Source organism: Sulfurimonas sp. HSL3-7 (genome assembly GCF_039645985.1).
GTDB classification, from domain to species: domain Bacteria; phylum Campylobacterota; class Campylobacteria; order Campylobacterales; family Sulfurimonadaceae; genus Sulfonitrofixus; species Sulfonitrofixus jiaomeiensis.
The window spans coordinates 56785-172127 of record NZ_CP147919.1 but is presented as its reverse complement, the minus strand read 5'-3'; the positions used below and the strand labels follow the sequence as shown (position 1 = coordinate 172127).

The 115343-nt window shown below is 50.1% G+C and carries 103 protein-coding genes, 9 tRNA genes and 1 pseudogene (2 of these 113 only partly in view); 57 read left to right on the top strand and 56 right to left on the bottom strand.

What is annotated here, in order from left to right:
• Positions 1-519 carry the 3' portion of an alanine dehydrogenase gene (gene ald / locus WCY20_RS00835; protein WP_345976319.1) on the top strand. 591 nt of this gene lie to the left of the window's left edge, so only the last 519 of its 1110 coding nucleotides appear in the window; its start codon lies off the left edge, out of view; it ends in the stop codon at positions 517-519.
• 95 nt (positions 520-614) lie between these two features.
• On the opposite strand, the gene WCY20_RS00830 is transcribed toward ald, so the two are convergent.
• From WCY20_RS00830 to amrA, 3 genes are all read right to left on the bottom strand, one after another.
• Positions 615-1166: a PhnA domain-containing protein gene (locus WCY20_RS00830; protein ID WP_345976317.1), complete on the bottom strand. Its 552-nt coding sequence runs from the start codon at positions 1164-1166 to the stop codon at positions 615-617.
• Between the two features lie 105 nt (positions 1167-1271).
• Entirely contained in the window at positions 1272-2078 is an 807-nt protein-coding gene (gene amrB, locus WCY20_RS00825) for an AmmeMemoRadiSam system protein B (RefSeq protein ID WP_345976316.1), read from the bottom strand.
• Positions 2079-2133: 55 nt separating this feature from the next.
• Positions 2134-2676 (bottom strand): AmmeMemoRadiSam system protein A, encoded by a 543-nt coding sequence (gene amrA / locus WCY20_RS00820; RefSeq protein ID WP_345976314.1) that lies wholly within the window; start codon positions 2674-2676, stop codon positions 2134-2136.
• 139 nt (positions 2677-2815) lie between these two features.
• On the opposite strand from amrA, the gene WCY20_RS00815 reads away from it, so the two are divergent.
• Positions 2816-3370, top strand: coding sequence for a CDP-alcohol phosphatidyltransferase family protein (locus WCY20_RS00815; RefSeq protein WP_345976312.1), 555 nt, complete (start codon positions 2816-2818; stop codon positions 3368-3370).
• Between the two features lie 8 nt (positions 3371-3378).
• On the opposite strand, the gene radC is transcribed toward WCY20_RS00815, so the two are convergent.
• Together radC and WCY20_RS00805 are read right to left on the bottom strand one after the other, a co-directional pair.
• Complete coding sequence (gene radC, locus WCY20_RS00810) at positions 3379-4041, bottom strand: DNA repair protein RadC (RefSeq protein WP_345976311.1); 663 nt, start codon at positions 4039-4041, stop codon at positions 3379-3381.
• Between the two features lie 71 nt (positions 4042-4112).
• Positions 4113-6374, bottom strand: a complete 2262-nt coding sequence (locus tag WCY20_RS00805) for a TIGR03545 family protein (protein ID WP_345976310.1) — start codon at positions 6372-6374, stop codon at positions 4113-4115.
• A 128-nt stretch (positions 6375-6502) separates the two neighbouring features.
• Between WCY20_RS00805 and WCY20_RS00800 the strand changes: the two genes are divergently transcribed.
• A complete protein-coding gene (locus tag WCY20_RS00800) occupies positions 6503-6985 on the top strand; it encodes a hypothetical protein (protein WP_345976309.1) in 483 nt (160 codons plus the stop codon).
• 142 nt (positions 6986-7127) lie between these two features.
• Here the strand turns inward: WCY20_RS00800 and dapF are convergent, their stop codons facing one another.
• The 3 genes from dapF to WCY20_RS00785 form a co-directional block, all read right to left on the bottom strand.
• On the bottom strand, positions 7128-7874 hold the full coding sequence (gene dapF, locus WCY20_RS00795; protein WP_345976308.1) for a diaminopimelate epimerase: 747 nt from the start codon (positions 7872-7874) through the stop codon (positions 7128-7130).
• Positions 7875-7922: 48 nt separating this feature from the next.
• The gene (gene coaE / locus WCY20_RS00790) at positions 7923-8531 is read right to left on the bottom strand and encodes a dephospho-CoA kinase (protein ID WP_345976307.1); all 609 of its coding nucleotides are present in this window, start codon (positions 8529-8531) and stop codon (positions 7923-7925) included.
• A 103-nt stretch (positions 8532-8634) separates the two neighbouring features.
• A complete protein-coding gene (locus tag WCY20_RS00785) occupies positions 8635-9189 on the bottom strand; it encodes a spermidine synthase (protein WP_345976305.1) in 555 nt (184 codons plus the stop codon).
• Positions 9190-9491: 302 nt separating this feature from the next.
• Between WCY20_RS00785 and purM the strand changes: the two genes are divergently transcribed.
• The 3 genes from purM (at position 9492) to WCY20_RS00770 (ending at position 13656) form a co-directional block, all read left to right on the top strand.
• A complete protein-coding gene (gene purM / locus WCY20_RS00780) occupies positions 9492-10487 on the top strand; it encodes a phosphoribosylformylglycinamidine cyclo-ligase (RefSeq protein ID WP_345976303.1) in 996 nt (331 codons plus the stop codon).
• Positions 10488-10505: 18 nt separating this feature from the next.
• Positions 10506-11000, top strand: a complete 495-nt coding sequence (locus WCY20_RS00775; protein ID WP_345976301.1) for a PAS domain S-box protein — start codon at positions 10506-10508, stop codon at positions 10998-11000.
• A gap of 109 nt (positions 11001-11109) precedes the next feature.
• A complete protein-coding gene (locus tag WCY20_RS00770; RefSeq protein ID WP_345976299.1) occupies positions 11110-13656 on the top strand; it encodes an EAL domain-containing protein in 2547 nt (848 codons plus the stop codon).
• A 395-nt stretch (positions 13657-14051) separates the two neighbouring features.
• On the opposite strand, the gene ccoG is transcribed toward WCY20_RS00770, so the two are convergent.
• Positions 14052-15506: a cytochrome c oxidase accessory protein CcoG gene (ccoG, locus tag WCY20_RS00765; protein ID WP_345976298.1), complete on the bottom strand. Its 1455-nt coding sequence runs from the start codon at positions 15504-15506 to the stop codon at positions 14052-14054.
• A complete protein-coding gene (locus WCY20_RS00760) occupies positions 15503-16168 on the bottom strand; it encodes a recombinase family protein (protein ID WP_345976296.1) in 666 nt (221 codons plus the stop codon). The genes ccoG and WCY20_RS00760 overlap by 4 nt, the downstream gene beginning before the upstream one ends.
• Before the next feature lie 267 nt (positions 16169-16435).
• Here WCY20_RS00760 and WCY20_RS00755 point away from each other — a divergent pair, with 267 nt between their 5' ends.
• Genes WCY20_RS00755 through aroC form a run of 4 tightly spaced genes read left to right on the top strand, consistent with a single transcriptional unit; the run spans position 16436 to position 19656 of the window.
• Positions 16436-17479 (top strand): tetratricopeptide repeat protein, encoded by a 1044-nt coding sequence (locus tag WCY20_RS00755; RefSeq protein WP_345976294.1) that lies wholly within the window; start codon positions 16436-16438, stop codon positions 17477-17479.
• Complete coding sequence (gene rnhA / locus WCY20_RS00750; protein WP_345976292.1) at positions 17454-17885, top strand: ribonuclease HI; 432 nt, start codon at positions 17454-17456, stop codon at positions 17883-17885. Before WCY20_RS00755 ends, rnhA begins: the two co-directional genes overlap by 26 nt.
• A 17-nt stretch (positions 17886-17902) precedes the next feature.
• Complete coding sequence (rnc, locus tag WCY20_RS00745) at positions 17903-18583, top strand: ribonuclease III (RefSeq protein ID WP_345976290.1); 681 nt, start codon at positions 17903-17905, stop codon at positions 18581-18583.
• Positions 18580-19656: a chorismate synthase gene (gene aroC, locus WCY20_RS00740; protein ID WP_345976289.1), complete on the top strand. Its 1077-nt coding sequence runs from the start codon at positions 18580-18582 to the stop codon at positions 19654-19656. The genes rnc and aroC overlap by 4 nt, the downstream gene beginning before the upstream one ends.
• A gap of 2 nt (positions 19657-19658) precedes the next feature.
• Here aroC and WCY20_RS00735 read toward each other — a convergent pair whose 3' ends face one another.
• The 8 genes from WCY20_RS00735 to tig form a co-directional block, all read right to left on the bottom strand.
• On the bottom strand, positions 19659-20993 hold the full coding sequence (locus WCY20_RS00735; protein WP_345976286.1) for a CoA-disulfide reductase: 1335 nt from the start codon (positions 20991-20993) through the stop codon (positions 19659-19661).
• Between the two features lie 78 nt (positions 20994-21071).
• Positions 21072-21686: a hypothetical protein gene (locus tag WCY20_RS00730; protein ID WP_345976285.1), complete on the bottom strand. Its 615-nt coding sequence runs from the start codon at positions 21684-21686 to the stop codon at positions 21072-21074.
• Between the two features lie 37 nt (positions 21687-21723).
• Positions 21724-23193 carry a PhoH family protein gene (locus WCY20_RS00725; RefSeq protein ID WP_345976283.1) on the bottom strand — a complete coding sequence of 490 codons (1470 nt, stop codon included), beginning with the start codon at positions 23191-23193 and terminating at the stop codon, positions 21724-21726.
• A gap of 188 nt (positions 23194-23381) precedes the next feature.
• A complete protein-coding gene (locus tag WCY20_RS00720) occupies positions 23382-24356 on the bottom strand; it encodes an iron-sulfur cluster assembly scaffold protein (RefSeq protein ID WP_345976281.1) in 975 nt (324 codons plus the stop codon).
• Between the two features lie 28 nt (positions 24357-24384).
• A complete protein-coding gene (locus WCY20_RS00715; protein WP_345976279.1) occupies positions 24385-25602 on the bottom strand; it encodes a NifS family cysteine desulfurase in 1218 nt (405 codons plus the stop codon).
• A gap of 175 nt (positions 25603-25777) precedes the next feature.
• Positions 25778-26302, bottom strand: a complete 525-nt coding sequence (def, locus tag WCY20_RS00710; protein ID WP_345976277.1) for a peptide deformylase — start codon at positions 26300-26302, stop codon at positions 25778-25780.
• A gap of 22 nt (positions 26303-26324) precedes the next feature.
• Positions 26325-26918 (bottom strand): ATP-dependent Clp endopeptidase proteolytic subunit ClpP, encoded by a 594-nt coding sequence (gene clpP / locus WCY20_RS00705; RefSeq protein WP_345976275.1) that lies wholly within the window; start codon positions 26916-26918, stop codon positions 26325-26327.
• Positions 26918-28222, bottom strand: a complete 1305-nt coding sequence (tig, locus tag WCY20_RS00700) for a trigger factor (RefSeq protein WP_345976274.1) — start codon at positions 28220-28222, stop codon at positions 26918-26920. The genes clpP and tig overlap by 1 nt, the downstream gene beginning before the upstream one ends.
• 194 nt (positions 28223-28416) lie before the next feature.
• On the opposite strand from tig, the gene folE reads away from it, so the two are divergent.
• The 3 genes from folE (at position 28417) to WCY20_RS00685 (ending at position 31460) form a co-directional block, all read left to right on the top strand.
• The gene (gene folE / locus WCY20_RS00695) at positions 28417-29001 is read left to right on the top strand and encodes a GTP cyclohydrolase I FolE (protein WP_345976272.1); all 585 of its coding nucleotides are present in this window, start codon (positions 28417-28419) and stop codon (positions 28999-29001) included.
• A gap of 99 nt (positions 29002-29100) precedes the next feature.
• The gene (locus WCY20_RS00690) at positions 29101-29688 is read left to right on the top strand and encodes a YceI family protein (protein ID WP_345976270.1); all 588 of its coding nucleotides are present in this window, start codon (positions 29101-29103) and stop codon (positions 29686-29688) included.
• A 251-nt stretch (positions 29689-29939) separates the two neighbouring features.
• Entirely contained in the window at positions 29940-31460 is a 1521-nt protein-coding gene (locus WCY20_RS00685) for a YifB family Mg chelatase-like AAA ATPase (protein ID WP_345976268.1), read from the top strand.
• 17 nt (positions 31461-31477) lie between these two features.
• Here the strand turns inward: WCY20_RS00685 and WCY20_RS00680 are convergent, their stop codons facing one another.
• From WCY20_RS00680 to WCY20_RS00655, 6 genes are all read right to left on the bottom strand, one after another.
• Complete coding sequence (locus WCY20_RS00680; RefSeq protein ID WP_345976266.1) at positions 31478-32323, bottom strand: hypothetical protein; 846 nt, start codon at positions 32321-32323, stop codon at positions 31478-31480.
• A 35-nt stretch (positions 32324-32358) separates the two neighbouring features.
• Positions 32359-32631, bottom strand: coding sequence for a hypothetical protein (locus WCY20_RS00675; protein WP_345976264.1), 273 nt, complete (start codon positions 32629-32631; stop codon positions 32359-32361).
• 48 nt (positions 32632-32679) lie between these two features.
• Positions 32680-33789, bottom strand: coding sequence for a multiheme c-type cytochrome (locus tag WCY20_RS00670; RefSeq protein ID WP_345976263.1), 1110 nt, complete (start codon positions 33787-33789; stop codon positions 32680-32682).
• 252 nt (positions 33790-34041) lie between these two features.
• Positions 34042-35229: a replication-associated recombination protein A gene (locus WCY20_RS00665; RefSeq protein WP_345976261.1), complete on the bottom strand. Its 1188-nt coding sequence runs from the start codon at positions 35227-35229 to the stop codon at positions 34042-34044.
• A gap of 5 nt (positions 35230-35234) precedes the next feature.
• Positions 35235-36122: a pseudouridine synthase gene (locus WCY20_RS00660; protein WP_345976259.1), complete on the bottom strand. Its 888-nt coding sequence runs from the start codon at positions 36120-36122 to the stop codon at positions 35235-35237.
• Positions 36119-37087 (bottom strand): KpsF/GutQ family sugar-phosphate isomerase, encoded by a 969-nt coding sequence (locus WCY20_RS00655; RefSeq protein ID WP_345976257.1) that lies wholly within the window; start codon positions 37085-37087, stop codon positions 36119-36121. Before WCY20_RS00655 ends, WCY20_RS00660 begins: the two co-directional genes overlap by 4 nt.
• Positions 37088-37160: 73 nt before the next feature.
• Here WCY20_RS00655 and WCY20_RS00650 point away from each other — a divergent pair, with 73 nt between their 5' ends.
• From WCY20_RS00650 to WCY20_RS00635, 4 genes are all read left to right on the top strand, one after another.
• A complete protein-coding gene (locus tag WCY20_RS00650) occupies positions 37161-38552 on the top strand; it encodes an NAD(P)H-hydrate dehydratase (protein WP_345976255.1) in 1392 nt (463 codons plus the stop codon).
• Between the two features lie 85 nt (positions 38553-38637).
• The gene (gene purN / locus WCY20_RS00645) at positions 38638-39201 is read left to right on the top strand and encodes a phosphoribosylglycinamide formyltransferase (protein ID WP_345976253.1); all 564 of its coding nucleotides are present in this window, start codon (positions 38638-38640) and stop codon (positions 39199-39201) included.
• Positions 39202-39302: 101 nt separating this feature from the next.
• Complete coding sequence (locus WCY20_RS00640) at positions 39303-40082, top strand: thiazole synthase (RefSeq protein WP_345976251.1); 780 nt, start codon at positions 39303-39305, stop codon at positions 40080-40082.
• A 173-nt stretch (positions 40083-40255) separates the two neighbouring features.
• Complete coding sequence (locus WCY20_RS00635; protein WP_345976250.1) at positions 40256-40684, top strand: thioredoxin family protein; 429 nt, start codon at positions 40256-40258, stop codon at positions 40682-40684.
• Positions 40685-40764: 80 nt separating this feature from the next.
• Here WCY20_RS00635 and WCY20_RS00630 read toward each other — a convergent pair whose 3' ends face one another.
• Positions 40765-42108 carry a sodium-dependent transporter gene (locus tag WCY20_RS00630; RefSeq protein ID WP_345976248.1) on the bottom strand — a complete coding sequence of 448 codons (1344 nt, stop codon included), beginning with the start codon at positions 42106-42108 and terminating at the stop codon, positions 40765-40767.
• A gap of 133 nt (positions 42109-42241) precedes the next feature.
• Between WCY20_RS00630 and WCY20_RS00625 the strand changes: the two genes are divergently transcribed.
• The 11 genes from WCY20_RS00625 to WCY20_RS00575 all read left to right on the top strand — a co-directional run bounded on the left by WCY20_RS00625 (position 42242) and on the right by WCY20_RS00575 (position 46545).
• Positions 42242-42319 (top strand) — tRNA-Pro (locus tag WCY20_RS00625).
• Between the two features lie 38 nt (positions 42320-42357).
• Positions 42358-42434: transfer RNA gene (locus tag WCY20_RS00620), tRNA-His, on the top strand.
• 43 nt (positions 42435-42477) lie between these two features.
• Positions 42478-42554, top strand: a tRNA-Arg gene (locus WCY20_RS00615).
• Positions 42555-42564: 10 nt separating this feature from the next.
• Positions 42565-42641, top strand: a tRNA-Arg gene (locus WCY20_RS00610).
• A 133-nt stretch (positions 42642-42774) separates the two neighbouring features.
• Positions 42775-42859, top strand: a tRNA-Leu gene (locus WCY20_RS00605).
• 53 nt (positions 42860-42912) lie between these two features.
• Positions 42913-42997: transfer RNA gene (locus WCY20_RS00600), tRNA-Leu, on the top strand.
• A 22-nt stretch (positions 42998-43019) separates the two neighbouring features.
• A tRNA-Met gene (locus tag WCY20_RS00595) sits at positions 43020-43096 on the top strand.
• Positions 43097-43127: 31 nt separating this feature from the next.
• A tRNA-Gln gene (locus tag WCY20_RS00590) sits at positions 43128-43202 on the top strand.
• Positions 43203-43387: 185 nt separating this feature from the next.
• Positions 43388-44710, top strand: coding sequence for a hypothetical protein (locus tag WCY20_RS00585; protein WP_345976246.1), 1323 nt, complete (start codon positions 43388-43390; stop codon positions 44708-44710).
• 216 nt (positions 44711-44926) lie between these two features.
• Positions 44927-45436 carry an RDD family protein gene (locus WCY20_RS00580; protein WP_345976244.1) on the top strand — a complete coding sequence of 170 codons (510 nt, stop codon included), beginning with the start codon at positions 44927-44929 and terminating at the stop codon, positions 45434-45436.
• Between the two features lie 5 nt (positions 45437-45441).
• Positions 45442-46545 (top strand): MFS transporter, encoded by a 1104-nt coding sequence (locus WCY20_RS00575; protein ID WP_345976242.1) that lies wholly within the window; start codon positions 45442-45444, stop codon positions 46543-46545.
• Here WCY20_RS00575 and WCY20_RS00570 read toward each other — a convergent pair.
• The 5 genes from WCY20_RS00570 to WCY20_RS00550 form a co-directional block, all read right to left on the bottom strand.
• Positions 46507-47277, bottom strand: coding sequence for a DUF481 domain-containing protein (locus WCY20_RS00570; protein ID WP_345976240.1), 771 nt, complete (start codon positions 47275-47277; stop codon positions 46507-46509). The two genes, WCY20_RS00575 and WCY20_RS00570, sit on opposite strands and share 39 nt — an antisense overlap.
• Before the next feature lie 69 nt (positions 47278-47346).
• Positions 47347-48096, bottom strand: a complete 750-nt coding sequence (locus tag WCY20_RS00565) for a DUF481 domain-containing protein (protein WP_345976238.1) — start codon at positions 48094-48096, stop codon at positions 47347-47349.
• A 3-nt stretch (positions 48097-48099) separates the two neighbouring features.
• Positions 48100-48966, bottom strand: coding sequence for a mechanosensitive ion channel domain-containing protein (locus tag WCY20_RS00560; protein ID WP_345976236.1), 867 nt, complete (start codon positions 48964-48966; stop codon positions 48100-48102).
• A gap of 68 nt (positions 48967-49034) precedes the next feature.
• Positions 49035-49373, bottom strand: a complete 339-nt coding sequence (locus WCY20_RS00555; protein WP_345976234.1) for a DUF309 domain-containing protein — start codon at positions 49371-49373, stop codon at positions 49035-49037.
• Positions 49366-49704: a hypothetical protein gene (locus WCY20_RS00550; protein WP_345976232.1), complete on the bottom strand. Its 339-nt coding sequence runs from the start codon at positions 49702-49704 to the stop codon at positions 49366-49368. The genes WCY20_RS00555 and WCY20_RS00550 overlap by 8 nt, the downstream gene beginning before the upstream one ends.
• A 135-nt stretch (positions 49705-49839) precedes the next feature.
• On the opposite strand from WCY20_RS00550, the gene WCY20_RS00545 reads away from it, so the two are divergent.
• Positions 49840-52656 (top strand): helicase-related protein, encoded by a 2817-nt coding sequence (locus WCY20_RS00545; RefSeq protein WP_345976230.1) that lies wholly within the window; start codon positions 49840-49842, stop codon positions 52654-52656.
• 73 nt (positions 52657-52729) lie between these two features.
• Here the strand turns inward: WCY20_RS00545 and WCY20_RS00540 are convergent, their stop codons facing one another.
• Together WCY20_RS00540 and WCY20_RS00535 are read right to left on the bottom strand one after the other, a co-directional pair.
• A complete protein-coding gene (locus WCY20_RS00540) occupies positions 52730-53374 on the bottom strand; it encodes a DNA-binding protein (RefSeq protein WP_345976228.1) in 645 nt (214 codons plus the stop codon).
• 56 nt (positions 53375-53430) lie between these two features.
• A complete protein-coding gene (locus tag WCY20_RS00535) occupies positions 53431-53928 on the bottom strand; it encodes a YajQ family cyclic di-GMP-binding protein (RefSeq protein ID WP_345976226.1) in 498 nt (165 codons plus the stop codon).
• A gap of 138 nt (positions 53929-54066) precedes the next feature.
• Here WCY20_RS00535 and WCY20_RS00530 point away from each other — a divergent pair, with 138 nt between their 5' ends.
• Positions 54067-54255 carry a hypothetical protein gene (locus tag WCY20_RS00530; protein ID WP_345976224.1) on the top strand — a complete coding sequence of 63 codons (189 nt, stop codon included), beginning with the start codon at positions 54067-54069 and terminating at the stop codon, positions 54253-54255.
• A gap of 453 nt (positions 54256-54708) precedes the next feature.
• Here WCY20_RS00530 and WCY20_RS00525 read toward each other — a convergent pair whose 3' ends face one another.
• Together WCY20_RS00525 and WCY20_RS00520 are read right to left on the bottom strand one after the other, a co-directional pair.
• Positions 54709-55434 carry a 2Fe-2S iron-sulfur cluster-binding protein gene (locus tag WCY20_RS00525; RefSeq protein ID WP_345976223.1) on the bottom strand — a complete coding sequence of 242 codons (726 nt, stop codon included), beginning with the start codon at positions 55432-55434 and terminating at the stop codon, positions 54709-54711.
• Positions 55435-55451: 17 nt separating this feature from the next.
• Positions 55452-57122, bottom strand: coding sequence for an FAD-dependent oxidoreductase (locus WCY20_RS00520; RefSeq protein ID WP_345976221.1), 1671 nt, complete (start codon positions 57120-57122; stop codon positions 55452-55454).
• Between the two features lie 90 nt (positions 57123-57212).
• Here WCY20_RS00520 and WCY20_RS00515 point away from each other — a divergent pair, with 90 nt between their 5' ends.
• The 8 genes and pseudogenes from WCY20_RS00515 to WCY20_RS00480 all read left to right on the top strand — a co-directional run bounded on the left by WCY20_RS00515 (position 57213) and on the right by WCY20_RS00480 (position 64753).
• Positions 57213-58121, top strand: a complete 909-nt coding sequence (locus WCY20_RS00515; protein WP_345976219.1) for an AEC family transporter — start codon at positions 57213-57215, stop codon at positions 58119-58121.
• Positions 58122-58138: 17 nt separating this feature from the next.
• Positions 58139-58504: pseudogene (locus WCY20_RS00510) on the top strand (thioredoxin domain-containing protein); the annotation flags it as partial.
• 369 nt (positions 58505-58873) lie between these two features.
• Positions 58874-59434, top strand: a complete 561-nt coding sequence (locus tag WCY20_RS00505) for a (2Fe-2S)-binding protein (RefSeq protein ID WP_345976217.1) — start codon at positions 58874-58876, stop codon at positions 59432-59434.
• 2 nt (positions 59435-59436) lie between these two features.
• A complete protein-coding gene (locus WCY20_RS00500; RefSeq protein WP_345976215.1) occupies positions 59437-61782 on the top strand; it encodes a xanthine dehydrogenase family protein molybdopterin-binding subunit in 2346 nt (781 codons plus the stop codon).
• A 24-nt stretch (positions 61783-61806) separates the two neighbouring features.
• Entirely contained in the window at positions 61807-62817 is a 1011-nt protein-coding gene (locus WCY20_RS00495; protein WP_345976213.1) for an FAD binding domain-containing protein, read from the top strand.
• Between the two features lie 2 nt (positions 62818-62819).
• The gene (locus WCY20_RS00490) at positions 62820-63038 is read left to right on the top strand and encodes a hypothetical protein (protein WP_345976212.1); all 219 of its coding nucleotides are present in this window, start codon (positions 62820-62822) and stop codon (positions 63036-63038) included.
• A 6-nt stretch (positions 63039-63044) separates the two neighbouring features.
• Complete coding sequence (locus WCY20_RS00485) at positions 63045-64148, top strand: XdhC family protein (RefSeq protein ID WP_345976210.1); 1104 nt, start codon at positions 63045-63047, stop codon at positions 64146-64148.
• Positions 64145-64753: a nucleotidyltransferase family protein gene (locus WCY20_RS00480; RefSeq protein ID WP_345976208.1), complete on the top strand. Its 609-nt coding sequence runs from the start codon at positions 64145-64147 to the stop codon at positions 64751-64753. The genes WCY20_RS00485 and WCY20_RS00480 overlap by 4 nt, the downstream gene beginning before the upstream one ends.
• Before the next feature lie 98 nt (positions 64754-64851).
• Here the strand turns inward: WCY20_RS00480 and WCY20_RS00475 are convergent, their stop codons facing one another.
• From WCY20_RS00475 to WCY20_RS00445, 7 genes are all read right to left on the bottom strand, one after another.
• A complete protein-coding gene (locus WCY20_RS00475; protein WP_345976206.1) occupies positions 64852-65268 on the bottom strand; it encodes a DedA family protein in 417 nt (138 codons plus the stop codon).
• On the bottom strand, positions 65268-66191 hold the full coding sequence (locus WCY20_RS00470; protein WP_345976205.1) for a D-2-hydroxyacid dehydrogenase: 924 nt from the start codon (positions 66189-66191) through the stop codon (positions 65268-65270). Before WCY20_RS00470 ends, WCY20_RS00475 begins: the two co-directional genes overlap by 1 nt.
• 4 nt (positions 66192-66195) lie before the next feature.
• Positions 66196-67362: a formate-dependent phosphoribosylglycinamide formyltransferase gene (gene purT, locus WCY20_RS00465; RefSeq protein WP_345976203.1), complete on the bottom strand. Its 1167-nt coding sequence runs from the start codon at positions 67360-67362 to the stop codon at positions 66196-66198.
• Positions 67363-67486: 124 nt separating this feature from the next.
• Complete coding sequence (locus tag WCY20_RS00460; RefSeq protein ID WP_345976202.1) at positions 67487-67885, bottom strand: response regulator; 399 nt, start codon at positions 67883-67885, stop codon at positions 67487-67489.
• Between the two features lie 43 nt (positions 67886-67928).
• Entirely contained in the window at positions 67929-68141 is a 213-nt protein-coding gene (rpsU, locus tag WCY20_RS00455; RefSeq protein WP_345976200.1) for a 30S ribosomal protein S21, read from the bottom strand.
• Between the two features lie 387 nt (positions 68142-68528).
• Positions 68529-69401 (bottom strand): rhodanese-like domain-containing protein, encoded by an 873-nt coding sequence (locus WCY20_RS00450; RefSeq protein WP_345976198.1) that lies wholly within the window; start codon positions 69399-69401, stop codon positions 68529-68531.
• A gap of 389 nt (positions 69402-69790) precedes the next feature.
• The gene (locus WCY20_RS00445) at positions 69791-70294 is read right to left on the bottom strand and encodes a ferritin-like domain-containing protein (protein WP_345976197.1); all 504 of its coding nucleotides are present in this window, start codon (positions 70292-70294) and stop codon (positions 69791-69793) included.
• A 223-nt stretch (positions 70295-70517) separates the two neighbouring features.
• On the opposite strand from WCY20_RS00445, the gene WCY20_RS00440 reads away from it, so the two are divergent.
• The 9 genes from WCY20_RS00440 (at position 70518) to WCY20_RS00400 (ending at position 85634) form a co-directional block, all read left to right on the top strand.
• Entirely contained in the window at positions 70518-71012 is a 495-nt protein-coding gene (locus WCY20_RS00440; protein ID WP_345978285.1) for a transcriptional repressor, read from the top strand.
• Positions 71013-71037: 25 nt separating this feature from the next.
• Positions 71038-72681, top strand: coding sequence for a DNA primase (gene dnaG, locus WCY20_RS00435; protein ID WP_345976195.1), 1644 nt, complete (start codon positions 71038-71040; stop codon positions 72679-72681).
• A gap of 350 nt (positions 72682-73031) precedes the next feature.
• Positions 73032-75374 (top strand): hypothetical protein, encoded by a 2343-nt coding sequence (locus WCY20_RS00430; protein ID WP_345976194.1) that lies wholly within the window; start codon positions 73032-73034, stop codon positions 75372-75374.
• Positions 75375-75486: 112 nt separating this feature from the next.
• A complete protein-coding gene (locus WCY20_RS00425) occupies positions 75487-77028 on the top strand; it encodes an outer membrane protein transport protein (protein ID WP_345976192.1) in 1542 nt (513 codons plus the stop codon).
• Between the two features lie 198 nt (positions 77029-77226).
• Positions 77227-79593, top strand: coding sequence for an ABC transporter substrate binding protein (locus WCY20_RS00420; protein WP_345976190.1), 2367 nt, complete (start codon positions 77227-77229; stop codon positions 79591-79593).
• On the top strand, positions 79590-80687 hold the full coding sequence (locus WCY20_RS00415; protein ID WP_345976188.1) for an efflux RND transporter periplasmic adaptor subunit: 1098 nt from the start codon (positions 79590-79592) through the stop codon (positions 80685-80687). Before WCY20_RS00420 ends, WCY20_RS00415 begins: the two co-directional genes overlap by 4 nt.
• The gene (locus tag WCY20_RS00410) at positions 80687-83770 is read left to right on the top strand and encodes an efflux RND transporter permease subunit (protein ID WP_345976186.1); all 3084 of its coding nucleotides are present in this window, start codon (positions 80687-80689) and stop codon (positions 83768-83770) included. Before WCY20_RS00415 ends, WCY20_RS00410 begins: the two co-directional genes overlap by 1 nt.
• Before the next feature lie 287 nt (positions 83771-84057).
• On the top strand, positions 84058-85047 hold the full coding sequence (locus WCY20_RS00405) for an argininosuccinate synthase domain-containing protein (protein WP_345976184.1): 990 nt from the start codon (positions 84058-84060) through the stop codon (positions 85045-85047).
• A 511-nt stretch (positions 85048-85558) separates the two neighbouring features.
• Positions 85559-85634 (top strand) — tRNA-Ala (locus WCY20_RS00400).
• A 92-nt stretch (positions 85635-85726) separates the two neighbouring features.
• On the opposite strand, the gene glgB is transcribed toward WCY20_RS00400, so the two are convergent.
• From glgB to pgm, 13 genes are all read right to left on the bottom strand, one after another.
• Positions 85727-87652, bottom strand: coding sequence for a 1,4-alpha-glucan branching protein GlgB (gene glgB / locus WCY20_RS00395; protein ID WP_345976182.1), 1926 nt, complete (start codon positions 87650-87652; stop codon positions 85727-85729).
• A gap of 8 nt (positions 87653-87660) precedes the next feature.
• A complete protein-coding gene (gene glgA / locus WCY20_RS00390) occupies positions 87661-89142 on the bottom strand; it encodes a glycogen synthase GlgA (RefSeq protein WP_345976181.1) in 1482 nt (493 codons plus the stop codon).
• Positions 89135-90562, bottom strand: coding sequence for a glycogen synthase GlgA (gene glgA / locus WCY20_RS00385; protein WP_345976179.1), 1428 nt, complete (start codon positions 90560-90562; stop codon positions 89135-89137). Before glgA (WCY20_RS00385) ends, glgA (WCY20_RS00390) begins: the two co-directional genes overlap by 8 nt.
• The gene (locus WCY20_RS00380; protein WP_345976177.1) at positions 90559-91581 is read right to left on the bottom strand and encodes a galactose-1-phosphate uridylyltransferase; all 1023 of its coding nucleotides are present in this window, start codon (positions 91579-91581) and stop codon (positions 90559-90561) included. Before WCY20_RS00380 ends, glgA (WCY20_RS00385) begins: the two co-directional genes overlap by 4 nt.
• Positions 91574-93613, bottom strand: a complete 2040-nt coding sequence (locus tag WCY20_RS00375) for an alpha-amylase/4-alpha-glucanotransferase domain-containing protein (RefSeq protein WP_345976175.1) — start codon at positions 93611-93613, stop codon at positions 91574-91576. The genes WCY20_RS00380 and WCY20_RS00375 overlap by 8 nt, the downstream gene beginning before the upstream one ends.
• Positions 93614-93622: 9 nt before the next feature.
• The gene (locus WCY20_RS00370) at positions 93623-95659 is read right to left on the bottom strand and encodes a glycoside hydrolase family 57 protein (RefSeq protein ID WP_345976173.1); all 2037 of its coding nucleotides are present in this window, start codon (positions 95657-95659) and stop codon (positions 93623-93625) included.
• 10 nt (positions 95660-95669) lie between these two features.
• A complete protein-coding gene (locus WCY20_RS00365) occupies positions 95670-98174 on the bottom strand; it encodes a sugar phosphate nucleotidyltransferase (RefSeq protein WP_345976171.1) in 2505 nt (834 codons plus the stop codon).
• Between the two features lie 74 nt (positions 98175-98248).
• A complete protein-coding gene (locus WCY20_RS00360) occupies positions 98249-98527 on the bottom strand; it encodes an isoamylase early set domain-containing protein (protein WP_345976169.1) in 279 nt (92 codons plus the stop codon).
• A 12-nt stretch (positions 98528-98539) separates the two neighbouring features.
• Positions 98540-99763 carry a phosphoglycerate kinase gene (locus WCY20_RS00355; protein ID WP_345976168.1) on the bottom strand — a complete coding sequence of 408 codons (1224 nt, stop codon included), beginning with the start codon at positions 99761-99763 and terminating at the stop codon, positions 98540-98542.
• A 9-nt stretch (positions 99764-99772) separates the two neighbouring features.
• Positions 99773-101416 (bottom strand): alpha-glucan family phosphorylase, encoded by a 1644-nt coding sequence (gene glgP / locus WCY20_RS00350; protein ID WP_345976166.1) that lies wholly within the window; start codon positions 101414-101416, stop codon positions 99773-99775.
• 9 nt (positions 101417-101425) lie between these two features.
• Positions 101426-102667, bottom strand: a complete 1242-nt coding sequence (locus WCY20_RS00345) for a glucose-6-phosphate isomerase (protein WP_345976165.1) — start codon at positions 102665-102667, stop codon at positions 101426-101428.
• Positions 102667-103662, bottom strand: a complete 996-nt coding sequence (gap, locus tag WCY20_RS00340; RefSeq protein ID WP_345976164.1) for a type I glyceraldehyde-3-phosphate dehydrogenase — start codon at positions 103660-103662, stop codon at positions 102667-102669. Before gap ends, WCY20_RS00345 begins: the two co-directional genes overlap by 1 nt.
• An 87-nt stretch (positions 103663-103749) precedes the next feature.
• Positions 103750-105384, bottom strand: coding sequence for a phosphoglucomutase (alpha-D-glucose-1,6-bisphosphate-dependent) (gene pgm, locus WCY20_RS00335; RefSeq protein WP_345976162.1), 1635 nt, complete (start codon positions 105382-105384; stop codon positions 103750-103752).
• A 302-nt stretch (positions 105385-105686) separates the two neighbouring features.
• Between pgm and WCY20_RS00330 the strand changes: the two genes are divergently transcribed.
• The 10 genes from WCY20_RS00330 (at position 105687) to WCY20_RS00285 (ending at position 113832) form a co-directional block, all read left to right on the top strand.
• Positions 105687-106004 carry a hypothetical protein gene (locus tag WCY20_RS00330; RefSeq protein ID WP_345976160.1) on the top strand — a complete coding sequence of 106 codons (318 nt, stop codon included), beginning with the start codon at positions 105687-105689 and terminating at the stop codon, positions 106002-106004.
• 331 nt (positions 106005-106335) lie between these two features.
• The gene (locus tag WCY20_RS00325; protein ID WP_345976158.1) at positions 106336-106782 is read left to right on the top strand and encodes a DMT family transporter; all 447 of its coding nucleotides are present in this window, start codon (positions 106336-106338) and stop codon (positions 106780-106782) included.
• Positions 106779-108914: a xanthine dehydrogenase family protein molybdopterin-binding subunit gene (locus WCY20_RS00320; RefSeq protein WP_345976156.1), complete on the top strand. Its 2136-nt coding sequence runs from the start codon at positions 106779-106781 to the stop codon at positions 108912-108914. Before WCY20_RS00325 ends, WCY20_RS00320 begins: the two co-directional genes overlap by 4 nt.
• The gene (locus WCY20_RS00315) at positions 108905-109348 is read left to right on the top strand and encodes a (2Fe-2S)-binding protein (protein WP_345976154.1); all 444 of its coding nucleotides are present in this window, start codon (positions 108905-108907) and stop codon (positions 109346-109348) included. Before WCY20_RS00320 ends, WCY20_RS00315 begins: the two co-directional genes overlap by 10 nt.
• A complete protein-coding gene (locus WCY20_RS00310; RefSeq protein WP_345976153.1) occupies positions 109345-110151 on the top strand; it encodes an FAD binding domain-containing protein in 807 nt (268 codons plus the stop codon). The genes WCY20_RS00315 and WCY20_RS00310 overlap by 4 nt, the downstream gene beginning before the upstream one ends.
• Positions 110148-110270, top strand: coding sequence for a hypothetical protein (locus WCY20_RS00305; protein ID WP_345976151.1), 123 nt, complete (start codon positions 110148-110150; stop codon positions 110268-110270). Before WCY20_RS00310 ends, WCY20_RS00305 begins: the two co-directional genes overlap by 4 nt.
• 28 nt (positions 110271-110298) lie before the next feature.
• Positions 110299-110829, top strand: a complete 531-nt coding sequence (locus tag WCY20_RS00300; RefSeq protein WP_345976150.1) for a cache domain-containing protein — start codon at positions 110299-110301, stop codon at positions 110827-110829.
• Between the two features lie 23 nt (positions 110830-110852).
• Entirely contained in the window at positions 110853-111749 is an 897-nt protein-coding gene (locus tag WCY20_RS00295; RefSeq protein WP_345976149.1) for a cache domain-containing protein, read from the top strand.
• A 21-nt stretch (positions 111750-111770) separates the two neighbouring features.
• Positions 111771-112283 carry a peptidase C15 gene (locus tag WCY20_RS00290; protein ID WP_345976148.1) on the top strand — a complete coding sequence of 171 codons (513 nt, stop codon included), beginning with the start codon at positions 111771-111773 and terminating at the stop codon, positions 112281-112283.
• Positions 112284-112314: 31 nt separating this feature from the next.
• A complete protein-coding gene (locus WCY20_RS00285) occupies positions 112315-113832 on the top strand; it encodes an AMP-binding protein (protein WP_345976147.1) in 1518 nt (505 codons plus the stop codon).
• Between the two features lie 4 nt (positions 113833-113836).
• On the opposite strand, the gene WCY20_RS00280 is transcribed toward WCY20_RS00285, so the two are convergent.
• A complete protein-coding gene (locus tag WCY20_RS00280; protein WP_345976145.1) occupies positions 113837-115192 on the bottom strand; it encodes an amidohydrolase in 1356 nt (451 codons plus the stop codon).
• 43 nt (positions 115193-115235) lie between these two features.
• Positions 115236-115343, bottom strand: partial view of an NCS2 family permease gene (locus WCY20_RS00275; RefSeq protein ID WP_345976143.1) — the 3' end only. The gene runs 1176 nt beyond the window's last position; only the last 108 of its 1284 coding nucleotides appear in the window; its start codon lies off the right edge, out of view; its stop codon occupies positions 115236-115238.

Genomic DNA, 115343 nt, shown 5'->3' with positions numbered 1-115343 from the left:
CGTTCCACACCCAAACTCGAACAGCTTCAGAGAGTGCTTCCCGGCGTCAAGACAGCCGTCTACTCGCCCGAAGTGCTCCGCGGGCTGCTGCAGAAGACCGACATCGTGATCAGCACGGTGCTGATCCACGGGGGAGCGACCGCGCCGAAGCTGATCACCCGGGAGATGCTGCGTCAGATGAAAAAAGGGGCCGTTCTCGTCGATATACCTATTGATCAGGGCGGCAGCTCCGAAGCCTCGCGGCCGACGACCCATACCGACCCGGTTTTCATCGAAGAGGGCGTGCTTCACTACTGCGTGGCCAACATGCCGGGAGCCTATCCGAAGACCGCCTCGGTCGCGCTGACCAATGCCACCTTTCCCTATATGCGTAAACTGGCCAAGGAAGGAAGTCTAAATGCGATTGCGAAGGACCCGTCACTCGCGCTCGGGGTCAACCTCTTCAAGGGTGCGGTCACCAACCGCGCCGTCGCCGAAACGCTCGGCCTGAAATATGAAGCGCTCGAAACACTGCTCTGATCATGTTTAAAAGGAAAAGGGTCGGGAAATTTTCAGGTATCTTGGCAAGGCGCTAGAACGCCTTGCGGTCAATCTCGGCTGCTGAGAGCCGGGGGTTACATCTTTTTGAGGAATTTTGAGAGCAGTACAATACGGGTGCCGTTGACACGCCCTTCGATCTGTTCCGGGTTGTCCGTCAAAGCGATGTTCTTGACGACGGTCCCGCGTTTTGCCGTAAAACCGGCGCCCTTCACTTCAAGGTCTTTGATGATGGTAACACTGTCGCCCTGCTCCAGGATAGTGCCGTTGCTGTCTTTCGTCGGCTCACGGCTTTCATCCGCCATACCCTCTTGTGCCCACTCGATCACTTCCGGCTCCATATACATCTGGTCCAGAAGATCCTGCGGCCAACCTTCTGCTTTGAGGGCATTGAGCATTCGGTAGACAACAACCTGGACTGCCGGCTCAACCGACCACATACTGTCATTCAGACAACGCCAGTGGTTGGGGTCTACCTTATCCGCATCGTTGAGCTGTTCACTGCAGGTACCACAGACGAGGATCTTCTCATCTTTAGGCGCAACGGTAAACTCGCTCAGGTTCTCGCTTGAGCCGCACAGTTCGCAGACACCGCCGCTTCGTTCCATCAGGACCTTATCTATACTCATATCGTTTCCTTTGAGAGCACTTCTGAAACCCAAAAACGAACCTCAAAAATGCACTGAATAAATTTTGGCGTATTATACTACGTTGATTTTAAAAGAGCGACGGGGTCACCCGATCAGGCAGGAGACATAGCCCACGACGCTCTGCTCATCGTCAGTGGCATCGGCACTGGTGCGATAGTCCAGCACCTGGCTTTGCAGACCGGCCCTGTTCGCAGCGTCAACCACCGCTTTGACACCGATCATCCCGCAGGCTTCGCAGCCGCTTTCGAATTCGGCTTTTTTAAGATCGGCCATACCCTGTATGCAGAGACTGTCAAGGTGCTGTGCTACCTCTTTGGTATGAAAGTGGCTCAGGTCGGTACTGATGACGACCAGGGTCTCCTCATCTTCGAGTACCTGGTCGATAAGCGTCGAGAGCGCTCTGTCATCGAGGTCGCCATAGACGATCTCGACAAGCTCTGCACGGGGAAAGTAGTGCTGTAGGAAAGGCACCTGGACCTCTGTTGAATGTTCACGGTGGGCCTCCGGTGCAAAGTGGAGAAAGCCGAAACGCTCTTTTAGTGCCTTGCTCAAAGAGAGATCGATCTTCATCTCGCCGCAAGGGGAATCGTAACGGTCAAAGAGGGCGACAGAGGCACCGTCAATATAGACCCTATGACTCGGTCCGATCACGACAACGCGTTTGACCCCTGCTCTCTTTTGCGCGGCGCTTCTGTAGGCGACATTGGCCGTAAAACCGCTGTAGATATACCCTGCATGCGGAACAATGATGGCTTTCGGGGCTAATTCAACCGCTTCGCTTTTAAACTTATTCTCATCCAAAACCGTATTGAAATGGGCAATATAGCGCTCTATCTCACTGCATGATGCCGGGTAGAACGACCCGGCTACAGCATTCTCTCTAATACTCATAAAATCCTCCTCTATGCGCTCTGGCAGAACCGCTTATGTTCTTTCTCATATTCCTTTACTTGATCTTCTCAACCTGGTAAAGCTCGATCTTCGGGTGCTCTGCAAGACAGCTACTCTGCAGCCCCGCTTTTTGGCAAAGGTGCGAAAAGAAGAGGTCAAAATCAGGCAGTTCATCCCACACCTGCGGCAAGAAGGTCGCTCGTCGCCCATACAAAGTCAGAACCACACCGTCGATGCCCGGGCGGACTTTGGCTTTAAGGTCGGCTATGGAGCTATACTCCAACACCTCGGGAGGACTCAGCAGTGAGACCTCGATCTCGACATCGTCAAGTTCCTGCATCGACAGAGGGAAAAATCTCGGATCTTTAAATGCGGCCGAGCAGGCGTTGTCGATGAGATCGTCGATCAAAGGACGGTGCGCCACTAGCGAACCGATACAGCCGCGCAAATGTCCGTGCAGGTTCAAGGTCACAAATACCGCCCCTTTTTCGGCCAACATAGGATAGACTTCTACGATCTTCTCCCGCTCTATCGTATCCCTGCTATACAGAGCATCTTCGATCGCTTTTTTTGCGATATCTAAATAGATCTGTCCCATTTTCAATCCTTCTGTCGTGGTTAAAAAAGACGCTGTATTTGACTATTATAATACTTTGTTTTGCTGTTTGCAAGTTTCTTGCTTTATGCCGAAACGCTGTTTTATACAACAGCGAGAAAGATTGCTGTAAGATACTCGTATGAAAATGACGATTCCCAACATTCTCAGCCTCTCTCGCATTGCGGCTGCACCTTTTTTGATCCTGGCTGCTTATTACGGGAGCGAAAAACTCTTTTTTATGCTTTTCAGCCTGATGCTTGTTTCCGATGTACTAGACGGCTACATTGCCCGAAAACTCCATCAGTGCAGCAAGATCGGCTCAAAGCTCGACAGCATCGGCGACTTTGTGACCTACCTGAGTCTGCCGCTGTCTGTCTGGTGGCTCTGGCCTGAGATCATCAAAACGGAATTCGTCTATATCATGATTACGGTTGTCATCTACCTGCTGCCCGGCGTAGTTGCTTTGGTGAAGTTTCATCAGCCTGTCGCTTACCATACATGGCTCACCAAGGTGACGGCAGTGGCTATGAGCGGGGGAATTATTTTACTTCTTTTCACAAAAAACAGCCTTATGTTTCATTTTGGTATTGCCGTTTTAGCCCTGGAGGCGGCTGAGAATATTCTCATAACCCTGCGCTTGAGCAGACCGCAGACCAATGTGCGTTCGCTTTGGCATATACTGCGTAAAAAATAGAGGCTTTCCTACAAAAAACCCTCTTCTCTGAAACTCAAATAGCCTTCGCGCGTCAAGATGACATGGTCAAGCAGCTCTATCCCCATCAGCTGTCCCACCTCTTTAAGCCGTTTTGTAACCGATCTGTCTTCGTGCGAAGCGATCAACTGTCCCGAAGGGTGGTTGTGGGCAATGATGATCCCTGCAGCGCGGTCGCTTATGGCATCCGCAAAGACTTCGCGCGGGTGCACCAGACTCTGGTTGAGCGTCCCGATGGAGATCACCCTTGTCTCAATGATATGCGAAGCCCCGTCGAGCGTCATCGCCAAAAAGTACTCCTGCTTTTTACTGCCGTACTCTTTCAGCGCATCGTGCACACATTCTGCTGAATTGATTTTGCTGTTTTGTTTGATGAGATAACGGCGGGAGAGTTCGATGGCGGAGATGATCTGCGCTGCCTTTGCCGCACCAAGGCCGTGGATCTCGGCAAGAAGGTTGATGCTCAGCTCATTGAAAGAGCTCTCAAACAGGGTAATAACCTCTTTGGAGAGTTTGAGCACGTCCTTGCCCTGCACACCGCTGCCGAGAAGCACGGCCAGCAACTCATACTCTTTGAGTGACTGTGCCCCTTTTTTAAGAAGCTTCTCACGCGGTTTGTCCTCTTTATACAGTTCATCGATTGTTTTCATCATACTTCTCTGAAATAAACCTATAATAACATATTTTGTTTATTTAAGAGAGTTTTCAGACAGATTTATAAGCTTTAAAAGCCAAAAAGTTTCTTGACCTTCTCCTGGCTCTTTTGGTCTTTGAGCAGCTTCTGGCTGCTTTTACCCCCAAGCAGGGCCTCGGCTTGCTGCTGCAACGCCCCTAAAGAGAGGTTCTGCTGCTCAAGAAGTTTTCCGGTATCGGCCATGCCCCCGCTCATCTCGTTAAGTTTGCCGAGCTGTTCTTTGAGCTGCTCATCCAGCAGCACCTTCAACTCTTTTTTGTATTTTTCGGCCTCTTTGGCCATCACCTTCCTGAACGCGGCAGAGAGTTTTTTGTCCAGATCGGAGGCGACCTTTACGGACGGCGACTGCCAATTGCCCTCAACATCCACATCGGCGCCGAATTGACGGATCTCTCTAAGCATATCGTTCATCACCTGCGCACCTTTGCCATTAAGCCCTTCAAGCGAGATCTGCGCCTCTTTGAAAACGACATGTCCGGAACCCGAGATATCACGCCCCTCATAAAGTATCAACTTCCCGTCAAAACCGATCCTGCTGTTATCGATCTGTATCTTGTTGAGATCGAAGCGCTCCATCGCGATCGCATTCGCCTTGAATCGCAGGGTGTCGACCGTTTGTTCACCCAAACGGTTGTCTTCACCCTCTAGCTGCAGCCCTTTCACCAGTGGTCCGTCACTTTTGGCTTCAAAGGTCAGTGCACGTCCAAGGGCTTTTTGATCGTCGGAGAGATCGCTGATGATCCCCTCGAACCGCTGTGCACTCTTTTCACCGCTGAGTTCGGTGCGCGCTATCCAGAGATCGGGACTCGGCAGGTATTGAGCATAACGGATCCAGCGCCCTTCACCGCGCGGCGGCAGCTCTTGAGGCACCTCATCGCTCTTCAGGTACGGCTCCGCCTTCGCATAGTAGCCGCGGGCCAGATGCAGGTAGTGGGCGATCTTTTGGCTGAAGAGCAGTCCAAAAAGGTTGATACCGCCGCTGGCATCAAGCGTGTAGTTCGAGCGCAGTCTGGCATAATCCTCCTGCGGTGCATTTTTCATCTCTGCCAAGAGTGCCGCTGCTCTCTTCTTGTCCGCCGTAAACTCTTTTTTCAGTGAAAGAAGCGTTTTTTTCTGCTCATCGAGTTTTTTCTGATAGTCAGTCACCTTCTGTGCAAGGGCGAGAAGTTTCTGAGGGTCTTTGGATCTGGCGTCTTCCTGCATCACTTTAAGATCGTTCTGATACTGTAAGAGCACCTCTTTGGAGAGCTGCTCTTTTTGTATCTTTCGCCACTTCGCATCAAGGGTCTCATACTCTTTTTTCGCTTTGTCATAGATCTTTTTTGACTTCAGGTCCGCCTTGGCTAAAAGCTCTTTCGGGGTCGGGAGATCGATGGATGGGATCTCAAAACTCTTCACCTGCTGCTTGGATGCAACCGCTTCTTTCTCCTTCTCTTTTACCGCATCACCGTACCGCTTCTTCATCGTCGCTTCGGTTCCGAAGCCCACCCCTTGAAACTGCATATTCTCAATATGGGTCTTGGAGAGTAGAAGGGCGTTCATGTCAAGGTCAAAAGCGATCTTATCTATGGAGAAGAGATCAATCTCCTCTTTATCACTTGCCACCTCGATCCTGTTAATGCCGACAAAGCCTTTGAAAAGCTCCGTATTGACCGAACCGACACGCACATCTCTCTGTAAAATGCCCGAAGCGCTTTTCTCGATCCCCCACTTCAAAAAGGGATCGATCACCAGCACCAACAGTACCGCCACACCGCCGACAACGGCGATATAGAGCCCCGCACCCCACCAGCGTATAATCGGCTCTTTTTTGGTCGAGACCTTGAAAATGCCCAGCCGCGAAAGCCATTTGTTGCCGTTTAGATACGCGGCGATCCTGTCGCGGTAGAGCGAAATGGTGACGTTAAGTCCGAAAAAGAGCGGCAGGGCCAAAAGCAGACTCAGCACTGTTGCCCCCATTACAAGCGTGTTGTTGAAGTGACTCAGACGCAACAGCCCGTTGTTATACCAGGCCGTATAGAGCTCTTTCAGGCTCTCCGAAGTGAGCAGCATATAACCCAGCTGCTCCATCCATGGATCGAAGATGTAGGCGATACCGGCGAAGAGTGCCGATGCCGCAAAAAAGAGACCGATATGGATGTTGAGCAAAAAAACCACAAACAGGATCAACAGTGTCTGCGTTCCGCTCATCGGCGTCAGACCGGCGACCATTCCCAAGGTGATCGCCAGCGTCACCTGCCACGGATGCTGGGCCGAGTTTAGGGCCTTAAAGAGTTTTTTTATGAATTCCATCTTCTGTCCTTCACGATTCGATTTTTAAAGGGCACATCTAAATATTGTAGCATAATGGTTTCTATTAATAACACGTTTATAAGAAGCCGTTAGAATACTGACACTCTATTTTTTTTTGAAGGAAACCCATGAAAAAGACCATGCTTCTCGCACTGGCATTGAGTACGACACTGCTTGCCTGTCCAAAAGGAAACTGTCCGCAAGCGGCAAACCAGGGCGCAGGCAAACAGTGTACAGCGCAAAATTGCAACAGCAAACAGCGCCTTGGCAGTGTCAGCGAAACATTGTACTACGCACTTGATATTATGAAAATGCAGGACAGACCCGAGATCCGGATGGCGATCAAAAGCTATCAGATGAACTTAGCAGGTATTCAACGCGGTATGGACACGCACGCTTTCAAAGACGGTAAATTTGACAAAGAGCTCTATCTGCGGAACAGTGCCCACACCAAAAAAGTGAATGCTCAGGTCAAGCTTTTTGAGGAGATCTATGCTGTTTTGAACAGTGCCGAAAAAAAGAGACTGCACCAGCTCATGTCTGCACATCAGACCTATGTCAAAGGGTTTAAAGAGCAGCGACTGAAATCTTGTCCGAACAGACAGAAATAGGCGGCTTCAGATGTCAGCAGTATGCCTGCCTCGATCGCTCCAAGCTTTTATGCAGCAGCGTTACGTTTTTTTGATTGAGGATAAACAGTACGCATTGAACTAAAAGGGCATCGTCTTATTCAAGACGGCGTGACAAAACGTCTTACTGCGCCCACTCCGTCACAAATGTCGGTGTGACCTCCCCTTTGAAGGTGATCGTCCCCTCCACAAGCCCAAGATAGAGCCTTTCACCGCTTGTCGGGTAGACTTTGGTATTGTCACTGACCCACCCCTCTTGATTGGCGCGGTAGAAACAGGCTGCCATCCCGGTGCCGCAGGCCAAGGTCTCGTCTTCGACACCGCGTTCATAGGTACGCACGCGGATCGTGCCGTCTTCCTGAACCTTGGCGATATTCACATTGGCATTGTAGTGATGGCGAAGTTCCCGCGCTTCCATAATGTTGAAATTATCGATGTCCGCATCGAAGGTGACCAGGTGCGGTACCCCGGTGTCGATCAGCCAGAACTTCTTGCCGTCATGTTCGATATCTCTGTTGAGGATCAGCGGCGGGGTCAGGTCGCTCTGTACCATCCGCCCGTCGACATGCGCTTTGATCTCGCCGGCAAGGGTCAGGAAGGTCATGTTGTTCGGCGCAAGTTCGTAACGAACCGCGTAGTGGGCACAGGCGCGTGAACCGTTGCCGCACATCTCCGCACTTGAGCCGTCCGCATTATAGAACTGCCACTCAAAATCAAATTCCGGGTGCGGCACAAGCACGATCAATCCGTCGGCCCCGATGCCCGACTGACGGTTGCAGAGCTCTCTTGCCAGCTGCGAACGGTCTCTTTTTAGAAAAGTGTGGAAGAGAACAAAGTCATTACCGTTGGCACTGTATTTTGCGATCATCATTGCTGTTTCCTTGGCGCGTGGTATGCGTAGATTATTGGTGTGATTATACTATTTTTTAGGGGTGGGATATTTTGCTTTGATCGCTTCTACGAAATTGGCGCACTCTTTCTGGAGGTGTTTGAGGTTGCCGGAGTTATCGATCACCCATGTTGCGCGCGCTTTTTTCTCATCAATCGGCATCTGTGAAGCGATGCGGCGCTTCGACTCCTCTTCGGAATAACCGTTGCGTTTCATGAAACGCTTCAACTGTATATCGGCCGGGGTATAGACGACGACGGAGTCTTTTATATCGTAGGCCTGGCTCTCAAAAAAAAGGGGGATATCGATCAGGTAGGGGTACTCCAGGCTATCCTGTTTTTCGCTCTGGCGTTCGATCTCTTCGCGGATCAAAGGGTGCAGGAACGCTTCAAGCTCTTTTCGCTTCTCTTTGTCCGCAAAAACGACTTTGCCGAGGGCTGCCCTATCGACCTTTCCGCGCGGAGTGACGAACTCTTCACCGAAGTGTTTTTTCACCCAGGCCGCATTTTGATCAAGGATCGTATGCGAAATCGCGTCAGCATCGATGATACGCAGCCCGCTGAGACCCAAAAGCGAAGCGACGGTACTCTTGCCCGTCGCAATACCACCGGTCAGTGCGATCGCGTATTTAAAAGCCATCAGAATACTTTTTGATGGCGTGAGCTCTCTGCTGAAGAGAACTTAGTGTTAACGTAGCCAACGGGACTTTGTTTCGTTGGCGTTATAAAAAAAATAAAAGCCATCAGTTGCGGATGATGCCCAGGTAAGCTTTGCGAATATAGTTCGGCGTCGCGAATGCCGCCGGGTGGATATCGCAGTTGTAGTACTGCTGCCCGTCTAACATATCGGCACGGTGGAGGATGATATCGGCAGTCGGGTGGTACGCTTTTGAACCGAGCAGCAGTGTCTCGCCGTTGCCGACATTGTATGGCATAATGATCTTGAAGTAGTTCCCCATGATCTGCATAAGGAATTTGTTCGCCGCTTCATCATCTAGTGAAGGGTGTTTCAAAACGACAAGCCCCTCTTCATTTAGAACACGGTTGATGTGCGCCATAACAGCCGCATCGTCTGTCAATGTATCCACCAGAACAACATCGGCAGATGCATCCGCTTCATTACGAAGTGACTCCAGAAGGTTCGATGCAGAGACCGTCTTTGATGCAATCGCATCATGACGTGCGACCTCGGCCTCCAGTGCGGCTGCATTGTCGCTCACAATAAGTACGTTCTTAGGTTCTTTTACCGTACAAAGCGGTACATGGACCATCATCTCCGGATAGATAAACTCTTTCATAATCAATAATTTCCTTAGCTGCAATCAGTTGATCTGCTGTATATATTGGCGCGATTTTAACATCTTTATATTAAGTACTCCTCTAAAAGTCAGAATAATTTTATAACTAAGCTTTCACACCGCCTAAGCGGGTTCCCCGTCAGGATCCGCACCTTTTAACGGTCTGCATCTACAGATTCTCAACCTCGGTTTTCTCTTTTCTGATTCAGAGTCCTGCCATAAATCCTCAGCGCTATTAATCCCGTCATAACGACAAGTCTGTTATAATCGCGCTACTATTACTATAATAACTCGGAGTTGCAATGAGCCAGATCAGCTACAAAGACGCCGGTGTCGATATCGATGCCGGCAACAGTTTTGTCGAAAACATCAAACCCTTAGTCAAATCGACACGTATTCCAGGTGTACTTGGCGGTATCGGCTCTTTTGCTGGTGCCTTTGAACTCCCAACAGGCTACAAAGAGCCTGTCATGCTCGCGGCTACAGACGGTGTCGGTACAAAACTGAAACTGGCCATTGACTCAGGCATCCACAATACGGTCGGGATCGATCTGGTCGCGATGTGCGTCAACGACCTTATCTGCAACAACGGTACGCCGTCTTTCTTCCTCGACTACTATGCAACGGGAAAACTCGAAGTCGACGTCGCAACGGCGGTTGTCGCCGGGATCGCCGAAGGTTGTCGACAAGCCGAATGTGCGCTCATCGGCGGCGAGACGGCTGAGATGCCGGGTATGTACAGCGAAGACGACTATGATCTGGCCGGTTTTGCCGTGGGTGTGGCGGAGAAGTCTGAGCTCGACACGGTCAGCAACGTCCGTGTCGGCGACAAGCTTCTGGCACTGCCGAGTTCCGGTCTGCATTCCAACGGTTTCTCTTTGGCACGCAAGGTGCTTTTTGAGAAAATGGGGATGAAGTTTGACGACACCTTCGAAGGCAAACCGCTGATCGAGACGCTTTTAACCCCGACCAATATCTACGTCAAGAGCTATAAGAAATTCAAACCTCAGATCCAGGCGATGGCACACATCACCGGTGGCGGGCTGGTAGAAAACCTGCCCCGCGTACTTCCTGAGAACATGCGCGCCGTGATCAAAGACGAGAGTATCCGTGTTCTACCTATCTTTGATCTGATCGGCCAGCATGTTGCGAGAGAGGAGATGTTCAGAGCCTTCAACATGGGTGTCGGTATGGTCCTGGTCGTCCGTCCCGAAGATGCGGCAACAATCCTTGAGAACTCAGAAGCCTATGAGATAGGCGAGATCACAGAGGGCAAACGCGAAGCGGTTATCGTCTAGGCAAAGCGCAGAAAGGTTGTGAAGATACGGCTCTTTCTCTCTCTTCTCTTTGCACACTCCTTTTTGCAAGCAGACAGTTTCGGCACCCTCTTTATGAGTGCCACCCTCTACCTCCTTCTTTTTACACTTATCATCGCTTTGACGGCCTATCTAAAAGACCTCCAAGAAGAGAAGCTGAGATACAGAACCTTTTTTCAACACACCAAGACAGCAGCACTTTTTATCGACGCAAAGGGCATCATACGTGATCTGAACAAAAGTGCGCAAGCGTTGACGGGTTACACCAAAGAGCAGCTTACAGGTCAGAAGTGGTACGAAAAACTGCTTGCGGACGAAGCGGCTCTTGCGATCAGTCATCGTCTCTGCCATGCGGATACAAGAGAGGTTATCCATACATTCAATGCACCCCTCATCAGCGCCGACGGCGCTAATATTTTGGAAGCATCTTTCACACTCACACCCTTTCCTAAACCTCTAAAAGGGTCCATACTTACCCTGGTTGCTTTACACTAAAGTCAGCCGCATTCTAAAGCCGAAAACGAAGCGTTCTGTCGGCAGACTTACACTAAAGTAACATTTTTTTCCGCTATACTAAAACAACACTTACGATAAACGGCAAAACATGAGATCAATCAGCACTCTAATCATACGACATTTTTTTGCACAGGCCTTACTGCCGATTCTGCTCATCGAATTCTCACTTGTCATCACCCTGTTTTTGCTCAATAACTATCAATCCGAACAAAATAAGAATGCCCTTGAGTTGATTACAAAAGAGGCTTTTATAGAGATCGCGCACCAAACAACGGCACGGATCAATCAGCACTTTATCCAGGCAAAAAATGATCTTAATCAACTCACCGACACCAGTGAGATATTTTTTACCATGCGCGCTCAACGGGCCGAAAATCCCCAAAACTATCAACTTTATGACGGATTTTTTCAATATGCGCCGCCGCATGTCTCTGAAAAGGGGTTTTATAAGTATACAAAGCCAAAGAGCACCACTGTCTATACAACCAATCTGAAAGAGCTTCAGCCCGATGACTACGGTATTTTAAATTCGCTTGTCCCGCTCGCACCGATTGCTAAAACGATCATCGAGACCCCCCGTTCGCTCATCACCAATATATGGATCAATATCGATAAAAGGTACGCCTTCGCCTACCCTCCGATCAATCCTGTCAAAGAGCTCAAACCCACGCTTGATGTCACCGAGCACTCTTTTTATTGTAATGCCGATCCTGTACATAATCCTGACAAAAACAGCCTTTTTGTACCGCTCTATAAGAAGAGCTGGGCACTTCGAAACGGCGAACTCGGCACCTATGTCAAACCGCTCTATCTTGATAACCATTTTATCGGGGTGGCGGGATTTACCCTCAATGTCAAAGAGATTGCCAATGTGATCAACGGACTCGACCTACCTTTCGAAGCCCAGGCCATGCTGATGGACAAAGAGAACACCCTGATCGCTTCATCCAACCCGGCGGCCATTGAAAAGGATTTCAAAACACACTCCTTTTACCAGATGCATAAAGAGCAGACAGCAGCCCCATCAGGTTCGATGACGATTAACATGAAAACCCTTGCAGCCTCCCGATTTATCGAGTACACCATGCCGGTCAAAGGTACCGATCTTAAAATCGTCATCTATGTTGAAAAGGCAGCCATTTTTGCACCTATTACAATGGTAAGTGAACGCACTGTTCATGTCGGGATCATCTTTATTATCGCTATCGCGTTCTTCTATCTTTTTTTCTTCTGGTTCAATCTGGGGTCACTCAAAAGGCTCGCAGCAGGTATTACGCAACCGCTGCAGGCCATTGTTGCCTTCTCATCGCAGCTTGGCCGTGAAGAGGACTTTCATCTTGAAAACTCAAAGATCACCGAACTCGAAACGCTCAATACCAATCTCAACTATACGCATCAGGAACTGCTTGATATGCTGATCAGAGATCAAGAGAGCGGGCTTTTTAATCGCCGTAAGCTCTTAAGTGATCTTCTGGAGACAAAAGCACACTGTCTGATGTTATTGCATATTCATAACTATAGGGCGCTTTTACAGTATTACGGTCAAGAGGGTGTACTGACGCTGCTGGAGAGCATCATCGCTATCCTCAGGAATGAAGATGATATTGAGATCTACCGTATAGCCGATAATGAGCTGGCACTGTTTCTGCCATACCGGCAACAGAGCTATTTCAGAGCACTGTTGCAACAGCTTAATGCACTCCATGTCACCTACAACACCGTCGAGCTTCACCCCTTTATCTATGGCGGTATCAGCAAGATAGAAAATGACGGCAGTGAGCTTGAAAAAGCGACGCTGGCACTGCAGAACGCCCTTGACAACAAGATCTCGACACCCATCTATTTTAAAGAGGAGTTTGACAGAAGCGAACAGGTCCAGACCAATCTGCTCTGGGCCGGGCGGCTTAAAGCGGCGATCGCAGAAGACCGTATCATGCCCTACTTTCAACCCATCTACAATATCAGGACCGAAAGGATCGAAAAGTTTGAGGCGCTTGTCCGCATGGAAGAGAACGGCGAGATTCTCTCTCCGTATCACTTTCTGGAGAGTGCCGAAAAGATGGGACGGATGCATGAGATCACCCTGCTGATGATCGAGAAAGTCTTTGGTGTTGCGGCACGTTACCCGAAATTTACCTTTTCGATCAACCTCTCCTTCAAAGACATTCAGGATGCTCTTTTCCTTGATCACATCATCGGGCGCTGCAAGCACTTCGACATCGAAGCGCACCAGATCGTATTCGAGCTTTTGGAGACCGAAGCGATCGACGATCCGCAAAGGAGCATCCGTTTTTTTACCGAACTGAAGCGTGCCGGCTTTGGCATCGCTATCGATGATTTCGGAACGGGCCACTCCAATTTTGCCAACCTCTCTATGATGCAGGCGGATTTTATCAAGATAGACGGTCAGTTTATTAAAGACATGACGCAAAATCCAAACTCTCTGGCTATTACCAAAAGTATTAGCGAGTTTGCCAAAGTGATGGGTGCACAGACTATTGCAGAGTTTGTCAAAGATGATAAGACACTGCTAGCCGTAAAAGAGCTTCATATCGATTACGCTCAGGGCTTTGTGATCTCTCCAGCAGTACCCGAGAGTGAGATCGATGGCTTGCTGGACAGGGTTAACGGCTAAACGGTTTCCTATCAATGCATGAACCTTTTCCTGCTTGATGCCGGCTGGACTGCAGTCGTTTTATTATCAGTAATCAAGCGGCTTTTGCCAGTCTCTTTAAACCCTGAATCTTTATTTTCGGGTTTGTACAAGATATTCTCTGTACCTCTATCCAATCCTGGCCGACTTTACGGCTATAGCTGCTTTCTGCAAGCGCATTGACCACCATCGACAGATCAATTTCTGTACGATACCAATAACATCTTCAATGAAATTATCGAAACAAGAGGAAAAATGGATGAAAAAATTAGGATAGAAAAAGAGGTTAGTAAATAACGCCCATGATGTGTAACCGCCCGGTCTTACATCTGGAGACAACATTCCCGCGGCCGAAGCCACGGAAAAACTTCGAGATGCTACTTGGCAGCCTCATAGACATCTTTTCGCGGGAAGATAAAGGTCGTATGGCGGTCAACCACTATGCGCTCTTTATCATCGATCGCGTAGGCTCTGATTGTGATCGGAATGATCGTATCTTTGGTCGCATCGTCCACGATCATCTCATCCGTATAGAGGACGACCACTTTTTTCTTTTTAATGCCTGGCTTCGCTTTAAACGGTGCAGAAGGTTTTTGGATCTTGATCTTGCCTTCATACTCTTTCGGCGTAATAATATCAAAATAGAATTTATGGTCTTCATTTTCCGTATTTTGGAGCAGGAAGATATAGGCATTATCGACAACTTTTCCGCCATCAACTGTTGTCTTGACATCATAAAGACGGCTCTCTTTATTGATGTTTAGCAGCATATGTTCTTTTGTACTTCCCATAAGACCCAGGACAACCGCCACAATAACAAGGATAACCGCATAGCCGATCACCTTCGGACGGAAATAGCGGGTCTTGCCTTTCTGATAAAGAACCTCTTTGTCACTTGACCAGCGGACAAGACTCTCTTTACCGAGTTTACCCATAACCGCCGTACAGGCATCCACACACTCCAGACAGTTGATACATTCAAGCTGCAGACCCTGGCGGATATCAATATGCGTCGGACAGACCGTTACACATGACTCACATGCCGTACACTCGGAATTCGGTTCAGCCGCGCGGATATCCTTCTCTTTTGTGTACAGTTTTGTATGCTCGTCATAGATCTTTCCGCCTCGGTGCGGATCGTAGATTGCCATGACCGTATCGTCATCATAAAGCACCGACTGAATACGAGAGTAAGGACAGACATAGATACAGAAGTTCTCTTTGATCATAACGACATCGACAATAATGAAGGCCGCAATACCGATCAGTGATCCGAGAAGTACCATATGGTCAAGCGGGTTGGCCATGTAGGCGAAAAAGTCTTCAGGTGGTACGAAATACCATAAAAAATCCGCCGCTGCGACAAACGCCAGAAGTGTCCAGAGCAAGACAGCGATCACTTTTTTAACCTTGTTCTCCGTCTTGGACATATCCGGTTCATTCTGCTTGTTCTTAATACGCTTTCGCAGTTTCAGTAGCTTTGTCTCGATCAGGTCACGGTAGATGACACGGAAGATCGTCTGCGGGCACATCCATCCACAGAAGACACGCCCACCGACAACAGTAAGCCCGAAAATTCCGATGAACATGATCATCAGGACAAACGGCATCAAATACATCTCTTGCATATCGAACTGCACGAATGCAAGGTGTAGTTTCAGCTTGTCGAATGAAAGTAGGAAGAGGTGATTTCCTTCTATCGTAATCCACGGCGCGACCAGGGCAAAAACGGTTATTAAACCGAAAAACCAGTAACGCATAATACGAAATGGAATCCACCCTTTTAAATAATCTTTTGTCGATTTTTTCTCGACAGCAACTGTTTCACTCATGCTTCTGACTCCTCTTGAATTTTATCTGAATGGGGACAGACAATCGTCCCTATCACTTTTTGTTCTGCATCAACCGGGACATCCAGTGTAACCAGCCCTTTAGCAACCTCTTTGAGCTCACGTGACTCGATATAGTCTTTTAAGGAGCTTCGGCTGACCTTCAGTTCTCTTGCCATAGCACTGACACTCATATTATCACGAATGTACCCGATGATCAGGTCCAGATAAGGATCGAACTTCGAAGAGGAACGGCTCCCTTTCGGGCGTCCGATCATCTTCTTCTCTCTGCTCTCCAACACCTGACGTAGTTGATCAATTATACCTAAAACCAACATTACGTCGCTATTCTGATCGATCACGACACCCGCACTGATGACATGAATACGCATCTCGTTTTTTAAAAGACAGGCAACCATCTGTAAAAGATCGGTTATATTGCTGCTTAAGACCCAGATGTCGGAGATCAGGAGATCCCGGCCCTGGTTGCTTCTAAAAAACTTGACAACATCTTCACGCTCGTCAAGTGTGTTGTTTTGCGAGGTGTGATCAACATATTCTTCCGTAATATCTATTCCGCTGGCCTGCGCATAAGCATTAATGCTTTTGAGCTGCTCGAAAGCGCCATCAAAATATTTATCTGGGCGTATGTAACTAATTGCCATTGACGATTAAACCCCCGATATTTTTATTTTCATCACCATTATAGAGCTTTTTGACGTTAAAAGTCAATATATATATGGATTATTTTCGTCAAAAATCTCTTTTCAGCTTAATTTGTGATGATTTCGTGATGAAAAAACAGTTTATCCGTTTACGGGTGCCTGTTGCCTGAACAGTGTATGGCTCTTTGGATGCTTCAACAGTTTTATCTTGCTTTGCCTTCACACAAGTAAGGGTGGGGTATAATCATAATAAAAAACGGAGAGGGTGTGAACGATTTATTTATAGAATTTCGTGATCCGCTGTTTGGCATCATCATCTTCTTTTCTCTTGTCTTTGTGATCGCGCTTTTTTCATATTGGTGGAGTCGCATCAAACACAAGGAGGAGTCGCGTTATTTCAACAGTTTTCTTGATGTTTTTAGTTCTATGCCGACGGAGCAGGAGCTGAAATCACTCATGCACTCCGAAGCGATCTCCGAAAAATCCGCACTCATCATGGCACAGACCTATTTCCAAAACGGCGACTACGAGAAGTGTATCGAGATCTATCTCATTCTGCTTGAACTTCAAAAAGAGCCGGCCCAAAAAGTAGAGACCCTCTATCTTTTGGGGGTGACCTATTTCAAGGCAGGGTTTTTGGAACGTGCACAGGAGATATTTCTACAGATCCTGAAACAGTTTCCCCGTACGCCTAAAGCCCTGCGTTATCTGCTGATCATTTATGAACAGATGCATCAGTTTGACAAAGCCCTTGAAGTCCTGGAACCGCTGGAGGAGCTGGGTATCGATAACAAGAAAGACCGTATCTATCTCGCCGCCGTCGGCATCATTCGAAGCAGTCAATTCGGAGTAGAGGAGAAGGCGCAGAAGCTGTTGGCTCTGTACCAGGAGCATCACCTCTTAAGCTACCTTATTTTTGAATATCTCTTTCGCCACACCCCGGATCTGGCCTGGAAAAACCTCGATCTCGGAGAGTGCGAACGGATGATCGACCTCCTCTGGAATGCCCGCGAAGCTGAGGCAAATTTGGATATAATTTCATCTAACAGTTATCTGCGCGAACTCTTTAGCGCCAAAGGCTTAACTTTTGCTGCCCAGGAGAGCAACATCTTTGAGTTTGATGTCCTGATCAAGCTCAATATGGCAGACCAAGGCGGTGCCACCTTGCAGTTTGATTATCTGTGCAACCATTGCAAGCAGGTCTATCCGTTCAGCTTCCATCGATGTCCAAACTGCCATGAGATCGATTCGGTCGTCACAGAAGCACTTTTGACAAAGGATCACTTTGAAGAAAATAACTCTTTTCAGTGATGGAAGTGCCTTAGGTAACCCCGGGCCAGGCGGGTTTGGGACGATCTTGCGTTACCATAACAACGAGCGCATTATCAGCGGTGGCGAACTGCACACGACCAACAACCGCATGGAGCTGCGCGGCGTTATCGAAGGGTTGAAGGCCCTAAAAGAGCCCTGTGAGGTCGAGATTGTCTCGGATTCCTCCTATGTGATCAAAGGGATCAACGAGTGGCTCGATAGCTGGATCGCACGCGGCTTCAAAAAGGTCAAAAACCCCGATCTTTGGCAAGAGTACATGGAAGTTGCCAAACCGCATCATATCCATGGGATCTGGGTCAGAGGACATGTCGGTCATGAAGAGAACGAGAGGTGTGACGATATCGCCCGGGCCAAGGCAGAAGAGTTCAAAGCTCTCGCCAACTGAATTACGAAAGGATAAAAATGGAACAGATAAAAGCATTAGAGGATCGACTCGGCTATAGCTTTAAAAACAAAAAGCTCATTATTGAAGCGCTGACCCATAAGAGCTACAAACAGCCCTACAATAATGAACGTTTAGAGTTTTTAGGCGATGCGGTGCTCGATCTTATCGTCGGCGAATACCTTTTTGAGAACTTCCCCAATCACGATGAGGGAAAACTCTCTAAAATGCGTGCTTCATTGGTCAATGAGGAAGGGTTTACCCGTTTAGCCAACCATATCGGGCTGGGAAAACAACTCTTATTGTCCAATGCAGAAGAGAACAATGGCGGCCGTAGCAAACCCTCTCTGCTCTCAAATGCCTTTGAGGCGATCATCGGGGCACTCTATCTTGAGGCCGGTCTGGAGAAAGCCCGCGATATCAGTATCAAATTGCTTGAAGAGGTCTATCCGGACATCTCCCTTGACACCCTCTTTAAAGATTATAAAACAACCCTTCAGGAGATGACCCAGGCGCAATTCGGAACCACCCCGGAATACAAGCTTGTCGGTTCCCACGGGCCCGACCATAAAAAAGAGTTTGAGATCGCCGTCCATGTCGATGGCAAAGAGTATGCCCGGGCCAGCGGAAAGAGCAAAAAGATTGCCCAACAAGAGGCTGCATTTCTTGCTATCAACATACTAAAGGAAAATGAAAAATGAACCGATTCGGCATCCGTTTTAGCTTTTCAACATTCGGCGAGTCCCACGGCAAAGCGATAGGCTGTCTGATCGATGGTGTTCCGGCAGGACTCACTATAGACGAGGCCTATATCCAGGCGCAGCTGGACCGCCGTAAACCGGGCCAGAACGAGTTTGCGACAGCGCGTAAAGAGGCCGACAGCGTCGAAATCCTCAGCGGCGTCTTTGAAGGTGTCAGCACCGGCACGCCGATCGCTATGGTGATCTACAACACCAACCAGAAGAGCAAAGACTACTCCAACATCAAAGACACCTTCCGTCCGGGGCATGCCGACTTTACCTACTGGCACAAATACGGCATCCGCGACTACCGCGGCGGCGGACGCTCTTCTGCTCGCGAGACTGCGGCACGCGTCGCGGCAGGAGCCGTGGCCAAACTGATGCTCAATGAGCTCGGCATCACCATAGAGAGCGGTATCATCGAGATCGCAGGCATTCACGCCAAAGAGCTTGATTTCAGCTACCCTGCCGGAAGCGAGATCTATGCGCTTGACAGAAATGTCGAGCAGGCCCAGAAAGAGGCCATTCTGGAAGCCAAAAACCGTCACGACTCTGTCGGCGGTGTCGCCCAGATCAGGATGCATAACCTGCCTATCGGTCTGGGTGAACCCCTTTATTACAAACTTGACGGTGTCCTTGCCGAGGCGATGATGGGGATCAACGCCGTTAAAGCGGTTGAGATCGGCGACGGTTATGAAAGTGCCAGAGCTTTCGGTTCGACCAATAACGACCCGATCCGAAAAGAGGGGTTCGAATCCAACCACTCCGGCGGGATCCTGGGCGGGATCAGCAACGGTGAAGAGGTACGGCTGAATGTCTACTTCAAACCGACACCCTCCATCTTTATCAAACAGCACACGACAACGACTCATGATGAAGAGGTCGATTTTGCACTAAAGGGACGTCATGACCCATGTGTCGCAATCCGAGGTTCAGTCGTTGCCGAGGCGATGGCTGCCCTTGTTGTCGCCGATATGGTCCTGCTGAATATGGGACGGACGATGGACGGTGTAAAAAGCTATTACGAGGGCTGATTCTATTTAGCTACATTCCCGGCAACGTTGAGCGCGTCCCATGCCTTTGAAAAAGGCGGCGCATAACAAAAGTCCATCATCCCGAGCTCTTTTACCGTCATCTTTGTTTTGATCGCCATTGAGATCACGTCGATACGCAGCGCTGCCCCATCTTTACCCAATACCTCCCCGCCGAGAATTATGCCTGTCGTTGCATCGTACAGCAGTTTGATGTAAAGGTCTTCTTGTCCGGGATAAAATTCGGAATGGTTTTTATCTTTAATAAAAACAGTTTTGTACGCCACTCCCATCTTCACGGCATCTGACTCGCTGATACCTGTCAATGCTGCCTCATAGTCCATAACTTTGACGCATGCCGACCCCAGCGAGCCGGGGTAATAGGCCTCGACGCCGGCCATGTTTTCCCCGACTACGCGACCAAGCTTGTTGGCACCGGTTGCCAGAGGGATGTAAACATCTTCCTCTTTAACGATATGCGGTACCGTGGCACAATCGCCCGCGGCATAGATGTCTGTGACGCTTGTTTCACCGCTGTTGTTGACAATGACCGCACCGTTAGAGAGACGCTCAACCGGGCTCTTTTCTAAAAAATCCGTATTGGGTCTGAAACCCGTCGCGATCACAACTAGGTCCGTTGGGTATCGACCTTTGTCCGTTACAACCGCCTCAACACTGTCCACCCCTTCAAAACCGGAGACACTCTCTTCCCGGGTCAGTTCAACGCCATGGCTTATCAGCTCTTCCTGCATAAGCGCTGTGATCCTTTCATCAAATACCCTGTTGAAGATGCGTTCATTTCGTTCAATGATACGAACCTTCTTGCCCAGTTTTATCATCGTTTCAACGACTTCTATACCGATAAAACCGCCGCCTATGACCGTAACATTTTGAACACTTTCCATGGCGGCCGCTGTTTTAAGTCCAAGACCGTCTTCCAGCTTTGTCAATGTAAAGATATTGCCAAGTCTGTTATTTTTAAATGGCGGCATGATGGCATTGGCACCGGTCGCGATCATCAGCTTGTCGTAGCTGTCATGAAATATTTCGCCGCTTTGGAGGTTTTGGACCTCAAGCAGCTTTTCAGCACTATTTATACGCAGTACCTGATACCCGGTAAAGACCTCAATGCCGCTCTCTTTCGCCTGTGCAACACTCCGTACGACCATCTTCGCGCTGTCATCAAAAAAACCGCCTACATAATAAGGCAGTCCGCAGGCACCGAATGAGATGATCTCTCCCCTCTCATAGATAGTAACCGAACCCTCTTTCAACAGGCGTCTCGCTTTTGCAGCAGCACTCATCCCTGCAGCGGCACCACCGATGATGACTATCTTCATACCAATTACTCCAAATCTTTTTTAAACTATTGTAACGCTTTTAACATAATATGCGCATAGTCAAATGACAAGAGCGTTCTATTTGTTCTTCTTGTAGGAGATGCCGGGGTTTGTCTTATCCAGAGTTGACAAAAGATGCTGTTCATCCTCTTTCGAGAGCTTGCCGCTTGCAATGGTATCGAGGATCTTCTCCGCCATCTTGACCTGAAGCTCTTTTTCTCGCAGATACATCTCTTTTTCCAGCTCATCCTGGTGCATCTTCAACTTATCTTCGCGACGCTTTTTAAAGATATAAAAACTCAGTACAAAAAAAGCTGTCAAAGAAAGGGCTATGACGATCAGTGTGCTTTTTTTCAGGGCATATTCACCCTCTTGCACAAAGCTGGAGAGGTTGTGCTCTTTAAGGGCCAGCTCATTTTGGGTTTGCAGGGCAATAAGCTTCGTATTCTGCTCCATCTTCTGCAGTTCGAGATCGCGTTCTTTGTTGATCTTTGCGATCTCTTTGCGACTCTCAGCTTCGATTTCAGCAATCGCGACAGTGTTATCCGTCTTGGAAGCGGGGACGCTGTAGATACGTTTCTGTTCAGCCGGTTTTTCGCCCATCATGTAGGGCTGCTGGCGGTCATCACTGCTGCAGCCGAAGATGAGAACCACGGCAGCAGTAAAAAGCGTCAATAGAGTTGTCTGTTTCATAAACATATTCTACACAAGAGTAGGTAAACTCCATCAGCTACAGATTTTTGTCGAACCAGTTGGCCACCTCGCTCCGAATCACATGGCGCAGCTGTATGCCGGCAACAAAATCGCTATGCTGCGCCTTGTGCAGCAGTGTGACAAGAGCATTGCGGCGCTTGGAAAGGAACGGGTGGTCGATCTGGTGGGCATCACCCATAACGACAAGGCGTGTCCCCTCCCCCATACGGGTACCGATCAGCTTCATCGTCGCATTGGTCATGTTCTGCACCTCGTCAATGATGACAAACTTGCGCGATATCGTTGTCCCGCGCATATGGGCAATATCCATCACCTCGATATTGTACTTGGCCATGAACTGTTCCGTAGCGTTTTCACGTTTCGTGGTGTTGATGTTGCCTGTATACTCTACCTTTGCCTCTATAGAACGCTTAGTCTGGTGCTCGATCGTAAAGTTGATGGCTGAATAGAGCGGATACATAAAATAACCGAGTTTCTGTTCCTGGTCCCCCTTGCGATAGCCAAGCTCCGCCTGGGGATCGCTTGCTGTCACCGTGTTACGTGCGTAGACGATCCCCTCGACGAGTCCCTCCTTAACCAGCTCAAGGCCTGCCTGAAGCGCCATCAGTGTCTTGCCCGAACCCGTCGAGCCGGCGACCACCGTAACGCTGTTTTGCGGATGGGTCAGGATCGTATAATAAAATTTCTGCTCCAGGTTGATGGGGCGGACCAGCTCTTCGTCAAAATACTCCCCGAAACGGCGGTCAAAATCACACCATTCCAACGTGTTATGCATATTTATCGCATAGCGCTGGATACCGGTCTCGTATATCTCGTTCTGTTCACTCTTCGCTTTCTGTATGAAGGTCATCTGCTCAAAATCGTTGTGCTCCTTCTCATCATCAACAAAAGGTTCGTCGTTGTAGTAGTAGCTGTGTGCGAACTCTATCGCATCGGCATTTTCGACGCGCGAGTTGCGGATGCTCTCGGAAGCGATATCCTGCACTTCGGCTGCGATCTTGAAGGAGATATCGTTTGTCAGGAGCGTCAAGCCGTAATCCTTGGCTATCTCACCGATCTTCGCATCGTTGAGCCCTTTTTTTTCGTCGAATACACGGCTGATGCGGTAGTCACTGCGATAGACGATATAGAGCGGCACCTCGTTGTCAAAATCCCGGTTGCCGAGAACCGACGGTTCAAACGGCAGGACCAGCCGGTAATAGAGATCGTCTCTGCACGCCGCTGCATCGCTGTCTCGCTTCACGCAGTCGGGCAGATCATCAAACGTGATCGTTGACCCCTTGTCGTTATCGGAGAGCCTGAAAAACTCTCTGGCCCTGAAACCCGCATCAGAGCGCATGTCATCTTTCTTGTTATTGAGTTCAGCCAGAACAATATCGGTAATCACAACGATATTTTCATTGTTTTCCGAAATTCTCAAAATATTCAGTGGATCATCTAAAATAACGGAAGTATCGAGGAGGTAGCAGCTTTGTACATCGTTCAAAACGAATCCTTCAACTAAGGTAGAGTCACCTCTGAAGCGCCCTTTTAAAAGGCCTTTTGGTGCTCGTTAATCAATTATAACCACAAAATTATAAATAATGAAAAATGTATTGAATAAAAAAAGTACAGAAGAGATATCGTGGTGTTGGAGGTTATAGACACCCGCTGAGCGCGGGGTCAAAGAGCAGATTAGATCGGAAGAACGCGGATCTTGCCTGAAAGCTTCTCTTTCAGTGTTGACTCGATTGCATAAAGTGTCCCTGTCGTCGATGATGAACATGAAGAACAGGCGCCGAGGTAGCGGATGTACACATCAATGTATTCGTCAGAGTCTTTAATATCGATAACTTCCATGTTACCCCCGTCCATGACAAGGAACTGGCGTACGCTCTCATCGATCACCGCATCGATCGCTTTGATCTTTTGAACCAGTGTCATCGTCTCGAAATCGCCCGTTACACCGGCATCAGCTGCAGCGGCCATCTTCTCCTGATCCATCTGTTTACGTGTATCTTCAAGAATATCAACAAGATAGTATTCACGGTCTTCGTGACCGCCAGGTTTAACACATGATTTACAGAATCCGCCCGCTTTCGTATAGTCAGTGATCTGTTCAACCGTCGTCAAATCGTTCAGGCGAATAACTTCCTGAAGTGTTCCGAGAGAGATACGTGCACATTCACACACGATGATCTCCTCTTCGAAACTCTCGGCGTCAACACCCATATAGAGGCCTGCCGCTTTTTTGATAACATCGTACGCCATGACCGAACAGTGCATCTTTTGCGGTGGAACAGCTGGTGTATCCGGATCGTCACGCAGCGCCATCTCAACATCAATGTTTGTGATCTTTACCGCTTCCTGAACCGTTTTACCGATACAAAGCTCTGTCATTACGTCTGACGAAGCGATCGCCGTACCGCAACCAAAACTTTTGAATTTTGAATTAACGATCTTGTCTGTTGCCGGGTCGATCTCCCAGTATAGACGAACCGCATCACCACAAGACTCGGCACCGAAGTCGGCTACGATAAGCTTATGCCCGTTTGCAGATGCTTCCTCTTCCGTGATCTCGCCCTGGTGCTGAGGGTTGTTCATCAAAGTTGTTACTTTATTCGAATATGCGTCCCAAAGAGAGCCGCCTAATAAATCATTTTTTGCCATAAAATATCCTTTCTATTTTCTTTTCAGTCTAGTGGTGGTGAAGTTCACACTCTTGAACTTCGCCGCCCGGTGTTGGTTTTACTTTTGCGTATGAACTTGAGATAGCGCGAAGACGCGTAACCGCATTTTTAAAATGGTTGATCACATAGTCAACCTCTTCATCGGTTGTAAAACGGCTCAGGCTCAGACGGATACCGGTGTGGGCCAGTTCGTTATCGGCACCGATCGCCAGCATAACGGTGTTTGCTTCCAGGTCTTCCGATGCACAGGCAGAACCTGTTGATGCGCCGATCTCGCCGTTGTTAAGATCCCAGAGCATCCCTTCTCCCTCAACCCCGCGGATCGAGATAAGAATGGTGTTAGGGGTACGGTTATCACGATCACCGACCGTAAATGTCTCGGGAATCGCTTCCAGGAGTGCCCCTTCCAAACGGTCGCGTTTAGCACGGATTGCGGCCATCTTCTCTTCTATATTTTCTGTCGCGAGCTCCAGGGCTTTACCCATGCCCACAATATAAGGTACATTCAGTGTACCCGAACGACGACCGCCCATGTGCTCACCGCCGTTTAATAACGGAGAAAGTTCCTGGGAGTTTTTAATGTACAGCGCGCCTATCCCTTTAGGACCGTGGAATTTATGGGCACTCATTGAGACAAAATCGACATGGACCGCTTGAAGATCTACGGGGATCTTGCCTACAGCCTGAACGCCGTCTGAATGGAAAAGCACCCCTTTCTCTTTACAGATATCACCGATCTCTTTAATAGGAAAGATCATACCTGTTTCATTATTTGCCCACATGACAGAGACCAAAGCAGTCTTATCGGTGATGAAACTTTTAACCGTGTGCGCTTCGACAATACCTTGTTCGTTTACCGGAAGATAGGTCACTTTTACACCCTGCTCTTCCAGGAATTTACAAGTTGACAGGACGGAAGGGTGTTCCACCTCTGTTGTCACGATGTGGTTTTTGTCACCGTTGAGGATCTTATCAACCCAGATCGATTTCAAAACCCAGTTGTTGGATTCCGTCGCGCATGATGTAAAGATGATATCGTCAGCATCCGCTGCATTGATCGCTGTATAGACCTGATCGATCGCTTTAGAGATCGCAGGGTGAGAAGCTGTTCCAAACTTATGGAGTGAGTTTGGATTGCCATACTGTTCCGAAAAGTATGGAAGCATCACTTCAAGTACCTGAGGATCTACCATTGTTGTGGCATTGTTATCCATATAGACTTGCATATATTTCTCCCGATAATGATTATTGATTTAAATAGGACAATTTTTATCCTAATTCGATGGTGAGATAATAGACTAAGAGTTGTTATAGCTTCCTTAAGGTTTTTTTATACTAATTTTACTTTAAGGAATGGAATCAATAGAGCTGTTTTGCAGTGTCGAAGCAAAGAAGGTATGCCTACCTCTTTTTCTCTTTAAGAAGTTTTTTATACTCTTTTTCAAACTTCTTGCGTCGGGCATAAGAGAGTTTTTCGATAAAAAGTTTACCCTGCAGGTGATCCATTTCATGCTGAACAGCGATGCTCAACAGTTCATCAGCCTCTAGAGAACAGGCATTGCCGTGACGGTCCTGATAGGTGATAGCGATCTTTTCAAACCGTTCGACATCTTCGTAGAATTTCGGCACGCTCAGGCACCCTTCCTGATAGCTCGTCGTACCTTCACTATGCGTAAGCTTCGGGTTGATGATCTCCAGCAGGTTTACCTTGTCCTGCAGACCCTCTTCATCATCATTCGGAAGGTTGATGATAAGCACCTGAATCGGGCGGTCGACCTGAATTGCTGCAAGGCCGATGCCGTTGGTTTTTATCATTGTCTCATACATATCGTCCAGAAAAGTATGAAGCTCTTCATTGAAGTCCGTGACCGGTTCGGAGATGGTCTTTAGACGTTTATCGGGATAGGTTACTATGGGAAGGATCATGTTAAATTCTCAGAAGAAAAGCCTACTCGCTTTTCTCTTTTTTGGTTAGCACTTCGTCGATAAGACCGTACTCCACAGACTCTTGTGCACTCATAAAGTTATCGCGGTCGGTATCGGCTTCGATCGTCTCGATCTTTTGACCTGTGTTTTTTGCCAGGATCGCATTAAGTTCTGCTTTCATACGCAGGATCTCTTGTGCCTGGATAGCAATATCGCTTGCCTGCCCTTGCGCGCCGCCAAGCGGCTGATGGATCATAATTCGTGCATGAGGCAGTGCAAAGCGCTTCCCTTTTTCACCGGCACTGAGCAGAAAAGAACCCATAGAGGCCGCTTGGCCGATACAGATCGTCGCAACATGAGGACGGATATAGTTCATCGTATCGTATATCGCCATTCCCGCCGTCACAACACCGCCCGGAGAGTTGATGTAAAAATAGATATCTTTATCCGGATCTTCTGCTTCGAGGAACAGCATCTGTGCCACGATCGTTGAGGCGACCTGATCGTTCACCTCACCGCTAAGCATAATAATGCGGTCTTTTAAAAGACGGGAGTAGATATCATACGAGCGTTCACCACGACCCGTCTTTTCTACGACGTAAGGAATATAGCTCATTACGCCTCTTCTTTAACCGTATCGTTAAGCAATTTAGAAAGCACTTTGTCCTCTACCATCGCCATCTGGATTGCCGGAAGGTAGCCAGACTCCTGGTACTGCTTATAAACTGCTGCGGGGTCTTGACCCATTTGCATCGCTTCGAAGTAGATCGTCTGCATTACTTCCTGCTCAGCGACTTCAATACCTTCTGCTTTTGCAAGTGCATCGATAATGAATGTTGCTTTTACTGAACGGGAAGCCTCTTCACGGAACTCTTCACGAAGCTCTTGTACTTTTTCTGCACTCTCTTGAAGCTCTTTGATCTCATCTTCGTTCATGGTCTGCGCTTTTTTGTTCAGTGCCATATCCATCTCTTGTTCGACAACAAACTTCGGAAGATCGACATCGATCTTCTCAACGAGTGTTTCAAGCATCTTCGGTTTAAGCTCTTCGTTGTATAGCTTCGTAAGTTCTTCGCTTTCAAGCTGTTGCTGGATCTTCTCTTTAAGCATGTCCATTGTCGCTTCTTCTTCACCAGGAAGCATCTGTTTCGCCAGTTTCGCATCGTGGCGAGGTTTTTTCTTTGTCTGGATCTCGTGCACTGTGACCTTGAACTCAGCTTCTTTGCCGGCAAGCTCTTTACCGCCGTAGTTTTCAGGGAAGGTTACTTTGATCGTCTTCTCTTCGCCTTTTTTCATACCGATCACCTGGTCTTCAAAACCCGGGATAAACTGTTTAGAACCCAGTGTCAGTGAAAAACCTTCTGCTTTGCCGCCTTCGAATGCGACACCGTCAAGAAAACCTTCGAAGTCGATCATCGCTGTATCACCTTCAACCAGTTCGCGATCCTCTTCGACCGTTTCAAATGGTGCCTGCGCAAGTGCAAGTTCGTCGATACGCGCTTTTACTGCTGCCGCCGTGATCTTCGGTTTTTTGAACTCAGGGACAAGTTGCTTGTAGTCACCCAGGTCGATCTCCGGGCGAATAGCAACGGTGACTTCAACGTCGATGTTCGCTTCACCCTTATCGAACTTGCTGATCTGCGGCTCACCGATCAACGCTTCGTTTGCGACACCGATCTCAGTAAGACCTGCGGAAAGAACCTCGCGAAGCGCTTCCGCTTCTGCATCTTGAACAAGACGTTCACCGTACTGTTTTTTCACTGCAGATACAGGTACTTTGCCTTTACGGAAACCTGGAATATTGGCTGTTTTTGCAAGCTGTTTAGCGATTTTGTCTACGTTAGCAGCAACCTCTTCATTTGTAATCTGTGCTTCAATCGTAGCGTTTGCACCGTCAATTTTATTAGCTTTAACGTTCATCTAATCCCTTTGTATTTTGCCATGTGGCTGGATAAAAATTTGGGCAATAATAGCGAAAAAGTGCTAATAGTTCTATTATAGAGCAACTTATCACTGAGAACTGATACATGCTTATATCTCTATGTAACTGATTTGCAAAGGATTTATCTCAGTCAACTCGTGGTATTGTTTTAAAAATTTATTTAGGTATTAATGTGAAAAATAAAGAACAAGAAGCATTTGAGGCCGCCGTAAAGACGATGATGAGAAGCGTGGGTGAAGACCCGGAACGCGAGGGTCTTTTAAAGACGCCCGAACGGGTCTTCAAGGCGTATGAGTTTATCTACGGAGGGTATAAAGAGGATCCGAAAGAGATCCTGCAGTCCGCCACCTTTACCAGTTCCAATGATGAGATGGTACTCATCAAGGATATCGAGCTCTACTCCACCTGTGAGCACCACCTGCTGCCGATCATCGGGCGGGCCCATGTTGCCTACATCCCGGACGGAAAGGTGGTCGGTCTCTCAAAAATACCGCGCGTCGTCAATGTCTTCTCACGCCGTATGCAGATCCAGGAGCAGCTGACCGAGCAGATTGCCGAAGCGATTATGGAGGCGCTTGACCCAAAAGGGGTTGCCGTCGTGATCCAGGCACGTCATATGTGCATGGAGATGCGCGGTGTCGAGAAGATCAACTCCACCACCACTTCCAGTGCCCTGCGCGGTCTCTTCAAAAAAGATGAGAAGACACGGGCCGAGTTTTTCAACCTTATCAATGCGCCGATGGGCAACCGTTACTAATCAGACGGGGGATCCGGCCAAACCGGCTCTTCTGAAGCCCTTTTCCTGTTTATAGAGATACGCTACCATATCAGCAACTATTATGAAATGGAGTCTCTCATGCAAAAAATTGCACTTTCACTGCTTCTGGCAGCCGGACTGGCACAGGCTGACTGTACGTTTTCTCAACCGTCGAACCTTGATGTAAGCTGGACCGCCTATAAAACACCACTTAAAATCGGTGTCGGCGGCCACTTCAACACTCTCGACTTCAAATCAACCTCCGCAAAAGAGGACACTCTTTCCGCACTTTTGACCGGTTCGTCTGTCAATATTGCCGTGGCAAGTGTCGATTCGAAGAACAAAGGGCGTGACGAAAAACTTCTGAACAACTTTTTCAAACAAATGGCCGGCCCCGACATCAAAGCCAAGATCGTAAAACTTGAAGAGAAGAGCGGCATTGTCACTGTCGCGGTCACAATGAACGGTGTTACCCGCGATGTCCCGATGAAATACGGTTTCAGCAACGGAAAACTGCGCGCTGACGGCGTGATCGACCTCATCGATTTTAAAGCAGAAAATGCCCTTAAATCGATCAATACCGCATGTTACGATCTACACCAAGGCAAAACATGGAGCGATGTCAATATCGGTTTTACGATGGATATTAAAGCGAATTGTCCGCAACCTGTCACAGGAGACAACTAGACGCACAACGCCTCTTGCGTTGCTATATTCACGGGTTTTCGCCCCATCTGCGGCTTGCCCGCCGGTATATCTCTAAAAAGACCAAGGCAGCAAGTGCAATACCAAGCAAACTGACCACAACCATCCTACCCTCCGACTCCTGCTAAATATAATCCACATACTATATGATTTTGCTTCTCTCCTCTGTAAATATTGCATCGTGCCTTCATTTTCAACAAATAATATTATTTTTAGTTTTATACCGATATATTATGTGGATGAAAAAATTGCAGTGCGCCACTCTCGAGGGGATCGAAGCCATTCCTGTCTCCGTCGAGTCTACCCTGACCAAAGGGCTTCCCTCATTCACTGTCGTCGGTATGGTCTCAACGGCTATCACGGAAGCAAGGGAACGTGTCAAGTCGGCCCTACTGGCCAACGGATTCGTCTTCCCGCCCAAGCGGATCACGATCAACCTCTCCCCATCTGATCTGAGCAAAAACGGCTCCCATTTCGACCTGAGCATCGCCCTGCTGATCGCGCTTGACAGTATGGAGATCGACCTATCGGAATGGTATGTCTTCGGCGAGCTCGGACTCGACGGCAGCGTCAAGGAGAACGCGCTGCTCTATCCACTTGTTCTCTCGCTGGCCAACAGCGCCAACATGAACAAGGTGCTCGTTCCCAAAGAGAGCCTTACAAAAGTACAAAATATTCCGAACGTCGAGTTTATCGGGGTTGAACATCTTAACGATGCGATCGCATTTTTCAAAGGCGACAGCGAAAACATCGTCCGTCAGGATACGGCGCAGATCGGCTACCCGAACTACCTCGTCAACGGGCAGAACTACTATTTCCGAAAACACTATCCGCTTGATTTTCGCGACATCAAAGGGCAGGAAAACGCGAAACGTGCTGCCCTGATCAGTGCAAGCGGTTTTCACAATCTTCTGCTCGAAGGGAGCCCAGGCTGCGGCAAATCGATGATCGCAAAACGCCTCCGGTATATCCTGCCCCCGGTGACAAGCGACGAACTTCTCGACATCGCCAAACTTGATTCTCTTGAGGGAATAGAACCCCACTTCAGCCCGCTCAGACCCTTCCGCTCACCCCACCACTCTTCGACTCCTGCCTCGGTCTTCGGCGGCGGCAGTCAGAAAGCGCAGATCGGCGAGGTCGGCCTCGCGCATAACGGTCTGCTTTTCTTCGACGAGCTTCCCCACTTTCAGAAGATTGTGCTCGAAGCGCTCCGAGAACCGCTGGAGGACAGAAAGATCCGCATCTCCCGGGTCAATTCAAAGGTCGAGTACCCGACCTCCTTTCTTTTCATCGCCGCGATGAACCCCTGCCCCTGTGGCAACCTCTTGAGCACCACCCAGAACTGCCGCTGCACCGAACGCGAGATCCAGCGCTACAAAAACCGCCTTTCCGACCCCTTTCTAGACAGGATCGACCTCTACGTTCAGATGCAGAACATCAGCCCTGACGATAAAGCGTCTTACACCTCGGAAAAGTTGCATAAACAGGTGCTTTATGCCCATAAACGGCAGGTAGAGAGGGGACAAAGCAGTATGAACGGTCAGCTCAGCGACAGCGAAATAGAGAAGTTCTGTATTATGGATGAGGAGACCAAAGCCATTCTCGATCAGGCCATCACCCGTTTTCAGCTCTCGTTTCGCAGCATCAAGAAGATACAGAAGGTCGCCCGCACCATTGCAGACCTTGACAATGCGGCCGCTATCTCAAAAAATCATCTGCTCGAAGCCCTGAGCTATCGGCGACGTGCTCCATAGACCACAGTGAACTCTGTTTAGAAGAAGTACGCGACCCGTAATGACACGGTATCCACATTGACACCGCTGTTGTTCAGCGGCAGCTCTTTCGCACGCTGATGCACATAGCGCAGTTTAAGCTCGATGTCTTCAAACCTTTTTCCGATACCGGCCATATAGGTCCTGTCAAACTCCATTGCATGATGCTGCAGCACAAATCCGTCCATCATGACGGCAAATACCCGCTTGCCGTAAAATCCTCCGGCATGAAGGAAGTAGCCCTTATAGTCGAGCTTTACTTTGAGACCTCCAGTCAGATAGTTGGGTTCGGCATTGGCGCAGAAAACATCACTGCACTCGTCAACAACAATATCCTTGAGTACCCCGATAACGGCAGTGTCAACGGCGCCGATCTTTTTGTGAAGCTTTATTGCCGCATCAAACTGGTAGGTTTTCATAATATCATAATAGCCGTAGTAGATGTTGCCTTCCAATGCGATATCAGGTGTCAGTTTATGGCCATAGCCGAGATTGAACACCTTGCCCCCGTCTGTCGGAACAAGATTGTCGTTGACCAGGATAAGGCCAAAATTGTATTTGCCGTGATCAAAGAGCTTTTGATCATACCGTGCGATCAGCTTGTCCACATTCAGATTTTTTTTCAGTGGCGGTTTATAGGTTTCTGTCAGTGTCTTTTCATAGGCAAGCTGTAGCGTTTTGTCGTCAAACCCGCTTTTTAAATGCAATGTCCCTCTGCTGCCGTAATCTTTCTGTTTAGAGTCTGTAAAATTCAAATAGTCATATTGAAATCGTACAACATCACCGCTCTCCGATGCCTGTGCGAACGCACAAAAAAAGTACACTACTAGTGCGATCTTTTTCATAATTTTCCTTAGTAATAGTAAATAGTAGAAAGTGGTCAGGAAAAAAGTTTTGGCGGTGCGCGTGCGTTCAACGCTTTGTCAAAACGGGTGTTTTGACAGCTTTCGTCAAAAATAAAAAGCGTATAAAAGGGGGTATAGAGATCTTCTACAATCCTGCTTATGACATCTGCCGAGAGAGTGTGCTCATCAACAACACAGATGGGACACGTATCTGCCTCATGTGATGGCACAAGCTCGTGCAGGGCCGTAGAAAGCATTGCGACGACAAAGAAACATACAAAAAACAGAGATCGGAATTTTTGCCGCATCTTATAGATTATTTCCCCGCTGCATATTACAACTCTCTCTGAAGGACATTAGAACGAAAAATCGGCTTTTTTTAAGATGTGGAACGCTGTTGCCACCTTGTCATCGTCAAGGTGCAATGACGCAACTGCTTTGGGATTAACCAGGTAGTAGCCTAGGACAAGATCGACCTTATCCCCTTTTCGAAGCTGAAAGTCGTAAGTCACGCTTCTTTTTTCATTGGCCTGGATCATCGTATCTTTGATCGTTGTGTCAGCCGCCCACGGCATTGCCGGTTTACCGTTTTTACCGATCACACGGACAAAGGTCTCATCTTTCAACGGTATGGATTTGCCCTCGCGTGTAACGCTCACTTTCAAAAGAGCCAGACGAAGCGGGTGAAGCAGCAGCGCGTGCGAGGTACGGTTGTCGATGTTGACGATGAAGTTGTCGATGTTCCGCAGCATGGAGATGTCTATATATTTTTCCAGCATATCCGAGTGGAAGTGCGCGCCTGCAAAGCCGTGAAAAGCATGCTTCTTCGTATCTTGGAAGGCTGAGACGCTCCCATCGACCTTCGGCATGTGACAACTGACACAATTGGCCCCGTCCATCTCGTTGGCAATGTTGGTCGAACAGACATTCAGCCCCCACTTATTCATTTTATGCGAGTGGCAACCTATGCAGACATTGCCGTTTTTCATATGGTCATTGCCTTCTGTCGCTATGGCGTGGTAGGGTGACGCCACATGTGCCTTAAGCGTACCGAAATACTTTTTTTCCTCTTTCGAGATGATATTGATGTTGGACTTTTTATGCAGCGCTATCGATTCGATACGGTGACAGTAGGCACAGCTGATCCCTTCCTGGTGGGTCACGTTATCAGGATCCGGCATCACTTTCTGCCCTTTGCTGATCATCTTGTCAAGATCGTCTGCAGCCGGTGTATGGCACTTGCCGCAGCCGTACTGTTGCAGCTTCTTGTTTTGAGGGTGTTTCGCCCAGACGGCATTATGGATAACGTCTTTTTGCGGTGTCGAATTGGCATGGACCGAACCGTAGAACTCGTTATAGATCTGTGTATGACACGCTTTACAATCTTCGCTTTTTGCAAAGGTATGGGCACTATTATTGCCGAACAGAACAGTACTCAAAAGTAACAGTAGGTATATCTTTTTCATCAAATGCTCACCTTGATTATAAATTATCTGAAATTATAATAAAAATAAGTTAATCATATTTTGTTGGTTTAACAACATACAGCATAAGCTATAGTCTTCGGATATATACAGTGTATTTGTACAGGTACATAAAGTGCGGATTCGCGGTGAAAAGTAGGCATTTAACTCGTCGTTTACGGAGGCCTCGATGTCGTAGAAAAGAGTAAAGCAGAAGATTCCAGATCGTGTTTAACCAGGGACTGGAGTTGCGGTCTAGCGGCCGGTGCCTTTAATCGCCTCAAGCCACTCTTTCATCTTCTTCTCATAGCCGATCGCCTTGAAATCAACAAACCGAAGCGGTTTAGAGAGGTACTGCTGCTCGACCCAGCCGCCGAAGTCATGCGGGTAGAGGTAGCCGCTGTTCTGCTGCTGTATGTTTTTCGGGATATCAAGCAGTTCACCTGACCGGACGGCCTGCTGGGCTCCGTTTATCGCCATATACGCCGAATTAGACTTCGGCGAGGCGCAGAGGTAGATCACCGCCTGGGCAAGGATGATGCGCGACTCTGGGTAGCCGATCATCTTCACAGAGGTCATCGCCGAGGTGCAGAGGGTCAGTGCCTGCGGGTTGGCATTGCCGACATCTTCGCTGGCCAAAATAACGAGACGCCGGGCAATGAACTCGGGCGGTTCACCCCCTTCGATCAGGCGGGCAAGGTAGTAGATCGCCGCGTCCGGGTCGGAACCGCGGATCGACTTGATCATGGCAGAGGCAAGGTCGTAATGGACACCGGCTTCGGAGCTGCCGCCGCTCTGTGCATTGGGGCGGAGAGAGTGGAGCATCTCAAGGGTGATGTTTGTCTCTAAAACAGAGGCAAACTCCAGCAGTTTCAGCATCCCCCTTGCATCGCCGCCGCAGGAGCGCAGAAGATACTCTCTTGCGTCTTCTTCAATGGCCAGCCCTTCGGATACCAACGCTTTCTCAAGAAGCGTGTTCAGGGCTTCGACGGAGATCGGTTTGAGCTCGAAGAGAAGCGAGCGCGAGCGCATCGCGGCGGTCAGCGAGAAAAAGGGGTTCTCAGTCGAAGCGCCGATGACTAACACGCTGTTATTTTCCATAACCGGCAGTAACACCTCCTGCTGGTTCTTCGCCAGACGGTGCACCTCGTCAATGAAGATCAGCGGTTTTTGAAGAGCGTTGGCATACTGATCAAAGATCTTGCGCAGCTGCTCGATCTTAAGCGAGGTGGCGTTGAACTCGTAAAAAGGGAGGTCCATCACCTTGGCGATCACCCGGGCGATGGTGGTCTTTCCGCTTCCGGGAGGGCCGTAAAAAAAGCTGTGGCCCAGCTTGCCCTCTTCGCAGAGCCTGCGCAAAGGTGCATCTTTTTTGCAGAGTGCGTCCTGACCTAGGACACTGTCAAAATCACTGGGACGTAAAAGATAGGTGAAATCTGCCATCGCGCCTATTTCTTGTATGCTTTACTTTTGGAAGGGGTTCTCTTCTTGGCGGCCGGTTTGATTTTTTCAGCTCGTTCGGTGCTTTTCTCGCCAGCTGCCCTATCTTTAACAGGTGCTTTGTTCTTTTGCTCTTTTGCTGCAGTATCCAGAAATTCGCGCAGGTGGACATATTCGCTGCGCTCCAAATAGCGTGTCTTTCCTGTCGGCAGATTGTTCAGCTCTATCCCGCCGAAACTCAGACGTTTCAAGTCGACCACTTCCGCATCGAAATGGGCAAAAAAACGGCGGACCTCGCGGTTACGCCCCTCGCCGATGGCGATTTTAAGCGTCGAATAGTCTTCCTTGTTTTTAATGATCTGATAGGCGAAGAACGGCGCGAAGTCCATGGCGGAGATATCACTTAGCTCATGGGCTCCGGCAGAGGCGTCCTCCAGGCTCAGTCCTTTTCGCATCGCCTGCTCCATCATCTCGGTCACAGGCCCTTTGATCTTCACCTTATAGACACGTTCAAGACTCGACGTCATCAGGACATTGGCCACACGGGATGCATCCGTTAGCAGAAGCAGCCCCTCTGTCGCGTAATCAAGCCGCCCGACCGGAATGAAGTGTTTGAACTTGTTATCAAGCGTATTATAGATAATACGGCGGCCGCGCGGATCGCTTTTGGTGACAAGTTCGCCTTTGGGCTTGTTGTAGACGATGACCGTGAACTGATCGCTCGGTACGATCTTCTTACCGCTGACGATCACTTTGACATGGCGTTCATCCACCTGTGTCGCAGGGTTGGTCTGCAGTTCGCCGTCGACATAGACATACCCCGATTCTATCACCCTGTCGGCCTCGCGGCGTGAATAGGTGGAGTAGTGGGCAATAAATTTATTCAGTCGCATCATGCGATTCCCTTTTCTACCAGATCATGAAGATGCAGGACACCGAGAATTTTTCTCTCACTGTCAAGCACCACAAGAAGCTGTATTTTATATTTTTCTACCAAGACCAGTGCGTCACTCGCGAGCATCGACGGGTCATCTATTGTTTTCGGGTTCAGCGTCGCGAAACTTGATGCCGGCTGCTCCAAAGAGAAGCGCTCGTCCATCAAGGCCCGGCGGATATCGCCGTCACTGATCAGACCGGCAAACTTTCCGTCGTCATCGACCAGCAGAACCGTTCCCAAACGACCCTCGCTGATCGTTACGATAGCCTCTTTTACAGGCGTCTGCATTCCGATCACCGGCAGGTTCTTTGTCCGCATCAGGTCACTGACCTTGACGAACAACTGGCGCCCGAGAGTTCCGCCGGGATGAAACGAGGCGAAATCCTCTTTTTTGAAATCACGGGCTTTCATCAGGCAGACAGCCAGGGCATCACCCAAAGCAAGCGTCAATGTTGTCGACGAGGTCGGCGCAATGTCGAGAGGACATGCCTCCCGTTTTACATCGATTCTGATCAGCAGATCACTGTAACGCCCCAGCGTCGACTGGTTGTTTTTTGTCATCCCGATCAGGGGGATATCGAAACGTTTGACATGCGGCAGGATCGAGCTTAACTCTGCACTCTCACCGCTGTAGCTGATCGCCAGCACCACATCGTCTTTGCCGATCATTCCGAGATCGCCGTGCATCGCCTCGGTCGGGTGAAGAAAAAAACTCGGTGTACCGGTGGAGGCGAAGGTCGCTGCCATCTTGGCACCGATAAGTCCCGATTTACCGACACCGGTAACGATCAGTTTGCCCTTGCAATGGCGGATCACTTCAACGATCTTTTCCAGATCCTGTGAAATATTCTCTGCAGCATCCAGGAGGGTGTTGGCTTCAATCTGTAAAGTCTCTTTGACGATTGCCGTGTAATCATTTTTCATAAACGGTATTATATCTGATAATTGCTTCTCCGGCTAATAAGCTATAATTACCAAAACAGTAAGAGGATAAGACATGCAAAATCTCTTTGAAGAGGTGCGCTCACTCGATCAGCGCTGCTACAATGAATTTGCTCTGAGTGAAGATATCCTGATGGAGCATGCCGCTGACGGTATGGCCGATTTCATCCATAATCAGTATGAGGAGCATGAGAGCATCTGCATCGTCTGCGGTGCCGGCAATAACGGTGCGGACGGCATTGCCCTGGCCCGGCTTCTGCATCGTGATTTCAACGTTTCGCTGTTTCTGCCGTTTGGCGCAAAAACAGAGATGGCCAAACTACAGCAGAGACGCGCAAAGGCTGTTGGCGTTACCATCGTTTACGCGCTACAGGAGTGCGACATACTCGTCGATGCCCTTTTTGGCAGCGGGTTCAGCCGCAGTTTTGACGAGGAGACCCGAGCACTTTTGGAAGAGATGAACAATCTCAATGCCGAGAAGATCGCCTGCGATATGCCCTCGGGGCTTCACCTTGACGGCACATTGGAAGAAGAGAGTTTTATCGCCGATGTGACACTCACGATGGGGTCGCTTAAGCGCGGAATGTTCAGCGACAGCGCAAAAGAGGTCATCGGCAGTGTCTATGTCATCGATCTCGGTGTCAGCAGAAAGGTCTATGAAAAGCCGTCAAACTGGAAGTTATTGGATCCTGAAGACCTTCGTCTTCCACACCGTTTTAAACGCAACAGCCATAAAGGTACCTATGGCCATTTAAGCGTGATCTGCGGCGAAAAACCGGGGGCATCCATCATGGCCGGCTCTGCAGCGCTCCATTTTGGAGCGGGTCTCGTCACCCTCATCAGCAACACGCAGGAGCAGATCCCTCACGAACTGATGCAGTCCCATCTCTTGCCCTCCTCGACCAGCGCGATCGCTTTGGGCATGGGGCTCGGAACCGAATTTTCAAACGAAGAGCTGCTGACACTGCTGGATAATGATCTGCCGCTTCTTCTCGATGCCGATATCTTCGCGCATCCGCTGTTAACCTCGCTGCTTACACGCAAGGACATCGTCATCACACCGCACCCAAAAGAGTTCACAACGCTCTTAAAAGCATGCGGTCTTGCCGATATTACGGTCCAGGAGCTGCAAAAAAACCGTTTTCACTATGTCGAACTTTTCTGCAGCCGCTATACAGATGTGACACTCCTGCTAAAAGGCGCCAATGTCATTATCGCCCAAGACAAGAGCTACTACATCAATCCGCATGGCACCAATGTATTGGCAAAAGGGGGCAGCGGCGATGTTCTGGCCGGTTTTATCGGTGCCCTGCTGGCACAAGGGCATGCCCCGCTGCAGGCAGCACTTAATGGCTCTTTGGCGCACACTGCTGCCGCAAAAGCCTTTGATAAAAACACATACGCACTCACCCCGCATGATCTGATCGAAGCCGTAACGACGCTATGAAAACAGGTACCAACAGTTCAATGAAGAGAGGTACTTACAGGGCTAAAGCCCCATACATGGGAGCAACTAAATTGGGAATCGTAAAATGCTGAATCGTAAAATCGTCATACTCTTCAGCGGTGAAGGTTCCAACCTTCTCAATATCATCGAAAAACTGCACAATAAAGAGCTTGAGGTGGTCGCCGCTATCACCAACCGTCCCGATGCCGGAGGGATCGCCAAAGCAAGGGCACACCATATACCGGTCGACATTATTGATCACAAAAAGTATGCCGACCGGGAGAGTTTCGACCGTGCCCTCTTAAAACAGGTCCGATCCTACGCACCCGACCTCGTCGTTTTGGCAGGGTTCATGCGTATCCTGACACCCGTTATCACCCAAAATATCAAGGCGATTAATGTCCACCCTTCCCTGCTACCGCTATTCAAAGGGGGCAACGCCATCCGGGAGAGTTTTGAGAGTTCAGAGCCGACGGGCGGCATCAGCATACACTGGGTCAGCAACGAACTCGACGGCGGTGAGATCATTGCCCAGGAAAGCTTTCAAAAAGAAGCTGGAGAGACACTCGAAAGCTTTACGGCAAAGATCCGGGCACTGGAACACAAACTGCTTCCCGAGACAATCGTGCAGATACTTAAAGCGCTTTGAGGCTTCAATAAAGTAAGTCATTTTACAGTCTCACTATGTTATAAACCCAACATTAACTCGGGAGCATCATTGGTATGCGCCTGGCAAACCCTGGAGAAGTTATGGATAATATTTTAAAAATCGGAAAATATGAACTAGGCAGCCGCCTGATTGTAGGCAGCGGGAAATATGCAGATTTTGAGACAACCAAAGCAGCAACGCTGGCCTCGGGTTCGGAGTTGATCACCGTTGCTGTCCGCCGTCTGAACATCACTGATCCGAACAAAGAGAACCTGCGCGATACGTTTGCCGGTACCAATGTAAAGTTTCTGCCGAACTCGGCAGGCTGTGTTACCGCCGAAGAGGCGATCACGACCTTCCGCCTGACACGCGAAGCGACCGGTATCGATCTGATCAAGCTCGAAGTGATCGGCGACACGCAGAAGACACTTTACCCCGATGTTCTGGAGACGATCAAAGCCTGCGAGGTCCTCGCCAAAGAGGGCTTTACTATCATGGCCTACACCTCGGACGACCCGATCATGGCAAAACGCCTTGAAGACGCAGGCGCAGCAGCGATCATGCCGTTGGCAGCACCTATCGGTTCGGGGCTCGGCGTCCAGAACCCCTACAACATCGTCTTTGTGCGTGAAGCGGTCAACCTGCCGGTCATCGTGGATGCCGGTATCGGCTGTGCAAGCGACGCCGTCTACGCGATGGAGCTCGGCGCCGACGGCGTACTTACAAACACTGCTATCGCCCAGGCGCAGAACCCGATGGTAATGGCCGAAGCGATGAAGCATGCGATCGTCGCCGGCCGTATGAGCTACCTTGCCGGACGCATCCCGAAACGTCCTTATGCAACCGCGTCCTCTCCTGTCGACGGAATGATACAGTTTTAATTTTCCACGGAGAGCAAACACTCTCCGAAACCGAGGAATTTGCTTTTCCTTAACAACGCTTCTTCTCCATTTATCCGCCTTAACAGCGTCTCCTCCTTTAAACATCCAAACTGTGTGAATGTTTAAGCTCTTTGCGCATAACAATAGTTTATGATTGAAAAAAAGGAGCTGCATTGCGCATTGTCTCACTCTTACTCATTCTTATGCTTTCCCTTTTAGCGTCACCGCAAACTGCACAGAAGCTTGGCTATCAGACCGACTATCAAAAAGCGGTTGCTATTGCCAAAAAAGAGCAGAAACCGATCATGCTCCTGGTCGTCACCTCCTACTGCCCATGGTGCCGAAAGTTTGAACGCAAAACCCTTGCATCCGAAACAATCGCGACCACTGTTCGCTCAAAATTTGTTCCTGTCATTGTCGACCGCAACAAAGATGCGGAGAATTTCCCGAAAAAATTTCAGACGCCGCGTATTCCTACGGTCTTTTTTGTCGATCCGAACGATGATATGGAGTTCTGGGAGACAATCGGCTATGTCAAAAAGAGCGAGTTTGCCGATGCATTGAAAGAGGCGGAAAGCCTCTATAAAAAGAGAAAAAAGTGATTTTCAGAAGATGACCGCGTCCCAGGACAAGCTGCTGCAAACTTTACTATGTCTCTATCTTGCGGAAGATCCTGCACCTTCTAAAAGGTAAGTATCCCCATCAAATGCAACATGACAGTCACCAGTCCGACAGGAGCAATATAACGCAGGCTGAAGTACCATACTCCAAACAGCTTCCCGAACTGGGGTTTCAGTATCGATTCGACACGTTCTTTCTCCATGATGTGGCCGACAAATATCGCCATAATCAGACCGCCCAGAGGCAGCATAATCGACGCGGTAATAAAGTCGATCCAATCAAAGAAATTGCGCGAACCGAAGGTGAGCATCTGGCCGTATTCGCTGGAATTTGACAACAGCGCGATGATCCCGACAAAGTAGAAAAAAAGTCCCACGGTGACCGCTGCCAAAAAACGCGGCATCTTAAAGCGGTCTATCATATACTGGACCATTGGCTCCACAAGCGAAACAGCCGAAGTAAGTCCCGCGAAGGCGAGCGCGATAAAGAAGATCACGGCAAAAAAGTTGCCCAATATGCCCATCTCATAGAAGACTGCAGGCAACGAGATGAAGACAAGTCCGGGACCGGCAGAAGGCTCGGCACCATACTCAAACAAAAAGGTAAACAGCATCAGCCCCGCCAGGAGCGCAATACCGGTATCAAGAGCAACAACGGCCAGCGCGCTTCTGACCAGACTGCTCTTTTTAGGAAGCGAAGCCGAATAGGTAAGAATCGCCCCCATCCCGAGAGAGAGGGTGAAGAAGGCATGTCCGACAGCCGTCACAAAGGAGTCTGAGGTCAGTTTGTGCCACTCCGGCTGGAACATAAACGCCCACGCCTTGGAAAATCCGTCCAGGTTAAGCGCATAGAGGAACATGCCGCCGACAATAAGAAAGAGCATCGGCATCAGGATCAGGTTAAGCCGTTCGATCCCCCCTTTGATCCCCCGAACCAAAACCGCCGTGACGACTAAAAAGGCGATCGTGTGGTAGACGAGCTGCGTTAGCACCCCCTCTTGCAGCATATGCGTAAATGCAGACTCTGCGGCTGGCACAGAGTCAGGGAGTTTTATAGCCGCCACCGCGATGTAGTGAAATATCCAACCGATCACCACCGAGTAAAAGGTCATGATCAGCAATCCGGCTACACTCATGAAGCCGCCGTATTTCCAGGCACCCTTGTGTCGGGGCGCCAGCTCTTCGAAACTGGTCACGCTGTCACGGCGGCCCAAATAGCCGATCAGCATCTCGGCAAGCATAACCGAAAAACCGATCGCCAATACCGTGATGAGATAGACAAAGACAAAAGCACCCCCGCCATTTTCACCGGTAATATAAGGAAACTTCCAAATATTGCCCAACCCTACAGCACTTCCTGCCGCTGCCAAAATGAAGCCTACCCGGCTAAAACGTGCTATTTTCATTCAAAATTCCTACCTCATTCTTGCAAATCATTATAATCAAATACACTTTAAGCAAATTACTATTGACAAGAAATAAAATTTGTTCTATAATTCCGCCTCACTAATTTGATATGATCATTTTAGATGAACAGGTCGGGGCGTAGCTCAGTATGGTTAGAGTACCTGGTTTGGGACCAGGGGGTCGAAGGTTCGAGTCCTTTCGCCCCGACCACTTTTTATTTCTTATTTTTATTCTCTTTAGTACAGATGGTGAGATTAGCTCAGCTGGTTAGAGCACTGGTTTGTGGTGCCGGGGGTCGCGGGTTCGAATCCCGTATCTCACCCCATTTATAGAAGACAAAAATTTGAAATAATACATTTTTACAGTGTGCGCCCGTGGCTCAACTGGATAGAGTAGCGGTTTTCGGCACCGCCGGTTACAGGTTCGAATCCTGTCGGGCGTACCACATTAATTGTGCGCTCTTAGCTCAGCTGGATAGAGCAACGCCCTTCTAAGGCGTAGGTCAAAGGTTCGAATCCTTTAGGGCGTACCACTTTTTTAAACGTTAAATGAACGAAATCCATTTAACTACGCTAGACGCTGAGTCACTAAAGCTTTTGCAAAAATATTTGCAAAGAATTTATTGCTGAAGTATCAAGCATTTTAATATTGTTAACAAATCACATGCGGACGTGGTGGAATTGGTAGACACGCCAGACTTAGGATCTGGTGCCTTACGGTGTGGAGGTTCAAGTCCTCTCGTCCGCACCATTTATTGTTTATTGTTAACTTTATTTTTTGACTTATTATTGCTAAAAGCACACGCGGACGTGGTGGAATTGGTAGACACGCCAGACTTAGGATCTGGTGCCTTACGGTGTGGAGGTTCAAGTCCTCTCGTCCGCACCATAGCAATAAGTCAATTAGGTATCGCGGAATAGAGCAGTTCGGTAGCTCGTCGGGCTCATAACCCGAAGGTCACAGGTTCAAATCCTGTTTCCGCAACCAAAACAAAACAAATTACTTTCAAATTAACTATTGGGGTATCGCCAAGCGGTAAGGCCTCGGTTTTTGGTACCGATATTCGGGGGTTCGAATCCCTCTACCCCATCCAACTGCACAAAATAACTTCACAAAAAATACTTTTATCTTGCCCAATTATCGACATGGGTCCACTTTAACTGCTTTATATTTTCCATTTTTTGTTTTTCAACAAATATAGTATAAAATCATCTTACCATGTGACCATTAGGTTTCTTTGATCTTTTCCGATGCCGATACTACAAGAAGGAGCGATGTTTGAGACCAGTTGTCTATGCTGTTTTTTTTATGCTCGCTACCGCCTTGCTTTGTGCCTCTGATACCAATCAGAGCGAAACCGCAATAGAGCGCCCCATATCTGATGGCAGCTTTTTTTACTCCGACAACAACAGTTCAGAAGATATCAACGGTACCAGATGGTTCTCTTTACCTGACTTTATAAGCGGCAGAAGCTGGTTGTATTACCATGGATTTCTGAGCGGTATGGATACGGTCTACTTTTATGGCACAGATATCGTTATCGTTTTAGGGTCAGGAATCGATTACTCCATATATCGTCTGTTCAGCTCCGATAAGAATGTTACGACACAGACAGATATAAACCTGACGGCCGGTGATGATGTAAATATGACCGAGCTGATCGAAGCGTTCGAAGACGGCGAAGATAATGACAGTATGGAGCAGTTTATATCATCCCCAGAAGGCCAGGTCCCCTTAGCGAAGCAACGCATTTCACAAAAAAAAGACAAAAGTGAACAGGATTATTTTCTATCACAATGGTTGTATGACAATGTAAACCATGACTATTTAGATAGAAAAAATCCTAGTTTTATACGTCTGCGTGGCGGATATGCCTTTGATTACAGAGGAGAAAACGGCTACATCTACAGTATTACCGCCCGAGTACTGATACCTCGGACGCAAGAGAAACTTGATCTTGTCATCGGTGATGAGACCAAGAACAGTTCGGATCTGTCGCTGGAAGGTACCGAGGCAGAACGTAATACAAGTATCGCATTGGGGGTGAACGATGTTTTTACGATGATCGAGCCGGTTAAGAGCAAGATACTTGTCGGGTTCTCAGGCATAACTAATCCTTACGCAAAAGCTGCCTTTGACTACGAAGCGCTGTTTGGCACTTGGTTGGTTGTGCCGCATCAAGTTTTTAAATATTCTGTTGAAGCCAAGTTTGAGGAGTGGACCAATCTGGACTTCAGGCACAGGTTCTCAGACAAAATAGTGTCCTCTATGCTGTTTCAACGCTCCACAGAGAGCAGAACCGACGGTATGGAGTACTTTATGCAGCCGAGTGTCAATTTTAGAATGGGCTGGTACGGAAATATCACACCCTATCTTGGCATCTACGGGCGCACCAAAAAGCAGCCCGAAGATAAAGACGGTTATCGCCCTAAACGAGGTCTATACCGCTATGCCACCGGCATTAACTGGAGCAGAAAGGGTCCACGGAAATATATTGTATACCGGCTGCAGCCTATTCTGTACTATGACGACAAGTATAAATTCCAACCGAACTACTACGTGAAGGCGCTGCTCGAATTCTATTTTGGCGTGCGGGATTAGGTTTCTCGGCAGCCCGAAAATTTCAGAGAATAAAACAATTTTTGAATTTTAAAAATAAAGGGATAGATGGCTCGGGGGAACACCGAGCCACACTTTGAACTTAAGGAGTGTATAAATGAAAAACTCAACAATCTCAATCATTGAGGTAATAAAATTATAGGCTATTGAGGTTAACCATTTGTAAATATTTTCTATCTTTATGGGTATAATGGCACGATGCGATGGCGAGATATTAAACAGAAAAAAAACATTTCAACTCCTCCCCAAAAACCAAAAGTACAGTATGCAGGGTTTTGGAGCCGGACACTCGCCTTTATAACCGATGTTTTTATGATCGGGATCCCTATCACCATCATCATTATGATCTTTTTTGGTTACGAACAGACACAGACAGCCGGTTTCACTGATGCCGTTATGCAGACGCAAAAAGCACAGGAGCATGCCCCCAACCCTCTCGCTTCTGTTGTCCAACTGCTCCTGTTCATGGCTTCTTTTGTTTTCTTATGGAAACTGGCCGGACAGACCCCCGGCATGAAAATAGCACATATTGAGATAGTGGATGCATCAAGTTTTAAAAGGCCTTCCTATCTGCAACTTGTCACCCGTTTTTTCAGCTATATTTTCTCGATCTTTTTCTTTGGCTACCTCTGGGGACTCTTCCGCAAAGATAAACGAATGCTTCACGATCTTATCAGCCGCACGGCCATTATTTACAAAACAGCCTAGCTTCAATGACTGCACTTATCGCCCTCTTCTACTTCTTCTACTTTGCAATCGTGGCCATCTATGTCATTTTTTTGCCCAAAGTACTTTCCATGGTGGGCTACACCCCTTCTGAGATCGGTATTATCTTTGCCGCAGGTCCCTTGGTGCGTTTTGCCATTCCGTTTCTCTTTCTCAGAGGGGTCAAACTCGACTTAACGACCTTTAACGGCGCGCTTCTGCTGCTACTGATTGCTGGCCTCTCATTTTTTGTCACCCTCGAGAGCTTCTGGCCCCTGCTCTTTAGTAATATTGCCATGGGCATCGGGATGAGTCTTATCCTGCCCTATATTGAAGTGATCGCGCTCTCGCTTATCGGCAAAGAGTCTTACGGAAAGGTCCGTCTCTTCGGCTCCATCGGCTTTATATTGGTGGCCCTTGTTCTCGTAAAATTTCTCGACGTTCCCGCAACCGCACTGCTCTATCTGCTGGCCATGATCGTCTCAACGGTACTTGTCGGCTATCTCATTGCCCATCTTGACAACAAAAAAGAGCTGCAGCCTGAAAGTATTCAAGGCAAGCACCTCAACCTGTTTGCCCACTGGCCGCTCTGGCTCGGGTTGATGCTGATGCAGGTCAGTTTCGGCCCCTTTTACAACTTCTTTACCATCTATGCGACGGAACATGGGGTCTCTCTTGATACGACGATCTACCTCTGGAGCTTTGGCGTCATCGCCGAGATCATCCTCTTCTACTTTCAAGGGCCGCTGCTGCGCCGAAACCTGCTTAAACTCCTCGAGTTCGCATTGCTTATCACTATCATCCGATGGCTGCTGACGGCGTTCTTTCCCGACAACCTCATCCTCCTTTTCTTTGCACAGAGCCTGCATGCCTTCAGTTTTGCCCTCTTTCATACCGCAGCGATCAGCTATCTTTACGAACTCTACAGCGAACGCAAACTTGCCCAGCAGTTCTTTTTCGGGATCAGCTATGGGATGGGAGGCTTTATCGGGGCGGTTACAGCCGGGTATATCTATGAGCTGTGGCCTACGGCACTCTTTCTTTATGCCGCGGCTGTCGCAGCTGCGGCACTCCTATCGATCCGGTTTGGCGCCAAATTTCCAGCCGATTGAGGTGATCTGCTGAAAATCGGTCTTGTTGACACCGATCCCCGGCCGGCTGTCGTGTGCGTGTGTAAGCTCGATTTTTACGAAAAGCTCTCTGTAGACGGAAACACTCAATGAGGCGGCCTGATTGAAGTAGTAGTCGTTCCAGTCGTCCGTCTTGGGCTGATAATATATGCCCAGTGAAAGACGGGCGTCCGTTCCGAACTTCTTGGTATAGGAGAGATAGCTGTTGACCCTTGTGTTACGTTCGACGGGGTCGCTCTGCGTTGTGTAGCTCAGGTGCTCATAATAAGCGCCGAGGCCGATGTAGATGCGTCCGAAAGTGCCGGCTTCGTAAAAGCGCCACCGCAATCCGCCACCGCCAAGAAGTCTGCGCTGAATGCTGCGAAAGTCATCCCCTTCGTTCTGGGCAAAAACCTCCCAGTTCCACTCCGGCCTCCGCAGCGTATGGAGAAAACGGTAGTGGGCATAAGCCTTGTTCTCATTTTTTGTACCGGCAACCTGCCCATAGGCGTAAGAGAGGTCAAGCCAGGTCACATAGCTTCTGTTGTTGTCGTAGCTGACAGACGCGCTTAGGTCGAACTCGTCTTTGTCGGTATTGCCGCGTTGTGTATTGTTCGATGCCGAGAACTGGCCTGCGATGCCCGGACGAAGCCCCACTTCATTCGGTGCGATCTGAACAACACCAAAAAGAGGTATGGTAAGAAAAAGCGTAAGAAAAAGAAAGTGTTTATACATAGATTCTGCCCAGTTAAAAATTGAGCAAATTATAGCAACCCAAGCTTTTTTGAGCTTGGGTTTTTGGTATTAAAAGTCGACGATCAATGCTGCCAGGAAGACACGGTCCGTGTGCGAGCGGACATCAGCCGCTATGTTATTGGTGTAATCGACCGTATAGCTTACACCGAGCGAGAGTGAACTGTTGATTTTGCTCTCGACCGCTGTTTTGGATTTTGCAAAATAGTTTGAGCTGTCTGAGAATTGACTACGATACATCAGATACTGAATGAACCTGGATGTCTCTGTCATTTGCAGCGTATAATCCAAAGAAGCCTGCCATGAAGCGTACTGGTCGGGGTTCTCGTCCGTCAGGGTCTCATCGCGGTATTCGTCCCACGACCAGAGAATATTGGCCTGGAATTTCAGCTTGTTTGTATCACTCTTAAGTGCTTTCCAGATCGCACCCGGCCCGGTATAGGCCTGATAGACGTAGGTTGAGAACTTGTCGCCCTTTCCTCCGGCAAGGTAGTTGAAGGCCCAGTTCTTATTAAAGTTGTAGTCATAGTTCAGCTCGGCGTCCCAACGGTTTTTTGTTGCAGCCGTCTTGTCTGTCTCAAAATCTTTATTGGTAGAATAAAGCACGTTGCCGACAAAACGGAGCCCGTTGCTAAAGAGCGTGTAATCCATTTTCAGATTACCGGCAAGGTCCTGTGACTGCGTATTTCCCGCCGTATTGGTATACCCCAGTTCGGCATGTGTTTTCAGAACGTTTTCGTCGGCTGCCGACACTCCTGTAACAAGGCCGGCTATAGCCATTAAACTTACTATTCTTTTCATTAATTATTCTCCTTTATCCATATGGACATCCATTTGCGGGAATGGAATAGTGATGCCGGCCTCATCGAGCGCATATTTGATCTCTTCAATGATCTCAAAGTATGCCGGCCAGTAATCAGCCGAATTGACCCAGGCGCGGACCGTAAAATTGACACTGCTGTCAGCGAGCTCTTTGACCGCCACCAGCGGTTCCGGATCACTCAGTGTGAGGCTGCTGTTGGCAATAACCCCGTACATGATCTCTTTTGCTTTTTTGATATCTTCATCATAACCGATGCCTACGGTGTGGTCTACCCGGCGAACGGCCTTCGTAGAGAAGTTCGTGATGTTTCCCGCGGTGATGGCGGAGTTCGGCACGATGATCAGCCGGTTGTCCACCGGGCTGATCGTCGTGGTGAAGAGACTGATCTTGTCGACGGTACCTTCTGCCCCGCCGGCATTGACATAATCACCCACCTTGAAGGGACGGAAGACCAAAATAATAACCGCTGAACCGATGTTGGCGAGCGTGTCTTTAAGGGCCAGACCGACGGCAAGACCGGCAGCACCGAGAATGGCCATAAAAGATGTTGTCTGAATACCCAGGTTGCCGATTGCTGCAAGCAGGACAACCGCCATAAGCGCATAATAGACCGTGCTTCTTGCGAAATGGATCAGGGTCGCTTCTACCTTTTGGAGGGTCAGCGCTTTTTCAGTCAGGTCGCGAAGCCCTTTGGCCACAGCTTTACCCACGTAGAATATGATCAAGGCACCGACGATCTTCAGGCCGTATTCCGCACCGTACTGAATCGCCAGATCCCAATATTTATTGACATCCAGATTGATGCCCAGCTGTTCACCCACTTGATTAATATCGGTCATATCGGCCATTTCAGATCCTTATATTTCGGAGTTATGCATCTATTCTAGCAAAATTTCTCTTCGTATCCATTACATAATTACACTGTTGGCAATACCCTACGCGCTTGGCGCATCTCCTCCACCCGAAGCGCCAAACGCTGATAATAGGGCGTGTTTGACGATCTAAACGCCTCAAGCAGAGGACGGTATTTCTCATAATTTCCCCATGCCTTTGTTGCCGGATCGGGCCGTCCCCGTTTAGTCAGTTCAAAGGAGACCGCCGCATTGATAAACCCTTTCAGAAGTTTCATCTCCATATCATCTTCAAACCGCCGCGGAAACCAGATCTCCTCCAGGGCCTCATGCGCATCATAAAACCGCTCTTCATCGAGGCAACAGACAAACAGGTCCAGATGTTCCGTGTAATCCCTACTCATTCTTGCCCTCAGGCCTATCGGGCAGAAGCTGCATATTTTTACGCCAATAGCCGCGTCCTCCCCGCAGCGAGATACAGTGCTGCTTGGGAAACCTTGCCCGAAACTCTTCCAAACGCTCTTTCGTTCCTTTTCCCGTATCGCAGTAAAAGACAAACACCGAACCCTCAGGCTCGTTTTGCAGCTCAAAAGGGTTGTAAACCACCGTATCGGCCTTCTCTATCGGCGAAAGAATCGTATCGATCAACAAAACTTTTACACCCTCTTTTGCCAAACGCTCTTTTTCACGCAGAAACTGCTCCTGCGTCCACTCATCCGGAAATTGTTCATTCATCGTATTCAGCCCATTGTTTTTCAAAATTCTAACAAAGCTTCCGCCATTTTGTACTTTGTTTTAAGACTAGCGCTAAAACTTCAGCAATCACCCGAAACTAACCCGAAACTAACCCAAAACTAACTACACTTTCTTATGTCTAAAAAGAAAAAATTCATTAAACTCAATCAGACCATCCGCCACTATTTCGGCGAAGAGGGTTTTGATGCCGGTATCGAACGCGTTGACGAAAAAACGCTGATCGAACTTGCCCATACGCTCGGTCTTGTACCGGAAAGCTATTCCAAGAAATCCCTGCTGCGCATCTATCGCACCCTCTGGTCGGAAGCCGACATAGAACTGCGACGTCATATTGTCGATTTTTTTAAGGCCGAGGGCAAAGTCTATCTGCCGACAACGCCCAAGGCCAGTCAGCATGAACGCAGCGACAGGATCGATGAACTGCTCGAAGAGCTTGATGTCACCGATGAGGAGCGCATCGAACTGCATAAAGCCTTTAGCGACGTGCGCACCCGAAAGATCAACCTCTTCAAACTTCAAAGCAAACTGGAGCTGATCCGTTTTGAGCAGAAAAAAGCAGAGATAGAAAGAGCGGTGCAAGGGCACTTCGACATCGAAGACAGGCTGGAGTTCAACGCCTCTCTCCAATACAATATCCATGGCGAGACGTTTCGAAAGATCCAGCCGTTGAAAACAAAAGCTTTTCCTTTTTCTTTTTTACAGGAGGCACCTGCGGAACAGATCATCAGCGAGCTAACCGAGACAAAAACAGCACTAACCACTCTAAAACAGAATGAGCTCTCTGCCTTCTTGCAGGGTATTGCCAAACCGCACCCTTACCTGTCGGATGAGGAGATGGTATCTGCGATCAAAAGAGCCCAGCCTGACAGCAATGTGACACGGTTCGCCTTAAATGACGAGATCCTCACAAGGATCATCGCACAGAGCATTCCGCTGCACTCTCTTGCACAGACCCTCACTGAGATCATCATCGTCATCAATACCGACTTTAAGCCGCCTCAAACAGAGCATTCCATCGCTTATGAACTTCATCTTATCCTGCCCAAAGATGAGACCCTGCGGACAATATGGTCGGGAGAGTCTCTTGACCTCTCTGAAAAGCTCCGTTGCGAACAAAAAGAGCATGAGGCCCATTTTCTTCAGGAGTATGAAGCACTGCTAAACAGTGCCAAAGAGGCGGCGGCCGCGCTCCAGCTCGGCGACGAGGAGATCAGCGAAAAAATCCTCGAATTTCTGCTCCCGCAGCTTCATGAGGATCTTCTTATCTCAAGAAAAGCGGCTAAACGCGTCTTAGGCCGATTCAACGACTCCATACACGATGCCCTGCTAAAACACCAGCGCCAGCAACTTCTTGCCCGCACTATCCGCGACTTTAAAAACCTTTTTCCCCTGGCCCGGGAACTGCGTCGTAAACTCGTATTGCATATCGGTCCGACCAACAGCGGTAAGACCTACCAGGCGGTGAAAGCGCTGGAAAAAGCGGATACCGGCTACTACCTTGCCCCGTTGCGGCTTCTGGCTCTGGAGGGTTATGAGACCCTGAAAAAAGAGGGGATTGCCAGTTCCCTGATCACGGGGGAGGAGCAGCTTATCAACGAAGAGGCCACCCATATCTCATCCACGATAGAGATGCTCAATTTCGAAACGGACGTGGATGTCTGTGTCATCGATGAAGTGCAGATGATCGACGACCGTGACCGCGGTTGGGCCTGGGCCAATGCCATCATCGGTGCCCCCGCCAAGACCGTCATCATGACCGGTTCGCCCAACGTCAAAGAGGCTGTCATCGCCTTGGCAGAATACCTGAACGAACCCCTTGAGATCATAGACTTTGAACGCAAAAACCCTTTGGAGCTGCTCTCACATGCCACCCCGATCAATGAGATCCACCCGGCCACCGCCGTTATCGCTTTTTCACGTGCGAACGTGCTTCGGCTTAAACAGCAGCTCTCCAAAAACTACCGTGTAAGTGTCGTCTATGGCAATCTCTCTCCCGAGGTTCGCCGTGAAGAGGCCCGGCGCTTTCGGGAAGGAGAGACCGACGTCTTGGTTGCGACCGATGCTATCGCCATGGGGCTCAACCTACCCATCAAGACCGTTCTCTTCTCACGCGGCGACAAATTTGACGGCGTCAGTCAGCGTCCGCTCATCCCATCCGAGATCCATCAGATAGCCGGACGTGCGGGGCGGTACGGCCTGCATGAAAAAGGCTATGTCGGGGCCCTGCGGCCGGATGTGCTCATCCATCTTAAAAACACGTTTCATGAAGAGGCGCCTGCGATCAAGATCCCTTTCAACGTAATGGCAAACCTGGAGCACATCAAACTCGTCGGCGGTATTTTGGAAGAGAACTCGCTCGAAGAGATCCTTCAGTTCTTCGTCAAGAACATGAAGTTCAACGGCCCTTTCCGCGCTGCCAACCTGGAGGACATGCTCGAAGCTGCCCAGATAGTCGACCAGTATCATCTCGACCTCCCGACCAAGTTCCATCTTGCCTGTGCCCCGCTGACACTGCGTTCACCCTTTATTGTAGCGGCCTTTGAACGCTACCTGCACCTGCTTGAAAACGACGAGTTTATCCCCTATATTCCGCCGAGCAACCTGGGAAGCTATGCGCTGAGCATGGATGAACTTCTCGAAGCAGAGGATTATGTCAAAGAGATCTCGCTCTACCTCTGGCTGAGCTACCGTTTTGATGACTATTTTATCGATGCGCAAAAAGCGAGAGAGAACCGTATCACACTCAACAACTTCATCGAAAACTCGCTAAAACAGAGCCATTTTGTCCCGCGATGCCGCCAATGCACCAAAGCCCTGCCGCTGGAGTCGAAGTTCCAGATCTGTCAAAGCTGTTTTAAAAAAATGAACATGGAAAAGAGAAAAGCTGATAGACAGAACAGCGGCGATGTAAGACCGAAAAGAAGACGATGACCTCCGGGTCTGACGTTGTAGCGTTTGTCTATGTTATCGGCAACTATCTGTTGCCAATAACTTCCAATACTATTTATCGGATCAGATCACTGTAGTCGAAGTGGTTCGGTTTGAGATAGAACTTATTGTCAGAGACGATAATACGGGCGTCGCCTTCGGCATGTTTTTCAAAACGTGCCGCTATTTTCTCGCGTTTTTTCTTGGAGAACATCTTCAGTTTCAGGAACTGTTTCAAAGAGACAAGATCGTGCTCTTCATCGAGGACATCGATGACATCCTCAGCAGGATCATCATACAGAACTTCATCCGACGCGACCGCCTCTTCGATCACCGTATCCATGTTTTGATGGGTCAGGAATTTCGAAGCCACCACCTGCAATACATTTTTCAGCTGGGCATCGCGCTCTTTATAGATCTGCTCGATCTTCTCTTTTTCCGCGATCAGCATCTGCTCACGCTGCTCACGCAGGGAGCGTGTTTCACCCTCCAACTCTGCGATCTTTGCTTTTAGCGCGCTGTTCTCCTGCTCGATATAGCTGTAATATTTGTCATTTCCGGCACTGTTTTGCGCCGGGGGATTTTTTGCATCGTCCATGACTACATACTTGATACCGTGTTCAATAACGCAGTCAAGCGTCCCGCGGCGGATGCGGTTGTGGATCGCCTCTTTTGAGACCTTGTAGTGTTCGGCAGCTTCGGCTACGGTCATTTTGCTCATCTTCACTCCTGGGTTTTAACAGTGATGCGTCCGGACACATCGACTTTTATGATTGTTTATCGCATGTTTTCAAAGACTAACGGCGCGTCCCACTCCATCGCGCGTATCTCTCTGATCACTTTTTGAAGCTCATCGATCTGTTTTGATTTAACACGGATATGGTCCCCCTCCAAAACAGCGCTCCCCTTGATCTTCATCTTTTTGATCTCGGCGACGATCTTTTTCGCCTCTTTGGACTCGATGTAATCAACGATCTTGTAGACGATACGGCGGTTTCCTCCGCTGCTGTCTTCGACTTTCGCCTCATCAAGGACCTTGGAACTGAGGTTGTGTTTGAGCAGACGGCCTATCACGATATCCTGGAGCGCTTCGAGTTTGTTATCACTCGACGTTGTTAAGGTCAGGGTTTTCGCTTTTTCATTGTAGTCGATCTCGCAGGTGATCCCTTTAAAGTCAAAACGGTTCCCCACTTCGCGCGTTGCCTGAAGGATCGCATCTTTAAAATCCTGCATGTCGATCTTGGCGGAAATATCTACTGAATGTTCTTTTGCCATTGTTTCTCGCTTATAAAATGAATATACTAACCGAGTATAACAAAAGCAAACTGAGTTTTTTTGATTGGGTTGCTTAAGGATGAAGCAACAGCGGGTTTTATGATTTGTTTGGGCTGATAGTGTGAAGGAATTTTGACATTGAATGATAATGTAAGCTGTTTTAAATTGAATTTGATAGTAGTGATGTCACTTTTTCTTCTTGCTAGCTCAAGAAGAAAAACTAACGAAAAAGAAGAAGAGCAAGAACCTGACGGCTACCGTTACTACTCGAACTTTCAATTTTCAACAGTTGGCGTTCCGTCACTTCTGCCGGAATTAATGTCATGACAAAAAAGGAGCACAAACTTTATTGAAAATATAGTAATTGGATGTCAGTCTGTTGCTTAATACAAAGAGGCATAGCCGAATTGAAATGCGAAAGCTTTTAGACTCAAAAAGATGCGTCACCGCTTGGCTCTTTTCGAAACATCTGCAGAGCTGACTGGAACTCTCTTTTTCTCGTTAAGAAAATCACTCTGTCTGAGCGTCAGCGAGTTAGGGATTTTTAGAGCCAAAGGCGTAAAGAAAAAGGCAAACTGCTTTGCATTTTTTAGCCGACGCGCCAAGCTGTTATGCGTTAGCATCAGCGCGGCAGTATAATGAAAGGAAGGTAGTCGGCAGCCAGCCGACCTCGAAGCCGTTGAGAGAGCTTTTTTGCTTACTTTTTTTGCGGCGTAAAAAAGTAAGAGTGTATGCGACAAAAGTTATCAGTTCCGCCAACAATAACAACAGTTTCAGATCTTAAAAACTCGGTGCTCCGAAATCAAGCCCGCCGCCGAAGCCGCCGACAAACTTAGGATCCATGTACCCCAAAATGCCGCTCTTGTTGCGAAGCATGTCGATGTCGGATTTCGGCGCGATCCCCTGCGGGCAGACCGGCACGCACTCACCGCAAAGGGTGCAGTCCCAGATGCCGTTGGTCTGTACCGCTTCGATCTTGCCTGCGACATCGCTCTCGCGTTTGTCGCTCACATAGCGCCAGCTTCTTGTCAGGGCGAAGGGGCCGATGAACTCGCCGTTGACCTCGTAGACCGGGCAGGCGCTGTAGCAGGATCCGCACAGGATACAGTCGCTCTGCAGTTCGTTGACTGCGGCGTCCTCTTCTGACAAGGCGACTGCCGCGTCACTCTCGCCCGCCCAGGCCTTGGCGACTTTCGTAAAGTCAAGCGCCTTCTGCATGTCCACGACAAGGTCACGGATAACAGGCATGTTTTTAAGCGGTTCGACGACGTCGCCCTCCTGCGGTTTGTAGGCGCAGGCCAACACCTCTTTGCCGTTCACGCGCATCGCGCACGAACCGCAGACCGAGGAACGGCATCCCGAGGCAAAGCTCAATGTCGCATCCTGCTTCGTCTTGATCTCCGTCAGCATCTCCAGAAGCGTCGCCCCCTCCAGATCCACCTCATAACCGAGCCTCTCTTCGTGAACCTCGCCCTCGTCAATATAGCGTTTAATCTCTATTTTCATCTCGTATCCTTGCCCTGTTAAAACTTATTTAGAAAATCGACGCAGAGAACGCCGTCTTCACGCCATGAGATGGTGTGGGCACCGTAAACGGTGTCGTTACGATCGGGAATATCTTCACGGTAGTGCGCCCCGCGGCTCTCATTGCGGCTAATCGCGCCGACGACCATGATCTCGGCCAGCTCGACCATATTGCCGAACTCGATAAACTCGACCAGGTTGGTGTTATAGCTTTTAGACTTGTCTTTAGGCCCCATGAACGGAAGCTCTTTCTGTATCTGACGAATCGCTCCGAGAACGGCTTTCAACCCCATGTCGTTACGTTTGATACCGGCATTGTTATAGAAGATATTGCCGATGAAGTAGCGTTTCTCATAGAAATCGATCTGGTTGGTGAAGTATTTTACTCCCTGAACAAAGTTCTGATCTTTTTTCAGCTGCTCGGGATCCTCGATAACTGCTTCTATAGCGGCTGCCGTCTTCGCCGCATTCTCTCCCGCCTGACGGCCGAAGACGATCAGCTCAAGAAGCGAGTTGCCGCCCAGACGGTTTGCCCCGTGGACGTTGTGGTTGGCACATTCGCCGGCAGCAAACAGACCGCTAACCGCTGTTTGTGAGTCGGCATCCACTGCGATGCCGCCCATTGTGTAGTGGGCAACCGGTTTGATCGGGACCAGTTCATGCACCGGGTCGACATTCTCGTAGAGTTTGGCCAGTTTGCGCTCCTGCGGCAGCTCATGGTCGATGAAGGCTTCGCCCAGGTGGCGAATGTCCAAAAAGACCTCCCCGCTCTTTTCGATCTCTTCGGCAATAGCACGCGAGAGGGCATCACGGGGCTGCAGTTCGTCGGTAAAACGCTCACCCTTCGCATTGAGCAGATAGCCGCCTGCACCGCGGGCCGATTCCGAGATCAGTATCGATGAGTTTTTAAGGCCGGTCGGGTGGAACTGGACAAACTCCATGTCGCTGAGTTTGGCACCCGCCCGGATCGCTGCCGCCAACCCGTCGCCGGTAGAGCCCGTGGCGTTGGTCGAGTGTTTTTGGTAGATACGGCTGTACCCGCCTGTCGCCATAATGACCGTCTTCGCTTTGAACGCTTCGACCTCGCCCGTTTTGATGTTCAGCGCCGTTGCCCCGCCCACGGTTACCTTGCCCTTCTCGTCCGTCTGACGGATAAGGTTGAGCAAAAAGTACTCGTTGTAGAAGGTAATGCCCTCTTTGACACAGGTATCATAGAGCGAATGCAGTACCTTCAATCCGGTGTAGTCCTGGGCATAACAGGCACGCACTGCCGAGGCACCGCCTAAACGGCGCTGCGCAATCTTTTTCTCCTCTGTACGCGAAAAAGGCACACCGATACTGTCCAGCCATCTTACCGCCTCGACGCCGTCACGGCAAAGCTTCTCCACGGCCGCTTCGGAGGCAAGCCCCTGGGAAGATTTGAGCGTATCGGCGATATGCTGTTCAATACTGTCCTCTTCACCGATCGCGGCATTGATACCGCCCTGTGCCATCGAGGTCTGTGAGCGGGTCGGATAACTCTTGCCCAAAATGGCAACCGTGGCCCCTGCCTCTTTCGCACTAAGCGCTGCGACCATACCGGCACCGCCGCTGCCGATTACTAAAACATCAACCATCATCTGCCCTTCCAATTGTGTTGCGTGTATTTTAGCGAATTCGTTGTTAGGCAATGACACTCGCCCTCAGAACAAAGCCTTCTCTAAGATTTTTAGTTATGCATTCACCGTTCCAATTCGACGGCAGTAGGCTATAATACGATTATGACATCTGTATTTTTTTCCGTTCTCGGCATCTACCTTTTTATCGCCGTCGGCTTTGTCGCGAAGAGAAGCTTCAAAGAGAAGATAGATGAACGGACGCTTACGCTGCTCTCCGTCTATTTTTTACAGATCTTCCTCACCCTCTGGGGTCTTCTGAAGCGTCCCATCGATACCACCTTTCTTTATGCACCGCTGCTCTACCTGTTCATTATTGCCGTTGTCCTGATGCTGATGCTGCCCTTGGTGCGGTCCCTTTTCAAGGACCCAAAAGAGCGTTCCATCGCCACCGTCGCCGCGCTTATCGGCAACACGGGCAACCTCGGTATCCCTCTCGGTATCGCTATCTTCGGAGAGGAGTCCATCCCCTATACGACGGTGATCAACCTTGTCAATGTCTTCTTTGTCTACACCGTCGGGGTCTACTTCTACTCAAGGGGAACCTTCGATGTCAGAAAGTCGCTGCTTAACATCGTCAAGCTCCCTATCCTCTGGGCGGCCATGGCCGCCATTGCGCTCAACCTTGCCGGTTACACCCCCGGTGCCGTCGTCTCAAACACCCTGATGATGGGTGCCTATGCCTCTATGACGATGCAGCTGGTCCTCTTCGGTATCTACCTTTACGGAGTGAAGATCCGCGAGATCAATTTGATGCTTACCGGCTGGATCAACCTTATCAAGTTTCTGCTGCTGCCGGTGATCACCTACGGCGTGCTCCGTTTTGTGGAGCTTGACGAGATGATCGAGGGGGTTCTCTTTATGGAGCTGATCATGCCGCTGGCCGTTGCCAACGTCAACCTGGCATCACTCTACAACTGCCGCCCGCGCGATACGACGGTGCAGGTCTTTATCACCTCCCTCCTTTTTTTGGGTATTGTCTTTGTTTTTGTTAAAGTTCTGGACTACATCTAAGAAACAGGAAAGAAAAAAGGAGCAGTATGGTTATCGAATTGCATGATGAGAGCTACAGCGCGCTGGTCGAAAACAGCGATAAAGCAATCTTTATCGATTTTTACTCGCCGATGTGCGGGCCTTGCCAGGAGGTACTTGCCAATCTGCCCCACCTGGACAACTATTTCAATGAAGAGGCCGTCATCGCCAAGGTCGATGTGACGCAGAATCCGAAGCTGGCGCAAAAGTACCAGATCCAGAGCGTGCCGTTTTGTGTAAGTATCGGCGCCAAAGACAAGATGGTCAAGGATTATGAACTTGGCTCAGCCTCAGTCGACCGCTACATCAGGATGATCAAAAAGGCGCAGGGAAAAGGGTTCTTCTCCCGACTTTTCGGAAACTGATACAATGTTTTCACTCAACTTTATCACTTCCCTATTTTACGGTACTTTTTCCTCTTCGCATGGTCCTTTTTTTCTATAACGTCAATGCCATTTCGCTTGACAGTACCTTCACTTTGGAGTAAACTTAATAATTATGAAGGAATGAGTCTCTACACTCTCAGTCTTTCACAACCATCCAAAAAGTGATCCCAAAGACCGAACAAAAGCGAACGGATAGGTTATTCTAGTGATTGCTTAGAGAGGAGGTATTCAAAAATGAAAAAAGACAATCCGAACCCGCAAAAACGACCACCTAAAGAATTCGAATATAAGGAGCAAAGAAAAATTAGCCGGCGCAGTTTTTTAAAAAGCCTCAAGGGTGCCGGCTTAATGACCGCGGGTACCGTGATGGCAGGCGTCAATGCATTTGGCTCCGAAGCCTCTTCGGCAAGTGAAAAAGATAATGCCATCGGACCCGAAGCAGTCCCCATACAACTAACAATAAACGGCGTTCTCAAAGAGGTCTCCGTTGAACCTCGTGAAACCCTCGCAGATACCCTCAGAGACCACCTCCACCTTACCGGGACCAAAGTCGCCTGCAACCGCGGGTCCTGTTCGTCCTGCACCGTACTGCTTGACGGAGTGCCGGTAAATTCCTGCATGATATCGGCCCTTGACGCCGTTGGCAGAGATGTAAGCACCATCGAAAGCCTTGCCAGTAACGGTGAATTGCATCCCCTGCAGCAGGCCTTTATCGACCATGATGCGTCCCAGTGCGGCTTCTGCACGCCCGGGATGCTGATGAGCTGTGCGCATCTGTTACAGACGAATCCGCATCCTACCTTCGAAGAGGTTAAAAGAGCCATCAGCGGAAACCTCTGCCGCTGCGGTACCCACCCCCATATCTTCAAGGCTGTTCTGGAAGTGGCCGACAAGCAGAAAAGGAAGTGAAAATGGATATGCAACGTGTCGAAAGGGCCCTGGAAAAACTCAAGAGAGCAGTCGGAATCGGGATGAAGCGCATCACGATGCCTCACGGCATACCCGGTCACAGCCTGACGCAGGTAGAGCGGGAGGCACCTCAGGAAGAGCCGCCGGCATGGCCGATCAACGACGAGCTCAGTGTCGTCGGAAAAAGCGTGAAACGGCTCGATGCCCATGCCAAGGTGACCGGTAGTGCCAAATACACCTCCGATATCCGTCTGCCGGGGATGCTTTTTGGCAAGATGCTCTGCTCTCACCATCCGCATGCAAAGGTTATATCCGTCGACACGACTGCCGCGGCACGCCATCCCGGCGTCGCTGCCGTCCATCTCTTCGGCATGACCGATTCCAAGGACGATAGGGGGCAGGGAGAGTTCCCGGAGATCACATTCGCCGGCCAGCCGATCGCAGGCGTGGCAGCACAGAGCCTGCAGATCGCCGAGGAAGCCGTGAAACTGATCAGGGTAGAGTATCAGAAGCTTCCCTTTGTCGTCGATCTTGAGGAAGCACAGAAAAAGAGCGCCCCCGTCGCCTTTCATATCAACGTCGAAGAGAAATTTAGTGACAGAGGGGTGAAAATCAACGGCAACCGCTACGGTCCCTGGTACGGCAAACAAAAAGGCGACGTAAAAAGAGGATTTGCCGATGCGGATCTCGTCGTCGAGCGGACCTACAAAACGCAGGTACAGCACCACTGCTGTCTCGAGACCCACGGCGTCGTCGTCGACTACCGAGACGACGGCGTCACGGTCTACGCCTCGACCCAGAGCACAAAAAACGTCCGCGACGGCTTCGCACGAACGTTCGGCCTCCCCGCTAACAGGGTGCGGGTCATCTGCGAATTCATGGGCGGCGGGTTCGGCTCAAAACAGCAGCTGGGACGTACTGCCGTGATGGCCGGGTATCTTTCCAAAAAATCGGGTCGGCCGGTCTCTCTGATGCTCGACCGCAAAGAGGAGTTCCTCTCTGCCGGCAACCGCTCGAACTCCATTCAGCGCTTGAAGATCGGGGCAAGAAAAGACGGAACCCTGACCGCCGTCGAACTCCATTCGCGCGGTACCGCCGGGGTCGGTCGCAGCGCCGGGGTGGGAAACGTCGCCAGAAGCCTCTACCCCTGCGCCAATTTCTACTCCGAACACTACACAGTTTTGACCAATGCCGGCCCCGCCAAGCCCTTCAGGGCCCCCGGCAATGTACAGGGGGCTTTTCCCGTAGAGCAGCTGATGGACGAACTGGCCGAAAGACTGGGACTCGACCCTCTCGTGCTACGAGACCGGTGCGACAGGAGCGAGATCAGACGCCTCGAACGCCTTCGCGGCGCCGAGAAGTTCGGCTGGTCAAGAAGAAAAGTGGCCGGTGCCAGTTCCGGGACAGTAAAAAAAGGGCTCGGTATGGCCCAGGCGACATGGCCGAAAATGCTCAACTTGGATTCGACCGTCGAAGTGCTGCTTTTCAAAGATGGCGGGATCGAAGTCCGCTCGGGCGTCCAGGACATCGGTACCGGCACCAAGACGGTCCTCGCCCAGGTCGTGGCTGAAGAGCTGGGGCTGCAGCCTGAAGAGATCACCGTGCGCATCGGCGACACCCTCTTCCCAGACGGCCCGACTTCCGAGGGGAGCAAGGTCACCGGTTCCATCACCCCGGCGGCGAGGAACGCGGCCTATAAAGTGAAACGCCAACTCTTCGAGCAGGTCGCCAACACCCTGGGTACGGAGGCCTCTGAGCTCGCAGCGGCGGAGGGCCGTATCTTCTCCAAAAAAGAACCTTCGAAGAAAATCGCTTTTCAAGAAGCGCTCAGAATGATGAAAAACACCCAGATTGGTGCGACAGCAACCCGTTCAGAGAATTACGAGGGAAAACCCGTCAGCGAAGATCTCGGTTCCGTTCAGTTTGCCGAAGTGAGCGTGGACACCGAAACGGGGATCGTCAACGTTGAGAGGATCGTCACGGCAAACAGCTGCGGAAGGCCGATCAACATTGCCCAGATCGAAAGCCAGATTGAAGGCGCCGTGATTCAGGGGGTCTCCTACGCACTCTACGAGAACCGGGTCATGGACGCCGCAACAGGCCACCAGATGAACACCAACCTGCACCAGTATCAACTCCCCTTTTCAATGGAGATTCCCGAAATAGAAATCATCCTCATCGAAAGCTACGATGCAGCCACCTCTACCGATGCCGTGGGGATCGGGGAGCCTCCGATCATCGCAACGGCACCGGCCATTGCCAATGCGGTCTATAATGCCATCGGCGTACGCATCTACGAGTTACCTATAACACCGGACAAAGTGCTGAAAGCCTTGAACAAAATATAAGCACAGGACAGGGAGTCGATCAACATGAACAAATTTAGCTGGTACGATGCCAAAACCGTCGAAGACGCGTTGAAACAGGTTAACACTACTGCATCGGAAGCCCTCCAACCCGGGTCTTCCGAAAATACTGCTATTTTCAAATGCGGGGGGACCGATCTGCTTGACTTGATGAAAGAGGGGTTGCTAACACCTCAGAAGATTGTCAACATCAGAACTATTTCGGGACTTGACCGTATCTCCTATGACAGAAAAACAGGACTGAGAATAGGCGCCAATGCCACACTGTCGCAAATAGCGTCAGAACCTGTTGTCAAAGAGAATTATCTCGCCTTTAAGCAAGCTGTTGCTCATGCAGCTACGCCCCAGATAAGAAATATGGCAAGCCTGGGCGGTAACCTGGCCCAAAGAACCCGTTGCTGGTATTTTCGATCCATTGATCACCAATGCCTGAGAAAAGGCGGAAACAGCTGCTTTGCCAGGCACGGCGAAAATGAATACCACGCGATTATGGAAAACGGGCTCTGCGTCAGCGTGCACGCTTCATCGGTGGCGACTGCATTAATGGCCTTTGATGCACGGATCGAAATCACCGGCGCCAAAGGCCGTAAAAAAGAGGTACCGATGGATAAATTTTTCGTGTTACCGGAGGATGATGTCAGCAGGGAATCTATTCTTAAAGCCGACGAGCTGATCACCGCAGTGATCATTCCGCCCGTCACCGCCAATACACGAAGCTGCTACATCTATCAGGGTGCCAGGGAGTCTCATGACTGGCCATTAGCGGATGTAGCCGTCGTTCTAGAGCTCTCCGGAACCAGCTGTAAAAATGCCACGGTAGTATTGGGCGCTGCCGCCCCCATACCCCTGAAAGCCGAAGCCGCTTCGCATGCACTGACCGGACGGCTGATCAATGAAGAGACAGCTGTCGCAGCGGGTGAAGCCTCTATGCAAGGCGCCATGGCCTTGTCAAAAAATGCGTACAAAATCCCTATCTTTAAAGCCATTGTCAAACGCGCCGTTTTGGGATGTCTTTGATCATGGATAATAGCGATACAGGACTGTGCCGGTTTTTGAGTGCAAAAGGCCCCTACGGGCCGTTGGAGGGCGGCCGAAGCCGGTGGCATCTGATCGGTGACGCCGACTCGGTCTACAGGTGCATAAAATCAACCGAAGACGCCGGTCCCGATAACGGGCTGGTTGACCCGTCATTATGCAGACGAGCAGGGTCTGCCACGGCCCCCAAACAGGCGAAATGAGAAACGATGAAAGAGATACGTAACATACTTGTCGCCTTTGATCAACTTGTACGTTCAGGAGAATACGGGGTGCTTGCCTCTGTCGTTCAGACCTCGGGTTCCACCTACCGCCGTCCGGGAGCAAGGGCCCTGATTTTGCCCGACAACACTATAGTAGGTCTTATCGGCGGGTGCTTGGAGTCTGCGCTCCTTGAAGAAGCGCACAACGTCCGCGTATCCGGCATACCACAACGACTTCATTACGAAAAGTGCTCTGAGACTGACTTGATCTGGAGCCTCGGAGCGGGCAGTGCCGGTACCGTTGATGTACTGCTGGAACGTGTCGGCAGCAGTAATCCTGGTCCTCTGCAGTTCATTGCCGCCTGCATAGAGCAACGCTGCCGCGGCGTGTTAGCGACTGTTGTCCGAACGGCACAAAACGATGTCTCTTTTTTGGGCGCGCGGTGGATGCGATGCGCCGGAGGATCGGCCGAGATGACAAAAAGGTGGGCACCGCCTGCATCTCTGCACGCAGAGAGCGACCGCATACTGGCTGATGGAAAAAGCCGCATGCTTTGCATGAATTCAACAGAGATTCTTCTGGAGTGCATCACACCGCCCATACGCCTCGTCATCTTCGGCGCAGGTACTGATGCGGTTCCCGTCGTCCGCATTGCGTCGGAACTCGGCTGGTCTGTCGAGATCATCGGAGCGGGCTGTAGTCTGACAGACCACTTTCATGAAGCAAGCAGTATCGAAGAATGGATCCCCGAACAGGCCGCCAAAGAAGTAGTACCCGATGAGACGACAGCGGTTCTTCTGATGACGCACAACTTTAATCACGATTGCGAACTGTTGCAGTTTTTACTCCCGTCCGCAGCCCGTTACATAGGTGTTATAGGTCCCAAACGCCGTCTGGACAAGCTTTTGGAAGAAGTTCATAACAATGGGTACACGCCCTCAACAAATGCGCTCAGCCGTCTCTACGGACCGGCCGGATTCGATGTCGGCGCGGAAAGTCCCGAAGAGATCGCCCTCTCTTTCATCTGCGAGGTCCAAGCCGTATTGAACGGTCGCAGTGGCAAATCCCTTAGGAAGCAAGACAGACCGATACATGAGCATGCACTATGAAGAAGATTGCAGCCATCATCCTTGCAGCCGGCAGCTCAAGCCGTATGGGGCGTTCCAAACAGTTACTCAGAATTAATGGCGTGAGTTTTGTCAGAAAAACGGCCGAAACAGCCCTTGCATCGCAGTGCAGTCATGTTTTCGTCGTTACCGGTGCACAGGAAGATGCGGTCAGGACAGAGCTTGATGGGCTTGATGTCACGATTGTTGCTAACCCCTTTTGGCACGCAGGGATGGGAAGTTCCATCCGATCCGGGATACAGGCCCTTAAAACTGATCCGCATACCTATGATGCCGCTCTTTTCCTGCTGATTGATCAGCCAGCCGTTACGACCGCCTTGCTCAACACCATTATCGGTACATTTAAAGAGGGAAAGAATCTTGTCGCCAGTGCATATGCCGATTCTGTCGGGGTTCCCGCACTCTTCGCCGCTGCTTATTTCGAAGCGCTGGAAAATCTGCCTGCGGACCGCGGCGCCAAGCTGCTTTTGAAACGCCACAGTGCGGATCTAAAGCGTATCCCCTTTCCCGAAGGGGCATTCGACATTGATACACAGGCGGATTTCGAACGTCTGCAAACGCTTCCCCCCTTTGAGAACAAATCTTAACCCGAAAGCAAAACCAGGGCCAAGATCTCATTCTTGCCGCCGCCTTCCCGCAGCTTTTTGTCTCTGTATCGGGCCGAGGAAAATACTGCTTGCTATCTTTAAAATGCCTGTACTATCATCCAATAACGCAGAATGCGAAGCGACCCGGCGATCAGCAGAAAAAGTAGCCAATGGATACGCAGCAGACCCGCTGCCAGCGTAACAGGGTCACCGATAATGGGGAAGGGAGTCAACAGCAGTGCCCACGCACCGTAACGTTCCCCGAATGCAAGCGCTTTCGCGCCGCTTTTTGAACGCTGCAGACGGGCACTTGTCGCCTCGCGCAGCCATCTGCCAAGACCGTAATTGAGTACGATGGCCAATACATTTCCCGAGGAGGCGGCAAGCATGGCCGCACTCACGGCCATACCGTCGTTCAAAGCGAGGGCAAAAGTGACTTCGGAACTGAAAGGGAGGATTGTTGCCGCGAAGAAAGAGGCAAGAAAAAGCCCTAACGGGCCGTAGATCTCGGGCATTAAAAAACCGAGCGGATGTTCTCGATGACGGAAGCGATGAGCTTTTTACGTGCTTCCGCGGAGGTCCAGGCAATATGCGGGGTGATGTAGAGACGCTCCTTATGCTCGATGTCCATCAACGGATGCGGTATCGTCATCGGCTCTTTTTCAAGCACATCCAGCCCGACATAGATCTCTTTGACGTCGATGATCGCACTCAACGCCCTTTCACTCACAATGCCGCCGCGACCGAGGTTGAGCAGGATCGCCCCGTCTTTGAGCATCAAGAGTTCCGAGTGGCCGATCAAGTCTTTTGTCTGCGCGTTCAACGGGGCATGGATAGTCACAATGTCGCAGGTCTCAAGCAGTTTGGTAAAACTGATCTGCTCATAGGCGCTGTTTGTATTCTTGCCAGAGGTGGAGTAGTAGTAGACCTCGGCGCCGAACGCCTTCGCGATATCCGCGACACCGCGCCCGATCTCGCCGAGTCCGATAATCCCCCATTTTTTACCTTTTACTTCAGCAAAAGGTTTTGCAACATGGGTAAAGACCGGGCTTTTCTGCCACTCGCCCGACTTGACATACTCATCGTAATAGCGCGAATGCCCCATCAGGTAGAAAAGCATCGAGAAGGTGTGCTGAACCACCGAGTCGGTCGAGTAGCCCGCTACATTTTTAACTGCAATCTCGTTTTTTTCAGCATACTCAAGATCGACATTGTTCATCCCGGTAGCAGCGATACAAATCAACTTCAGATGAGTCGATGCTTCCATGATCGCAGCGTCGATAACAACTTTGTTAGTCACTATGACATCCGCATCTTTGGCACGTTCAAGCGTCTCATCCGCTGTGGTCGTTTGGTAGATTACGACCTCACCAAGATCATCAAATCCGCTAAGGTCTGTCTCACCGAAAGTAGCTGCATCTAAAATGACTATCTTCATCCGACTACTTTATATCACTGATTTTAGTAATCAGTTTACGCGACTGATCCAATGCATCTTCGACTTTGTCCAGGACTAAAGCCACCGCCAGACGACGCCCTTTATGCGCTTCCGGTTTGCCGAAAACACGAACAAACGAGTTGTTAGTAAAGAGGGCGTCATCCACTTCTATGACAGGTGCATACGAATGGTTCTCCGATTTGAATGCAGCCGATGCCCCTTCCCCGTAGAAGGTAAAGCCGAGCGGCAGACCGAGTACCGCCCGAAGATGAAGGGCAAATTCGCTCTGTGACTGTGTGATGAGGGTGACCATCCCGGTATCGTGCGGACGCGGGCTTACTTCCGAAAAGTAGACCTCATCGCCTTCTACAAAGAGTTCAACACCGAAAAGCCCCTGTCCGCCAAGACCGTCGGTAATATTTTTTGCGATCTCCTGAGCTTTGCGTTTTGCCACCTCGCTCATACGCATCGGCTGCCAGGAGAAGACATAGTCGCCGTCGCGCTGTTCATGGCCGATCGGTTCGCAGAAGACCGTCTCTTTGCCGTTGCGTGCCGTCAGCATCGTGATCTCATAGTCAAAATTGACAAAGGCCTCGACGATCAGTTCACTGGCATCGCCGCGCGCCTCTTTTGCCATCTCCCATGAGTTTTCAAGATCATCCGCCGATCGCATGACAGACTGCCCGTGTCCCGATGAGCTCATCACCGGTTTGACCACACAGGGATAGCCCAGCTCTTCACCCGCCTGACGCATCCCCTCCAGAGTCGTCACAAAACGGTACGGCCCTGTTTTAAGGCCCAGCTCTTCAGCAGCGAAAGTACGGATGTTTTTGCGGTTCATCGTTTTTGAGACGGCATTGGCATTAGGGATGACGTTGAACCCTTCGGCCTCTGCTTTAAATAAAGCATCAATGCTGATCGCTTCGATCTCCGGCAGGATGTAGTCGGGTTTCTCATGGCGAATGATCTCCAGGATCGCCTCTTCATCCTGCATGTTCACCACATGGGCACGGTGCGCGACAGAGTGGGCGGGAGCGCCTTCATAACGATCGACTGCGATCACCTCAAGTCCAAGACGCTGCGCTTCTATAGCGACCTCTTTTCCAAGCTCACCTGAACCTAATAACATGACACGTTTTGAATTACTTTTGAGTGGTGCTGAAAATAACATCCCGACTTCCCTCGCTTTTTATTGTAGTAGCGCTATTTTAGCAAAGTATCACTTACAGGGGATGGATATAAAAGCGTAGAAAAAAGTATTGGAAGGTGTTTTCGGATTAGTACCGGTATTGCGCTTACAAACTGTTTCTATACTTGCAGCTAGTGATCTCGAAATTCTCGATCAGACGCACAAGTTCAGGAAAGGGAAAGGGAGGCTTCAAACGGCGGCGTTGATGGTATTTTACACAGTAATCACACCCTTTAGATTCGCTGTACTCTTCATTTTCCGAGATCGTGATCATTTTTTGCATAGGGTCGATACTGTCTATATACTCCAGGCTTTTCATACCGAAGTCACGGGCAAAATCGATGATGACGATATCGAATTTATCTTCCTGATAGAGTATTTTCACCTCATCAAACGAATCGACCACTACGACCACATGATGACGGGTATCCATCAGTAATTGCGCACGGGTTTCGGTTTGAAGATTGTCATCATCAATAAAAAGTATTTTTTTTGGAAGTATCATAAGAGAGACTTTATGAGGTCAAGAGAAGCCCGAAGGCATTCTCTTAGAGGCGTGATTCGTATCGGCGCATCATGAAAAGACGTTTAAGCATCTTTTTACGAGCACTGATCTTATCCTTTTTACGTTTCTCAGTCGCTGTTTCGTGGAAACGGCGAGCGCGCGCTTCGGTAACAACCAAGTTACGGTCAGTTTGCTTTTTGAAACGGCGGTATGCTGCGTCAAAGTTATCGTCTGAGCGTAGTGTAATACCAGGCATTCACATCACCTACTTTCTTTTAAAATTTGGACGGGAAGTATATCATACTATTTATTAAAAGACACTGCGGCGAACAAGTTCCCCTCCGTTGCGATGACTCTGCGTCCTCCTCGGCGGAGTGCCCGCGAGCAGTTCTACCGCTCTTTTTATTATGGAAAGACACTGCGGCGAACATACCCGAGGGGGCAGACCCAGTTCCCCTCCGTTGCGATGACTCTGCGTCCTCCTCGGCGGAGTGCCCGCGAGCAGTTCTACCGCTCTTTTTATTATGGAAAGACACTGCGGCGAACATACCCGAGGGGGCAGACCCAGTTCCCCTTCGCTACGATGACTCTGCGTCCTCCTACGAGGCGGAGCAGCTGCATATCATACCGCCTGTATAACGCATTACTCCCAACGGTAGCGCGTCATCGGCGTGTCGTCACGGTTGCCCCACTCTTTCATTGAACCGTCATAAAGCTTCGCCTTTTCAAACCCGAGCAACCGGTGGTAGACAAAATAGTTCATCGAGGCTTCCAGACCGCCGGTGCAGTAGATAATAAGCGGATCGTTCTTTTTAAGTCCCAACCCTTTTTCGATCATTTCAGAAAGTTCCGCTGTCGGCTTGATGCGGTTCTCGTTCGTCACATTGTAACGCCAGAAAAAGCTTTTTGCCCCGCTAATGTGCCCAGGACGTTTCAGCACCGGCTGTTTCTGGGCACCGAAATAGAAGACCGCCGGGCGAGAATCCACCATCGGCACCTTATGCAGAGATGCCTTCACCTCCGCCATCGTTGCGATCATCTTGGCGTTCTTGTCCGCAGTGAAATTGCCTTTGCGGTTGGCTTCTGTTTTTGTTGTAAGCGCTCCTCCGGCTGCTTTATAAGCGTATATACCGCCATCCAGCAGTGCCGTGTTCGGATGACCGGCGTAAGCCATCGCCCAGATGACGTAGGTAGCTCTCAACATATCTTTATTGTTGAGATGATGGGAATAGACGACGACTCTGGTGTCATTGTTGATCCCCAATCGGCGCATCTCTGCCTGCAGTGCTTCGATACTCCGCACCTCGGCATGCTTGTCGACACCCTGACGCCACAGCTCAATGCCCGACTGCATTGCTGTCGGAATATGACCGCTGTCGTAACTCTCTTTTTTCGTTACATCCACAACAACCACATCCTTGTCATTAAGATGTCCCTTCAGCCACGCTCCCGTTACCACTGGTTCCACCGCAAAAAGTGACAGTGCCGTTACCATCAATAATAAAACTTTTCTCATATCTTTCCTTTTTCGTCATGCTAGAATTATAGTCACAGTTTTCCGGGTCGTGTATACCCTGCATCCTTCACTTGATCAATGAAGTGGATTTTTCTCTCAACAGATAGCAACTATTCTTCTCCAGCATTGTATGTTCTTTGTTCTTAAATAAGAATAATTCTTATTTATTAGTTTGCAAGCAAATTTTTTTCTTTGTTTTCACCGTGCAATAGGAATGGACATGCGTGTTTTCACTAAGTTGTAATAAAAAAGAGCCTTCCAGAACTATATTGGTCGAAGAGCGCGGGACCGGGTACTTTCATTACATAGTGAAAATGCGTTTCACGCTTTCGCTTTGTCGGACCAGTCCCTCAATGCCGATAATTGGGTTTTCTCCCTTATTCTTTATTTTATTTAAACTGTCCGATAAAGTCATGGATATCGTCATACAGTGCCTGAAGGTCCTCCTCATGCTCCACCTCGTCGGCCAGGATGCCGGAGATGATGTCATAGGTCACGATATCTTTGCCCTCCGTTATCTCCGTTAGCTCCGAGTAGACCTTGATAGCACACTGTTCTCCTCTTATTGCCTGCTCAAGAATGTTCTGCACGTCAAAGTTTTCCGGTGCTTCGTAGCCGCAATTAGCGTGTTCATACCACGCTTTGGGGTCCAACACCGGTGTTCCGCCAAGCTGCAGGATCCGGTTCGCAAGCAGGCCGGCATGACGAAGCTCATCAGCAGCATGTTGGTTCAACTCAACGATCGCGGCATCTTTCATGATCCCTTTGATCACTTTCGCCTCGATGTAGTACTGATAATAGGCCAGCCACTCATCGCAGTAAGCCCTGTTCAGCAGCTCAATAACCTTCGTTGCTTCAATTCCTTTTAATATAGAAATACCTTTACGTGCCATAATCGCCCCTTTTCTACTTAAGAATTTTTATCATTTATTCATTATAGGCCTTTCAATCTTAAACAAGAATGACACTTATCTATTAATATCTCCCTGCCTGGAATCATTGTGTGAAGCTTTACCTGTAAAATTAGATTTTATGATTTAACTCACCTGCGCTAAAATTTGATTGTAGAGTTATCAAGTTTTTGTCGTATGCCTAAATTTTAGAGCATAGAACAGCATTTGCACACTTGGAAACACCATCGAAAAAAGGAAAGGAGAGGTTCTGACGTCTTTTAAAACACTGCTTCAGGAACATGGCTTAAAAGCAACGCTGCAACGTTTGGCGATCCTCGAAGAGATTCATAAACATGGTCATATCGACGTTGAGATGCTGTTTGCTTCTTTACAAAAGCACTTTCCGACACTAGCACTCGGCACCCTCTATCGCAACCTGAACGAGCTGAGCCAAAAAGGTATCCTGACAGAGGTAACGCTTCCCGGCCAAAAACATAAGTACGAGATACGCAAGGCACCGCATGTTCACCTAATCTGTGAACAGTGCGGCAAGATCGAAGACAAAACGATCAACCTTGATGATGTGATCACCCGGCTCGAAGAGGAAAACCATTATAAGATTAACTGCAAGGCCGTCAGCTTTTACGGGCTCTGCGAGGCCTGTCAGAAAGATCCTTCCGCAGTAGCTAAAAAGATTCCCTGCAGTCCCCTCTTCTAAAGACGATCTGCGTTAAAATACGTTTATGATTTCCCAAGACTCCATCGAAGGGCTGAAAAGCCGCCTCGACATCCTCGACGTTATCAGCAACTACATCGAGGTCAAAAAAGCCGGTACCAATTTCAAGGCGATCTGCCCTTTCCATGATGAGAAAAGTCCGAGCTTTGTCATCTCCCCGCAAAAACAGATCTATCACTGTTTCGGCTGCGGCGCCGGCGGTGATGCCATCAAATTTGTGATGGAATATGAAAAACTAAACTACCCCGAAGCGATCGAAAAGCTGGCAGAGCAGAACAACTACACCCTGCACTACACTGACAATAAACAGGCACAAAAACCGCGGTCCCAGCTGATGGAGAAACTCAGTCAGTGGTATCAGAGCCTTTTGAACACCATGCCTACGGCACAGGCCTATCTGAACGAACGCGGGGTCTCTATGGCTTCGATCGAAAAATTTGGCATCGGTTACGCACCCGACTCGTTCAAGACCATCCAGTTCATCAAAACCAATCAGTTCAGTATGCGCGAAGCGGTCGATCTCGGCGTGGCAGGCAGCGAAGGCGGCCGCGAATATGCCCGGTTCATCGAACGTATCATCTTTCCCATTCATGTACCCAACGGTGCCATCGTCGGTTTCGGCGGGCGTACGATCACCGGGCATCAGGCCAAATATGTCAACTCGCCGCAGACGGCTCTTTTTAACAAATCGCGCCTGCTCTACGCCTACGATCTTGCCAAGCAGGCGATATACAAGAAGCGCGAGATTATCATCACCGAAGGATACCTCGATGTCGTGATGCTGCACCAGGCCGGTTTCAACCAGGCCGTCGCAACATTGGGAACAGCCCTTACCCCTGAGCACCTGCCGCTTTTGCGGAAAGGCGACCCCCGTATCATTATGGCCTATGATGGCGACAGTGCCGGCCGTGCCGCTGCTTTAAAAGCCTCAAAACTTCTCAGTGCAGGCGGTTTTGACGGGGGTGTGGTTATTTTTGAAGGGGGTCAGGATCCTGCCGACATGGTCCATGCCGGACAGATCGATACGCTAAATGCGATCTTTCACGCCCCTAAACCTTTCATCGAATTCGTACTCGAAGAGACCCTCGCAGGCTTTGATCTTCGCAACCCTAAAGCTAAAGAGCAGGCCCTGCATGAAAGTATCGGCTATCTTAAAACACTGTCACCGCTGCTGCAGGAGGAGTACAAAGGTTTTCTCGCGGCCAAACTCGCTATCAGCCCCTCGCTTATCCGCCTGACGCAACAACACAACACACCGCAGAGAGCGCCCCTGATGCCGACAGCCTATGATGTCTGGGAACTCAGCCTCATCAAGAGCATGATGGAGCATCCGGCACTCGGCGACCAGATACTCGACTACATCTCGGCCGATATGCTCCAGTTCCATGGCCATGAGTTCTCCCTTGTTCTTCAACGGAAGTTTGACGACCCGCAGCTGATGGCAATCTCGCTTAACGAGTCGATTCCAAGCTATTCGGATGAGCAGTCTCTGCACAATGAACTCGTTACCTTTTTGACCCAGCACTACAACCGAAAACTCAAAAAAGTCCTGACCCAACAACACGACTCTTTTGAAAAAAAATCCTTCCTGATACGTGAGATCAGAGGTAAGATCACCATGCTGAAACGGGGTCAACTCGTCACCTCCTAAGATCATCCGACCAAATCCGCTTAAGCTAAAGAGACCTTTTTATACTCCCCGTAACATGATTTAAACCAATTTATCACATTCTTGTTACATTACTACACATTTTGGTTTTATATATGACTTTTCGTTTAAATTGCCGTAGCCCCCTGAAGATGGGCTTTATTAACTTTTTTTATATATGAAAATGAAAAAATCTTGAAAAAAATCACAACTACATCACACTTTTTCAGCTCGCATAAAATAAATAAATTTTATAGTTTGAGCAGTTTTAAAAATCACAAAAACAAATAATTCTACAACTTTATGCAAGTCATAACAGGGGATTATTTTGCTTTGAAGAGCCAAGGATACAGATGAACAATTGGAAACAGTACGCAGGATCGATTCTTTTAGCAGGTCTGCTGCTTCAGGGATGTGGCACCACGGAAGAAACACCGGTAGAGACCAGTCCGGAAAAAACATCAAGCCTGGAGCTATACAACGCTTCTTCAAGTTTCTTTACAGGTGCCATTGCCAGCGGAGATGCAGATCAAACCGATATTGAAGTCCAACTATCTATGAAAGTTGCAGCGTTGGACGCAAACGATGAGGGTGTAAAAGAATATATCGACAAGCTGATCACAGATAATGGCTTCAATACCAGAAAGGATGCTTATACCGCACTGGCACAAACAATGACGCAAAGCAGTGACAATACTGCCAGTGGTGCACCCGGCCGGGGGCCTGTTCTTGACAGCGTCAAAGACGGGTTGGTCAACCTTATGGACACGAGCGTCGGCAATGCCATCTCCGGCGCAGCCTTTGATGTCGTCCTGAATTCCGAAGGCGTTACCATCTTTATGATTGACATGGCCCGTAACTCAGATACCATGTCCCAGATCATGATCGATGCCATCGGTGCCAACTGGGATCTGACCAAAAAAATGTGCCCGATGCTTCAGACCAATAAAGAGTTCGGTGAAAAGTTTGCAGCGCTTGCCTATGAGAAAGACGGTATTGACGGCAGACCGGATATGGGTCGCTTCTTTTTTGCCAATGTCGATGCCAATTTGTACGGCTGTCTGACGGACGCGATGCTTCTATCAAACGATGAAGACAACATCGGCAGCTACGAGAAACCGGTAATTCACTCGACTACAGGATATATGGGTGAACTGATGGATCGTTACGCCGTTGACTTCTTTATCAATCCCGCCGACGGTGTCGCTACAAAATACGGCAACACCAACGCCTTTGCTTCACTAATGCTCAGCACAGGCGAGAACGTCGACTACAACAGCACGGCAAAAACATTTGAACATCATGGTGACGGGAACGAATTGATCAACGAGCAGCTCTTCTACGCGATGTTCAAAACGCCGACATCCACAGAATCTTTCGTCGATGCGATGGATCAGCTCTCCGTCGAGACCCGTACCATGTTTATGGACAACATCTTTCTGGGGGCCAAAGCCGAAGGGGAAGCCGATACCTATCAAGGCTATCTCAACATCATCTCTATAGGCGGGGCCATGTATGAAGGGATCTTCGGCAGCGAAACGTCAAGAGCCTACGGATTTGGTTCTTATACAACGTCTCTGGTCGGTTTTGCAGGTCTGATTCCATCTGACCGATACTTCACTTACGCAAAAGCCTTTGTCGATGCCGGTTTTGAATATGCTGCATTTTACGGCATCAATGTATGGGACTCCGCGCTCGAAGGCGCACGGGCCTACTGGGACGGTGCAACCGGTACATCGACAACGAGTGGCACCAGCCAGGCACCTGCACGCTCTGCCGGTCTGGGTCTGATAGGATCGGACTGGTTTGACGACATTTTAGATCTCTTTATTCAAGGCTACAGTAACTTTAGTATTTCCGACATTGCTGCGGCACTTATGGATTCGGAAAGTTCCGTGTTTGATGAACTCGGAGTGCAGGCTGATGTCGCTTATCATACGGTACTTGACGGCCGTGACAGCAACGGCACACTTACATATCAGACTGAGATCACCAATCCTATAGGGGTTGACAATGATATTGTCTACGGTTTCCATGGGCTGGTCGAACTTGCGATCCGTGAAGACCTCGTCAATGTCCAGAGCAGTGAGGGCAATACAAGCTACACGATGACAGATGCGGAAGAGGATTTTGTATTGCCGCAATTTGCTGATCTGACCTGGAATTTTGTTTATACGGCAGCAACCGATGGTGCCGTCGCCTACTACAACAGTTTCGTCAATGCAGGCTGGCTGGCCGATCTGAGCGACAATGAGCTTATCCGAAACTACTTCTATCCGAGTGCGGATAACCTCTATATCCCTAGCTGGATGCTCGCTATCGACTGGCTGACACTGCCGGATAACTATAACACGACAGATTATGCCGATTATACGATCAACTTTGATAGCGGCTATATGGACATCTACATGGTCTCGAGCAATGGTGACCTTCTCAACGATGTCGAGTTCAATCTTGCGCTTGCACCGATCAAAGATAACATCGAGGCATCGCAAATCGAGATGAGTTCCGACTCTATCATTGCCGTTGATGCAACCGGAATGACACTTGAAGGCCTCTTCGTCTACAAGATCCGCGTGGTCACACCGGAAGATACGGCGGCGGTACTTGCCTACCTAAGCACACTGGGTGAAAACGCCCTTAACGCGATCGGTATCGACTCGACAAATGCGGCCTTAACGGTCGCAGCTGAGTAGTTACCCTTAACGCCCCTTTCGGGTGTTAACCCCCTGTAACCAGCCGGACAGAATCCTTGTTTTACTACTTTTAGAAGTACTAAATCAATAATTTTAATACTAGGTTATATACATGATAAAACAACTGCTCCTCATCAGCTGTGCGGCATCTTCTCTTCTCGCGACCAACGGGGTCAACATGATCGGTACCGGAACGGTATCACGTTCCATGGGCGGCACCGGTGTCGCCTTTTTCTCCAGCGGTTCCGATGCTATGAACAAAAACGTCGCCCTGATCGCCGATGTCAAGGAGAGCGAACTGCACCTTGATGTCACCTACTTCAATGCAACTGTCACCTCGACTGTCTATGACCAGATGGTGCTCAACACCACACCAAGCTATGACGGGCCCGTCACGGCAACAAGCCAAAACCATCTTGACACCAATTTCATCCCGGCCGTCTCTTATGTCAGCAAGATCGACGATACGTGGTCATGGGGCGCTTCGATGTTCGGTGTCGCCGGACTGGGTGTTGACTATAAAGACGAATTGGCCCAACGCCAGATGAAGACAGGGATGATGCTGATGAAGATCATCCCGGGGATCTCCTACCGCACCGGCAACACCACCTTCGGTTTCGCCCCGGTTCTCGGACTGGGTTCCATGTCGATCAACTATGATGAAGACCAATCCAACGTCGGCGCAGACGGCAAACCGCTTCAATCGACCCGAGAAGGGCTATTCGGCACCAATATCGGCGGGTCCGACCTGGTACCGGCGCTCGGCTGGCAGGCGGGCATGGACATCAAAGTAAGCGAGAAGCTCCGTATCGGCACCACCTACCAATCCGCAATGAAATACACATACAAAGATGTCGCCAACTTTAAACAGTTCGGACCGCACGGCATGGTGTTGATGGCCAACGACTATCTTAAAGCGCAGGGTGCAACGGGCTTCACCGAAAGTTCAACAGAGAACACCGACGCGATGATCCAGGCCCTGATCGACAGCGGTATGAGTACCGATGCCGCCAATACGGTCGGCCAGCTGATGCCGGTAGGTCTGATCTCCGATTCACTGAAAGCGACCAATCCAAAAAACCTTGATGACCTTGTGCTGGAACAGCCCTGGGAAGTAGCAATCGGTTTCGGCTATGAACTGACCGACAAGGTGACCGTGACGGGTGATTACCGCTATATCGCCTGGGGGCTTGCGGAAGGGTACAAAGATTTCGGCTGGGAGAACCAGAGTGTTTATGCCCTCGGTTTTGAGTTCCGCCCCAACAAGCAGTTCCGTTTCCGAGGCGGCTACAACTATGCCGACTCCCCTCTCAAAAATGTCTCCGGCGAAATGGGCTCGCTTCTGACAGATATGCAGGGCACCTATGTTTTTGACCAGGCTGTCTCCATGTTAAACATGGTCGGTTTTCCTGCAATCGCGACAACCCACTTCACGCTGGGGGCCGGTTACGACTTTTCAGAGAACCTCACGATCGACGGTGCCTTTATGTATTCGCCTGAAACAGAGGTGAGCCGATCCGGTTCTCTTGTACCTGGTGCGACCAATGCCCTTACCGATGGCCTGATACCAACATCGCCTGTTGATATGAACTACGAATACTCGACAAAAATGGAACAGATGACCCTCTCCATGGGGATCAACTACCGTTTTTGAGCGGATTGAGCCAACCCGTAACATAGTGTGAAAAAATATTTATTATCACACCGGGAAATAGCGTGAAATCTTAGGGAAAACAGGGTGTTTCGTTTTTCCCATATTGGTAAAAAAATCATCCAAATCATCCTCTATTGTGCCTATTTCCAGGCATCTTGGCTATTATAAATATAATTTATATGATTATTTGGAGATCTTATGATACGTACAATTTTTGTGCTGTTTTTAACGGTACTTTCTCTCTGGGCAAAGCCCGCTTATACGATCGCTATCGTCACCGACGGACCCACCGATTTCAATGAAGACTTTGAAGAGCAGATGAAAGACGAGATCGACCAGCTTCTCGGGCGTGACTTTGACGTCCGGTTCCCTGATGAGCTCCGTTTTGACGGCGCATGGGATTACACCAAGATCTCCCAAGATGTCGACAAGGCTCTCGGCGCGCGTCAAAGCGATTTGGTGATCACACTGGGTATGCTCTCTTCGCAGATCGCAGCGACCAAAAAAAAGTACAAAAAACCTCTCATCGCTTCAACTGTCATTAACCCGAACATGCAGGGTATCCCATTTAGAAACGGCACCTCGAACACCCGAAACCTCACCTACATCAACGGCTATTTTGATATTAAAGACGACATTGAGGTCATCAAATCGATCATAGGGGCAGAAAAAGTAGGGGTACTGATCAATTCCAACCTCTACAGACACGCGCCGCATATCGTCAAATACATCAAAAAATCATTCAAAAAAGAGGGCATTGCCACACAGGTCATCCCTGCCGAAAAAGAGCTCAACAAGATCATTGACACGATAAGCGACGATGTTGATTTTATCTATGTAACGCCGCTTTTTCAAAAGAACGATGAAGTGCGCCGGGAGCTTTACAGCGCGCTTCGCCTCAAAGAGCTGCCCTCTTTCTCGGCACTGGGCCGCGATGATGTCGAACTGGGTGCGCTTTTCGGAAATATACCGGCATCGGACAACAAGCGTCTGATCCGCCAGATCGCCCTGCAGGTCCAACAGATCTCGCTCGGGTTCAACCCTTCCCGACTGGCTGTCAGCTTCAAACCCTATCCGGCGCTTTCGCTTAACTCCCAGACGGCCAAGGATGTGGGTTTTACACCGAGCTGGGATCTCATCTCCCGCTCGACGATTCTCGAAGCCGACGACTCGGACAGCCACTACTTCTCCATCGAAGAGATCATGGACCGCGCGGTGGGGTACAACCTGAGCATACTCCAGGCCGAACAGCAGGTCGAAGTTTCCAAAAAAAATGTCGAGATGGCCGATGCCCTCTTTATGCCGCAGATCAACGTCAGCCTGGAAGGCAAACAGATCGACGAGGGGCGTGCCGTCAAGAGTTTCGGCATACTGCAGGAGTCTCAGCTGAACGGTTCCGTATCCCTGCAGCAGAACCTCTACAACCAGTCCCAGTATGCCAATATCAGCATCAACAAAGATTTTCTTTCCGCTACGAGACACGAGGTCGATCAGGCCAAACTCGAGATTGCCCTTCAATCTTCGCTGCTCTACCTGAAAATACTGCAGTACAAAAACCGTCTTGAGCTCCAGAAAAGCAATCTTGAGCTCTCCAAAAACAACCTACGTTCCGCAATCACCAAACAGGACATCGGTATCGGCAACCAGAGTGATATCTACCGCTGGGAGAGCAAGATCGCCAACGACAAGAAAGATGTCCTCTTCACCCATGCCCTGATCCAGCAGACACAGTTCACCCTCAACGCGCTGCTGAACCTGCCGCAGAAGCTGCCGCTGAACTTTGAGAAGGTGACGATGGAGGATCCGGTCTTTTTGACCCATGATAAAAAAATCCGGGACTATTTCGAAAATCCTGCCGACTTTTCCATCTTCGAAGGGTTCCTGGTGAAGACAGGCCATGACAACTCGCCGGAACTTCGTCAGTTCGATGCATTAGCCAGAGCAAAAAAGCTTATGTACGAGGCGAGCGATGCCGCACTGTACACCCCGGATGTCATTTTCCAGGCAGGTTACCGCTATAAGTTCCTGGATGAAGACCCCTACTTTCCCAACCCGAACCAGACCCAGATAGAGGTCGTCCAGGGTCTTGAAGATTTCGGACCGAGCGAATACGAAGTCGGCATCCTCGCCACCCTGCCTCTCTATACCGGCGGCTATCAAACGGCGGAGAAAGAGTCCGCAAAAGCTGCGCTTCTGACCGCCCAGTCACAGCAGCGCGATGTCGAGAACAATGTCGAACGCGATATTCGCAATGCTCTCTACCAGGCAAAAGCATCCTATCTTTCTATTGATCTTTCGCATGACGCCTACATTGCGGCCAACAAAAACCTCGAGCACATGACCGCCATCTACCTTCAGGGCAACGGGGATATCCTTCACCTGCTCGATGCCCAAAACTCCACACTCAAAGCGGCGCTGGTGGAAAATAATACCCGCTACGGCTTCATGGCCGACCTGCTGCGCCTGCAGCGCAATATCGGCCAGGTCAACTTCAATATCGATGACGATGAACGCGAAGAGTGGTCAAAAAAAATCCAAGAGTTTGAAAACGGAGAAAAAGAGTGAAACGGTCCCTGTCATTAAAATCGGTCTTCAGCCTTGCTTTGAGTGCCGCTGTCGCGCTCAGCTTTACCGCCTGCACACAGGAAGAGAGAGAGCCCCAGCTACGTCCTGTCCGCACCATGAGCCTTAAAGCGGCCAATGCAATCTCTTCGCACACCTTTAACGGGATCGCCCGTTCCGATGTTGCCGCACGGCTCAGTTTCAACGTCTCCGGACGCCTCAAGTCGGTCAATGTCAAAGCCGGCCAGTTTGTCAAGAAGGGGGCGCTGATCGCGGAACTCGACGACTCCTATTTCAAGCTCAAAGTCGCCGAAGTGCGCGCTTCGCTTAAACAGACCGCCTCCGAACTCGAACTGGCGAACGCCCGCTATCAACGTGTTCAAAAGCTTTATGTCAACCGCAGCTCCTCCCTGAGCGATCTTGACAGTGCCCGCACCGCCTATGACTCGGCCAAAGCCAACCGCCGCGCCATGGAGACACGACTCGAACAGGCCCAGCTTGAACTCAGCTATACCAAGCTCAAAGCGCCGATAGACGGCTCCGTTTCGGAGATCAACATCCGAAAAGGCGAGAACATCACAGCGGCAACCAATATCGCCACCATCAGTTCGACCAAAAGCATCGAAGTGCCGATTTCGGTGCCGGGATCGATGATCGACGCGATCAAGGTAGGCCAGTTGACCAGCGTGACCTTCGATGCGATAAAAGAGCAGCGTTTCAATGCCCGTGTCACCGAGGTTAGCCACGCCTCAAGTATGCGGACCACGACCTTTCCCGTTACGGTGCGTGTTATCCAGCCCTCCAAGAAGATCCATCCCGGAATGGCAGCATCGGTCACCTTCTCTATCGGAAAAGAGAGTGCTTCCAAAAGTTTTGTCGTTCCGGTCCATGCACTGATGGAAGATGAAGAGGGCTTTTATATCTATACGGTTGAGAACATACAGGACAGCATCGGTCAGATACAGCGCCACAATGTTTCCAGAGGCCCTTTAACAGGAAACGGTATTATCCTCACCGGCGGCGTCAGCGAGGGAATGCAGATCCTGACCGCAGGCATGAGCCGCGTCCATCAAGATCAGCACGTCAGAGTCCGGTAGTGAAAAGCATTACGCAGATCGCGATTGAAAAAAATCGCATTAGTGTCGCCATCATCCTCTTTTTCCTCATCGGCGGGGTTCTCTCCTACTTCGAGATGCCAAGGGCAAAAGACCCCTCGTTTGTCATCCGAACGGCCGTTGTCGTCACCCAGTTTCCGGGTGCGACGCCGGAACGCATCGAATCGCTTGTCACCATCCCTCTCGAGCGGAAGATCCGCCAGATCGAGGAGATCGACCACATCAAATCGGTCTCAAAGAACGGTGTCTCGACCATCTATGTCTATATCCAGGAACGCTATAAAGAGATGGCCCCTGTCTGGGACGAGATTCGTAAAAAGATCGACGAAGTGCAGCTGCCCCAGGAAGCGGCCAGACCCTTTTTAAATGACAGCTACAACGAAGTCTTCGGCACCCTGGTCACCCTGGTCGGCGAGGGCTACAGTTATGCCGAACTTGAAAGTATCGCCAATGATGTCAAAGAGGAGCTGCTCAATATCAAATCCATCGGAAAAGTCGATATTCTGGGGCAGCAAAAAGAATATATTTATGTCGAGTTCTCCAACGCCAAACTTGCCGAAGTGGGTATCTCGCCCGATGAGCTCGGCGAGGTCATCCGCAAACGCAACATCATCACCCCGGGGGGTTCTGTCACGATCGGGCCGCAGCGGCTTATCCTTGAACCGACGGGAAACCTCAACTCGCTTGAAGAGCTGGGCAAGACCATTGTCCCGATCCAGGGAAAAGAGAGCGTTCTCTACCTCGAAGATATCGTGACCATCCGTTCCGGCTACTCTGAACCGTCTGACCCACTGACCCGTTTCAACGGGGAACAGTCGCTTGTGCTGGCCATCTCGCTGAGCGAAGGCAGCAATATTATCGAACTGGGCAAAGCGGTCAAGGCTAAGATCGCCTACCTCGAGACCCAGTATCCGATCGGTGTTGAGTTTAAACTGGCATTTGACGAACCGAAACTGGTCGACACGATCATCGGGAACTTTATGGACTCGCTCATCATGTCGATCATTATCGTTATCGCCGTTATGTTTGTCACCCTCGGATGGCGTACCGGGCTTATCGTCGCCACCTTGATCCCGACGGCGATCGCCACCTCGTTTTTCTTTATGTGGCAGTTTAACATCGGTCTCAACCAGGTCTCATTGGCGGCGCTGATCATCTCCCTCGGTCTGCTGGTCGATAACGCTATCGTTATCAGCGAGTCGGTACTCGTCAAGATGGATGAAGGGTTCTCCCCTCTCGATGCTTCGATAGGGGCCGTTACCGAACTCAAGGTCTCCCTTTTGACCTCTTCACTGACCACCTCCGCCGCCTTTCTGCCGATCTATCTCGCGGAATCCGCTGCCGGCGAGTACATCAGCGCCCTTTTCGAGGTTGTCACCATCACACTGGTCAGCTCCTGGATACTCTCGCTAACGCTTACCCCGATGATGACCTACCTCTTTCTGCAGCGCGACAGTACACCGAAATTTACCTACAACAACCCGTTTTGCAACAGTTTCAAGGGGCTGTTGACGCTCTCGCTGAAGTATCGGGCATTCTCGATCAGCGTCATATCTGGGATTTTTGTCCTCTCTCTGATTCTGTTCGGCTCAATACCGAAGATCTTCTTCCCTCCTTCTGATCAGCCCTCCATGCTGGTACGCATCGCACTTCCTTTGGGCAGCGATATCGAGGAGACGCGCAAGACCGTTACAGAGATGGAGCGTTATCTCCATGAAAAGATGCCTGAACTGGTCAAAAGCTACACCTCTTTCATCGGTACCGGAACCCCCCGTTTCTGGATCAACAATACCCCGGTCGGCGATGCACCAGAATATGCCGAGATCCTGATCAATGCCACCTCTCTGGATGCCTACGAGGCACTGCAGCCGCAGATCGAAGAGTTCGGGTTCAACCACTTCTCTACTGCCGAGGTGAGTGTCAAAAAACTCGACAACGGCCCGCCGGTCAAAACACCGGTACAGATCCGCATCAGCGGCAACGACATGACAGGCTTACGCGCAAAAGCAAATGCCATCAAAATGGAGCTCTCCGAGATCTACGGCACCAAGTCGATCAGCGATGACTGGGATAAATGGGCTGAAAAGCTGGTCGTCAACATCAACCCCTCCCTTGCACACCATGCCGGTGTCAGCTACAGCGATATCGCCAACTCGCTGCAGACGGCTCTGACTGGACGCGAGATCACACAGTACCGCACCGACAACAAGGTCATTCCTATCGTCCTGCGTTCCAATCACGACCTCAACTCCGATCTTGCGATGCTGGAGAGTACCCTCATCTTCGTACCGCGCACCGGGAAATCAGTACCGCTGACGCAGGTCGCCGACATCGACATCCTCTGGAAACCGCCGAAGATCATCCGCCGCGACGGCCTGCACACCATCACGGTCAGCGCCGATCTCATCGAAGGTGTTACGGCCTTTGATGTCAAGGAGAAGCTCGACAGCTGGCTTGACGCGCAAACATGGCCCCAGGGTTACAGCTATGCCTACGGCGGCGAAATCGAGAGCTCCGACATGGCACAAAAAGCGGTTATGGACAAACTCCCGATCGCTGCGATGATCATCCTGGTCCTGCTGATGACCCAGTTCAACTCGCTGCGCCGCACCGGACTCATTCTCATCACTATTCCGCTTGCGATCATCGGGGTTGTCTTCGGACTTTTCATCACCCAGTCCTATTTCGGCTTTATGACTTATCTCGGTGTGATCTCGCTGACCGGTATCGTCATCAATAACGCCATCATCCTGATCGAACGGATCGAGTATGAACTTACCGTGACGAAGCTCGACCCCAAAGATGCCATTATCGAAGCCGCTCAACGCCGTATGCGCCCTATTATGCTCACGACGCTGACCACCATCGGCGGCCTGCTTCCGCTCTGGTTCTTCGGAGGACCGCTATGGGAGCCGATGGCCATCGCTATCATCTTCGGCCTCGGATTTGCGACGATCCTGACACTGGGCATCGTCCCGATCTTCTACTCCATCATCTTCGGTATCAAGTACCCCAAAGAGTATCGTTTCATCTATCTGGATCAGTGTATTCTAGAGCGGAAATAACACCTGCAGGGGCTGTCTCTTCGCCGTGCCACTAACGTAATAAGCCCCGGCATCCGGGGGCACTAACAAAAAACTAACAGGCAAACATGGTTCATACTGACTTGAGAACCACCTCTTTGATCCTCAACGCACTAAAAATTCGAACAACAACCTTCTTATTGACGAAATAATCCGGAGTTTTACACTCTGCTTGGTTGTCAAAAAACGCCATATCTGGTAAAATTCCATATATTTTTGAGGTAACCCGGCTTAATGAACAAGCTCCGGTGCTTCTACAAGGATTTTTTATGCAAAAACGCAAGGCAATTGCCCTCTTCAGCGGCGGTTTGGACTCAACGCTCGCCATGAAACTCATTATCAATCAAGGCATCGACGTCATCGCCTGTAACATCAACACCGGTTTCGGTGCCACAAAAGACCGCCGTGAACATATGCAGAACATGTGCGACCAGGTCGGTGCCGAACTCCGCATCATCGATATCCAGAGCGAATATCTCCAGAGCGTGCTCTTCTCGCCGAAACACGGCTACGGCAAACACTTCAACCCCTGTATCGACTGCCACGCCAAGATGTTCGAGGTGGCCAAACGCATTATGGAGGCCGAAGGGGCCGACTTCCTGATCAGCGGTGAGGTCCTCGGTCAGCGTCCGATGAGCCAGAACGGCGACGCGCTCAGAACCGTCCTCAACGAAGCCAACGTCGACGGTCTTCTCTTGCGTCCGATGTCGGCCAAACGCCTTGAACCGACTATAGCGGAAAAAGAGGGGTGGGTCGACAGAGAGAAGCTCGAAGGGATCCAGGGTCGAAGCAGAGACCGCCAGATGGAGCTTGTCGAACAGTTCGGCATTACCGACTACGAGAGCCCGGGCGGCGGCTGTCTGCTGACCGACGCCAACTTCGCCATCAAGATGAACGACTACATCAAGTACGACGACAACTTTGACGTTCAGGATATCCCGATCCTGAAATGGGGCCGTCACCTTCGCCTTGAAGAGGGGGCAAAACTGATCATCGGCCGTCAGCAGGATGAGAATGTCAAACTCCAGGAGATAACGAACGACAAGTTCATCCATATCAAAACAGAAGGCATCCCTGGACCGCACTGCCTTCTCTCCAAGAATGCCAGCGAAGCCGACAAAGCCTTTGCAGCCCGGGCCATCCTCACCTACTGCAAGACCGATCCAGAGCAGGAGTACAAGCTCGACTTCGAAGGTGAAACTATCCAGGTCCACCCTTTGGCTTCCCGCAGCGAAGCGGCGAAATACAGCATACTATAGTTTTATACGCCATCGGGAGTAATCCCGCTGGCTGCGTTAACACTGGGTTTGATTCAGCATCAAGCTCACGCGCAGTAAACCGCGCTTTTTTTATTCACACGCCATCGGGAGTAATCCCGCTGGCTGCGTTAACACTGGGTTTGATTCAGCATCAAGCTCACGCGCAGTAAACCGCGCTTTTATTATTCACACGCCATCGGGAGTAATCCCGCTGGCTGCGTTAACACTGGGTTTCCCCTAAAGGGATTTCCTTTGGTCAGCTTCGGCATTAAGCTCACGCGCAGCAAACCGCGCTTTCTAAAACGACCTATGTTACACTTTAGTACCATTTACCTCATCGGAAATAATCCTGTACTTACTATGACTCTTTGTCCCCTAAGCAACGGTTTTGTGTCCCGTTAAACTGCCTTTTTGTCCAGTCTAATCGCCGGGGCTGAAAAAATATGCTAAATTCAAAAATATTTAAGAGTATTTCAACGACTCTTGAAGTATAATTTCTTCTCTCAACTGTGGGGCATTAGCTCAGCTGGGAGAGCGCTTCGCTGGCAGCGAAGAGGTCAGCGGTTCGATCCCGCTATGCTCCACCATCCTTTTTCTATAATCCCTTTTTTTAAAAGCATTTTTATATTTTTTGTCAATGTAATTTTTTAGAACCAGAAAACTTTTCTGATCCCCGCTTCTACCCGATCTTTTTCAGATAGATGACACCCAGCGGCGGCAGCGTGACGTTGATCATATTCTTTCGTCCATGCTGCATTTTCGCCTTCGATTTTATAGGTGCATCATTGGTGATGTCCCACCCCTCATATTCTGCAGACTGGGAGTTGAATATCTCTTCATAGGTCCCTCTCCCCGGTACGCCAAGCGGATAGTCCACATGCGTCTTGTCCGAAAAGTTGCAGACCACGATAATAGACTTCTCTTTTTTGTCCCCTTTGCGTATAAAGCTGATGACATTGGCCTGATAGTCGTTCTCGTCGATCCATTCAAACCCTTTGACCTCGGCATCGTTTTGGTGCAGGGCAGGCTCATCCTGATAGAGCCTGTTGAGACTTTTCAGCAGTGTTTGCATGCCCCGGTGCTGCGGCTGTTCGAGCAGGTGCCAGTCAAGGCTCTGCTTGTAATTCCACTCCGCAAACTGGGCGAATTCGCCGCCCATAAAGAGCAGCTTTTTCCCGGGATGGGCGATCATGAAAGCGAAGAGCGCCCGCAGGTTGGCAAATTTCTGGTTGTTGTCTCCGGGCATCTTGTTGATCAGGGAGCCCTTCATGTGCACTACTTCGTCATGACTTAGCGGCAAAATATAGTTTTCATTGTACATATAGACAAAACTGAAGGTCAGCGTGTTGTGGTGGTGCTGCCTGTAGATAGGATCGTTTTTAAAGTACTTGAGCGTATCGTGCATCCACCCCATGTTCCACTTGTATCCGAATCCAAGCCCACCTTTGTCGACAGGGCGGCTCACCATCGGAAAGGCGGTGGACTCTTCCGCGAACATCATGATGTCGCCGAAAGCGCCGTAGACGCTGGTGTTGAGCTGTTTCAGGAACTTAATCGCACCGAGGTTCTCGTTACCGCCCTCCTCATTGGGAATCCACTCCCCCTCTTCCCTTGCATAATTGAGATAGAGCATGGAAGCCACCGCATCGACACGGATGCCGTCGATGTGGTATTTTTCAAGCCAGAACATTGCCGAGCTGATCAGAAAAGCACGCACTTCATTGCGCTCGTAATTAAAGATAGCGCTTCCCCATTCGGGATGGTAACCCTGTCGCGGGTCCTTATGCTCATAAAGACAGGTGCCGTCAAAATTCATCAGGCCGTGGCCGTCAGTGACAAAGTGCGAAGGTACCCAGTCGAGGATCACACCGATGCCGTGGGCATGCATGATATCCACAAAGTACATGAAATCCTGCGGGGTGCCGTAACGTGAGGTCGGGGCAAAGTAGCCGGTCGTCTGATAGCCCCAGGAGCCCTCAAAAGGGAACTCAGTTATAGGGAGCAGCTCGACATGGGTAAAGTTCATCTCACAGAGGTATTCGGCCAACTCAACGGCAGCTTCCCTGTAGGTAAGATAACGGTTCCCCTCTTCGGGTTTCCGCCGCCATGACCCAAGATGCACCTCATAGATCGAAACGGGTGCTTTATGCGAGTTTTTTGCATGGCGGGTCGTCATCCATTTGCTGTCGCTCCACGCAAAATCCTCGATATCCCAGACACGCGATGCCGAGTTGGGTGCGACTTCGGCGCAAAAGGCGTACGGATCAGCCTTGTCCGCATTGGGGTTATCGCCGTCCGTCGAGATATGGTACTTGTAGGTCATGCCCGGCGTCACCCCTTCGACAAAGCCTTCCCAGATGCCCGATCCATCATCACGAAGCCGCAGCGGGTGCGCGTGCGCATCGTAGTGGTTGAAGTCGGCCCGTACGGAGACACCCCGGGCATTGGGTGCCCAGAGGGCAAAGTAGGTACCGCTTTGTCCGTTGCGTTGCATCTGATGGGCTCCAAGACGATCATACAGCTTGACGTGCGTTCCCTCTTTGAAAAGGTAGATATCCAGCTCGCTGAAACGGCTGACATCATGATAGATAGGGTAGGTCATCATAAGTTCCTTTATTGTAACTGTTCTACGTGCCGTTTGGCGATAGCGTAGCGGTAGACCTTTTCATACTCTGCCGCGGCATCGTCCCAGCCGAAATGCATCTGCATCGCCTTTTCCTGCATGGCAGCAAAGGCGTTTTTGTCGTTATAATAGATACTGACCGCCCAGAGCACTGTATAGTAGAGCGCTTCCTGCGTCGGAATCTCGAACTTGAAACCGTTGCCGTTGCGATGCGCTTCGTTGAAGTTCTCGATCGTATCGTCGAGTCCGCCGGTTGCACGGACAATAGGCAGCGTACCGTAACGCAGGCTGTAGATCTGGTTCAGGCCGCAGGGCTCAAAGAGCGAAGGCATCAAAAAGAGATCGCACCCCGCTTCGATCTGGTGTGCCAGCGCATCGGAGTAGCCGACATGAATACCGAACTTTCCGCTGTAACGGCCCGCCGCTTCGCTGAAGTAGTGCTCTGCCCACTTCTCTCCGGTACCGAGCATGATGATCTGAAGGTCCTGCTGCATAAGGCCGTCAAGCACACCGGCGATCAGTCCTATCCCCTTCTGCTCGGCAAAACGTCCGACAAACCCGATAAGCGGCACATCATCGCGCACTGCCAGGCCAAAATGGTTCTGCAGGGCACGTTTGCAGGCAAGCTTGCCCTCCATATCGCCCACATCAAAGCTCTTGGCGATGTGTGAATCGACAGACGGGTTCCATTCGTCATAGTCCACGCCGTTCAGGATACCGAAGAGTTTCGAAGCGTGCGCGCGGATATGGTCCTGCAGCCCGAACCCGAACTCCGGCGTCTGGATCTCTTGGGCATAGCGCTTCGAGACCGTCGTGACCGCGTCCGCGTGGGCGATCCCTCCCTTGAGCAGATTGAGACGGTCAAAGCTCTCGAACTCCATAGGGTTGAAGTGTTCCCAGCCGACCTCCATCACATCGATCCCCCCTTTGAAGAAGTTCCCCTGATGCTGAAGGTTGTGAATGGTCAGTACGGTCGCCGCATTGGCGAAATCATGTACGAAACGGGTCCTGGCCAACAGCGGCATTGCCGCTGTATGCCAGTCGTTTGCATGAATGATATCAGGCGAAAAGCCGAGCATTTTGCTAAGCTGGAATGCCGCTTTGGAGAGAAAAATAAAACGGTTATCATTATCGCTGTAGGATTCGCCGTTGTCATCGTAAAGCCCTCTGCGTCCGAAAAACTGCTCATGATCGATAAAATAGATGCTTGCATCACTTTCAGGAAGGGTCGTCGTGTAGACGCCTGCCCAAAGTTCACCCATCGGCCCCATAGGAACCCCCAAAGAACCCTCTACGTGGGTAAGTGTACCTTTGTCGATCTGATAGTAGCGCGGCATGACGACGATGACATTATGCCCCCTCTCTTTCAACGCTTTGGGCAGTGCACCTGAAACATCGGCCAGACCGCCTGTCTTGGCGAAAGGCACCACTTCGGAGGCAACAAATAAAATATTGAGTTGTTTCTTAACCATTATAATCCTTTATTGTGAGTGAACCTTGCTGAAGCTCTCTATAGAGCCCTATATAGGCTTTGGCGCTCTTCTCAAACGAGAAGTCGCATGCCATATTAAAACGGATGGTTTTCTCCATTTTTTGCACGTCGCTTTTGAGGCTCAACGCACGTTCAACAGCGTTAAGCAGTGCTTTTTTGGTCGGTCTTAAAAAAACGATCCCCGTACCACACGTTTCGCTATCTTCGTGCACCGTATCAAAGAGACCGCCGACACTGTGGACGACAGGAACTGTTCCGTAACGCATTGCGATCATCTGATTGAGCCCGCAAGGCTCAAAAAGCGAGGGCATCAGCAAAAAATCGCCCCCGGCATAGATACGGTGAGAAAGTGCTTCATTGTAGCCAAAAAAGAGGCAAAGATTTCCATGTTTTTCCGCGATCTTCTCCAGTGCTGTCCGGTAATGGTTTACGCCCTCAACCAGGATCAGTATGTTGAGCCGCTTTTTCAGCATCGGTTTTAGTGCCTCCAAAAGCAGATCAAACCCCTTCTGATGCGCCAGCCGGCTGATCATGACAAAAAGAGGCACTCTCGGATCTTTGAGTCCCGCCTCCTTGAGCAGTGCTTTTTTATTGCAATATTTCAGATCCAGATTATGCGCATCGAAACCTGAAGCAAGTGCCGTGTCGCTGCTCGGGTCAAAATATTCGGTATCGATACCGTTGAGGACACCCGAAAGCTTGGCAGCGTGGTGCTGTAAAAAGCCCTCAAGACCGCAGCCGAACTCTGCCGTCAAAATCTCTTCGGCGTACCGGGGGCTGACCGTCGTGACCCGGTCGCTGTAGGCGATGCCCGCCTTCATGCAGTTCAACGCGCCGTAAAACTCGATGCCGTCCATATGAAAATACCGGCTGTCAATACCGAGACGCTGCAGCGAAGAGGCTTCAAAAATCCCCTGATAGGCAAGATTGTGGATCGTAAAAAGGCTTTTGATATCAAGAGAGCGCTCTTTGATAAAGAGTGCCGCCAGGGCCGTATGCCAGTCATTCAGATGCACGATATCGATCTGCAGCGCTGCCGCCAGTTCGACGATGGCCGCGCAAAAGATCCCAAAACGCAGATCGTTGTTGGCATACTCCCCGTTTTCATCACCATAAAGTCCCTGCGTCGCACTTAACAGCGGGGCTTGGATAAAGTAAGTCTTCACCCCCTGATTCTCCGCCGTGTATAGCGCTATGTCGTACTCAATGGAACCCAGAGTGACGCTAAAACTCAGTTCATCTCTCGAGAGCGAAGCACTCTGCATAAAGCCGTACAGAGGCATGACCGAGATAATCTCCAGCTGTTTGCTCAATGCTCTGGGCAGGGCATGGGCAACATCGGCCAGGCCGCCTGTCTTTGCGAAAGGAAAGATCTCGCTTGCAGCAAAGAGTGCCTTCATAAGGGCTCTTTGGCGTTCAGAAGTGCGGCACACTCTTCGGGAGGAACAGGATTGATCGCCATGCCTGTTGCGATCTCGAATCCGCCGAGACGGTAGATACGCGGGGTAATGCGTATGGTGAACCGGTAGTTCGTATGCAGATTTGCCATATAGGGTTCATTTTCAAAATTTGGGTTGAGCGGCGCCAGGCGGAAAAAGAGATTATAGTCAAAATCACCAAGCTGGCGCTTCAGTTTTTGAAAAAGATCTCTGATCAGCAGTGAAAGGTCGGCGACATCATCACGTGAACACGCTTCAAGGCTGGCAATATTGCGCTTGGGCACGATCATGACCTCAAACGGAAAACTGCTCGCAAAAGGGCAAAAAGCGACAAAGTCGCCTACCTCTTCGACAATACGTTTTTTATCCGCTGTCTCATTTTCTACAATATCTTCCGCTTTTCCACGGCCGTGACGGCGGTAATACTGCATGTTCCGCTCAAGGAAAAGCAGTTCGTTTTGAGGGGTGACAGGCAGCGCCAGGATCTGTGTATGGGGATGTTCCTGGGTCGCACCTGCATTGGCACCGACATTCTTGAAGATACTCAAGTGCACCAGACGCATATCGCGCTTTAGATCGTTGATCCGTATGATCATGCTGCGCAGCCAGTTTTCTATGCCTTCTGCACCAAGCCCTTCGATGCCGCACTCGTGGCAGACGGAATCGATCAGCACCTCATGGGCACCGACGCCGGGAATAGACTCAAATATCCCCTCCCGGCGGGACTTGTCTTCAAGTTCGACCTGCACCGCTTTGTAAAGGTTGGGGACGACACGTGTTTTCCACCCCGCTCTGTTCGCCTCATTGTCACGCATAGCATAGATTTCCGGAGGGGTCAGTGTCTCATTGCCCTCGCAGAAAGGGCACCGCTGCCCCGAAAGCACCTCTTTTTTGCTCACATGCAGGTCAGGCCTGCGGAGGCGTTCCGGTGCTATAAGCACGTACTGGTTGTGAAGCCTGTCGCGTCGGATCTCAGACATCAGATACCTCCAGTTTCATTTTCAGTTGCAGTTTCGATCTAAAAGGACACGAGAAGAGAAGTGAGATCTGCTGCGCTACCGTGTCAAAACCGCTTTCGCTTTGCGAAACCGTCTTGAGCGTATAGGCACTGACATCACATATTCGGCTGCAGGTCAGCGTTACTCTTTTCTGCGTAAACGTGTCGATGATACTGAGCGTATCGAGACCCGAGCTGCACAGCCCCTCACCGATCTTTTGGCCGTTGAGAAGAGCCAGATGCGGATGGGCAAGATGAAGGTTGAACTCCATACCGTAATAGAGTTCACCCTCATACTCCGAATAACAGGAAAGATCGAGCGTAATGCCATCATCTTCAAACAGGTACCGCTTTGTCAGATCGGTCGCATGTTTTCTGTCCAAATGGATTCCGCCGCTTCGTGTAAAGGTGTGCGTTTGCGCATCGAGTTCGAAGGGCTGGTTCGCAAAATCCCCCGCTTCGTGAAAGGAGGCACTTCTAAAGGTCTCCATATCGAAAGGATTGGGCGAGAAATGGTCTATAAACGAGTGCTTGGGATGCCAGTCATAGATCAGTCCGGCTTTAAGTGTCTCATCGATCCGGTTGCTGCTGCTGTGAATGGTCGCAATCGCATCGCCATCCGGTTCATCTTTCTGAACAGTCGGCGCTTCCTTGGGGTGTAGTATCTTTTCGTGATAGGCCTCTTTGCGGCGCATCAGCGTATTTTGCCAATTGAAAAGGGCATCAAGCGAACCAAACTCCACCATTTGACCGCCCCAACGGCATGAAAAGACAGTCGAGAGTGATTTCGAGAGCACTTTAAGCTCTTCGAAGCCATCCATATCGATGTCGGCTACCCTGTAGGCTATCTTCTTTTTAGCCTGTGTCCGTTCTATCTCAAGCAGATAACGGTAGGCATTGTCACGCAGGTTGGGAAGGTAAAGGCCGCCGAATACACCGTGCCAGAAGACATCATTGGTCTGTAGCTTGTAGAGACTCTCCAGGGCGCTTTTTTTGAGGTTCTCCTGCTGCACACTGTATGAAAGCATCCGCTTGTGAAGGTAGTTGCTCTCATGGTATTTGACAAAAAAGTTCTTCCAGGTCCCCCCTTTGATAAAAGCAACCCCCATCCTATCAAAATAGTCGGTACCTACCTGCTCTTTGAGCGCTTCAAGCGCAAGCGTCTGCTCGCTTCGCAGACTCCACTCCCCCATCTCAAAATAGGAGGTGTTGTTCAGATAGGCGATCCCTTTGGAGCGCTGCTGTTCGAGGTAGGTGCTGTAGTGTTGCGTCTCGATCGATTCATGCTCCAAAACAGCTTCGACAAAACCCTCCAGCCATTTTTTCTCGTATACCCATTCATGCGTCTGCGGCCAGAGACCGAACTTTTCAGCATCGTCAAAGATAATCGCTGCGGAATCCTCTTCTTTGGCGTATTGCAGGATCGCGTCAATGGAACGTTCCACACTGAAAAACGGGATGGCGTAGCGCAGCGGTTGCGAGATGGGAAAGAGTGCTAGCGGATAGCCCCCCTCTTCAGTCTCATAATAGCCGTCCATCTTGGCCGCATCGAAACCGCTGCTTAAAAAGTGATAGTCGTCGACGACCGCATAGCGGATACCTGAAGCATGAAGATCGGGCACAAGAGAGGACTCCCACACCCGTTCTGTCAGCCACAATCCCTGAGGCACAGTGCCGAGATGTTTTTTGATATACCTGTTAAGCTTTCCGATCTGGGCTTGACGGTCACGCGAAGGTATGGCACTGAGCACGGGTTCATAGTAGCCTGCGGTGATCCACTCGATGGCCCCTCTTTGTGTCAACATCTTCATATCGGAAAAGATCCTGGGGTGCTTGCTCCTTATCTGTTCAAGCAGCCAGCCGCTGCAGTGTACGGCAAATTTAAAATCGGGGTACTTTGCCATCGTCTCAAAAAAAGGTCCGTAGCTGAGTGCTATCGCCTCATCCACCGCTTCAGAGAAATTATCTACGGGCTGATGCATGTGGATACCCAACAGCAAAGAGACTTTTTTCATGACCAACTCCTAGGCAAACCAGTTCTCACTGTAATCGGTCTGCAGATCAATCTCAAGTTCACCGAATCCCGGCAGTGTCTGCAGAACACGGCTCCCTTCGGAGAGTTCAAAACGGCACTGCACCTTATCAGCTTCTATCTCACTTTTGTCGATACGCACTTCCAGCCATTGTTGGCACGCCACCTCGAGGGCGATACCATCAAAATTCTCTTCATAATGAGCGTCATTACAATGGTTGATCGCCAGAATCTCGTTAAATTTGACAGGTTCGATAATGATGCGGAGCGTGTCACACTGTTTGAGCTGTGGCATATCCGCATCAAAGGCGAAATAGAGATTACGGTCATCCTGACCGTAGAGTATTTTACGAACAGGTCCCCTCACCCTCTCCATCGTGGAGAAGAGCTTGCTCTCATCGACAACACCGCAGCCGACCCATTCAAAAAAGGAGGCATGGGTACCATCGACATTCGGCGAGATAGGCGATTGCGGCTGCAGCCAAAAATCCTGCGTACTTCTGTTCTCTATGATAGGTTTAAAAAGGTCCGACGGCGGCGCAATATGCATCAGGTCATAGACGCTGATGAGATGCGAGCGGAACAGGGTGTCGAACTCTGCGCCAAACTCCGTGTAATGGTCGTCACCGTACCACCAGAACCAATCCGAGCATTCCGCCGCCAAAAAGTGTTTCGTTATCGCACTCTTTGTCGCATCGTCCAGATTAACCTGATGATGTTCATAATCGCGTTTGGTGATATAGAGCAGCTCCCATCCGCGGGTCTTCTCGTGATGCCCCACCCAGGTATTGAACTCGCCGTGGATCCAGCTTCCCGGTGCAACTCTTTCTAGAGGCCTGGCCTCAAGTGCGGCAACCTCATCCATATGAAGTGTTCGGCACCAGGCTGTATGGTCCAATCTGGTATAGAGCGCCTCAAAAAAGTCAAAGGCATTGTTGGGGAAGAACTCCCATGCATTCTCGCCGTCGAGAATGACAAAAACGGTGCTCTCGGGGTTCTCTTCGTTGATGGGGAGAAGCGATGCGATAAAGTGGTCTGCCGCTTTGTCCGCATTCCAGAAACGGTAGGTAAAACCGATCAGGTCGCTTAGGCCGTGATCGCGAAAGCCGATGCACATCCCCTTGTAATTGTAAGGAGTGTAGAGTGCATCCCGGTCCGTATAGCCCAGCGATTTGAACAGGATCACCTCATCCGTAGCGATCCATTTTACCCCGCACTCTTTTAAAAGGCCCACACTTTTTTCATCGACGGCCCCCTCCGCCGGCCAAAAACCTTCAGGTACAAAACCGAAGGTCTCTGTAAAAAGTGTTTTGGCCCGTTCGACCTGCTGGAGCGCGTCATATTCAAGAGACATCGGCTGTCGGGGGATCTGGGTCGAAACATTGGCTTTTGTCGCATTATTCATGTCCATCAAAAGCGGTAGAATCGGATGGTTAAGCGGTGTCGTTGAGATACTGATGCGTCCCTGACGGTGCAGCCGCGTATAGTAAGGAAAAATAGTCGCTGTGAACCGGGAGAGTTCATTCAAAAGAAGCTGTTTATCCTCCTGGCTGTAGTGGCGCTCTTTTTTGATCAACGCGCCGACGAGAGAGCTGTTCCTGCGCAGATAGGTCCCGCACCAGGCAAGCAGAAAAAGCACCTCCAGATCCAGAAGCTCGTGATTCTCATACTCCTCTTTACGGTAAAGCTGCGCATACGACGGCAACGATGCCACCATCGTCTCAAAAGGGGTGCTATTGCAGATCTTGACCACCCATTTGCAATCAGCCTCGTGCAACAGGGCGGGGTCCTGCAGCCACAGGCTTAAGAAGCGGTCATGTTCCTGCGGACGGTCATAGTAGAGCTTTATCTGTTCTATCAGCGATGGCGTAATGTTGAAGGTCGCCTTGTGGCCTTCATGGCGTGCAACCATCCAAGGCATATCGTAGTAGTCTTTGATCGCATGTAAAAAGACCCACGGCATCTGCATAACACCCGATGCATCACGATAATCAGGCTGGTGCATGTGCCAGACAAAACTCAGATTCAACACTCCCCCTTTATGTTTCTTGTGACCACTGCGCTATTTTAGCGCTGTAACGCTCGTACAGCGCCTTGCCAGCGGTATTGTCCTGTGCCTGGATATAGATATTGAGATGGTCGCTGTATTGATCGGGGATCATCAATATCCAATCGGTATCGTTTTCCCATATCTTAACACCGTCAAGAGATGAGGAATGCTTGCCCTTGGCATCTTCAAGAAATTTGCGCATCATCTTGCCTTTAAGGGCCTGGGTGCACTCTATCTTCATAGAGCTGTAATGGAAAGCTTCAATGCGGCTGGAGAGTTCGGAAAGCTTGACCCCGTGACAGCTTACCAGCTCCATTATCTTGAGACTTGCGTACATGGCGTCACGCGTGACGCCGAATTCGGTAAAGGCAAAGTTGCCGTCAACAGTAGCGATAAGGGCGTACTCTCTAAGCTTTGCAGCTTTGAAGTTGGCGTACTTGCCGCGTTCGATCTCCAGATTTTCAAAATTGACGATATCCGGCGCCCAGGTCGGCAGGAAAACCTTCTTTTTCGCTTTTGATGTATCCATGTTCAACAGGCTCAACACGATCAGCAATCCCTTGACCTTATCGAGGATTTCACCTTCGTCGGTCACGATACTGAGGCGTTGTGAATTGGGGTAGATCATCACACCCATGTCGTACTCTAAACTGCTTACGATCGTAGAGATATTCGCCTCGCAACGTTTTTCAAGGGCGGCAATATTAGAAAGTTTTTTATGGTCATGATAGGCATTAAGCGCAATATTTTCGACACCCAGGTCATTAAGGATGTTGGGAAAAATATCGGCGGTACTGCCGTGCATCAGATCGACGGCAACGCGAAAATTACCGCACTTGATAACACCGTGATCGATCGTCTGCTCTACCGCAGCTTTATACTCATGGCACTCTTTTTCGTACAGTGTCTCATGGATCTCGCCGATCTGGGAGTAGTCGACACGTCGGAACTGTTCGAGAAAAAATGCCTTCTCAATCCCTTTGGCCGAATTCGAATCGATACGGATCGCCTCTTCGTTGAACAGGGTAATCTGCGAACTGGTCGGATCGGCGACATCCTGTTTAAAATGGGCACCGCCTACAAGCGTACTGTCATGGGCCAGCGTATAGCGCAATACGGACGGCGGCGTACCTTTAAGGTCCACAACATTCACACCTGCCGAGAGAAGGCCGCCTAAAAATGCCCTCTTCAGCATGCGTGAACTCTTGTCATAGTCACGTCCGACGACTACTTTGGAGCCGACAGGCAGCTGGGCGGCAAAGGCCTCGCCCAAATTCGTCGCCATTTCGCAGGAAAGTTCGACATTGCTTTTACCCGTAACGCTTCCGTTTTCAAAGATGGAGTTTTTGTAACGGCTTCCCAGGATCAGGTTATGACTGACGATCGAAGCCGCTTCGACTTTTTTATCGGGCCAGATGGTGACATCCTGCTCAAAGGTCACCAGTTCGCCGATATCGCACCCTTGTGCCAGGATCAGACCTGCTTTGGCCGTCACGTTTTTGCCGATAATGTTGTCATTGCAGATAACACTGTTGTCAAGGCGTGCATTTTTGCCCACCGTGATGTTTTCCCAGAAGACCGTATTTCGAATGTGGCTGCCCTCGCCAATCGTTACATTGTCGCCGATGACAACATTGTTGAGCTTGACATTCTTCCCTATCGTGACATTCTTGCCAAGTACGACATTGCCCATGATCTCGATACTCTTGTCCAGATCGTAAGCAACATCACTGTAAAGCGTGCCGTCGGGACAGGAGACCGCCTTGCCCGGAATAACAAAGTTGAGACGGTTTCCCAAGATGTCTTCAAAGACCTCGCGATAGCTCTCCGGATTACCCACGTCGCGCCAATACCCCTCAAGACTGTAACCCATCAGCGGTATCTCCTGCTGCATCAGCAGCGGGAAAAGGTCTTTGGCAAAATCAAAGTTTTTTCCTTCGGGAATGTAGTCAAGGATCTCCGGTTCGATGATGTAAATACCGGTGTTGATCGTATCACTGAAGACCTCGCCCCAACTCGGCTTTTCGAGGAACTTCTCAATAACATTATCTTCGTTGGCAATAACGACACCGAACTGCAGCGGGTTGTCCACCGACGTCAGACCGATAGAGAGTTGCGCTTTCCTCTTTTTGTGAAAATCGAAGATCTTCTGAAAATCAAAGTCGGTCACCAGATCGCCGCTAATGATGATAAAATTATCATCGCCGATATGTTCCTGTGCCAATTTGACGGCACCGGCCGTTCCGTAGTCATCATCCGGAATAACATAGGTGATCTTGATACCGAAATCACTTCCGTCTTTGAAGTAATCTTGAATGATCTCCGGCTTGAAATAAAGCAGTACGATAAACTCGGTAATACCGAGATCTTTCAATGTCATCATCGTATGCTCCATCATCGGACGGTTGATGACAGGCAACATTGGCTTTGGTCTGGAGTTGGTAAGCGGCTGGATCCGTGTTCCGAATCCCCCCGCCATAACGACTGCTTTCATAATGGCATACCCTTTAGTTTAACATTGTATAAGTCTAATATTCTATCTCTGTCCCGTTCTATTACGGGTGAAATCTACAGCTTTAAGAGCGAGTTTTGGGAACCGAACGGCGAAGCGACACATCCGAGTTCACTGTCGCAGTGCCACTGCTCGCCGTTGACACGGTAACCGAACTGATACTCCTTGCCAAGAGGAAGAACCTTTGTGATATAAAACTCTCCGCTTTTTTTCATCTTCATCGCTTCTTCCTGCCAGTCGTTCCATTCACCGCAAATAGAAACGTTATCTCCCTCTTGGGGAACAAAACTGAAAGTAACCCAGCCCTTTTTACCTTTTGGTGTGATCTTTATCATGACATTCTCCTTTTAATCTATTGTATCTAAATTGCGATCGAGGTTGCTAAAACCGGGGAGTATCTTTCCCTCCAGCAGCTCCAGGCTCGCACCGCCGCCCGTAGAGATAAAACTGAAATTCTCCGCTTCCGAGGCCCGGTCCACCGCATCAGCCGTATCGCCGCCGCCGACAATCGTGTAGGCGTAGGAATCAGCGATGATATTGGCGATCTTGAAAGTCCCTTTTGAAAACTTGTCCACCTCATAGATCCCCATCGGGCCGTTCCAGATAATCGTATTGGAAAGGCCGATCGCTTCACCGAAGAGTTTCACCGTCGCCGGGCCGATATCGACGGCTTTGAACCCGGCCAGCACATCCTGGGCCGGCACCACTTTGACATCGACCGGTGCCTCTATCGAATCCGTAATGACAATATCCACCGGAAGATAGATCTTGACGCTGTTTTGACGGGCCATCTCCAGGACATCGCGCGCCGTTTCAATATAGGCCTCTTCATAAAGCGATGCCTGCATATCGTAGCCGAGTGCTTTTAAAAACGTATTGCTCATCGCACCGCCGATAATCAGTTTGTCGATCTTTTGCAGCACCGCTTTAAGCAGTGTGATCTTTGAGGAGATCTTGGCCCCGCCGACGACCAGGGCAATGGGGCGGACCGGCTCCTGAAGGGCTTTAGAGAAGGCTTCGATCTCACGCATCATCAGGAAACCGGCCACCTTGGTCTCCACATATTCTGTGACGCCGTAGGTCGAGGCATGCTGACGGTGCGAAGCGCCGAAAGCGTCATTGACGTAAACATCACAGATAGAGGCCAGTTTTTTTGAGAGTGCGGGGTCGTTCTGTTTTTCGCCCTCGTAAAAACGGATGTTTTCAAGCAGAAAGACCCGTTCGAGCGAGCAGGTGGCAATCTCGTCTTTAGAGGCTTCAAAGTCTTCGACGAATTCAACTTTTTTTTGCAGCAGGCGTTCCAGCCGTTTGCGGATATGCTTTAGACTGTACTTCTCCTCATACTGCCCTTTCGGGCGTCCGAAGTGAGAGACCAGCGTGATGGAACAGGCGTTGTGGTCGATACAATAGTTGATCGTCGGCAATGCCGAACGTATGCGGCGGTCGTCCGTGATATTATTGTGCGCATCGACCGGGACATTGAAGTCCACCCGGATCAAGACACGCTTGCCGCTCACATCAATATCCCTGAGACTTTTTACACCGCGCATATAATCAAGATTTGAGGTCATATCGTCTCCTTAAACGGTAAACATGCGGTCATAGTACTCCGCCGCCATGCGTCCCGAATCAAAATCGACTTCAATATCGGACATTGCATTTTTCATAATCTTCACCCACTCATCGGGTCTGTCGTAATAGGTCGGGATGATCCTCTCTTCGAGGATATCCATCATATGTTGGTTGTCCAGACGGTCCTGCTCTTCAACAGACAGGACGTAGTCAAGCGCAGGGATCGTAAAAGCGTTCTTGCCGTCGCGTGCGAACTCCGGATGCCACCCGTCATCAATAGAGAAGTGGATAGAGCCGTTCATGCTCGCCGTCATACCGCTCGTTCCGCTCGCTTCACGGGTGATCCGCGGCGTATTGAGCCAGACGTCGCTTCCCTGCTTCAAGAGACGGGAGAGGGCAAGCTCATACCCCACCAGAACCGCCATGTTCTTATAGTGGTGACTGATACGGATCAGCTCGTTAAAGAGGTCCGTCGCTCCCTGGTCCGTCGGATAGGGTTTTCCTGCCCAGATGATCTGTACCGGCCTGTCGGTACGCTTGATCAGCCTGACAAAACGTTCAAAATCGTATTTAAGCAGACCCGGACGCTTGTACTCCGCAAAACGCCGTGCCCATACGATCGTCAGCACCTCGGGATCAAACATTTTTCCCGTCTGGTCGGCAACTGTATCAAAGAGAACACGCTTGAGGTGTTTTTTACGGGCGATCACTTCGTAGTCTTCATGCTCATCAAGGGCACGAATCAGTGTCTTATCCCTCCAGAACTTTTTGTTCTGCGCATTGGTAATCGAGATAATCTCGCAGCGGTTTTCGACATCCACCCACATCTCATTGGCAACCGTGCCATGGATTTTGGAGACACCATTCGCGATCTTTGCACTGCGAAGCGCACCCACCGTCAAACTAAAGTCATCATTCTCTTCATAGCCGCTGATCCGTCGGGCTGTCTCAGGTGATAAGTCGTTAAAGAAGCCCATCTCATGCAGGAAATTGAAATTATGGATCTCATTTCCGGCCGCTTCCGGCGTGTGTGTGGTAAAGACAACATGTTTTCGGACCTCATCCATATTTTTATAGCGGTCATAGAGTTCATAGACCAAAGGCAATGCATGCCCTTCGTTCATATGGTAGATATCGACCGTTTGCTCCAGTGCCGCCAGCACTTTGGCCCCGCCGATACCCAAAATGATCTCCTGGGCGACACGGGTGCGTTCATTGCCGTCATAGAGCTTATGCGTGATCGTTCGTGAGAGATAATCATTCTCATCGGTATCGGTAGAGAGCAGGATCATCGGCGCCGTACCAAAAACATCCGGACGGAGCAAAAAAGCCTTGACCACGACATCCTCATGATGGACCTTGACCGTCACCCTGACCGGCAGCTCTTCGAGAAAATAGTAAAACTTCCGTGTGAACGTCGGCCGCAACGTCAGGTCTTCATTGCGGGACTGATCGTAATAGCCGAAACTCCACAGCAGTCCGACGCCGATGACACTCTGTTTGAGGTCATAGGCGCTGCGCATGTGCGAACCTGCCAAGAAGCCCAATCCGCCGGCGTAGATCTTCAGCGCCTGGTCAACGGCGAACTCCATGGAGAAGTAAGCGACCGTCTTACTGTACTTCCTGTTGATATCGTATGAAAATAGATTCACAACCTCTCCTTATTTCGATAGGTTTTGGTAAAGCATCTGTTTGCCGAGTTCAACACCGGGCTGGTCATAGGTATTGATCTTAAACATAGAGCCTGTCACGGAGGTCAAAAGCTCGTAATAGGCGATAATAGCACCGATGCTTTCAGCCGAGACCTTATCGATGGCAATCGCATCTACGGCAGCGCCGGATGCGATAACGCTCTGCATGGTCGCATCGCACTGGGCATTGATAAGGGTGTTGAAGCTTTTGCCGTTGATAAAATCGGTCTTTTCAATGCCATAGAGCGAGAGATCGGGGATCATAAGATCGTTATCAAAATCTCCGATCTTGACAAAGGTCACACTCTTGTCTTTGGGGCCCTGAATGACAAGCTGCAAAAAAGAGTGCTGATCGACTGCACCGATGATCCCGATTGGGGTGAGCCCCACGCTGTTGTTTTCGCTGTCGATCTTGCCAAGCGATTCACCCCAAAGCTGGACATACCACTTTGTAAAATTCTCAAGGCGGTCGGCATAGGAGAAGAGTACGTTGATGTTCTGCTGCGCTGCATTTTCATACAGATAGCACGCTTTTTCCAGAAGGTGGTCTTCCCTGCCCTGGAAAAAACGTTCTATAAAACTGCCGGCACCCTCCAGTACGCCCTGCATATCATAACCCGCTACCTGAAGCGGCACAACGCCGACTGCACTGAGCACCGAAAAGCGTCCGCCGACATTATCGGGGATAATAAATTCTCTAAGACGGTGATGCGAAGCAAATGCAGAGAGCGGCGAGTTAGCATCGGTAATCACAAAGACACGGTCGCGGTCAGCGCCGTCAAGATCGAGTCGGCAGGCAGCGATGATCGTTTTAAAGATGGATGTCGTCTCGATCGTCGAACCGGACTTGGAGATCACAAAAAAGGCGGCCTTCTCTTTGTCTACTTTTGCCAGGTTCTCCGTGATGGTAAGGGGGTCGGAGTTTTCAAAAAAAAGCACCTCTTTGACGCCCGGCGTGATGGGGCGCAAAAAAGAGTCGATCGCTTTGCTTCCAAGCGAGGAGCCGCCGATACCGATGACAACGACCTGCTCGTACATGCTGGTATCGATCGCATCTAGTGCCTCAAGGTGCGACAGCGAATGCGACGGCAGTTTATAATACCCTATCTTATCGCTCTGCATCTCTTCTTTAACTGCAGCCATGGCGCTCTGCATCACACCTTTGTGTTCTGATGCAGGTTCAAAAGAGAAATGTTTTGCAAAGCTGAGCATTAGTTCTGTCCGACAAAAACACACATATCGACCAGGCGGCTGCTGTATCCCCATTCATTGTCATACCAGGCAAGAACTTTTACCGTTTTGCCATCGACAACGCTGGTCATATCCGGTACATAGGTAGCGCTGTAGGTCGAACCGACAAAGTCGCTCGATACGCGCTTGTCGTTGTCGATCTCGATCAGTCCGGCAAAGTTCCCTGCTGCTGCAACGTCAAATGCGGCATTGATCTCCTCTTTGGTGACCTCTTTTTTAAGATTGACCGTCAGATCGACGACCGATACATCCGGGGTCGGAACACGCATCGCATAGCCGTTCAATTTGCCCTGAAGGTGCGGCATCACCTTTCCGATCGCCTTGGCGGCTCCCGTTGTTGTCGGGATCATATTCACCGCTGCAGCACGGGCACGACGCATATCTTTGCTGTGTTTGACATCGAGAATATTCTGGTCGTTCGTGTAGGAGTGGATGGTCGTCATCAGGCCGTTGTCAATGCCGAATGCGTCATCCAGGACTTTACAGATCGGTGCGAGACAGTTGGTGGTACAGCTGGCGTTGGAGATAATGTCTTCGCCTTTGTACGCATCGGTATTGATATTCAGTACATAGGTCGGCGTATCATCTTTGGCCGGGGCCGACATAACGACCTTTTTAACGCCGTTCTTGAGATACGACTGCGCTTTTTCGGTTGTCAGGAAGACACCCGTACACTCGATCACGACTTCCGCTCCGGCTGAACCGAAATCAAGCTCTTCGGGATCGCGCGTGCTGAACATGGCCACTTTTTTGCCGTTGATCTCGATCGTTTTCTCATCCAGCACTTTGGCGCTCACGCCCGTATGCACGCTGTCATATTTGAAAAGGTACTCAAGCATATCGGCTTTTGCCGTAGTATTGATTGCAACGAGCTCGATATCATCACGCGAAGTGATGATCTTTGCCACGATCATCCCTATTCTTCCTGTCCCGTTAATTGCCGCTTTTACTGCCATAGTATCTCCTTGTAAATCATAATATATATCATCTCTGTTACAGTTAGGTCACATTTATTGCGCGATATTTAGACATGTTTCTCACGTCTAAGAGATCGCGGCAAGCACAATCTCTTTTGCCTCCTGCTGAATCTGTTCAAGATGCTCGCCCGAGATAAAACTCTCCGCATAGATCTTGTAGATATCCTCGGTTCCTGACGGGCGCGCCGCGAACCATCCGTTCTGCGTTGTCACCTTCAGGCCGCCGATCTTGGCACCGTTGCCGCTGGCTTCGGTAAAGATTCCCTCTATCGCCTCGCCTGCCATAATCTTGGAGGTGATGTTCTCCGGTGAGAGGTTTTTCAGTACCGCTTTTTGCTGCGGCGTTGCCGGGGCGTCAATACGCGCATAATATGATCTGCCGAACTCTGCTTCAAACTCCTGATAGATCGTCCCCGGGTCTTTTTTCATTTTTACCGTGATCTCTGCGGCAAGAAGGTTGAGAATAATGCCGTCCTTATCCGTGGACCACACCGAACCGTCCCGGCGCAGGAACGAAGCCCCCGCGCTCTCTTCGCCGCCAAAGCCCAGCGTGCCGCTGAAAAGCCCGTCGACAAACCACTTAAACCCGACCGGGACCTCAACGACCTTTCTGCCCAACGATGCTGCAACCCGGTCGATCATGGAGCTTGAGACGAGGGTCTTGCCGATGCCGAGCTCGCTGCTCCACGCTTTGCGGTGCGAGTAGAGGTACCAGATCGCAACCGAAAGATAGTGGTTGGGGTTCATCAGACCGACGCTCGGCGTGACAATACCGTGACGGTCGAAATCGGGATCATTGCCGAAGGCGATATCATACTTCTCTTTGAGTGCGATCAGCGATGCCATCGCATAAGCGGAGGAACAGTCCATACGGATCTTGCCGTCATGGTCGCAGGTCATAAAAGAGAATGTCGGATCAACCTTCTCGTTAACGATCTCCATATCAAGGCCGTAGACCTCTTTGATCTTCTGATAAACGGCGATCCCGGAACCGCCCATCGGGTCCACGCCGATCTTGAGGCCGGAGGCCTTGATCGCATCCATGTCCACGATCTCGTTCAGCGCGCTGACATACGGGGTAATAAAGTCATATTCCTGCAGCAGTTCGCTTGCTAGCGCCTCCTCCAGCGATACCTTTTTCACGTCGGTAAGACCGTTTTTCAAGATGGCGTTGGCGCGCTCCTCTATGACACTGGTAACATCCGTATCGGCAGGGCCTCCGTTTGGGGGGTTGTACTTGAACCCGCCGTCGCTAGGGGGGTTGTGCGAAGGGGTAATGACCACCCCGTCGCACTGGGCACCGCCCTTTTTGTTGGCCTCAAGGATCGTAAAAGAGATCACGGGTGTCGGCGTGTAACCGTCATCTTTGGCGATCCTGCAGGGCACGCCGTTGGCGATACAGACCTGCAGCGCCGTCAATTGCGCGGGTGTCGAAAGTGCATGGGTGTCCTTGCCGATAAAAAGCGTTCCGGTGATGCCCGCCGATTTGCGGTATTCACACATCGCCTGGGCAATAGCCAGAATATGGTCTTCGTTAAAACTGTTTTTGACTGAGCTGCCGCGGTGACCGGAAGTGCCGAAAGCCACCTTCTGCGCTGCCTCATTGACATCAGGTCTCTGCATATAATATGAGGCGATTAAACGGGGGATATTTTCGAGTAAACTGTAAGGTGCTGTTTTTCCGGCATTCTCATGAGCCATAGAATCTTCCTTCTATATTATGGGGTTGCTGTTATATTGTAATGAATCATTCCCGATGCCTGTATCGGGGCTTTTACACTCATAATATATCATATTATCCTACAAGGAATATCTTTAAATGATTAAAAAACAGGCCAATTCCTTGCAATCAACAGATCTCGGCCCTTCTGCGTAGGCAATGCAGACCCTCCCTATCTCTCTTGTATGGAGTCCCGCCAAAATATGATGCCGGATAAAAAAACCCGAAATGTGAAATAACGAAAATTTAGTATAATAAGACGACAAAACCTAAAGGAAAACCAATGTTCAAACACCTCTCTACGATGCTATTTGCCGCTATGCTGCTGTTGGGTCTCACCGGACTCTCGCTTAATGCCAACGACATGAAGTGCGGTGCCGGTAAATGCGGCGCCTCTATGTCCAAAGGGATGAAAGCCAAAGGATGCAACTGCGACGACTGTCCGAACCCGGACTGTGCCGCTAAAAAAGATGCGAGCATGCCATGTGACTGTCCGAGAGATGTGCAGGGCAAGATGAAATGCGGTGCCGGCAAATGCGGTAAAGCGATGAAAGGTGACAAGACGATGAAGTGCGGCGCCGGAAAGTGCGGCACTAAGTAGTACTGATATGTAGGAGCCTCTGCTTTTGAAGGCCCTGCAACGCTGGAGACTTCTCCTCTCCGCTAACCCTCACACATCACAAAAACAGGTCCGAAAAAAGAGTGCTCACCTTTCCTAGATTATACCTGTTTGCTCAATTCTCCATAGATCCGATATTCTGAAATACAACTATGTGAATATTGCCTCATCATCATAGACAAAAGGTACCCTTAATAGAGTTCGTTATAGTATTTACTATTGTTGACCATCCGTTTTGGTCTGTATGAGACTGCTGTCCGTCCAACCAATGCGCATAAAATATCCTTTCCATACGAAGTTTGAAGGAGATGTTTTGACTAAACTGTTTATCGTGCTCCTGAGCTTTCTCTCCGGGATCGCTTCGAGTACCCAGGGGCTTTATAACGGCTACTGGAAAGAGAGCATCGACCTGAAAACCGTCCTGGTGGTGAATTCGCTGGTGGTTTTTGCCTCGGTATTTCTCTTTTATATCATCACGACGGAAAACGGCTTTAAAGTGCCGCTGGAGAAGATGGACCCCTCCATTCTCATCGGCGGTTTCTGCGGCTTTTTCGTCATCATGGTGTTTGCCATCGCCTTTCCCGCCATCGGTGCAACGGCAACATCGCTGCTCTTCATCTCCGGCCTGCTGATCGCCTCGCTTCTATATGACCATCTCGGTGCCCTGAACCTCGCTGTCAACAGCATCACGCTGCAGAAAGTTTCCGGTGTCCTTCTGGTGCTGCTGGGGAGCTATATCGCCCTGAGGAGTCCGGCATGAGTCTCGTCGGTCAAAGTGTTGTACGGGTCGATGCCGCGTCCAAATCCGACGGTACCTTGGAGTATACCGACGATCTGGACTTTGAGGGTCTCTACGGTGCGGTTGTCCGTTCAACCATTGCGCACGGGAACATTCTTTCCATCACTTTTGACGAGACCTTTGATTTCTCGGATTTTGTGATCGTCGATCATCGTGATATCGAAGGCAGAAATGCCAACGTCATGCTGACCGATGACCAGCCTTTTCTAGCCGAAACAAAGGTGAGGTTTATCGGGGAACCGATCCTGCTGCTGGCGCACCGGTCTCAGAGGATGCTCAAAGAGGCACTCAAACATATCGATATCACCTATGAACCTTTGACACCTGTTCTGACGGTGCAGGAATCGCTCGATTGCAAAACCCTCCTCTACGGTGACGACAACCTCTTCAAGACCATCCGGACGGAAAAAGGTGAGGAACCCGATTATACAGCTCTGAAAAGCCTGGAAAAACACTACAGCACCCCGCATCAGGAACAGCTCTATATGGAGACGCAGAGCATGATCGCACGCTACTGTGACGGCGCCGTCAGGATCGTCGGGTCGATGCAGTGCCCTTTTTATGTGGAGTCCGCTCTCTTTGCGCTGACCGGGAAGAAGATCGAGGTCGAGCAGGCGCCGACCGGCGGCGGTTTTGGCGGCAAAGAGGATTACCCCTCCCTGATAGCGGCCTATGTCTATCTGCTGAGCAAAAAAGCCAAACAGGATGTGAAGCTCGTCTATGACCGCGCCGAAGATATTTCCTTTACCACCAAGCGCCACCCCTCGGCACTGCACTACAAAAGCCATTTTGACGAAACCGGAAAACTGCATGCCCTCGATATTGAGATAACGCTGGACGGCGGTGCCTACGTGACGCTTACCCCTGTCGTTTTGGCCCGGGCGGTACTGCATGCTGCCGGTTTCTATGATTGCGGCTATATCAAGGTGGATGCACGGGCCGTTGCGACCAACACGCCGCCAAACGGTGCTTTCAGAGGTTTCGGAGCACCCCAGGTGATCTTCGGGATCGAGCGGCATATGGATGATATCGCCCGCTGTCTCGGCATTTCGCCGATGGAGGTGCGCGAGAGAAATCTGCCCCACAGCCGTTCCGTCAGTGTCACGGGTGCAAAGATCGGGGAGTACACACGCTTGCGGACCCTCTTTGAAACCACGCGGAAAGCGAGTGGTTTTGATGAAAAAGAGGCTGCCGGCACGCCGTATAAGGGGATCGGGATGGCACTTTTTATGCATGGCGGCGGTTTTACGGGGGAGGGAGAGACGCTTTTGGCTTCAAAAGTGTGGCTCGACCTTCACGATAACGGGATGGTCGAGATCAGGATCGGCAGTGTCGAGATGGGACAGGGAACCTTGACGGCACTGCCGCAGATCGTAGCCGACGTGCTGGCACTTCCGATCACGATGATTCGATATCATCTTCCCAATACCGCCAAAGTCGCCGACAGCGGGCCTACCGTCGCTTCGCGTACCGTGATGATCGTCGGAGAGCTTCTAAGGGAGGCGGCAAACGCGCTTAAAGAGGCGCTTGGTCGCTACGGCAGCGAGGCCGAGTACCTTGACGCCGTCAGGGCCTATCTCAAAAGCGGTGCACAGAGCCGTTTTCAGGCGGCCTATCAAAAACCTGACACCGTTCAATGGGATGAGGAGCATTTTTACGGCAACGGGTATGACGGCTACTCTCTGGGCTGCTATGTCGCTGAAGTCGAAGTCGACCCCGTCGATTACAGGGTACGGGTCAGCGACTTTTATGCCTACAACGATGTCGGAAAAGTAGTCAATCCCATGATGGCGGAGGGACAGGTGGAGGGCGGCGTGGCCCAGGGGATCGGCTACGCCCTCTATGAGAGGATCGCCTATCAGGACGGCAAACTCAGAAGCAGCCGTCTCAGTGATTACAGTGTGCCTCTGGCAGCGGATCTGCCAAAACTGCATATCGCTTTTCTCAATACGGATGAACCGTCAAAAGGGCTGGGCGAACTTCCGATGGACGGCCCTGCCGCCGCGATCGGCAATGCTCTAACCCATGCACTTGACACCGCTTTTGACAACCTGACCATCACCCCTGAAGTCGTGGAGCAAAAATGCAGATAAGATGTACGATAAACAGCAGACCTTACCGTTTTGAATGCGAACCGGAGGAGCGGCTCCTTGATGTTGTCAGGAGGCTGGGTATGCTCTCGGTGAAAAAGGGGTGCGGCGAAGGCGAGTGCGGCACGTGCTCTCTCTTTTTCAACGGCAAACTGGTCAACTCCTGCCTGCTTCTTGCGCCCCAGATGCAGGGAGCCGAAATCGTCACCCTGGAAGGGTTGCAGAAGGAGACGGAAACGATACGCGAAAACTTTGCCAAAGAGGGGGCGGTACAGTGCGGTTTTTGCACACCGGGGTTTGTCATGCGTGCCTATGACTACATCATACATGAGGGCAGCAAAGATGAAAAGCGCGTCAAAGAGGCATTGGACGGCAATATATGCCGCTGCACAGGCTACCAGAAAATCGTCGAAGCCATTGTAAAGAGTATGTCATGATCTATCACAGAGCCGAACATCTTGATGATGCGTTGAACCTGATCCATCAGCACCCCGACTTTCTCCTGCTTTGCGGCAGTACCGATGTCGCCGTACAGTTGAGCGACCAGAACACCGTACAGGGGCTGATCGATATCGGCGGTCTGAGCGAGCTCCGCGCCATTGAGATGGGCTCGGAAAGTATCCACATCGGGGCTTTGGCGACCGTTACGGAGATTATGGAGAGTGCCGCGGTACGCACCCATCTGCCGCTGCTGATCGCCGCGTCGGAGGTGTTTGCTTCGCATCAGATCCGAAACCTGGCGACACTCGGCGGCAATATCGCCAACGCCTCTCCGGCAGCGGACCTTACCGCCGTGCTGTTGGTACTGAATGCCACACTCACACTGGGCTCAAAGCAGGGACGGAGAGAGATAGCGCTCGACGAGCTCTTTTGCGGTTACAAATGTACGAAACTGGACCATGAGATGATACTGGGCATTACAATCCCCCTGCAGGAGCATCAATGGTATTACAGAAAGGCGGGCGCACGCGAACGGCTCAATATAGCAAAAGTGAGCCTGGCTGTGGTTAAAAACAGCGGAGGCTACTGCATCAGCGGGGCATCCCTTAACCCTTATGCCCTTCGGCTCAGACACGTCGAAGAGCTGCTCAACAGCGGCGATGTCAGTGACGAAAAGATCAGCGAAGCATTGGCACAGGATATCGCGCCGTCGGGCTCGTTCCGTTCGACCAAGGCGTATCGTACGCGGGTCGCATTCAATATGGTCAAAGAGGCCTTTTCCAGCTTGGAAGCGTCATGACGGTCGTCTTGCTTGCCGCCGGAAAAACGAGCCGTACCGCTGTAACGAAACAGCTCTATCCGGTCAAGAGGGAGAGAAAGCACCGCCGATACGGACGAAACATTAAAACAGTATTGTGACGAAATCTGAAAAGGAAAAGGAGAAATAATGCGTTTCACCGTTGCGCGTTTTGCAAATATATTTCTGGCTCTTCTGTTGATGTCAGCCTTCGCTGCCTCTTCAGCTGCCAAAGAGAGAGTAGATGTTGTTTCACAAAGACAACCGTCCGAAGACAAGCTGATAAAGTCCGAGGTTGAAACAGCGGTAAGTATGCTGCAGGCGATCTTTGCAAAACATCAAGAGGGTGAGATGAGCCTTGCGGCAGCAAAAAAGCTGGGTGCCGACCTTCTGCGTGAACTCAGGTACGGCAGTGAAGGGTATTTCTGGGCCGATACGACGGAAGGTATCAATGTGGTTTTATACGGTCGAAAGGATGTGGAAGGAAAGAACAGGATTGACGCCAAGGACCAAAACGGTACACTCTTCATAAGAGAATTTCTGAAAACTGCCAAAAACGGCGGCGGATATGTCGAGTACTGGTTCCCGAAGAGAGGGGAGTCTGTCGCCCGGCCAAAACGATCCTACGTGCTCCTGTTCAAACCGTTCGGATGGATTATAGGAAGCGGATACTACCGCTGAAACGACCGAAAGAGGGAAAAGTTATGTCTAAAATAGATCTACCGCGATTTGTCTTCATCGTATTGGCGAGTATGATAATCTCTCCATTCTCTTATGCCGAACATGTTGAGACAAAAGCACAAAAACGGCATGCCGCAGAACAGCTGGAGCACTTTGTCGAAGATGGGGCGGCATTGATCTCCGAAAAGGGAGAGAAGGCGTTTGATGCCTTCAGGCAGAAGGGGAGCAAATGGTTCCGTGGCGACCAATATCTCTATGTATGGGATATGAACGGATTACGGTACGTCTACCCGCCGGACAGAGACCGTGAGGGGGATCATGTCCTTGGAATTAAAGATATCGATGGCAAGCCGATCGGAAAGCTGATGGTCAACATCGCCGCATCAAAAGAGGGGAGAGGATGGCTCCATTACCGTTGGCCCAAACCCGGCCAGTCGGCTCCGGAGTGGAAAAGTACCTATGTGATGAAAGTGCAGAGCCCTTCGGGCAAGGTGTATCTTATCGGAAGCGGTGCCTATGACATGCCGGTACAAGAGTCATTTGTGGTGGATGCCGTTGACTCGGCGGTAAAACTGATCGAGCGTGAAGGGATAAGAGCATTCGATACGCTCAGGGACAGGCGGAGCCAGTACATCTATCAGGATACGTATGTTTTCGTGATTGCAGAAGATGGCTTGGAACTGGTTAATGCAGCCTTTCCAAAGCTTGAAGGGCGCAATGTGATGGAGTATAAAGATGCCGATGGAAATTATATGGTAAAAGCATTCATCGAAGTAGCCAGAAACAAAGGAGATGGCTGGGTAAATTATTTTTGGCCCAAACCCGGAGATGTTGAGAGATATCAAAAATCGACGTATGTCCGAAAAGCGATGGTTGACGGCAAGATGTTCGTTGTATGTGCTGGGCTGTATCGCAACTGAGTCTGCCATAAAGGAGCAGCAATGGAGCATAAGATCTTAATCACAACCTTTGCCACATGGAAATCCCACCAGCCTTCGAATGCATCGGATGATCTGCTGGGTTTGCTGCTGAAAAAAGAGCTTGACTTTTTTCAGCATCTGCGAAAAATTCCTGTAGATTTTGAACTGGCACCTCAACATGTGCTTATCCGGTTCAATGAACTCAGGCCCAAAGTGCTGGTCTGCTGCGGTATGGCAGAAGAGCGCACAAAACTCAATGTAGAATCACGGGCCGTCCGGGACGAAAAGGTTCTTCATACGGGGATTGATCTGCAACAGTTGACTGCCGATCTTGTCATGACGGAGATCAGCCATGATACCGGAAGGTTCGTCTGTAACGCACTCTACTATTCGATGCTTGAACACCTCGCTGCTCAGGAGGGGGAACATCACTGTCTTTTTATCCATGTCCCGGTGTTGACGGAGGAGAATAAAGAGGCGCTGGCAGAGGACTTTGAACGCATATTACAACGGATTTCCGAGATGTTGCTGTAACGTAAATGCAGGAAAACCTGAAAGGAAAATCATGCTTTATCAGATTTTGAAACATTCGGCAGAACGTTCGCCCGATGCCGTTGCCGCTGTTTATGGCACGACGGAATATACCTACAGGACATTGTTGCATTTAACAGATGCCACGGCCGCTTCTCTTTCCAGTCTCGGCTTGAGAAAAGGTGACCGGCTGGCCTTTTACCTCTATAACTGCCCGGAGATCATTATCAGCTATTTCGCCTGTTTCAAGATCGGTGTTACGGTCATTCCCATCAATTACCGCCTCAAAGAGGATGAGGCGCACTACATCATCGATCATAGCCAGCCAACCGTTCTGATCAGCCAGAAAAGCCTCTTTTCCCGGATTGCCGGGAATATGTCTGAACTGCCGAGTGTAAATGAGGTCTATCTTCTTGAATCGGATGAGGAATTTGCGGATACCCATCCTTTTTCGGATCTGCTGCATCCGCCAAAGCGCCCGGAGGATTATGCAGAGATTCCGGGTGATACGGATGCAGTTGTCCTCTATACGTCGGGAACGACCGGAAGGCCGAAAGGTGCCGTGCTGGCACATGACCAGATGATGGTCCACACAGCCAACCACTGCAAACTGGTCGATTACAGCAATGATGACAAAACACTTGTTTGCCTGGCGCTCTCCAACAACTTCGCCTTCAGCCACCAGATGCTCTCCGCTCTTTATGCAGGAGCGACACTGGAGATCAACGCCGCATTCGATCCGGATGAGGTACTGCGGAAGATCAAACGTAACGGTGTGACCATGCTCTATATGATGCCGGTGATGTTTCATGCGCTAAACAAGCACGCGGCAGTAAAAAGAGTTCCCGTTCCGAATCAATTGCGCCTGGCCATTGTCGCGGGAGACAAGACCCCTTTTGTTGTCTTGGACCAGTTTCAAAAGATTTTCGGTCTTGAGATGTGCGAAGGCATCGGCATGACCGAAACACAGATCTATGCGCTCAACCCTCTGAAAGAAGGAAAAAAAAGAGGTTCCATGGGCTTGCCTGTTGCCTATACAGAGGTTGCGATTCAGGACGATGATGGCAACCCGTCACCGGTAGGTGAAACCGGGGAGATCGCGGTCAGGGGTGACATCATCATGCGAAACTATCTTAACAACCCCGAAGTCACAGCTAAAAGTTATCGCAACGGGTGGTTTCTGACCGGCGATCTCGGTTGTTTTGACGCAGACGGCTATCTCTGGTTCAGAGGACGAAGAAAACAGCTTATCCTGCATGACGGTTCCAACATCTCGCCGCAGGAGGTCGAAGAGGTTTTCTACCACCATCCGGCTGTTTTTGAAGTCGGTGTCATCGGCGTGCCGGATAAATTTGAAGGGGAGATGGTACATGCTTTTGTAGCGCTGAAACCGGAAACGGAAGCCGTCACCGAAGCAGAACTGCTGACATTCGCGAAAGAGCACCTTGCCGATTACAAGCTGCCTGAAAGCATCACCTTTATCGATGAACTCCCTAAAGGTGCAACGGGGAAAATTGACCGTCAACGGCTAACACACTATGATAAAAGCTGATAGTCTATCGTTTTTCCAGCAGCAGTAAAGCGGCTTCCGTCATCGCTTCAATACCTGTTTTGATAGTCGTTTCGGGAGGCGGGGCAAAGTGGGGAGAGTGAAGGGGCGGCAATGAAATGTTCTGTTGCTTCGTCTGTTTATATGCTACCGGATCAGCAGCACCCAGTCTGAACATTAACGAAGGAATTCGCGGCTCAACCCGGCCGTAATGTGTAAAATCTTCACCGATCATAGCTGCTTGTATGCTTTTGACCCTCTGACTGCCCATGGTCTCTTCAAAATGTTCGCGAATGCGCTTAGAAAGAGCAGGATTATTGTATACAGCCGGCGTGTAGTTATTTAAAATCTGCACCTTGGGCAATTTATCTTCGGGCATGCCGAAGGAGCGTGCCTGATTAAGGGCGATCCGTTTGATGGCGTCGAGTACTTTTTTTCTTGTCTCATCGGTGTAGGAGCGAACAGTGAGTTGGAGGTCCACCTGTTCGGGGATGACGTTGCGCTTCTCTCCTCCGTGAATGCTCCCGACCGTCACAACCGCTGCATCCTGCGGTGAAACTTCCCGCGAAACAATCGTCTGCAGTGCGACTATGATCTGTGCGGCAAGCACGACAGGGTCTTTGGCAGAATGAGGATAGGCTCCGTGCCCGCCCACTCCATAGACACGGATATCTACCGAATCCACATTGGCAAAACTGTATCCGGACACTACTGCCACTGTACCGCTGGGGAGTTCGGGGTAAACATGTAGCGCAAGATTGTAATCGGGCCGTGCAAATCGCTTAAACAGTCCATCTTCAAGCATGCGACGGGCACCGGCACCCCGCTCTTCAGCCGGTTGGGCGATCATCATGAGCGTACCTGACCACTGCTCTTTCATTGCCGCCATTCTTCGGGCAGACCCGACAAACACCGACATATGGATGTCGTGACCGCAGGCATGCATCATTGGAATAGTATGACCGTCCTCTCCCCGGTAATACTGTTTGCTGGCATAGGGAAGCCCGGTTTTCTCCTTGACAGGCAGGGCATCCATATCGGTCCGGATCATCACCGTCGGCCCCTTGCCGTTTCGCATCAGTGCAACCAGACCGTATCCGCCGACCCCTTCCGTGACCTCAAAACCTGTTTCACGCAGCTCTTTTGCAAGGCGTTCGGCGGTTTTCTGTTCATGAAAGGAGAGCTCCGGATGGCTGTGAAGATGCGTATAGAGTCTGTCAATATAGGGGTAATCCTCATTTATCGCATTTTTCAGCGTATCATCGGCGCGGCTTTGCGCAAAAACCGATATCAACAAGATAAATAGAAAGCCAAACGTTGCCGCTCTGTGTGACAACCTTTCAGATAAACATCTCTTCACCATATCCTCTGCCTTTTCAATTTGATTTAAATACGTTTAGATTGCATCAGAGCGCAAAAAACACCAGCAAAGCAACCGCTGCCAGAACGCCCATCGCGATATCGATCTGCCTGAACCTTCTCAGCGCGAGGTTGACAAAAACAAAGACCAGCGC

Coding starts and splice junctions, on each gene's coding strand:
- WCY20_RS00760 (WP_345976296.1), bottom strand. CDS start 16,168: ATGGCAATTAGTTACATACGCCCAGATAAATATTTTGATGGCGCTTTC.
- WCY20_RS00720 (WP_345976281.1), bottom strand. CDS start 24,356: ATGGCAAAAAATGATTTATTAGGCGGCTCTCTTTGGGACGCATATTCG.
- WCY20_RS00770 (WP_345976299.1), top strand. CDS start 11,110: ATGAGATCAATCAGCACTCTAATCATACGACATTTTTTTGCACAGGCC.
- glgB (WP_345976182.1), bottom strand. CDS start 87,652: ATGATGACCTACCCTATCTATCATGATGTCAGCCGTTTCAGCGAGCTG.
- WCY20_RS00375 (WP_345976175.1), bottom strand. CDS start 93,613: ATGAAAAAAGTCTCTTTGCTGTTGGGTATCCACATGCATCAGCCCGTA.
- WCY20_RS00305 (WP_345976151.1), top strand. CDS start 110,148: ATGACGGTCGTCTTGCTTGCCGCCGGAAAAACGAGCCGTACCGCTGTA.
- radC (WP_345976311.1), bottom strand. CDS start 4,041: ATGATGAAAACAATCGATGAACTGTATAAAGAGGACAAACCGCGTGAG.
- WCY20_RS00330 (WP_345976160.1), top strand. CDS start 105,687: ATGTTCAAACACCTCTCTACGATGCTATTTGCCGCTATGCTGCTGTTG.
- WCY20_RS00575 (WP_345976242.1), top strand. CDS start 45,442: ATGACTGCACTTATCGCCCTCTTCTACTTCTTCTACTTTGCAATCGTG.
- WCY20_RS00380 (WP_345976177.1), bottom strand. CDS start 91,581: ATGTCTGAGATCCGACGCGACAGGCTTCACAACCAGTACGTGCTTATA.
- WCY20_RS00285 (WP_345976147.1), top strand. CDS start 112,315: ATGCTTTATCAGATTTTGAAACATTCGGCAGAACGTTCGCCCGATGCC.
- WCY20_RS00430 (WP_345976194.1), top strand. CDS start 73,032: ATGAACAATTGGAAACAGTACGCAGGATCGATTCTTTTAGCAGGTCTG.
- WCY20_RS00640 (WP_345976251.1), top strand. CDS start 39,303: ATGGATAATATTTTAAAAATCGGAAAATATGAACTAGGCAGCCGCCTG.
- WCY20_RS00555 (WP_345976234.1), bottom strand. CDS start 49,373: ATGAGTAGGGATTACACGGAACATCTGGACCTGTTTGTCTGTTGCCTC.
- WCY20_RS00515 (WP_345976219.1), top strand. CDS start 57,213: ATGACATCTGTATTTTTTTCCGTTCTCGGCATCTACCTTTTTATCGCC.
- amrA (WP_345976314.1), bottom strand. CDS start 2,676: ATGGGACAGATCTATTTAGATATCGCAAAAAAAGCGATCGAAGATGCT.
- WCY20_RS00680 (WP_345976266.1), bottom strand. CDS start 32,323: ATGAAAAAGATCGCACTAGTAGTGTACTTTTTTTGTGCGTTCGCACAG.
- WCY20_RS00345 (WP_345976165.1), bottom strand. CDS start 102,667: ATGCTCAGCTTTGCAAAACATTTCTCTTTTGAACCTGCATCAGAACAC.
- WCY20_RS00500 (WP_345976215.1), top strand. CDS start 59,437: ATGGATATGCAACGTGTCGAAAGGGCCCTGGAAAAACTCAAGAGAGCA.
- WCY20_RS00565 (WP_345976238.1), bottom strand. CDS start 48,096: ATGAAAAGAATAGTAAGTTTAATGGCTATAGCCGGCCTTGTTACAGGA.
- WCY20_RS00665 (WP_345976261.1), bottom strand. CDS start 35,229: ATGGCAGATTTCACCTATCTTTTACGTCCCAGTGATTTTGACAGTGTC.
- WCY20_RS00480 (WP_345976208.1), top strand. CDS start 64,145: ATGAAGAAGATTGCAGCCATCATCCTTGCAGCCGGCAGCTCAAGCCGT.
- WCY20_RS00830 (WP_345976317.1), bottom strand. CDS start 1,166: ATGAGTATAGATAAGGTCCTGATGGAACGAAGCGGCGGTGTCTGCGAA.
- WCY20_RS00320 (WP_345976156.1), top strand. CDS start 106,779: ATGAGTCTCGTCGGTCAAAGTGTTGTACGGGTCGATGCCGCGTCCAAA.
- WCY20_RS00355 (WP_345976168.1), bottom strand. CDS start 99,763: ATGACCTCAAATCTTGATTATATGCGCGGTGTAAAAAGTCTCAGGGAT.
- glgA (WP_345976181.1), bottom strand. CDS start 89,142: ATGGTTAAGAAACAACTCAATATTTTATTTGTTGCCTCCGAAGTGGTG.
- WCY20_RS00730 (WP_345976285.1), bottom strand. CDS start 21,686: ATGAAACAGACAACTCTATTGACGCTTTTTACTGCTGCCGTGGTTCTC.
- rpsU (WP_345976200.1), bottom strand. CDS start 68,141: ATGCCTGGTATTACACTACGCTCAGACGATAACTTTGACGCAGCATAC.
- WCY20_RS00420 (WP_345976190.1), top strand. CDS start 77,227: ATGATACGTACAATTTTTGTGCTGTTTTTAACGGTACTTTCTCTCTGG.
- WCY20_RS00445 (WP_345976197.1), bottom strand. CDS start 70,294: ATGGCACGTAAAGGTATTTCTATATTAAAAGGAATTGAAGCAACGAAG.
- WCY20_RS00525 (WP_345976223.1), bottom strand. CDS start 55,434: ATGAAAATAGAGATTAAACGCTATATTGACGAGGGCGAGGTTCACGAA.
- WCY20_RS00475 (WP_345976206.1), bottom strand. CDS start 65,268: ATGCCCGAGATCTACGGCCCGTTAGGGCTTTTTCTTGCCTCTTTCTTC.
- WCY20_RS00460 (WP_345976202.1), bottom strand. CDS start 67,885: ATGATACTTCCAAAAAAAATACTTTTTATTGATGATGACAATCTTCAA.
- WCY20_RS00280 (WP_345976145.1), bottom strand. CDS start 115,192: ATGGTGAAGAGATGTTTATCTGAAAGGTTGTCACACAGAGCGGCAACG.
- WCY20_RS00670 (WP_345976263.1), bottom strand. CDS start 33,789: ATGAAAAAGATATACCTACTGTTACTTTTGAGTACTGTTCTGTTCGGC.
- dnaG (WP_345976195.1), top strand. CDS start 71,038: ATGATTTCCCAAGACTCCATCGAAGGGCTGAAAAGCCGCCTCGACATC.
- WCY20_RS00470 (WP_345976205.1), bottom strand. CDS start 66,191: ATGAAGATAGTCATTTTAGATGCAGCTACTTTCGGTGAGACAGACCTT.
- WCY20_RS00650 (WP_345976255.1), top strand. CDS start 37,161: ATGCAAAATCTCTTTGAAGAGGTGCGCTCACTCGATCAGCGCTGCTAC.
- WCY20_RS00660 (WP_345976259.1), bottom strand. CDS start 36,122: ATGATGCGACTGAATAAATTTATTGCCCACTACTCCACCTATTCACGC.
- WCY20_RS00490 (WP_345976212.1), top strand. CDS start 62,820: ATGGATAATAGCGATACAGGACTGTGCCGGTTTTTGAGTGCAAAAGGC.
- WCY20_RS00805 (WP_345976310.1), bottom strand. CDS start 6,374: ATGGAATTCATAAAAAAACTCTTTAAGGCCCTAAACTCGGCCCAGCAT.
- WCY20_RS00570 (WP_345976240.1), bottom strand. CDS start 47,277: ATGTATAAACACTTTCTTTTTCTTACGCTTTTTCTTACCATACCTCTT.
- WCY20_RS00485 (WP_345976210.1), top strand. CDS start 63,045: ATGAAAGAGATACGTAACATACTTGTCGCCTTTGATCAACTTGTACGT.
- WCY20_RS00315 (WP_345976154.1), top strand. CDS start 108,905: ATGCAGATAAGATGTACGATAAACAGCAGACCTTACCGTTTTGAATGC.
- purN (WP_345976253.1), top strand. CDS start 38,638: ATGCTGAATCGTAAAATCGTCATACTCTTCAGCGGTGAAGGTTCCAAC.
- tig (WP_345976274.1), bottom strand. CDS start 28,222: ATGAACGTTAAAGCTAATAAAATTGACGGTGCAAACGCTACGATTGAA.
- WCY20_RS00365 (WP_345976171.1), bottom strand. CDS start 98,174: ATGAAAGCAGTCGTTATGGCGGGGGGATTCGGAACACGGATCCAGCCG.
- WCY20_RS00535 (WP_345976226.1), bottom strand. CDS start 53,928: ATGGCAAAAGAACATTCAGTAGATATTTCCGCCAAGATCGACATGCAG.
- rnc (WP_345976290.1), top strand. CDS start 17,903: ATGGAACAGATAAAAGCATTAGAGGATCGACTCGGCTATAGCTTTAAA.
- WCY20_RS00785 (WP_345976305.1), bottom strand. CDS start 9,189: ATGAAAGAGTTTATCTATCCGGAGATGATGGTCCATGTACCGCTTTGT.
- WCY20_RS00815 (WP_345976312.1), top strand. CDS start 2,816: ATGAAAATGACGATTCCCAACATTCTCAGCCTCTCTCGCATTGCGGCT.
- WCY20_RS00735 (WP_345976286.1), bottom strand. CDS start 20,993: ATGAAGATAGTCATCATCGGTGGTGCCGCTGCAGGGATGAGTGCTGCT.
- WCY20_RS00630 (WP_345976248.1), bottom strand. CDS start 42,108: ATGAAAATAGCACGTTTTAGCCGGGTAGGCTTCATTTTGGCAGCGGCA.
- WCY20_RS00425 (WP_345976192.1), top strand. CDS start 75,487: ATGATAAAACAACTGCTCCTCATCAGCTGTGCGGCATCTTCTCTTCTC.
- WCY20_RS00310 (WP_345976153.1), top strand. CDS start 109,345: ATGATCTATCACAGAGCCGAACATCTTGATGATGCGTTGAACCTGATC.
- coaE (WP_345976307.1), bottom strand. CDS start 8,531: ATGGCTTTTAAATACGCGATCGCACTGACCGGTGGTATTGCGACGGGC.
- pgm (WP_345976162.1), bottom strand. CDS start 105,384: ATGGCTCATGAGAATGCCGGAAAAACAGCACCTTACAGTTTACTCGAA.
- WCY20_RS00495 (WP_345976213.1), top strand. CDS start 61,807: ATGAACAAATTTAGCTGGTACGATGCCAAAACCGTCGAAGACGCGTTG.
- ccoG (WP_345976298.1), bottom strand. CDS start 15,506: ATGAGTGAAACAGTTGCTGTCGAGAAAAAATCGACAAAAGATTATTTA.
- WCY20_RS00580 (WP_345976244.1), top strand. CDS start 44,927: ATGCGATGGCGAGATATTAAACAGAAAAAAAACATTTCAACTCCTCCC.
- WCY20_RS00550 (WP_345976232.1), bottom strand. CDS start 49,704: ATGAATGAACAATTTCCGGATGAGTGGACGCAGGAGCAGTTTCTGCGT.
- WCY20_RS00690 (WP_345976270.1), top strand. CDS start 29,101: ATGCAAAAAATTGCACTTTCACTGCTTCTGGCAGCCGGACTGGCACAG.
- WCY20_RS00685 (WP_345976268.1), top strand. CDS start 29,940: ATGTGGATGAAAAAATTGCAGTGCGCCACTCTCGAGGGGATCGAAGCC.
- glgA (WP_345976179.1), bottom strand. CDS start 90,562: ATGAAGGCACTCTTTGCTGCAAGCGAGATCTTTCCTTTCGCAAAGACA.
- WCY20_RS00295 (WP_345976149.1), top strand. CDS start 110,853: ATGTCTAAAATAGATCTACCGCGATTTGTCTTCATCGTATTGGCGAGT.
- aroC (WP_345976289.1), top strand. CDS start 18,580: ATGAACCGATTCGGCATCCGTTTTAGCTTTTCAACATTCGGCGAGTCC.
- WCY20_RS00540 (WP_345976228.1), bottom strand. CDS start 53,374: ATGAGCAAAATGACCGTAGCCGAAGCTGCCGAACACTACAAGGTCTCA.
- def (WP_345976277.1), bottom strand. CDS start 26,302: ATGATCCTTCCCATAGTAACCTATCCCGATAAACGTCTAAAGACCATC.
- WCY20_RS00300 (WP_345976150.1), top strand. CDS start 110,299: ATGCGTTTCACCGTTGCGCGTTTTGCAAATATATTTCTGGCTCTTCTG.
- WCY20_RS00290 (WP_345976148.1), top strand. CDS start 111,771: ATGGAGCATAAGATCTTAATCACAACCTTTGCCACATGGAAATCCCAC.
- WCY20_RS00450 (WP_345976198.1), bottom strand. CDS start 69,401: ATGAGAAAAGTTTTATTATTGATGGTAACGGCACTGTCACTTTTTGCG.
- purT (WP_345976203.1), bottom strand. CDS start 67,362: ATGTTATTTTCAGCACCACTCAAAAGTAATTCAAAACGTGTCATGTTA.
- WCY20_RS00675 (WP_345976264.1), bottom strand. CDS start 32,631: ATGCGGCAAAAATTCCGATCTCTGTTTTTTGTATGTTTCTTTGTCGTC.
- WCY20_RS00715 (WP_345976279.1), bottom strand. CDS start 25,602: ATGCAAGTCTATATGGATAACAATGCCACAACAATGGTAGATCCTCAG.
- WCY20_RS00545 (WP_345976230.1), top strand. CDS start 49,840: ATGTCTAAAAAGAAAAAATTCATTAAACTCAATCAGACCATCCGCCAC.
- WCY20_RS00360 (WP_345976169.1), bottom strand. CDS start 98,527: ATGATAAAGATCACACCAAAAGGTAAAAAGGGCTGGGTTACTTTCAGT.
- gap (WP_345976164.1), bottom strand. CDS start 103,662: ATGGCAGTAAAAGCGGCAATTAACGGGACAGGAAGAATAGGGATGATC.
- purM (WP_345976303.1), top strand. CDS start 9,492: ATGAGCCAGATCAGCTACAAAGACGCCGGTGTCGATATCGATGCCGGC.
- WCY20_RS00800 (WP_345976309.1), top strand. CDS start 6,503: ATGAAAAAGACCATGCTTCTCGCACTGGCATTGAGTACGACACTGCTT.
- WCY20_RS00560 (WP_345976236.1), bottom strand. CDS start 48,966: ATGGCCGATATGACCGATATTAATCAAGTGGGTGAACAGCTGGGCATC.
- dapF (WP_345976308.1), bottom strand. CDS start 7,874: ATGATGATCGCAAAATACAGTGCCAACGGTAATGACTTTGTTCTCTTC.
- WCY20_RS00505 (WP_345976217.1), top strand. CDS start 58,874: ATGACCGCGGGTACCGTGATGGCAGGCGTCAATGCATTTGGCTCCGAA.
- clpP (WP_345976275.1), bottom strand. CDS start 26,918: ATGAGCTATATTCCTTACGTCGTAGAAAAGACGGGTCGTGGTGAACGC.
- amrB (WP_345976316.1), bottom strand. CDS start 2,078: ATGAGTATTAGAGAGAATGCTGTAGCCGGGTCGTTCTACCCGGCATCA.
- WCY20_RS00655 (WP_345976257.1), bottom strand. CDS start 37,087: ATGAAAAATGATTACACGGCAATCGTCAAAGAGACTTTACAGATTGAA.
- WCY20_RS00405 (WP_345976184.1), top strand. CDS start 84,058: ATGCAAAAACGCAAGGCAATTGCCCTCTTCAGCGGCGGTTTGGACTCA.